The sequence below is a fragment of the Pseudohongiella nitratireducens genome (assembly GCF_001642735.1).
GTDB lineage: Bacteria > Pseudomonadota > Gammaproteobacteria > Pseudomonadales > Pseudohongiellaceae > Pseudohongiella > Pseudohongiella nitratireducens.
The window spans coordinates 115,344-209,337 of sequence record NZ_LWHM01000003.1; the positions used below are offsets into that span (position 1 = coordinate 115,344).

At 51.2% G+C, this 93,994-nt stretch carries 98 protein-coding genes and 1 other RNA gene (1 of these 99 running past the window's edge); 44 read left to right on the forward strand and 55 right to left on the reverse strand.

The genetic code is table 11. The annotated features are described in order from the left end of the window. From PSCS_RS01915 to PSCS_RS01945, 7 genes are all read left to right on the forward strand, one after another. A protein-coding gene (locus PSCS_RS01915) for a thermostable hemolysin (RefSeq protein WP_082866389.1) crosses the window boundary here: on the forward strand, window positions 1-76 show its 3' end. It extends 626 nt beyond the left edge of the window; the window shows 76 of its 702 coding nt (coding positions 627-702); its start codon lies beyond the left edge, outside the window; the stop codon is at window positions 74-76. After that, the gene (locus PSCS_RS01920; protein ID WP_068810102.1) at window positions 73-1,440 is read left to right on the forward strand and encodes an AMP-binding protein; all 1,368 of its coding nucleotides are present in this window, start codon (window positions 73-75) and stop codon (window positions 1,438-1,440) included. The genes PSCS_RS01915 and PSCS_RS01920 overlap by 4 nt, the downstream gene beginning before the upstream one ends. Beyond that, window positions 1,437-2,111: a TenA family transcriptional regulator gene (locus tag PSCS_RS01925; RefSeq protein ID WP_068810103.1), complete on the forward strand. Its 675-nt coding sequence runs from the start codon at window positions 1,437-1,439 to the stop codon at window positions 2,109-2,111. Before PSCS_RS01920 ends, PSCS_RS01925 begins: the two co-directional genes overlap by 4 nt. Then, window positions 2,101-2,829, forward strand: a complete 729-nt coding sequence (locus PSCS_RS01930) for an SDR family NAD(P)-dependent oxidoreductase (protein ID WP_068810104.1) — start codon at window positions 2,101-2,103, stop codon at window positions 2,827-2,829. Before PSCS_RS01925 ends, PSCS_RS01930 begins: the two co-directional genes overlap by 11 nt. Before the next feature lie 56 nt (window positions 2,830-2,885). Continuing rightward, window positions 2,886-3,503 carry a tetratricopeptide repeat protein gene (locus tag PSCS_RS01935; RefSeq protein ID WP_068810203.1) on the forward strand — a complete coding sequence of 206 codons (618 nt, stop codon included), beginning with the start codon at window positions 2,886-2,888 and terminating at the stop codon, window positions 3,501-3,503. Window positions 3,504-3,526: 23 nt separating this feature from the next. After that, a complete protein-coding gene (locus tag PSCS_RS01940) occupies window positions 3,527-4,183 on the forward strand; it encodes a response regulator (protein WP_068810105.1) in 657 nt (218 codons plus the stop codon). A 68-nt stretch (window positions 4,184-4,251) separates the two neighbouring features. Next, window positions 4,252-5,538, forward strand: a complete 1,287-nt coding sequence (locus PSCS_RS01945) for a sensor histidine kinase (RefSeq protein WP_158662864.1) — start codon at window positions 4,252-4,254, stop codon at window positions 5,536-5,538. On the opposite strand, the gene PSCS_RS01950 is transcribed toward PSCS_RS01945, so the two are convergent. From PSCS_RS01950 to PSCS_RS01960, 4 genes are all read right to left on the reverse strand, one after another. Further along, on the reverse strand, window positions 5,531-5,932 hold the full coding sequence (locus tag PSCS_RS01950; RefSeq protein WP_068810107.1) for an MAPEG family protein: 402 nt from the start codon (window positions 5,930-5,932) through the stop codon (window positions 5,531-5,533). The two genes, PSCS_RS01945 and PSCS_RS01950, sit on opposite strands and share 8 nt — an antisense overlap. Window positions 5,933-5,940: 8 nt before the next feature. After that, entirely contained in the window at window positions 5,941-6,477 is a 537-nt protein-coding gene (locus PSCS_RS01955; RefSeq protein ID WP_068810108.1) for a phosphatase domain-containing putative toxin, read from the reverse strand. Window positions 6,478-6,599: 122 nt separating this feature from the next. Then, window positions 6,600-6,770, reverse strand: coding sequence for a hypothetical protein (locus PSCS_RS15800; RefSeq protein WP_157885594.1), 171 nt, complete (start codon window positions 6,768-6,770; stop codon window positions 6,600-6,602). A gap of 50 nt (window positions 6,771-6,820) precedes the next feature. Further along, window positions 6,821-7,378 (reverse strand): hypothetical protein, encoded by a 558-nt coding sequence (locus tag PSCS_RS01960; protein ID WP_068810109.1) that lies wholly within the window; start codon window positions 7,376-7,378, stop codon window positions 6,821-6,823. A gap of 137 nt (window positions 7,379-7,515) precedes the next feature. Between PSCS_RS01960 and PSCS_RS01965 the strand changes: the two genes are divergently transcribed. The 8 genes from PSCS_RS01965 (at window position 7,516) to PSCS_RS01995 (ending at window position 15,309) form a co-directional block, all read left to right on the forward strand. Beyond that, complete coding sequence (locus PSCS_RS01965) at window positions 7,516-7,950, forward strand: MarR family winged helix-turn-helix transcriptional regulator (RefSeq protein ID WP_068810110.1); 435 nt, start codon at window positions 7,516-7,518, stop codon at window positions 7,948-7,950. A gap of 111 nt (window positions 7,951-8,061) precedes the next feature. Further along, on the forward strand, window positions 8,062-8,676 hold the full coding sequence (locus PSCS_RS01970; protein WP_157885595.1) for a Yip1 family protein: 615 nt from the start codon (window positions 8,062-8,064) through the stop codon (window positions 8,674-8,676). Between the two features lie 12 nt (window positions 8,677-8,688). Continuing rightward, the gene (gene ccoN / locus PSCS_RS01975; protein ID WP_068810112.1) at window positions 8,689-10,128 is read left to right on the forward strand and encodes a cytochrome-c oxidase, cbb3-type subunit I; all 1,440 of its coding nucleotides are present in this window, start codon (window positions 8,689-8,691) and stop codon (window positions 10,126-10,128) included. A gap of 5 nt (window positions 10,129-10,133) precedes the next feature. Continuing rightward, the gene (gene ccoO, locus PSCS_RS01980; protein WP_068810113.1) at window positions 10,134-10,754 is read left to right on the forward strand and encodes a cytochrome-c oxidase, cbb3-type subunit II; all 621 of its coding nucleotides are present in this window, start codon (window positions 10,134-10,136) and stop codon (window positions 10,752-10,754) included. Next, a complete protein-coding gene (locus tag PSCS_RS15805) occupies window positions 10,751-10,894 on the forward strand; it encodes a hypothetical protein (protein ID WP_157885596.1) in 144 nt (47 codons plus the stop codon). The genes ccoO and PSCS_RS15805 overlap by 4 nt, the downstream gene beginning before the upstream one ends. Beyond that, complete coding sequence (gene ccoP / locus PSCS_RS01985; RefSeq protein WP_068810114.1) at window positions 10,887-11,780, forward strand: cytochrome-c oxidase, cbb3-type subunit III; 894 nt, start codon at window positions 10,887-10,889, stop codon at window positions 11,778-11,780. The genes PSCS_RS15805 and ccoP overlap by 8 nt, the downstream gene beginning before the upstream one ends. A gap of 143 nt (window positions 11,781-11,923) precedes the next feature. Next, window positions 11,924-13,807, forward strand: coding sequence for a DUF885 domain-containing protein (locus tag PSCS_RS01990; protein WP_068810115.1), 1,884 nt, complete (start codon window positions 11,924-11,926; stop codon window positions 13,805-13,807). 152 nt (window positions 13,808-13,959) lie between these two features. Then, entirely contained in the window at window positions 13,960-15,309 is a 1,350-nt protein-coding gene (locus PSCS_RS01995) for a mechanosensitive ion channel family protein (protein WP_229694672.1), read from the forward strand. Between the two features lie 12 nt (window positions 15,310-15,321). Here PSCS_RS01995 and PSCS_RS02000 read toward each other — a convergent pair whose 3' ends face one another. From PSCS_RS02000 to PSCS_RS02040, 9 genes are all read right to left on the reverse strand, one after another. After that, on the reverse strand, window positions 15,322-16,038 hold the full coding sequence (locus PSCS_RS02000; RefSeq protein ID WP_068810116.1) for a ZIP family metal transporter: 717 nt from the start codon (window positions 16,036-16,038) through the stop codon (window positions 15,322-15,324). 62 nt (window positions 16,039-16,100) lie between these two features. Continuing rightward, complete coding sequence (locus PSCS_RS02005; protein WP_068810117.1) at window positions 16,101-16,913, reverse strand: ATP-grasp domain-containing protein; 813 nt, start codon at window positions 16,911-16,913, stop codon at window positions 16,101-16,103. A 68-nt stretch (window positions 16,914-16,981) separates the two neighbouring features. After that, the gene (locus tag PSCS_RS02010; protein ID WP_068810118.1) at window positions 16,982-17,380 is read right to left on the reverse strand and encodes a GFA family protein; all 399 of its coding nucleotides are present in this window, start codon (window positions 17,378-17,380) and stop codon (window positions 16,982-16,984) included. Between the two features lie 56 nt (window positions 17,381-17,436). Further along, complete coding sequence (locus PSCS_RS02015; protein WP_068810119.1) at window positions 17,437-17,865, reverse strand: potassium channel family protein; 429 nt, start codon at window positions 17,863-17,865, stop codon at window positions 17,437-17,439. 55 nt (window positions 17,866-17,920) lie between these two features. After that, window positions 17,921-18,604 (reverse strand): glutathione S-transferase, encoded by a 684-nt coding sequence (locus PSCS_RS02020; protein ID WP_068810120.1) that lies wholly within the window; start codon window positions 18,602-18,604, stop codon window positions 17,921-17,923. A 33-nt stretch (window positions 18,605-18,637) separates the two neighbouring features. Then, window positions 18,638-19,858: a GGDEF domain-containing protein gene (locus PSCS_RS02025; protein ID WP_068810121.1), complete on the reverse strand. Its 1,221-nt coding sequence runs from the start codon at window positions 19,856-19,858 to the stop codon at window positions 18,638-18,640. Continuing rightward, entirely contained in the window at window positions 19,858-20,370 is a 513-nt protein-coding gene (locus tag PSCS_RS02030) for an arsinothricin resistance N-acetyltransferase ArsN1 family B (protein ID WP_068810122.1), read from the reverse strand. Before PSCS_RS02030 ends, PSCS_RS02025 begins: the two co-directional genes overlap by 1 nt. 105 nt (window positions 20,371-20,475) lie before the next feature. Beyond that, window positions 20,476-21,906: an OprO/OprP family phosphate-selective porin gene (locus PSCS_RS02035; RefSeq protein ID WP_082866392.1), complete on the reverse strand. Its 1,431-nt coding sequence runs from the start codon at window positions 21,904-21,906 to the stop codon at window positions 20,476-20,478. A 242-nt stretch (window positions 21,907-22,148) separates the two neighbouring features. Beyond that, window positions 22,149-22,508 (reverse strand): hypothetical protein, encoded by a 360-nt coding sequence (locus PSCS_RS02040; RefSeq protein WP_068810123.1) that lies wholly within the window; start codon window positions 22,506-22,508, stop codon window positions 22,149-22,151. 344 nt (window positions 22,509-22,852) lie between these two features. Here PSCS_RS02040 and PSCS_RS02045 point away from each other — a divergent pair, with 344 nt between their 5' ends. Both PSCS_RS02045 and PSCS_RS02050 read left to right on the forward strand, forming a co-directional pair. After that, window positions 22,853-23,317 carry a retropepsin-like aspartic protease family protein gene (locus tag PSCS_RS02045; RefSeq protein WP_157885597.1) on the forward strand — a complete coding sequence of 155 codons (465 nt, stop codon included), beginning with the start codon at window positions 22,853-22,855 and terminating at the stop codon, window positions 23,315-23,317. Window positions 23,318-23,559: 242 nt separating this feature from the next. Continuing rightward, on the forward strand, window positions 23,560-24,282 hold the full coding sequence (locus PSCS_RS02050; protein ID WP_068810125.1) for a TorF family putative porin: 723 nt from the start codon (window positions 23,560-23,562) through the stop codon (window positions 24,280-24,282). A 44-nt stretch (window positions 24,283-24,326) separates the two neighbouring features. Here PSCS_RS02050 and PSCS_RS02055 read toward each other — a convergent pair whose 3' ends face one another. Together PSCS_RS02055 and PSCS_RS02060 are read right to left on the reverse strand one after the other, a co-directional pair. Next, on the reverse strand, window positions 24,327-24,839 hold the full coding sequence (locus PSCS_RS02055) for a DinB family protein (protein WP_068810126.1): 513 nt from the start codon (window positions 24,837-24,839) through the stop codon (window positions 24,327-24,329). A gap of 36 nt (window positions 24,840-24,875) precedes the next feature. Then, on the reverse strand, window positions 24,876-25,829 hold the full coding sequence (locus PSCS_RS02060; protein WP_068810127.1) for a GlxA family transcriptional regulator: 954 nt from the start codon (window positions 25,827-25,829) through the stop codon (window positions 24,876-24,878). 184 nt (window positions 25,830-26,013) lie between these two features. On the opposite strand from PSCS_RS02060, the gene PSCS_RS02065 reads away from it, so the two are divergent. Further along, window positions 26,014-26,730 carry an HD domain-containing protein gene (locus PSCS_RS02065; RefSeq protein ID WP_229694673.1) on the forward strand — a complete coding sequence of 239 codons (717 nt, stop codon included), beginning with the start codon at window positions 26,014-26,016 and terminating at the stop codon, window positions 26,728-26,730. A gap of 32 nt (window positions 26,731-26,762) precedes the next feature. Here the strand turns inward: PSCS_RS02065 and PSCS_RS02070 are convergent, their stop codons facing one another. The 4 genes from PSCS_RS02070 to PSCS_RS02085 form a co-directional block, all read right to left on the reverse strand. Continuing rightward, window positions 26,763-28,346, reverse strand: a complete 1,584-nt coding sequence (locus PSCS_RS02070) for an ABC-F family ATP-binding cassette domain-containing protein (RefSeq protein ID WP_068810128.1) — start codon at window positions 28,344-28,346, stop codon at window positions 26,763-26,765. Between the two features lie 258 nt (window positions 28,347-28,604). Next, on the reverse strand, window positions 28,605-30,311 hold the full coding sequence (locus PSCS_RS02075) for a transglutaminase TgpA family protein (protein WP_068810129.1): 1,707 nt from the start codon (window positions 30,309-30,311) through the stop codon (window positions 28,605-28,607). An 89-nt stretch (window positions 30,312-30,400) separates the two neighbouring features. After that, complete coding sequence (locus PSCS_RS02080; protein ID WP_068810130.1) at window positions 30,401-31,429, reverse strand: DUF58 domain-containing protein; 1,029 nt, start codon at window positions 31,427-31,429, stop codon at window positions 30,401-30,403. Further along, window positions 31,393-32,343, reverse strand: a complete 951-nt coding sequence (locus tag PSCS_RS02085) for an AAA family ATPase (RefSeq protein WP_068810131.1) — start codon at window positions 32,341-32,343, stop codon at window positions 31,393-31,395. Before PSCS_RS02085 ends, PSCS_RS02080 begins: the two co-directional genes overlap by 37 nt. A gap of 113 nt (window positions 32,344-32,456) precedes the next feature. Here PSCS_RS02085 and PSCS_RS02090 point away from each other — a divergent pair, with 113 nt between their 5' ends. After that, on the forward strand, window positions 32,457-33,641 hold the full coding sequence (locus PSCS_RS02090) for a PQQ-dependent sugar dehydrogenase (RefSeq protein ID WP_068810132.1): 1,185 nt from the start codon (window positions 32,457-32,459) through the stop codon (window positions 33,639-33,641). 8 nt (window positions 33,642-33,649) lie between these two features. On the opposite strand, the gene PSCS_RS02095 is transcribed toward PSCS_RS02090, so the two are convergent. From PSCS_RS02095 to PSCS_RS02105, 3 genes are read right to left on the reverse strand one after another with little or no spacing between them, the layout of a single operon-like run. Continuing rightward, window positions 33,650-34,447, reverse strand: a complete 798-nt coding sequence (locus tag PSCS_RS02095) for a siderophore-interacting protein (protein WP_068810207.1) — start codon at window positions 34,445-34,447, stop codon at window positions 33,650-33,652. A gap of 56 nt (window positions 34,448-34,503) precedes the next feature. Continuing rightward, window positions 34,504-34,905 (reverse strand): PH domain-containing protein, encoded by a 402-nt coding sequence (locus PSCS_RS02100; protein WP_068810133.1) that lies wholly within the window; start codon window positions 34,903-34,905, stop codon window positions 34,504-34,506. A gap of 10 nt (window positions 34,906-34,915) precedes the next feature. After that, window positions 34,916-35,830: an EamA family transporter gene (locus PSCS_RS02105; RefSeq protein WP_068810134.1), complete on the reverse strand. Its 915-nt coding sequence runs from the start codon at window positions 35,828-35,830 to the stop codon at window positions 34,916-34,918. A gap of 71 nt (window positions 35,831-35,901) precedes the next feature. Here PSCS_RS02105 and PSCS_RS02110 point away from each other — a divergent pair, with 71 nt between their 5' ends. After that, window positions 35,902-37,122: an HD-GYP domain-containing protein gene (locus tag PSCS_RS02110; protein WP_068810135.1), complete on the forward strand. Its 1,221-nt coding sequence runs from the start codon at window positions 35,902-35,904 to the stop codon at window positions 37,120-37,122. Here the strand turns inward: PSCS_RS02110 and PSCS_RS02115 are convergent. From PSCS_RS02115 to PSCS_RS02135, 5 genes are all read right to left on the reverse strand, one after another. Continuing rightward, the gene (locus PSCS_RS02115; protein WP_068810136.1) at window positions 37,119-37,832 is read right to left on the reverse strand and encodes an ImuA family protein; all 714 of its coding nucleotides are present in this window, start codon (window positions 37,830-37,832) and stop codon (window positions 37,119-37,121) included. The two genes, PSCS_RS02110 and PSCS_RS02115, sit on opposite strands and share 4 nt — an antisense overlap. 472 nt (window positions 37,833-38,304) lie before the next feature. Then, complete coding sequence (locus PSCS_RS02120) at window positions 38,305-38,958, reverse strand: 5-formyltetrahydrofolate cyclo-ligase (protein WP_082866395.1); 654 nt, start codon at window positions 38,956-38,958, stop codon at window positions 38,305-38,307. Between the two features lie 25 nt (window positions 38,959-38,983). Then, window positions 38,984-39,161, reverse strand: a non-coding RNA gene (gene ssrS / locus PSCS_RS02125) — 6S RNA. A gap of 86 nt (window positions 39,162-39,247) precedes the next feature. Then, on the reverse strand, window positions 39,248-39,571 hold the full coding sequence (locus PSCS_RS02130; RefSeq protein ID WP_068810137.1) for a cell division protein ZapA: 324 nt from the start codon (window positions 39,569-39,571) through the stop codon (window positions 39,248-39,250). Window position 39,572: 1 nt separating this feature from the next. Then, entirely contained in the window at window positions 39,573-39,788 is a 216-nt protein-coding gene (locus tag PSCS_RS02135) for a TIGR02449 family protein (RefSeq protein ID WP_068810138.1), read from the reverse strand. Between the two features lie 93 nt (window positions 39,789-39,881). On the opposite strand from PSCS_RS02135, the gene pepP reads away from it, so the two are divergent. After that, window positions 39,882-41,231 (forward strand): Xaa-Pro aminopeptidase, encoded by a 1,350-nt coding sequence (pepP, locus tag PSCS_RS02140; protein ID WP_068810139.1) that lies wholly within the window; start codon window positions 39,882-39,884, stop codon window positions 41,229-41,231. A 7-nt stretch (window positions 41,232-41,238) separates the two neighbouring features. After that, complete coding sequence (ubiH, locus tag PSCS_RS02145; RefSeq protein ID WP_082866396.1) at window positions 41,239-42,510, forward strand: 2-octaprenyl-6-methoxyphenyl hydroxylase; 1,272 nt, start codon at window positions 41,239-41,241, stop codon at window positions 42,508-42,510. A 5-nt stretch (window positions 42,511-42,515) separates the two neighbouring features. Here ubiH and PSCS_RS02150 read toward each other — a convergent pair whose 3' ends face one another. Then, window positions 42,516-42,989 (reverse strand): MaoC family dehydratase, encoded by a 474-nt coding sequence (locus tag PSCS_RS02150; protein WP_068810140.1) that lies wholly within the window; start codon window positions 42,987-42,989, stop codon window positions 42,516-42,518. 170 nt (window positions 42,990-43,159) lie between these two features. Between PSCS_RS02150 and PSCS_RS02155 the strand changes: the two genes are divergently transcribed. The 6 genes from PSCS_RS02155 (at window position 43,160) to PSCS_RS02180 (ending at window position 49,233) form a co-directional block, all read left to right on the forward strand. Then, complete coding sequence (locus tag PSCS_RS02155) at window positions 43,160-44,359, forward strand: UbiH/UbiF/VisC/COQ6 family ubiquinone biosynthesis hydroxylase (RefSeq protein ID WP_068810141.1); 1,200 nt, start codon at window positions 43,160-43,162, stop codon at window positions 44,357-44,359. A gap of 120 nt (window positions 44,360-44,479) precedes the next feature. After that, window positions 44,480-44,668 carry a hypothetical protein gene (locus PSCS_RS02160; protein ID WP_068810142.1) on the forward strand — a complete coding sequence of 63 codons (189 nt, stop codon included), beginning with the start codon at window positions 44,480-44,482 and terminating at the stop codon, window positions 44,666-44,668. 168 nt (window positions 44,669-44,836) lie between these two features. Then, window positions 44,837-45,568, forward strand: coding sequence for a class I SAM-dependent methyltransferase (locus tag PSCS_RS02165; RefSeq protein WP_157885598.1), 732 nt, complete (start codon window positions 44,837-44,839; stop codon window positions 45,566-45,568). A gap of 111 nt (window positions 45,569-45,679) precedes the next feature. Beyond that, window positions 45,680-47,503: an ABC transporter ATP-binding protein gene (locus PSCS_RS02170; protein ID WP_068810144.1), complete on the forward strand. Its 1,824-nt coding sequence runs from the start codon at window positions 45,680-45,682 to the stop codon at window positions 47,501-47,503. A 66-nt stretch (window positions 47,504-47,569) separates the two neighbouring features. Further along, entirely contained in the window at window positions 47,570-48,298 is a 729-nt protein-coding gene (locus tag PSCS_RS02175) for an SDR family oxidoreductase (protein WP_068810145.1), read from the forward strand. A gap of 44 nt (window positions 48,299-48,342) precedes the next feature. After that, window positions 48,343-49,233, forward strand: coding sequence for an SMP-30/gluconolactonase/LRE family protein (locus PSCS_RS02180; protein ID WP_068810146.1), 891 nt, complete (start codon window positions 48,343-48,345; stop codon window positions 49,231-49,233). A gap of 166 nt (window positions 49,234-49,399) precedes the next feature. Here the strand turns inward: PSCS_RS02180 and ahpF are convergent, their stop codons facing one another. From ahpF to PSCS_RS02195, 3 genes are all read right to left on the reverse strand, one after another. Further along, window positions 49,400-50,953: an alkyl hydroperoxide reductase subunit F gene (gene ahpF / locus PSCS_RS02185; protein WP_068810147.1), complete on the reverse strand. Its 1,554-nt coding sequence runs from the start codon at window positions 50,951-50,953 to the stop codon at window positions 49,400-49,402. Window positions 50,954-51,083: 130 nt separating this feature from the next. Continuing rightward, complete coding sequence (gene ahpC, locus PSCS_RS02190; protein ID WP_068810148.1) at window positions 51,084-51,647, reverse strand: alkyl hydroperoxide reductase subunit C; 564 nt, start codon at window positions 51,645-51,647, stop codon at window positions 51,084-51,086. Window positions 51,648-51,885: 238 nt separating this feature from the next. Beyond that, a complete protein-coding gene (locus PSCS_RS02195) occupies window positions 51,886-52,239 on the reverse strand; it encodes a DUF6164 family protein (RefSeq protein ID WP_068810149.1) in 354 nt (117 codons plus the stop codon). Window positions 52,240-52,366: 127 nt separating this feature from the next. Between PSCS_RS02195 and PSCS_RS02200 the strand changes: the two genes are divergently transcribed. Next, window positions 52,367-53,308 (forward strand): TraB/GumN family protein, encoded by a 942-nt coding sequence (locus PSCS_RS02200; protein WP_068810150.1) that lies wholly within the window; start codon window positions 52,367-52,369, stop codon window positions 53,306-53,308. A gap of 41 nt (window positions 53,309-53,349) precedes the next feature. Here the strand turns inward: PSCS_RS02200 and PSCS_RS15955 are convergent, their stop codons facing one another. Further along, complete coding sequence (locus tag PSCS_RS15955) at window positions 53,350-53,526, reverse strand: hypothetical protein (protein WP_188619150.1); 177 nt, start codon at window positions 53,524-53,526, stop codon at window positions 53,350-53,352. Window positions 53,527-53,643: 117 nt separating this feature from the next. Then, window positions 53,644-54,246, reverse strand: coding sequence for a hypothetical protein (locus PSCS_RS15440; protein ID WP_188619151.1), 603 nt, complete (start codon window positions 54,244-54,246; stop codon window positions 53,644-53,646). A 61-nt stretch (window positions 54,247-54,307) separates the two neighbouring features. Here PSCS_RS15440 and PSCS_RS02210 point away from each other — a divergent pair, with 61 nt between their 5' ends. The 3 genes from PSCS_RS02210 to PSCS_RS02220 all read left to right on the forward strand — a co-directional run bounded on the left by PSCS_RS02210 (window position 54,308) and on the right by PSCS_RS02220 (window position 56,631). Next, on the forward strand, window positions 54,308-54,856 hold the full coding sequence (locus PSCS_RS02210) for an FKBP-type peptidyl-prolyl cis-trans isomerase (RefSeq protein ID WP_229694674.1): 549 nt from the start codon (window positions 54,308-54,310) through the stop codon (window positions 54,854-54,856). An 85-nt stretch (window positions 54,857-54,941) separates the two neighbouring features. Further along, window positions 54,942-56,090 carry a sulfite oxidase gene (locus PSCS_RS02215; RefSeq protein ID WP_082866399.1) on the forward strand — a complete coding sequence of 383 codons (1,149 nt, stop codon included), beginning with the start codon at window positions 54,942-54,944 and terminating at the stop codon, window positions 56,088-56,090. A 4-nt stretch (window positions 56,091-56,094) separates the two neighbouring features. After that, window positions 56,095-56,631, forward strand: coding sequence for a glycine cleavage system protein R (locus PSCS_RS02220; RefSeq protein WP_068810152.1), 537 nt, complete (start codon window positions 56,095-56,097; stop codon window positions 56,629-56,631). Between the two features lie 8 nt (window positions 56,632-56,639). Here PSCS_RS02220 and PSCS_RS02225 read toward each other — a convergent pair whose 3' ends face one another. Then, window positions 56,640-57,311, reverse strand: a complete 672-nt coding sequence (locus PSCS_RS02225; RefSeq protein ID WP_068810153.1) for a histidinol-phosphatase — start codon at window positions 57,309-57,311, stop codon at window positions 56,640-56,642. Between the two features lie 239 nt (window positions 57,312-57,550). On the opposite strand from PSCS_RS02225, the gene rppH reads away from it, so the two are divergent. The 6 genes from rppH (at window position 57,551) to PSCS_RS02255 (ending at window position 63,311) form a co-directional block, all read left to right on the forward strand. Next, complete coding sequence (gene rppH / locus PSCS_RS02230; RefSeq protein WP_068810154.1) at window positions 57,551-58,045, forward strand: RNA pyrophosphohydrolase; 495 nt, start codon at window positions 57,551-57,553, stop codon at window positions 58,043-58,045. Between the two features lie 36 nt (window positions 58,046-58,081). After that, window positions 58,082-60,358 (forward strand): phosphoenolpyruvate--protein phosphotransferase, encoded by a 2,277-nt coding sequence (gene ptsP, locus PSCS_RS02235; protein WP_068810155.1) that lies wholly within the window; start codon window positions 58,082-58,084, stop codon window positions 60,356-60,358. A gap of 39 nt (window positions 60,359-60,397) precedes the next feature. Beyond that, a complete protein-coding gene (gene lgt, locus PSCS_RS02240; protein WP_068810156.1) occupies window positions 60,398-61,228 on the forward strand; it encodes a prolipoprotein diacylglyceryl transferase in 831 nt (276 codons plus the stop codon). Between the two features lie 14 nt (window positions 61,229-61,242). Further along, window positions 61,243-62,037, forward strand: coding sequence for a thymidylate synthase (gene thyA / locus PSCS_RS02245; protein WP_068810157.1), 795 nt, complete (start codon window positions 61,243-61,245; stop codon window positions 62,035-62,037). Window positions 62,038-62,222: 185 nt separating this feature from the next. Continuing rightward, window positions 62,223-62,735 carry a dihydrofolate reductase gene (locus tag PSCS_RS02250; protein WP_068810212.1) on the forward strand — a complete coding sequence of 171 codons (513 nt, stop codon included), beginning with the start codon at window positions 62,223-62,225 and terminating at the stop codon, window positions 62,733-62,735. A 57-nt stretch (window positions 62,736-62,792) separates the two neighbouring features. Further along, complete coding sequence (locus PSCS_RS02255; protein ID WP_068810158.1) at window positions 62,793-63,311, forward strand: hypothetical protein; 519 nt, start codon at window positions 62,793-62,795, stop codon at window positions 63,309-63,311. Between the two features lie 53 nt (window positions 63,312-63,364). Here the strand turns inward: PSCS_RS02255 and PSCS_RS02260 are convergent, their stop codons facing one another. Beyond that, window positions 63,365-63,988: a glutathione S-transferase family protein gene (locus PSCS_RS02260; RefSeq protein ID WP_068810159.1), complete on the reverse strand. Its 624-nt coding sequence runs from the start codon at window positions 63,986-63,988 to the stop codon at window positions 63,365-63,367. A gap of 156 nt (window positions 63,989-64,144) precedes the next feature. Here PSCS_RS02260 and PSCS_RS02265 point away from each other — a divergent pair, with 156 nt between their 5' ends. Then, on the forward strand, window positions 64,145-65,104 hold the full coding sequence (locus PSCS_RS02265; protein WP_068810160.1) for a helix-turn-helix transcriptional regulator: 960 nt from the start codon (window positions 64,145-64,147) through the stop codon (window positions 65,102-65,104). A gap of 9 nt (window positions 65,105-65,113) precedes the next feature. Here the strand turns inward: PSCS_RS02265 and msrA are convergent, their stop codons facing one another. From msrA to gltB, 16 genes are all read right to left on the reverse strand, one after another. Beyond that, window positions 65,114-65,746, reverse strand: a complete 633-nt coding sequence (msrA, locus tag PSCS_RS02270) for a peptide-methionine (S)-S-oxide reductase MsrA (RefSeq protein ID WP_068810161.1) — start codon at window positions 65,744-65,746, stop codon at window positions 65,114-65,116. 187 nt (window positions 65,747-65,933) lie between these two features. Then, the gene (locus PSCS_RS02275) at window positions 65,934-67,766 is read right to left on the reverse strand and encodes a cation:proton antiporter domain-containing protein (protein ID WP_068810162.1); all 1,833 of its coding nucleotides are present in this window, start codon (window positions 67,764-67,766) and stop codon (window positions 65,934-65,936) included. A gap of 27 nt (window positions 67,767-67,793) precedes the next feature. Beyond that, entirely contained in the window at window positions 67,794-69,119 is a 1,326-nt protein-coding gene (gene argA, locus PSCS_RS02280) for an amino-acid N-acetyltransferase (RefSeq protein ID WP_068810163.1), read from the reverse strand. A gap of 86 nt (window positions 69,120-69,205) precedes the next feature. Next, window positions 69,206-70,414 (reverse strand): acetylornithine deacetylase, encoded by a 1,209-nt coding sequence (gene argE, locus PSCS_RS02285; protein ID WP_068810164.1) that lies wholly within the window; start codon window positions 70,412-70,414, stop codon window positions 69,206-69,208. Then, window positions 70,411-70,776, reverse strand: coding sequence for a 4a-hydroxytetrahydrobiopterin dehydratase (locus tag PSCS_RS02290; protein ID WP_082866400.1), 366 nt, complete (start codon window positions 70,774-70,776; stop codon window positions 70,411-70,413). The genes argE and PSCS_RS02290 overlap by 4 nt, the downstream gene beginning before the upstream one ends. An 80-nt stretch (window positions 70,777-70,856) precedes the next feature. After that, window positions 70,857-72,137, reverse strand: coding sequence for a radical SAM family heme chaperone HemW (gene hemW, locus PSCS_RS02295; protein WP_082866401.1), 1,281 nt, complete (start codon window positions 72,135-72,137; stop codon window positions 70,857-70,859). 2 nt (window positions 72,138-72,139) lie between these two features. Further along, window positions 72,140-72,784 (reverse strand): RdgB/HAM1 family non-canonical purine NTP pyrophosphatase, encoded by a 645-nt coding sequence (gene rdgB, locus PSCS_RS02300; protein WP_068810165.1) that lies wholly within the window; start codon window positions 72,782-72,784, stop codon window positions 72,140-72,142. After that, on the reverse strand, window positions 72,781-73,392 hold the full coding sequence (metW, locus tag PSCS_RS02305) for a methionine biosynthesis protein MetW (protein WP_068810166.1): 612 nt from the start codon (window positions 73,390-73,392) through the stop codon (window positions 72,781-72,783). The genes rdgB and metW overlap by 4 nt, the downstream gene beginning before the upstream one ends. After that, window positions 73,382-74,581, reverse strand: coding sequence for a homoserine O-succinyltransferase MetX (metX, locus tag PSCS_RS02310; protein ID WP_068810167.1), 1,200 nt, complete (start codon window positions 74,579-74,581; stop codon window positions 73,382-73,384). The genes metW and metX overlap by 11 nt, the downstream gene beginning before the upstream one ends. Before the next feature lie 27 nt (window positions 74,582-74,608). Then, window positions 74,609-75,184, reverse strand: coding sequence for a YggT family protein (locus tag PSCS_RS02315; RefSeq protein WP_068810168.1), 576 nt, complete (start codon window positions 75,182-75,184; stop codon window positions 74,609-74,611). Window positions 75,185-75,212: 28 nt separating this feature from the next. After that, the gene (proC, locus tag PSCS_RS02320) at window positions 75,213-76,025 is read right to left on the reverse strand and encodes a pyrroline-5-carboxylate reductase (protein ID WP_068810169.1); all 813 of its coding nucleotides are present in this window, start codon (window positions 76,023-76,025) and stop codon (window positions 75,213-75,215) included. 56 nt (window positions 76,026-76,081) lie between these two features. Beyond that, on the reverse strand, window positions 76,082-77,152 hold the full coding sequence (locus tag PSCS_RS02325) for an AI-2E family transporter (RefSeq protein ID WP_068810170.1): 1,071 nt from the start codon (window positions 77,150-77,152) through the stop codon (window positions 76,082-76,084). A 12-nt stretch (window positions 77,153-77,164) separates the two neighbouring features. Then, the gene (locus PSCS_RS02330) at window positions 77,165-78,766 is read right to left on the reverse strand and encodes an ABC transporter permease (RefSeq protein ID WP_068893742.1); all 1,602 of its coding nucleotides are present in this window, start codon (window positions 78,764-78,766) and stop codon (window positions 77,165-77,167) included. Window positions 78,767-78,770: 4 nt separating this feature from the next. Beyond that, the gene (locus tag PSCS_RS02335; RefSeq protein ID WP_068810172.1) at window positions 78,771-79,724 is read right to left on the reverse strand and encodes an ABC transporter ATP-binding protein; all 954 of its coding nucleotides are present in this window, start codon (window positions 79,722-79,724) and stop codon (window positions 78,771-78,773) included. A gap of 108 nt (window positions 79,725-79,832) precedes the next feature. Then, window positions 79,833-81,269, reverse strand: coding sequence for a glutamate synthase subunit beta (locus PSCS_RS02340; RefSeq protein WP_068810173.1), 1,437 nt, complete (start codon window positions 81,267-81,269; stop codon window positions 79,833-79,835). 33 nt (window positions 81,270-81,302) lie between these two features. Next, window positions 81,303-85,877, reverse strand: coding sequence for a glutamate synthase large subunit (gene gltB, locus PSCS_RS02345; protein ID WP_068810174.1), 4,575 nt, complete (start codon window positions 85,875-85,877; stop codon window positions 81,303-81,305). A gap of 523 nt (window positions 85,878-86,400) precedes the next feature. Here gltB and PSCS_RS02350 point away from each other — a divergent pair. Together PSCS_RS02350 and PSCS_RS02355 are read left to right on the forward strand one after the other, a co-directional pair. Continuing rightward, window positions 86,401-87,156, forward strand: coding sequence for a cytochrome b/b6 domain-containing protein (locus PSCS_RS02350; RefSeq protein ID WP_068810175.1), 756 nt, complete (start codon window positions 86,401-86,403; stop codon window positions 87,154-87,156). After that, window positions 87,153-87,584: a hypothetical protein gene (locus PSCS_RS02355; protein ID WP_157885599.1), complete on the forward strand. Its 432-nt coding sequence runs from the start codon at window positions 87,153-87,155 to the stop codon at window positions 87,582-87,584. The genes PSCS_RS02350 and PSCS_RS02355 overlap by 4 nt, the downstream gene beginning before the upstream one ends. 164 nt (window positions 87,585-87,748) lie before the next feature. Here the strand turns inward: PSCS_RS02355 and PSCS_RS02360 are convergent, their stop codons facing one another. After that, entirely contained in the window at window positions 87,749-87,934 is a 186-nt protein-coding gene (locus tag PSCS_RS02360) for a hypothetical protein (RefSeq protein WP_068810177.1), read from the reverse strand. A 349-nt stretch (window positions 87,935-88,283) separates the two neighbouring features. Between PSCS_RS02360 and PSCS_RS02365 the strand changes: the two genes are divergently transcribed. Then, on the forward strand, window positions 88,284-90,689 hold the full coding sequence (locus PSCS_RS02365) for a DUF5916 domain-containing protein (RefSeq protein WP_157885600.1): 2,406 nt from the start codon (window positions 88,284-88,286) through the stop codon (window positions 90,687-90,689). A 102-nt stretch (window positions 90,690-90,791) separates the two neighbouring features. Here the strand turns inward: PSCS_RS02365 and PSCS_RS16385 are convergent, their stop codons facing one another. Further along, the gene (locus tag PSCS_RS16385) at window positions 90,792-91,124 is read right to left on the reverse strand and encodes a site-specific integrase (protein WP_068810179.1); all 333 of its coding nucleotides are present in this window, start codon (window positions 91,122-91,124) and stop codon (window positions 90,792-90,794) included. Between the two features lie 262 nt (window positions 91,125-91,386). Between PSCS_RS16385 and PSCS_RS02375 the strand changes: the two genes are divergently transcribed. Next, the gene (locus PSCS_RS02375; protein WP_068810180.1) at window positions 91,387-92,403 is read left to right on the forward strand and encodes an IS110 family RNA-guided transposase; all 1,017 of its coding nucleotides are present in this window, start codon (window positions 91,387-91,389) and stop codon (window positions 92,401-92,403) included. 274 nt (window positions 92,404-92,677) lie between these two features. Further along, complete coding sequence (locus PSCS_RS02380) at window positions 92,678-93,256, forward strand: hypothetical protein (protein ID WP_157885601.1); 579 nt, start codon at window positions 92,678-92,680, stop codon at window positions 93,254-93,256. Between the two features lie 49 nt (window positions 93,257-93,305). On the opposite strand, the gene PSCS_RS02385 is transcribed toward PSCS_RS02380, so the two are convergent. Together PSCS_RS02385 and PSCS_RS16390 are read right to left on the reverse strand one after the other, a co-directional pair. Beyond that, window positions 93,306-93,617 (reverse strand): type II toxin-antitoxin system RelE/ParE family toxin, encoded by a 312-nt coding sequence (locus tag PSCS_RS02385; protein ID WP_082866403.1) that lies wholly within the window; start codon window positions 93,615-93,617, stop codon window positions 93,306-93,308. 2 nt (window positions 93,618-93,619) lie between these two features. Next, window positions 93,620-93,916, reverse strand: a complete 297-nt coding sequence (locus tag PSCS_RS16390) for an addiction module protein (RefSeq protein ID WP_082866404.1) — start codon at window positions 93,914-93,916, stop codon at window positions 93,620-93,622. Window positions 93,917-93,994: the final 78 nt, after the last annotated feature.

A 93,994-nucleotide genomic window follows, 5' to 3' on the forward strand; every position in this document is an offset into this window, starting at 1 on the left:
GTTTGGTGCCAAATACACACCCTGCTCCCCCCCTCTTCGCACCCGATTACACTACAGGCAAAAGGGGGGATTATGAGTCAGATACTGGAAGCCATCAAAAACCACCCTGCATCCAACGCCGCTTTGATCAGTGGGTCTCGTACCCTTTCATATGGAGATATGGTCATGCGGATCAACCATTATATGAATTCTCTCCAGGGAGTCGAGTCTCTGGCGGTGCACCTGGATAATGGCATCGAATGGATCCTCTGGGACCTGGCAGCCCTTCAAAGCAGCACACCCTGTGTCCCAATTCCTGATTTTTTCCATGCCGACCAGGTCAGTCATATCATGGCAACGGCAGGTGTCTCTCACATGGTTGACAGTGATGGTATCCGGCAGATTAATAAACAAGATAAGGAACAGCAACCTGTACGGAATTTACCACCAGGTACGGCTAAGATCACTTTTACTTCCGGTACAACAGGCACACCCAAAGGGGTTTGTCTGTCCAGGACAGGAATTGAAACGCTTGCCTTCTCAATACAGAAAAGTCTGGACAACAAGTTCGCCACCAGGCATGCCGTGATACTTCCCTTAGCTATCCTGCTGGGGAATATTGCAGGGGTCTATCCTACCCTAATAGCTGGCGGAACAATTTTCATCCCTCCTTTAAGTGAGATTGGTTTAAGAAACCCATTCACCCCGGATTTAAAACAACTTACAAGTTATCTACGCGCACAAAAAATCACGTCGGTGATAACCGTTCCAGAGTTGTTACGTGGCTTATTGTCGATCAGAGCAGCATTACCAGACATGAAGTTCATGGCGGTAGGAGGGGCCAAGGTAGCTCCGGAACTCATTGCTGCTGCACGTGAAGCAGGGCTCCCGGTATATGAAGGATACGGCCTCAGCGAAGCTGCATCTGTAGTAGCGCTCAACACCCCCCTTTATGACAAGCCAGGATCTGTCGGAAAGGTACTGGAACATATCATCATAAAAATAGAAAATGGAGAAATTTGTATCAAAAACGATGCCTTCCTGGGTTACCTGGGTCAAACATCAGGGGACTGGTTTAGGACTGGAGATTTAGGATTTATTGATAATGACGGTTACCTTCACATCAGCGGCCGAAAGAAAAACATCATCGTTACCTCTCACGGGCGCAATGTGTCTCCTGAATGGGTGGAGAGCACCTTACTGGCTCAACCCGGTATTGCACAAGCCATCGTTTATGGAGACGGCGAGTCAACTATCCGCGCATTAGTTGTCCCCTCTCACCCGAATGCTGACATCCAACAGTCCATTCTTAACGCTAACCTGTCACTACCTGAATACGCACAAATCAAGGCATATCAACTGACTCAGCCCTTCAGTGCAACACAAGGCACACTAACAGCAAATGGGCGCCCGAAACGTGAGCATATTATCAAGAAACAACTAACACTGGAGTCAATATGAATTATTTTTACGATCAGTTGATTAAGTCTACAGAAAGTCAGCGACAGCAACTTTATAGCGTCACTCAATTACGAAATGCTATGCAGGGAGTTATCTCACGAGAAACCTATATAGCGTACCTGACCGAAGCTTTTCACCATGTCTCCCACACTGTTCCTTTCCTGATGACAGCCGGCAGCAAGTTGCCTGCGCATAAAAAATATCTTTTGCCAGCCATTATCAGCTATCTGGAAGAAGAAGTTGGTCATGAAGAGTGGATCTTAAATGATATTGAAGCATGTGGTGGGGACAAGGAAGCTGTCAGAAAATCTAAACCCAAATTACCAACCCAATCATTAATTGCCTACAACTACGATTATATTAATCGCAAAAATCCTGTTGGCTTCTTTGGCATGGTATTCATGTTGGAAAGTACATCCACGCAAATAGCCACACAAGGTGCTGAAGCCGTTCAACATGCATTGCAATTGCCAGATAAGGCATTCTCCTACCTATATTCTCATGGCGAGATTGATATTTCGCACATGAAATTCCTTGAAACGACATTGAATACCATCAAAGATCCGGATGACCAGACAGCAATCATTGAAGTCGCCCAGAATACCTTCGAGTTGTTCGCCGATGTTATCGCCAGCATTCCTTTCGAGGAGAGAGACGCCAATGTCGCTTAAAGGAAAAACTGCTTTCATCACAGGAGCTACCGGAGGTATTGGTATCCCTCTTATCAGACTGCTCGATGATGAAGGTGTGCAAATTCAGACTTATGATCAGGAGATCAGTGGTGACCTGCTTTGCAATCTCAATGAGGTTGCTCTTGGATTAAAGCACAACACGCCAGACATACTCATCAATCTCGCCGGGATCAATCAGTTTTCAGTTTGCGAGTCACAAGACTACCGTCATCTAATCGACCTCAATTTATTGGCCCCAATAGTATTGGCACAAGCAGTTATTCCTGGCATGAAAGCAAAAGGTAACGGACATATAGTGAACATTGGTTCAATGGTTGCGGAAATCCCCATGCCCTTTTTATCGGGCTATGTCGCAAGCAAAGCGGGACTTAAAGGTTTCAGTGAATCCATCCGCAGAGAAGTTTCTAACGATGGCATCCTTGTTACCCATATAAACCCTCGCGCGGTTCGTACCGAGATGAACCGTGGTGCCATGGCTGAATTCAATAGCAAGACGCATGCCTCACAAGACAGCCCCGAATGGGTCGCAAAACAGATATTCAACGCGATTCGATCTGGCACAGAAAGAAAGAGTCTGGGCAGACCAGAACGGCTCTTTGCCCTGATTCATGCCCTGCTTCCCAAACTGATGGATAAAGCGATGAAAAACCAGAGAAAGGTCGCCCTGCAAGTTCTTTCACCCACCAACAATCCTTAAGAGAGGCGAACAACATGAAGGCAACCACATTAAATCAAGTTGTAGCCATTACATTTATGGCAATATATGGCCATGGTAATCTGGTTCTGGCAAGTGAGCCCAATAGCCTTGACGAAAGTATTCACGCACTGCAGGCCGAGTGGGCCCGAATCTATTACCAGATACCCGATCATGAGCTTCAGGAAGATGCGGTCGACATACTGGCGGATCAAGCCCATGTCTTGACCGCCGAGTTCCCCAACCGGGCAGAAACCTTGATCTGGGAAGGCATTATCCTGTCTACGAGTGCCAGTATAAATGGCGGTATAAGTGCTCTGGGTAAAGTCAAAAAAGCACGATCTCTGTTTGAGGCTGCACTTGAAATTGATGACCAGGCACTGCAGGGCTCAGCTTATACTTCACTGGGTTCACTGTACTATCAAGTCCCAGGATGGCCTATTGCTTTTGGTGATAATGACAAGGCTGAGAAATTGCTCAAAAAAGCGTTGACGATTAACCCAACAGGAATTGATCCAAACTATTTCTATGGGGACTTTCTGGTGGAAGAGGGCCGTACTGATGAAGCTCGATCACATTTTCAAAAAGCCCTTTCCGCGCCTGATCGTCCAGGACGCTCCTTGGCAGATAAAGGCCGGAGACAAGAAATTAAAGCGGCCCTGGAAGAGCTAGATTGATTTTCTTTTTTCGGTAACTGGATATGCGCGTATTACTGGTTGAAGATGACAGTTTGCTTGGTAAAGCAACAGCAGAAGGCCTGAGAATGACCTTCGCTGTTGACTGGTGCACCTCGGCAGAGGATGCCAAAAAGTACATGGCAACCTCTGACTATGATGCCATTACCCTGGATATTAATCTGCCAGGGCAGTCCGGCCTGAGTTTCCTTCAGGATGTCCGCCGGCACCTTAATACCGTCCCCGTCATTTTGCTAACAGCTCGAGATGCCGTACAACATCGCGTAGAAGGGCTGAACCTCGGTGCAGATGACTACCTGACCAAACCGTTTGACCTTGATGAATTAACTGCACGGCTTTATGCCTTGATACGGCGCTCCCAAGGTCGAACGACGCCAGAATTGAAAGTACATGACATCACGTTTTACCCCGAAGTAAAGCAAGTCAGGAAAGCAGGCAGTATCATCAATCTCTCTGGCCGCGAGCTAGCCGTCCTTGAAGTATTGATGAGCAATATTGATCGTGTTATCAATAAATCTCAGATCGAATCCCATATTTATGACTGGGACAACAATGACATTGAAAGCAATACCATTGAAGTTCATATTTCCGGGCTACGCAGAAAGCTTGGCAAAGAGTTGATAAAAACTGTCAGAGGGGTTGGATATACCATTACGCAATGATAACAAGTTATTCGATTCGCAGACGCCTATTACTGTATACAACTGCCTCCACACTAGGTCTTACATTATTGATCAGTAGCCTGGCATTGCTCAGCGCCTATGAAGAGATCGAAGAGGTTTACGATGCCCAGCTCGCGCATTCTGCCAAGATACTTTTACAACTTACTGAAAAGGAAATTGGTGAATCCGAAAACATAGAAATTTCACTAGGCACTGAACGACCTGACATTTCTCATCACTACGAGAATAAGCTGACTTTTCGTATATGGAAAGATGACATTTTAAGTACCCAATCTGTACAGGCAGAACAGTTCGGTTCCTTTAGTGCCACCCCCGGATTTAGCAATGAGTATGTTGCTGGTGATATGTGGCGTTTTTTTGTATTAATCGACCCGCCCAGTAACATTACGATTGAGGTTGCAGAGCAACTCGAAATTCGCCAAGAATTAATCCTGAAAATTCTGGCCAGCTTTTGGCTTCCTCTGTTCCTTTTCGTCCCTTTATTAATATTCATCATATGGTGGATTATCGGCATTGCACTCAAACCAGTTTATTCTCTGTCTAACGAAATTAACCAGCGTGAATCAAATGATTTTTCACCTATAAACGAAGACCAGACTCCAAAGGAAATTCATTCGCTAATCCAGTCTATGAACAGCATGCTGCAACGAATCCAGGCAAGTTTCGTTCGAGAGCAACAATTTACTGACAATGCAGCACATGAATTGCGCACCCCGCTGGCCGCCATGAAAGCGCAGGCACAAGTGCTAATTAGAAAATCCAGCCATTTACCTGAATTTCATGAAGGACTGAATGACCTGCACCTTTCAATAGATCGTGCAACGCAAATGATAGAACAGCTCCTTGAGCTGGCTCGCTTGCAGTCCGGTGTAACAGATATGCATCGCATTGATCTCAACACAATTGTTGAGGAAACGATCACAGATCTATCCCCTTTGGCCAGACGCTCCAATGTGTCCATCAATTTGACAAATCACAAACACTGCTGGATCAATGGCAACCCTCATGCTCTTACCATTATGGTTAAAAATGTGATCGACAATGCGATCAAATTCTCACCTCAAGGTTCAGAGGTAAAAGTTGAGGTTTATGAGAAAGATGACCAGGTGGTATTGGCCATTACAGACCAGGGGCCTGGCATTCCCGATGCGGAAAAAGGAAAAATATTCGAGCGTTTTTATCGCGTTAGGAAAAGCAATCACTTCACTGGTAGCGGATTGGGGTTATCGATTGTCAAATGGGTCATCGATCTGCACCAGGCTGACATCTTGATGCTGAACAATACCCCAGGAGGCTTACGAGTTGAGCTGACATTCGCTCAACTTTTTAAGTGACACTTACGAAAAGCACACCCCACATAACCATCAAAATCAGCGTTGATCCAAGAAATACCAGGAAGCGATGGATTGTATGATTGTAGGTCAAATGAATAAAACTATGCAGATAACGTAGTGCTACATACGCCCAAGCCAGCGTTACCATGGTGCTGCCAGTCAAATTCAACACGATACAAAGTACTGATACCAAGTAAAACAGAACCGGCATCTCTAGCAAATTTGCATAAGCACGCTCAACCTGACGTAAATAATCAGGCAGGGTATCCCCTTGTAGTAACTTGAAATATTTGGGATTCACTTCGCCACGTCTGGCGCTGACATATCTAGCGTACCCCAAACGTAATGTCACCATAAAAGTTAGCAAAACCAGAGCTATCATTGGGTAAATCATATTTCACTCTATTCTGTGGTCAATTTTTCACGCACCATTGACTCAAGGCGAGTCATACCCCACGCCTTGCCCAACGTAACAGCCGTATCCAAATCACCAGTGTCCGCTCCATGCTTTAATGCCACCATAGCCCCTACCCTGTTACCACTAGCACAATGCATCAGTACAGGCTCATCACCGATACTTTCCAGCACACGACTGAACTCCTCGGCATTTTCCAGGTTGATACCATCTGGCACTGCAACCGGCACATTATGAAAAGTCATTCCGAGGGACTCGACAACTTCCCGCTCGTTCCACTCAAGTTCGGAAGCAGGGCGCAAACTAATGATATGCTTAACACCAGCCGCCGCCAGCTCAGCCAGTTGTTGCTGTGATGGCTGCGCACTACTGAAACGACTTGGAGCAGGTTGGCTGAGGTTTTCTATTTGTGTTTTTACAACATCACGATATGTCAGCGCATCATCAGCGTGTACCAGTGGTAAAACTGATGTTATTAAAAGCGCAGCCAAGAATGAACGCAATAAACGATAGCCTTTCATCATTGTTCTCCCGATTATTATGTTCCAGGACAAAAAATTAACTTTTCTGCAGTTATACCTTTTAAAGCTGTTGCCGGAACCACTCAGCAATGGCCGCGACCTCTTTCTCAAAGTTCCCGGTACATTTAAGCTAATAAATGCTGCTTTGGCATCACTTCGGTTCTCAAAATCATGCGGCGTTCCGCCAGGAATGATGACGCAACTGCCTTGAGCACCGCCTCCATCTTGCCTATGTCGTAGCGACGTCCGACACCGGACGCCACGCTCATCGGGACAAAGGCTCGCTTGTCTGTCATCAGAGGCCTCTACAGTTCAAATGCTATTATTCTTCAATGAACAATAGCAGTTATTCCCCAGCGCCTCCAGATAATGCCTGCAAAGCCGCTTTTTCTTCGTCAGACAAAGGCACCGGCTCACAACGTGGGTCAGTTTTCTGGATGGCACGCACCATCAATTCAGTCAGCGGGATGGGGTCACAACCGTGGTTCTGTTCACAAACCATGTCCCACTGCGGCTCTGCCTTTTCGTGGCAATCCAGACAGTTACCACCAAATCGATTGACCACGTCAGAAAAGCCACGCGTGCTGATTTCACTGCCTTCAGCCGACACATTCAGCTCAAAGAACTCCCAGTCGTTAGTCTCCGGACTGTGCCCTTCTTCCCGTTTGACCATCACCTCAGTCGGCACCAGTTGAACGACTGATCCTGGCGGGTACACGCCACCGTTTTCAGATTCAGCAACAGCCTTGGTTGCCTCCAGATCTCCCAGCAGGTTGTCAATATAGAACCCACGTACCGGTGTCATGTCACTGATACAGGAAAACTCAGGGTTCTCCAGTGGGTCAGCAGCTAATCCGTTACTGGCCAATAGCAAGCATGTCAAAAGCAGGCCTCGCAGTTTCATTACAATTACCTCTCAAATAGTTGTTGTTAGCTCTTCAGGATGACTTTGTTATTTATATTGCGCGCAATATAATTGCCTGTCAATTAAAGTGCTATACTTTTCTATATTGATACGATGAAACGAGTCTTGGAGTCGATATGAGCTCTCCACCGCATATGATGCTGGAAAACCAGATCTGCCTGTCACTCTACTCAGCAACCAATGCGTTAATCCGCGCCTACCGCCCTTTTCTTGACCCGCTGGATTTGACCTATCCCCAGTACCTTGTCATGCTGGCGATATGGGATGCCGACAACATGTCAGTCACCGATATTTGCCGGGCAACCCGGCTGGACACAGGAACCGTGACACCTCTGCTAAAGCGCCTTGAAGCAAAAGGGCTGATATATCGCAAACGAAGTGCCGAGGACGAGCGCCGGCGCGTCATTTCATTGACTGAATCGGGTGAGCTGCTCCGTGCTCCGGCCAGCAAAGTGCCCGGCCAGATGGCATGCCTTAATGCCGTGTCCATTGAAGAAGCAAAACAAATCAAGTTACTTGCAGAGAAAATGTACCAAAATATCAAGATTTGATCTGTCTCAACAAGAGACCGTAATTGCACTGATACAGTAAGCCAGGAATCAATGGCAGTTTTGCTTTAGGCAAACGAGCTATTGCAACTTAATTCACTCTTTGGTGGGGCTATGGTTGAGCGTACGCTAGCAAACCTTCCTGTACGGGCACTTTTTCGCCCAAAAGATGCATTCGAGGCACTGGCAGGATCTGATCCGTCACCAGCCAACGTTTTGCTTCGCTATTCTGTCTGGCTACTGATTTTACCACCACTATTTTCCTGGATTGGCGCCAGCATTTTTGGTTGGCGTCTGGGCGCCACTGAACCTTTGTACCTGTCGCAATTAACACTTGTCCGCATCAGCGTGGGGTATTTTCTCGCCCTGTTGTTTGGGTTCGTCTCCACGGCGCTAATCAGTCAATGGATGGCAAAAACATACGGCGCCAGTGAATCGCTGGGACGGCATTTTGCCATGGTCACCATTGTTGGCTCGCCGTTAGCGTTAGCAAGTGTTGCCCACCTTGTCCCTGATGTCTTTTTTAATGTACTGGTTCTGATTCCGACCATGATCTGGAGCATGTATTTACTCTACTCCGGCATAGCTGTAGCCCTGGAAACCGTTCCAGAGCGCGGCATGCTGATGGCATCATCACTGGTTGGCTGGTTGTTGGTAGCAGCAGTATCGCTGCTAGGCCTTAGCATGGGGTTATGGGTAATGGGAATTGGTCCGTTATTGGGCGTATAGGAGTCCACTGTTTTGTCAAATGACAACAATGCACAATATCACGATGACGTCGTTCTGAGGCTGATTCAGTTTTCAATTTTCTGGGCGATAGTGGCAATGGCAGCGGGGGTTTACCTGTCTGCTGAGCTCATCTGGCCAACTATTGATTTTAGCCAGCCCTGGCTGTCTTTTGGCCGCCTGCGTCCCCTGCATACCAACGGCATTATTTTTGGTTTTGGTGTATCCGCATTAATGGCTACCGCATTTTACAGTGTACAACGAACCTGTCATGTCCCCCTCTTTGGACACCGACTGGCCTGGTTTTGCTGCTATGGTTGGCAACTGGTGGTATTGCTAGGTGGACTTTCCCTGCTTGCCGGCTGGACATCGAGCAAAGAATACGCCGAGCTTGAATGGCCATTTGATATTGCCATTGCGGTACTTTGGATTTCATTTGGTGTGGTCTTTTTTGGCACCTTGGCTATCCGCAAAATCAGGCCGATTTATATTTCCAACTGGTTTTATGGCGCACTGATTATTGTCATCGCCATGCTGCATATCGTAAACAACCTGGCGTTACCTGTGACGCTCGACAAATCCTATTCACTCTATGCCGGTGCCCAGGATGCTGTCGTGCAATGGTGGTACGGACACAATGCTGTGGGCTTTCTGCTCACGGGCGGCTTCCTCGGCATGGTCTACTATTTCCTGCCCAAGCAGGCGAATCGGCCCATCTGGAGCTATCGCCTGTCAATCGTGTCATTCTGGGCTTTTACCTACACCTATATCTGGGCGGGCCCACATCATCTGCATTACAGCGCTATTCCGGAATGGGTTCAGTCGCTGGGTATGGTAATGAGCATTATTCTGCTTGCACCTTCCTGGGCAACCATGATCAACGGCATCATGACAGTCAGTGGAGCGTGGCAGAAATTACGGACGGATCCAGCCCTGAAGTTCATCGTACTGGCACTGGCTTTTTACGGCCTGGCTACATTTGAAGGCCCAATGATGGCGATTCGCAGTGTGAACGTGGTCAGTCACTTCACTGACTGGACGATCGGGCACGTACATTCAGGCGCACTTGGCTGGAATGCCATGATTACTTACGGCACATTCTATTTCCTGATCCCTCGCATGGCAGGCCGCGAGTTATATAGTACACGCTTGGCAAACATCCATTTCTGGCTGGCACTGGCAGGCACCATGCTATACATCATGGCCATGTGGGCAGCTGGCGTATCGCAGGGTCTGCTCTGGTTAAGCATTGATGAGACCGGCGAATTGGGCTTCAGCTTTACTGACATCATGTCCAGCATGGCCCCTTACTATGGGTTACGCCTGATTGCCGGCCTGATTTTCCTGACTGGCACTATCCTGATGGCGTGGAATCTCTATATGACGATGCGTGGCAACAAACCTGTCCGTGTCACACCGCCAGCAGTCGATCCAATGTATGAGGTCAAAGCATGAGTGGAATGTCTCTCCATAAAAAGCTTGAAGAACACAGCGGACTGCTGATCTTTGGCATTCTTGCCGTTTCTGCCGTAGGTGGACTGGTGCAGATTCTCCCGATACTTTTTCAGGAATCACTGGAAACGCCGGTTGGAGCAACCGCGCCGTATTCTGCAGTCGCACTGACAGGTCGTGACATATACATTCGCGAAGGTTGCTCGGTGTGTCATACACAACAGATCAGACCACTTATTGCAGAGGTTGAGCGCTACGGCCCTTATTCGCGCTCCGGCGAGTTTGTCTATGACCGCCCCTTCCTTTGGGGTTCTAAGCGAACCGGGCCGGATCTTCACCGTATTGGCGGCAAATACTCTGATATCTGGCATAGAGAACATCTCTTAAACCCGCGCTCAGTCGTACCTGATTCGATCATGCCTGGATATCCCTGGCTGGCTGAGACTCCGGCAGCCGATGTTGGTGATATTCAAAAGAAGATGCGGGTGCTGCAATCCCTGGGACACCCTTATTCAGATGCCAGCATAGAAGAGGCCGAATCCGAACTGGAGGGACTGACTGAAATGGATGCACTGATTGTTTATCTGCAGCAGCTTGGCACAGCCATGCCGCAAGGAGAATTGCCATGACGTACTTTATTTTCGCTGGAGACATGCTGGTGATGTTGTTTATGGTTGTTCTGGTCATCTGGCTGACAGCTTTCGGCAGCAAAGAAGATGCACATGAGACAGCTTGTATACCGCTGAAGGATGACATTGATCATGGCTGATTTACCCGGCGACTTCTGGAGCGGCTGGATCATTGTGCTGACGCTGGTCTCATTTTGCGTCATCGCCTGGCTGATCTGGAGTGTTTACTTTTCTCCCACCCCTCATCCTGAGGAAGAACATGAAAATGAACCCGTGTGGGATAATAACCTGCGCGAAGGCAACGCGCCTGCGCCCATGTGGTGGTTCTGGTTTGTACTCGGCGCCACTGTCTTTTCTGTTGGTTACCTGATGTTGTACCCCGGACTGGGTTCCTTTAGCGGCACCCTGAACTGGTCACAGGATGCCCGGGTGCGCAACAGCCATAGTAACTATGAGAACCAGTTTGCTGCTGCCCGCGCAGAGATTGTTGATGCCGCCCTTACTGACTTACAGTCAGACCCAGGCATGATGGCCACTGCTGAGCGCATATTCCAGCGTGAATGCTCAGCCTGTCATGGCAAAAGCGCCACCGGCCAGATTTCATTGTTTCCAAATTTGCTGGACAGCGAATGGCAATGGGGCGGCAGTCCGGAGCAAATCGAACAGACACTTCGGGGCGGGCGTCAGGCCAATATGCTGGCCTGGCAGGGAACTATTGAGCCGGCGGCCATTGAGCAGGTGGCTGAGTATGTACTGCAAATGCATGAAGGCAGTGATAACAGCCACCCGGGGCAAACCACATACACCACATATTGCGTCGCCTGTCATGGAGCTGATGGCAGTGGCAACATCATGCTTGGTGCGCCAGCCCTCAACGATAATATATGGCTATATGGTAATGAGCTCAACGATGTACTTGAATCCATAACCAATGGACGCCAGGGCATGATGCCAGCATTTGATCAACGCCTGGATGATGCCCAGATCCGCTTGCTGGTTGCCTGGCTAACACGATCACAGAATTGATATTTTCCATGAGTTTTGTCCGAACGGTCGCTTGAGATCGCAATTGGATTTGGCGATACTGTCATCAGACTTATCCGTCAATTAACCCGTAAAAAGACAGCCTGACCCAGGCCGTTCTTTCGCGACCCAAAGGACAACCCTCTATGCGCCACCTGATCTACTCCCTACTGTTTATATTCACACTCGCAGCTTGTGGTGAGCAGGCCTCTACTCCATCTGCACCGCTGACATCCTCGACTGAATCTCAAATCACGGAAGCCGCAGAGACTGAATCTGCACGCCTTAACGCCTGGTTTGATGAGAAGTATGACGAGCGGTTACAGCAGTTTGATCCTATTTCGCTGACCATGCAGGGTCGCAAGGAGAGATACACGGACATTGATGACATGTCTGTGCAGGCACAGGAAGCAGAACTGGTCTGGTTCCAGCAGGCAACCGCAGAGATGGAAGACAATTTTGATTACGATGCCCTCGACCGGGAAGCGAAAATGTCCTGGGACATTTGGCAATACCAGCTTGAGCAGGCCGAACTGGCAGCTGAATTTCGGTACAATGGTTTCGTTTTCGACCAGATGAATGGCAATCATAGTTTCCTGCCAACCTTTCTGATCAACTTCCACGATATTGCTTCCGTCTCCGATTATGAAGCGTTTATTTCCCGGATCACCGAAACAGGCCGAGCATTAAATCAGGGCCTTGAGCGAGCCGCTGAAACGGCTACACAAGGCGTCACCATGCCAGAATTTGCGCTCGATGGTGTTATTGCTCAATCCCAGAGCGTGATCACTGGTGCACCGTTTACCGAAAATGCCGAAACTGACTCAGCGCTGTGGGCGCATGCCAAATCCCAGGTCGCCAACCTGGTGGAGCAAGGCGCTCTTGAACAACCTGATGCAGACTCCTTACTCGCAGACACGGCAGACGCCCTGACTACCACGTTAGCTCCTGCTTATCAGGACATTATTGCCTGGGCAGAAGAAGAAAAAGCCAACGCACCGGAAGTCGCTATGGGCCTGGTCTCTCAACCCGGTGGTGAGGCCTACTACCAGTATCGGCTTGCCAACCAGACCACGACGGAGCTGACCGCAGATGAAATTCACGCCATCGGCCTTGCTGATGTGGCCCGCCTGCGCAGCGAAATGGAAGAGGTCATGGCCAGCACCGACTTTGACGGCTCCTTGCAGGAATTCTTTGTCATGCTGCGAGAAACCAGTGATGACGAGCGCTTCTACTACCCCAATACCGACGAGGGCCGTCAAGGCTATATCGATGACGCGACTGCCGCTATTGAAAACATTAAAGCAGTACTGCCGGATTACTTTGCCACATTACCGCAGGCGGACCTGGTTGTGCGCCGTGTTGAACCTTTCCGTGAGCGCGACGGCGGCGCTCAGCATTACTATTCCGGTACGCCAGACGGCTCACGCCCAGGGATCTACTATGCGCACCTGTCTGACATGACAGCAATGCCCAAATCAGAACTGGAAGTGATCGCTTACCACGAAGGGCTGCCGGGCCACCACATGCAGATCTCGATTGCTCAGGAGTTGCAGGATCTGCCACGGTTCCGGACACAGGCAGGCTTTACCGCCTATTCCGAAGGCTGGGGCCTGTACTCTGAATACCTGGCAAATGAGATGCCAGGCACCTACGAAGATCCCTACTCCCAGTTTGGTCGCCTGACATCTGAGATGTGGCGTGCAATTCGCCTGGTAGTCGATACTGGCCTGCATGCGAAAGGCTGGACGGAGCAGGAGGCGGTCGACTATTTTGCCGAAAACTCATCAGTGCCTCTGGCTGCGATCCGTTCCGAGATTCGCCGTTATATCGTCATGCCGGGTCAGGCGACGTCATACAAAATCGGGATGAATAAAATCCTTGAGCTTCGCGAACATGCTCGCCTGGAACTGGGCGAAGACTTTGATATCCGCGGTTTCCACGACGCCGTGCTGCTAGGCGGCGCTATGCCACTACACTTGCTGGAGCGTCGAGTGCAGCAATGGATTGACGACGTTAAAGCCAGCTAGTGAGTTCTGCCATGCTGCCCGCCCTGCCTTAAATGAGATGTCTGAGGCAGGCCGGGCAGAGGGAAGGGCCAGAAGCGTAAAATTTTGCTGCTCTACTGCCAGCGATTCAGTACACTGTCTCGTAGCACTAATAAGAATGAGGCAGATACAAGGTGGAGTTTGAAGAATTCAATCAGCGATTGATGGAGATTGCCAATCGCATTATTGAGGCAACCCTGCAGACCGAAACATACGCACAACTCGCTGCAGTTCTGGTTATCTACGCATCAGCTTTCTTCGTTACCAGCCGTATCAGAAAATTCCTGCCTCTACTTGCTGACGCTCCCTCTGATGCACCATTGGGCCCAATGCGCCGTCTGACGGGCAAACTGGGCAATTTGCTGTTTCCACTGCTCACCATTCTGGTACTGAGTTTTAGCGTAGAACTGAGCGCACAATTGCTCGGCCAGTCCTGGCTGGTTCGTACAGCACTCATTGTCGCCATGCTGCTGGTGTATCGCTCCGTTATTCGCGATCACATAACCAATGAATTTATTTCCTTCATCCTGCTCTGGGTGGGGCTGCCTCTGTTATTTCTGCACCTGCTTGACCTGCTCAACCCGATTATCGCCATTCTTGAGTCAATGCAGTTCCGTGCCGGTAATATCCGCATTTCCGCTTACGGTATTGTCCGTGTTGTCCTATTTGGTTCAGTCCTGTTCTGGTTGGGCCGGGCTTCCACCATTGCCGGACAGGACATTATCAGACGCCAGGAGAAACTGGACTTCCGCACCAAAGAAGTTGCCGCCAAAGTGTTGGAAGTCGGCGTCTTTGTGCTCATTTCCATTTTATTGCTGCAGGTCATGGGCATTAACCTGACAGCCTTGGCTGTCTTTGGTGGCGCAGTGGGTGTGGGTCTGGGTTTTGGCTTACAGGCAATCGCCTCAAATTTCATTTCCGGCCTTATTATTCTGCTGGATCGCTCTATTTCCATCGATGATTACATCGAACTCGAGGATGGTCGCACCGGTGTGGTTCGGGAAATGACACTGCGATCGACGACACTGGAAACCTATGACGGTAAAGACATCATGGTACCGAACGAAAAGTTCGTGACCGAAAGCTTTACCAACTGGACACATAAAGACAGCCGACAACGCTATCGTGTCGACTTCTCAGTCGCCTATGACTCAGACATACGCAAACTCGTTGAGATCGTCAAAGAAACGGTAGCATCCCACCCTCAGGTCATCAGCAAAGAAGGCACCCCATTAGAGGAAATGCCGGATTGCGAGATTGCCAGTTTCGGTGACTCAGGTGTCAATATGCTGGTCGAGTTCTGGATGGAAGGCATTGATGACGGCAAAAACCGAGTCGGCGGTGATTTGATGCTGATGATTTTTGAGGCCATGCGAGAAAACGGCTTTACGATTCCGTTCCCGCAACGCGAAGTACGTATCCTGAATGAGCATCCGGTCACAGCACAGAAAAGCAGCAACGATGATAATAACGTTTCAGCCTGAGAGCTGTAGTCTTTAGCCTGACGTGGCCAAATGGCCTGCCAGGCCCAAGAGAAACCCAAACACCGCACCTAAAGCCGGAGACCAGTGATTCTCAAGTTTTGCCTGGGGTGCCACATCCTCAAATACCAGATAGATAATGCCGCCACTGGCAAACAGCATAATTCCCCCTAACATTTCAGGACGCTCGGGCAGATAATAAAACCCAAGAAGCGCGGAAACAGGCCCCGCAAGCATTAACAGACCAAAGCCAGCCAGGAGTCTCAAAACGGACTGTTTCGAGTTCTCAGTCAGCTCTTCAAACGCGTTAAAGCCCTCGGGAATATTTTGCAACACGATTAATGCGGATATCAGCAGGCCGGTATCCTGACCCGTGGCAAATGCTGCCCCCAACACCATTGCCTCGGGGATAAAATCAGCCAGCATCGCCACGAGCTGGCCAAGCGAGCTTTTCAACTTGCCCAGGTAGATATCGAGAAGACAAAAACAGACACCGCCGCCAGCAAAACTCAACAGCGACAGTAACGGTGATAACGACTCACTCCCATCAGGAACCAGCACCAGAGCGACGGCTGAGATTAATGCGCCACCACCAAAGGCAACGATGAAGCGCCGCCAAGGCTCAGTCAGTATGTCTGGCCACTCAATATCCAGCATTGCCATCCCCGCACCAACGGGGATGGAAGCGCCCGCCAGGGTTGATAATATCAGCAGAATGAGTAGCTCGGACAAAGCAGTTCAGCTCCGGAAAGCGATGCACTAGGTCATCATAGTAGCAGGTCGCGGAACTGAGATTAAACAGCGACTGGCCACAACGGCTGGGGACCTTCCGGATCATTATCTTCCGGCTCGGTGTTTGCAGTCAGGTATGCCAGAATAGCGTCACGCAATTTCTTGCTATCCACCCCATGATTACCAAACAGGCGATTAAATTCGAACACAAAAGGGTGCTGCCCTACCAGGGCAATATCAAAGCCGGCATGATTGACACCCAGATCTTGAGCAAGCCGCAGCGCCAGGTCGGTTACAACCGCCGGCACAGGTGATGTATCAATAGCGCCGCCTTTGGATACATTATTATAAAAGCCTTGCTCCGACTGCATGCGCCAGTAGGCCGCTACCACTTTATCTCCCACGACAACGACGCGGGCATCCCGGTCTATCGGCAGATATTCCTGGGCGTAGAGGACATCAGTCTTTGCACAGTATTCTCGCCAGTCCTGCGTCGACTCAATCAACCAGACACCTTCACCCATGCTCGCCTTGGGTAATTTAGCGACAAAGGGCAGGGTCATCATGTCCCAGATATGATCCTGTGACTCTGGTGTATTTGCCTCGATCATCGTCCATGGAGTATGCGCAGGTGCGACGACCTCAAATGCACGGGTCATTTCAACCTTGTTGTGACCAATGCGGTAGCTCGCTTCGCTGGGGAAAACACGACAATTCAGGCCATAGACTAGCGCATTGAGCTGCCAATATTCCGGGAAGAGCACCCAGTCGGCTCCTGCCAGCAGGTCTTTATGCGAAAAGATATCGCCTGGCTTCAGGACAGTTGTGTCGGGAAACCCCAGGGTGCGAAAAACATTAAACGACACCAGGTTCATTGGCTGTGCGCTCGTAAAAAAAGCGCATTGTATGTATTTTTCACCCCCTGGCAAGCATTTTTAAATGCTCAGTCTTCACCAGCGAACATCGCAAAGACTTCTTCGCCTGTCATTTTCCGGGTGTTATTGCTGAACGAATAATAACCGGGTTTTTCATCAATGAAAATTTCACTGTTCATTGTAAACTCCCCCTCGGCAAACAGCCCGGCTGGAAGAATATATTCGCCGTTTTCTTTTAGATGATAAAACAAGTGCGTGCCACAACGCTGGCAAAAGCCACGCTCTGCCCAGTCTGATGACTGGAAAATAGCTGGGGCATCACCCGAAAACGTTACGTCATTACCAACATGAACCGCTAACATCGGGCCTCCCGACCAGCGCCGGCAAGTTGAGCAGTGGCACACATCAATACCCGACGTATCAGGTGCAGTCACTTCGATTACGCCACAAAGGCATTTCCCTCTCATGTTCCCTCCCGTATCTCAAGATGATGGTTATCGCCGGTTGACGATACGCCTGCCTCTCACTCTCGGTCACTCCAATAATGCTGCATATCCAGAAACAGGTATGAGGCTGTCCAGGTGATAAGTACCAGGCCAGTCAATGACTCAATACCCGTCAAGAAACGGATATCTCCTTCAGGGAAAATATCGCCAAACCCTAACGTTGTAAATACCGTGAAAGAGTAGTACACACAGTCCAGGAACGTGCCATCAAATGCTCCAGACAACCCGCCAAGCACATCGGTCGACACTGCAAAATAGTAGGCAATAGCAAACAGCCAGATCTCAATAGCATGCGCCAACAATGCCCCCAGCAACCCAATCACGATGCGATAGCGGTGCAGAACATGCCATCGAGGAATAAACCGGTTTAGACGATAAAGAAACTCATAGTGCACAATGACTACCGCCACAACCACAACGATATTAATCAGAAATATATCAAGCATTGCTATCATGACGGGACATCACATGACTCGAAATTGGGGCGAATTTCCAACATGACTATTTTATCCTGTTATCTTCCAGTATTTTTCCAAACCGAACAGTGTCTGCTTCATGACCGGACTCTCGCCAGGTTTCGTTTAAAGCAGATTTCTCCCAAGTTTTAACGGCATCCAGGCTCAACAATTCATTGACATAAGCCTGAGACTGTTGCGATAACTGCAATTGAAATGTACGTGCCCGGAAAGCCACAGGAACATAGAAAGCATCAACTGCTGTGAACTGCTTACCACCAAGAAACGGGCCGGAAAACCGAGAAAGGCCTTGCGACCAGAGTTCCTCCAATCGTTCCAGGTTGTTATCCAGGCCAGCAGGACGAGTGGTCATCGCGACCATGACACCGCAGTTCATCGGACAAACATCTCTTAACACTGAAAATCCTGAATGCATTTCTGCCGCCGCACACCGAGCCCAGGCACGAGCATCGTCACTCTCAGGCCATACTCCTGCATGTCGTTCGGCCAGGTATTCCATGATCCCCAGCGAGTCCCAGACACAGCGATCACCATCAACCAGACATGGCACCAGACCTGTTGGGCTGAATTTGCGAAACTCTCCCCAGTTGGATCCCTCACCGAACGGATGCATTATCTCCTGGAAAGGAATATTCAATGCTTTCATCAACACCCAGGGGCGCAGTGACCAGGACGAGTAGTTTTTATTCGCTATATGTAAGGTATACATGGAGATCTCCACATCGATGGTCAAAAGAAGATATCAGGAACAGATTCGCCCTCGACAGGAAATGGCATTGCGACCTGACTGCTTCGCTTTATACATGGACTGATCAACGGCAGACATAACCGCTTCACGATTGGCATCTTTACATTGGAACAACTCAATACCCATACTTGCAGTCACTTTATATTCAAGATGCAAGGTGGGTTTGCCATCATCCCCGTCCACATCAAGCTGATAGGGCTGACAAAGTATTTCAAGCATACGCTTGGCAACATTTAGTGCTTTTATTTCAGCGTCATCCATATCATCCCCCAGGTGCTCGAGTAGTATGAGAAATTCATCGCCACCAAGGCGTATGACTTCATCTGAGACATCAAGGTTATGCTTGATACGTTGCGCGGCAAGAACCAATAACCTGTCGCCAACCGTATGTCCATACGTGTCATTTAATGATTTGAAATTATCGAGGTCCAATAAAATAATTGCACAATAGCCCGAACTCCTCTCGTGGCTCAATGACAAACCCTGTAACCGATGTTTAAGGACTCGACGGTTACTGACATTGGTTAACGGGTCGAAATGGGCTTCACGCCAGGCATCACTTTCCGCTCGTTCTTTGTAGACAACCAGCAGCCCAAAGGCAAACATGACGACGGTTGATAGCGACATCGATAAATAAACGGTTTGTTCCGTACTTGGCGAAAGAAATCCGCTCCCGTCTATGACAGCTGATATGATCAGCAGTGCTCTGATCAGCAAAACGCTCGCATGGAAGACAATGGCAAAAAATATGACCCAGCGCCCGCGCCCTGTTGTTGAAAACAAGCCTTTAAACACCAGGAACAAAACCAGGATGCTGTGATAGGTGCTGGTGACCACACCGAGTATGACCCGGGAATCAAAATCATCCAATAAAATGACAAAACCAACGACGGAAAGTAGCGGCGGCAACCATATAAGCCAACGGGAAATTGGTACCCGGTACAAACGGGCAAGCCCCTCCACAAACATGGCGAACATAAAACCCAGTGCACCGTTTCCTCCTATCACTGAAACCATAAGTGGCAGCTCAGAGCGCAAACCAAACAGCACAAAAGCAAGGACATAAAGTGCAAAACCACTGGCCCAAATCATCAGATCACGATGTTTGCCAGCCGCCACAATCAAGACACAGATTGTGATTGTGAAACCCAGCAAGATGTTAACCAGGTACAAAGGCTGTACTGACTCTATCAAGCGGCCAAGGGAAGCAAACATCAATCGTCTGCCTCCTGATTTCTCGATACCAGCGCTTTCTGCCAATAGCCCACGTCCAGCCACTGATCAAATTTCAATCCGACCTCAGTAAAATGAGCCACTTTTTTCATACCAAACTTTTCATGCAAGGCGACACTGCTATCATTAGGCAATGTGATACCACCAATGGCGACATGAAGCCCTGCCCCCGCAAGCCTTTCAAACAGCGTCGCGTACAGAGCCGAACCATAGCCTCTTCGGGTTACATCATGGGCAAGATAGACTGAAACTTCCACTGCGTAACGATAGGCAGAGCGCTCTTTCCAGCGCGAAGCATAGGCGTAACCAACAAGCATGGCACCCTGTTCGAGTACCAGCCACGGAAGAGACAGATCATGAGCTTGCTGGATGCGAGAGCGCATAACAGCAGCTGTCACAGGAAGCTCTTCGAAGGTCACCGTAGTATTGGTGATATAGTGATTATAAATGTCCGCAATGGCTTGCGCATCGCGAAACGTTGCATCCCTGACCATGCTCTTCAGCCTGTATCATCTCCGCTTTGCTGCGGCAATTTTCAGAGCATGAATAGTAGTCACAGTCCAGGGATACAATCAACCTGTTTTCTTAAAGGGCCTTTATCAGAACGTCCATTGCGTTCGGACTGATAAGATATCGATATCCTCTGGCTCGCCACCATCCAGCGTCGTCAACGGGCTGTTTTCGATATCAAAGGCGCGACTGTAGCCAAACAGAACCCGGACGTTATTATTGAGGTAACCGTTCAAATTAAGCGAAGCACGACGCTGCCTTCCGCCCAGTACGATACCATCCTCCAGGTCCAGTTGATCCAGTCGCACAGCCAGCTCCCAGGCTCCCCAACTGCCCTGCGCCGGAGCAAACAGGCGATTTTGCCGCAAGCGTTTAAACTCACCATCTGAGCCGCGATATACCCGGGACTCCCCTGTCAGGCTAAGCCCCATCTGCACATACCAGGCAGCGAACTCAAGGTCGGCGACACGTACCTGATCTACTTTCGCCTGACCATACTCACTCTGGATGGATAATGGTCCAAGCTTGGCGGCGGCTTCAACAATACCGAGCGATATAGATTCGAAATTGGTTAGCGCACCTGTATCTGCAAGGTACAAGTCTGACATGTTCGTGGTTTCATAGCGGAATGCGGTCGAACCGCTGTTGCTAAGAGAGTTGATTTCATTCGCCTCCCGGTGACCAAAATTAGCCCCCAGGTGCACCAGTCGATCTTCTGTATTAATAGGCGCAATGGTGCCACGAATACCCCAACCATAGCCTTCATCCCGGCCACCACCACTGGATGACATGCCATCGCCATAAATACCGCTCTGCAATGACCAGTCATTACCACTGGACTTCAGGTTCACCCCGATAGCCCGGTCAAAATGCGGCACCGTCAAGGCCGAAAGCAAAGAACGCTCATTGAACATGATGTCGTTGGAGCTTTCCTGAATCTCCATGCTCATCGCATGCTTCTGATTACCTACCGTAATTTCCAGGGGATCGAAACCGGTGTAAGTGAGAAAGAGATCCTTTACAGATGTTTTATTGCCACCGAAATCCGCTTCAATAATGTAATCAAAATCATGATAAGCAGTGCCCCGCAACGCGAGTCGGCCACGACGAATCTCAGTACCAGAGACCGCCTCATAATCATTAGCAGTGCCACGCTTGAGCAAGTTGTCGTCACTGCTATAGCTGCCGTCAGCATGCATGCGACCGCCCAGCCGCATACTAAATCCATTATTGCCTTCTACATCCAGACCATTATTGCCTACCGCAACTTCAGCAGCTGGCTCGGGTTGAGTCAGCCCAGTTGATGGTTCAACCGTTGTCACCGCATCAGCAGGCTCGACCATTTGAAATGTACCTAATTTTACGCGGCCAGCACCTGGCTCGGCGAAAATCTGCTGAGTTTCCGAGTCGACATATAGCTCCAGCGCTGGGGGAGTCTGGGCAAAGGCCAGCGCAGAAAATACGGACATGGAAGCAAAAAGCAATGGACTGGAGAATGGCAGTAATGATCTTGCGGCCATGGTTTGAATATTCCTCTTTTATAACGTTTCGATAACAGTTGCAGCCGATAATGATGGCAATGCCGACAGCAGGCCACATTTATGACAGCACGGCGACGGCAGCGTGACAATTATGTGAAATTAATGTGACAGTATGATGACAGGCGAGAGAATTGTGACATTTTTGTGAAGCGCCCTGGCCTGAAAGGCGTCAGGCCAGGGCTGTGCGAACTTTGCAACCTTAATCTGGAACGTCAGACAGGTTAACGATGGCGCTTGAAAGGGGTGCGAGAGCCTGAAGTCGATTCTATTTCATCGCTAACAGCTTCCATGCTGGCAACATCAATAACCGGCACATCTTCAAACTGGCGTTTGAATGGCGGCTTGCCGCTATAATCTACAGTCCAGACCCGCTCAACTTCCAATATTTCTTCTGTTGCCTCCATCGCGGCTACGTCCGCAGCAGGAAGCTCTACCACCTCTCGTTTGAACGGCGGGCGACCGGAAAAATCGACCAGTCTGACTTTGACCATTTCTTCTGAATTTGCATCGGCCAGAACGGATGTGTGCGGCATTACCGCCACAAAACCCAGTAAACATGCACTCAGGGTTAACTTCCGCATAATCTTCCTCCAACTCAACCAATACGTTTATTAATTTGCCATTCAATTTTACGCAAAACTGAATTAAGAGAACAGGAAAATCGAAAGGTTTCGCACCGAAGCAGTGCAAAAACGGCGAAAAAATCAATTACCAAACATTCCAATAACTTAAATTATTCATACATATCATCAAGTTATGGTGATGGCCTGATTATTGCTCAGTATTGATAGTAACTAGCCAAAAGCTTGGTAAATACCGATCACAAATCAGCCCTATACAGGTAACCACCATGACTTTCTTGACTTACAGACCGTTTAGCTCACTTATCAGGCACTTCAGTTATTCACTCCTGATATCGCTGCTGATGCTCAGTAAAAGCCAGGCAGAAACTCCTGCGCAAGCGTCTCTGGATATTATTCATTCTGGCGATATTCCTCTGACACAGACAGGCGCTGGAAGCTATACCGTTAATGCCGTCATTGGGGGCATTGATGCAGAGTTCCTGCTGGACACAGGAGCCAGTATGGTCACAGTAAACACGCAGTTTTTTGAGCAGTTACGTGACAGTACCGATGTGACCCGGGTCAAACGCGTCGGAGCCAGGCTGGCTAGTGGCAAAGTTGAAATACTGGATGTCTACAGGGTCTCCTCCTTTCTTTTAAACGGTGCCTGCGAACTCGGACCACTAGAAATCGCGGTACTCCCCAGGGGGGGCAGAAACCTGCTTGGCATGAATGCATTACAGCAGGCTGCGCCACTGAACATGTCATTTACTCCCCCAAAGATGAATCTGGCAGGGTGCATGCACCGTTTAGAGGCCAGTTTGTAACTCATATTTCACCACAAGTCTCATTTTGGTGCGTTTGATTTTATCGCGCATCAAAATGGGGCGGCTCAAGTTGTTGAACGAGACTATTTTCTCCCACCATTCCGGCAAAAAGCTCATAACCAATTGTTTTAATTGCAGATTAAATACCTGGCCTGATCTTTGCATTTCCTAGATCAGGAAACAAGGACTTCCTACTACTACTAACAATTAAGACTACCTTCAAAACATCAGGAGAAGAAAACATGAGCAAACTCACTAAAATTGCTGCAGCTATCGCACTCGTATCAGGCAGCGTTGCTGTTCCTTCAATCGCTATGGCCGACGTTACTGCTAACGCGGCAATGGGCAGCAACTACGTATGGCGTGGTCTGACCCAAACTGAAAACGAAGCAGCAATTTCAGGCGGAATTGACTACGCAAGTGAAGGCGGATTCTACGCAGGTACCTGGGCATCTAACGTAAACTATGGGGCTGGCGACGAGTTCTCTTATGAGCACGACCTGTATGCAGGTTATGCCTGGGAATCAGGCGACATGAGCTTTGATGTCGGTTACCTGTACTACAACTACGACAAAGACGGTAAATTCGACTTCGGTGAAGTTTACGGGACTGTTGGCCTTGGCGCATTCAGCGTGAGCCTGTATGTTCTGGCAAACACTGAAGCTGACGAAGCACCTGGCCAGGACTTTGGTTTCGGTGAAGCCACTTACCTGTCACTGGACTACGCAATTCCTGTCGGCAGCAACGGCACAGAAATGGCTTTCCATGTTGGCCGTCACGCCGGTGATTTCGTAGAAGCATTTAACGGTGTACCTGATACGTACATCGATTATGGTGTCACTTTCTCGAACGGCGGTTTTGCTTTCATGATTTCTGGCACAGATACTGATGAGCCAGAGGCCAGTGCATATAACAACGATGATCTGCGCTTCACAGTTTCTTACGGTCTGGACTTCGATCTGTAAGACTGTTGCTCACAAGCAGCTAGCAAAAGCCCGGCTTCCCTGAATCAGGGGCCGGGCTTTTTAATGTTCTCCGGCATCCAGATCAGGTCTGTGACACCAACATCCTGCCCGCTCTGTGTGAGCAGCGTTGTAATCTGCCCCCGGTGATGCGTCTGATGATTAAAGAAATGGGTCAGGGCTAACCATAATTCGTATTGCCGTGGCGCCGGATCCACCATACTGGTGTACCGCAACACCCCTGCCAGGGCGTCATCCGTCAGGGTAGCGACCCAATTATGGATAGCTATATCGGTTTCTTCGCGATCTTTTCGTAGTTCCTCAAAGTCGGTATGTAGCTCCTGGTCCAGCCCTGAGACTCGAAAGGGCTGGTTGACAAAGCGGCCCATCCAAACCTTGTCGGCGAGCAATATGTGATTCAGCGTGCCATGAATTGATTTGAAGAAAGCACCTCGATCTTCTTTTCGTGCAGTATCAGTCATTGCTGAACACTGATCATAGACTTTTGCATTCATCCACTGGTTATAGGCGGCAAGGGTCCGTGCCTGTTTGGGTGTCATTTCCTCTCCTGGTCCTGTTAGTAATTTTTGACAAGGTCAGGCGGTCTGCCTGAATGAACACCTGTACCCCACTGCAGACATTCTCGTGATGCGCCGAAATTGTTTTCGAAAAACTGATGTAGAACCAAACCCGACTTTAAAGGCTATCTGCTCTACGCCCAGCTGGCTCTCTTCTAGTAATTGCTGAGCGACACTCACACGATATTGCAACAACCATTGTATGGGTGTGACACCTAGCTCTTCAGTGAAACGACGATTCAGTGTCCGCACACTCATCGCAGCTTCTTGAGCAATATCGCTCAAGCGAAGCGGTTGCTGATGGTTCTTTTCAATCCATCTCAACACAGGTGACAAAGATCGCTGTTTATCCTTCGCAATTAAATTTCGGTCTATAAACTGCGCCTGGCCACCCTCTCGAAATACTGGCATGACAGCCACACGCGCTGTTGCAGCTGCCACTGCCGCCCCATAATCACAACGAATCATATGCAGGCACAAATCATGCGCTGCCGCCGCACCAGCAGAGGTCAGCACCTGACCATTATCAATATACAACTGATTAGCATCGACATGAATATCAGGATAGGCCGCCGCCAGCTGATCAGTCACCAGCCAATGAGATGTTGCCCTGAGTCCATTCAATAGCCCAGCCTGGGCAAGCACAACAGATCCCGTACAGATTGACGCGATCCTGGTTCCCCGAGTACTGGACAGTTTCAGGGCATTCAAGAGTTTTGGCGATGATGCTGCCATCGCATCATTTCTGCCAGGTACTACCACCGTATCCGCGTTTTTAAGATGATCAAGGCCAGCATCAGGTCTAAGCACCATGCCGTGATTGCGCAGTGTTTTATTCACCCCACACAATGTGACCTTGTACGCAGGTTCGCCTGTCGCTGTCCGGACGTGCCTAAAGAGATCCAGTGGAATGGCAATGTCTGACATAACAGCATCATCGCAAAGCAAGATACACACGGAAAGAGGTTGCATTAATTCACCTACCAAAAGACAGTGCTAAAAAAACAGTGTCAAAAGCATTTAACCAAAACCTTGTAATCAGCACTATAGCCACAACAATGGCAATATATGATCGAATATTGTCTATTTTGCCACTGCTAACTTAACATGAAATATTGAATACTGTGCAGAGTAAATTGACAGGGTAAGCATTATCATGGAACTAACGTTGCATCGACCACCACCATCCAAACTCTGCCTGGCGCATCATTTTTTGCAATATGATCTGCGACAGTTGGGCAACCGCTTCAAACGACGCCTTACAGGCCAGCAAGTGAAGTACATTGCAGAAAACAAATACGCCATGCCTGATAGCGAACTTAGCCAGAAAGCTTTGGCCTTTACACGCGAATGCAGTCCCGATTTTCTGCTCAATCACTGCCTGCGAAGTCATGCATTTGCGGTGGCCCTGGCTGCGGAAATGAAATTACGTTTTGATCCCGAGATTCTATTTATTGGTTCAATACTCCATGATCTCGGGCTGACAGAGAGGTGTGCTGATAACGATACTTTTGAATTATCTGGCGCGCGTGCCGCCAGGTCTTTCTGTCAAACAACTGGGATGGATAGCCAGCGAAGCGACCTGATACATGAGATGGTGGCGTTGCATAACGCCATCGGCATAGCCGATACACGTGAAGCTGAAATCGCCTTACTACATTTTGGTGCAGGTGCTGATGTCATCGGCTTGCACCTGAAAGATATTCACCCACGCACATTACGCGAAATCATATCCAGGTACCCTCGTGAAAATTTTTCCGAAGCAATGGCAGAGCTGATTCAAAAACAAATAGAACAGAAACCTAAAAGTTACATGAGCACCATGGTCAGGATGGGCTTCCTGAACAAAATGCAGGCTCTCTCCCTTGATTGAAAACCAGCTTGATTACAACGCCTTTGGAGCACTCAGGCTTTATTGTCGGCAACAGTAATACCCTTGTTGACGCCACAAGCCTTAACAAAATCATTATCGTGACTGACCATAATAAATGCTCCCTGGTATTGCTTCAATGCATCAGCCAATACCTGTTTGCCATCCAGGTCCAGGTGGTTGTCTGGTTCATCCAGCAACAATAGCCGCTCTCCCGGCTGGTAGCTGACCATTAGCACTGCCAGCTTCATTTTTTCACCACCACTGAGTTGGTTAACGTATTTGAATACAGCATCAGATTCCAGCCCCGCTCCGGCCAGTCGTGTTCTGGCAGCAGTTTCGCTCATACCCGGGCAAGCATCCAGAAGGTGGTCCAGCACTGAAGTATTGCCATCGAGCGATGCAAAGTCCTGGTCGAGGTAAGAAACGCTACCCCCCAATCTGACCTCACCTGATAAAGGCTGTAGTGCCCCTGCTATGACTTTTAGCAAGGAAGATTTTCCGCATCCATTATTACCTTGCACATGCAATTTATCGGTGCCACTGAGCTGAACACTGATTTCCTGTCCACAACCATAGGGTAGCCTGATCCTGCTAACTGTTAGCAACCTGCCCTTTGCCGACAAGCGCTCGGGCAAAGCCAGCGTCTGAGTCTTGAGTGCATCCTGTTTGCTTTGTAGTGTGGCTTTTTTTGTTGCCAACTGCTTAGCCTGCGCGGCATCCTGTTTCCGCCTGGCTGATAACGCTGCTTCAGCGCTGTTCTTCTGATAGTCCAGCAGTAATTTCGACTGGCCACCTGCTTTGCGCACCCGATTTCCTTGCGCCACCCGTTTTTCTGCCTTCTCGCGGCTGTTTTGCACCTGGCTCTTTAATCGCTTTTTTTCTTGATTCAGTTCATTTAGCTGACGCTCTACAGCACTGACAACGAGGGATTTTTCTCGCTCATATACATCATAATTGCCACCATATCGGGTTAACCCTAACTGACTCAACTCCCAGATTTCTTCCATTTCCCTGAGCAGAAAACGGTCATGACTGACCAGCAGGATATGGCCGGGAAATTGGCGGATTTCATCCAGCAACCAACGTTTACCCATACCATCCAAATGATTGGACGGTTCATCAAGCACCAGAAAACCGGCACGACTGCGGAACAAACACCACAATCGCAGTCGAGTTAGCTGCCCACCGCTCAGTTGGCTACAAGGTGAATGAATATCTTGCGGCAGCCCCAATGCGCCCAGCTGCTGAGCTAACTGTTTCTCGATCTGCCAATGATCCCCCACCTGCTCGAACAGTTCAGCTGAACATTCACCCGCAGCAATTCTCTCCAATGCCAGTAACACGGGCTCAAGACCCAGGTATTGAACGATGGTTCGCTGATCACTCAGAATCTCTCCTGGTTGCTGCTCATATTGAGCAACAGAAACAGTCAGTTTTATATGTCCTTTTGTGGGCCTATTGACGCCTGTAATCAGGGAAAGTAACAGCGATTTTCCAATGCCATTCCTACCAAGCAACCCGATGCGATTTGAATTTACAGAAAATGAGATGTTTTCAAACAATACTTTGCCGTTATCTAATTGATATGCGACTTTATTGGCTCGACAGACCGACATAGATTCCTCCCAGAATAGCAGGAGAAGTCAGGCAAGATAACGATAATCCAAGTCAGCTTGTGGTACAGCTTTTAGCTGTGCATCGCCATAGACTTGATAGGGAAAGCATCAAGAGATGCCAGAGACGAAATCTACGCCCACTAACCCTGCATATCCAACATAATTGATAAAAAAATGGATATCACAGGTGTTAGAAAATCACTGGACGCAGGCTCCTGAAGAAATAGATAGCATAAGTTTATCGTGGACGCAACACGATTAGCAAGTATTACAGATTTCGACAACCATTTTATTGATTTTTCGATAGTCGATATTGTTTTGTTTGTATTCGGCTTCTGAAAGCAGATGGCCAAGTTCATGGCACTTGTCAGCCAGATCAGGGCGAGCTGAACTGATTCGGCGCATATGCTCAAGAATTGTCTCTGAAGGTTCGCGACCCAACCCGACTTTATTCAACTTTCTGTTCAATTTCCGGTACGCTCTTATCGCGGGGGAAAGCTGCTGTTGAGCCTGCCTGTTAACCAACATGGCGCGCAGCGCGACCAGAACTAACAACCCTCCCAGCAGCCAGGCAGGCAGATTTCCCAATCCTCTGCTATCGAGCCAGTTGCTCAGGTCTTCAGTACGCAGATTACCTTCATTATCGTACATACCCAGATCCCAACCATACTGCATGGCATCAAGCGTTTCACGGACTGCGTTGTAACCTGGGACTGAATTTAGAAAAAGACGTAACCGCGTTTCCCGGTCCAGGCCTTGTCGAGATTCATTACCCAGTGAAGATAACCAGGCATCCAGGCCAGAGTGTATTCTCTCAGGTGCTATAGCAGCCGTCGGATCCAGTCGCTGCCAACCTTCCCCCGGCAACCAGGCCTCTACCCAGGCGTGAGCATTATATTGTGAAACACGCCAATGGCCGGTTACGTTATTAAAACTGCCACCTTGATAACCGACAACAACACGAGCCGGGATACCGGCTGAACGCAAGAGAAATGTCATCGCTCCCGCATAGTGTTCACAAAAACCCTCTCTGGTATTGAACAGGAAGTCATCAATGCTTTGCTCACTGTTCTTTTCTGGCGTCAAGGTATAGACATACGGTCTCTCATTGAAATGACGAAGTACTGCATCAATCAGTAATTGATCATCCTTAAATTGCGCACGCAAACGCATCGCCATGTCATGAGCCTGGCTGTTTCCGACATCAGGCAATGCCAGGTTTCTCTCCCGTAATTCCTCATTTAATGTTAGCTGTGTTTGCGCCGGGATCGAAGTGGCCGGATATCGCACACGCTGTCGAATCACATCCGATGTCACAATAATTCCGCGTTTGTCACGGTAGGTTTGTGGCCGGGTGGGATAAGCCTGGTGTAGGCCATATAGCCAGTTCTGCTGCGTAGGTTCCAGCGTCACCAGATACCGCAACCTTGATTCAGCAGGCACAACAGCAGGAACAGGGTTGATATCAAAATCAAGGCGCCGACTCCGTGACCAGGTCTGACCATCATAGTTTTCGAGTACCAGTCCCCGCCAGTATAATTCCTCGGGACGAAGGTCGGCTTCGCCATCAAAGCGGACCCGCATGGCCAGAGCGCTGTCACTGACCAATTCACTAACAGATCCAGGTGTCATTGTATCGCTGACGCCTGTAGCAGAGCGATCAGCCTGGTTTCTGTCTGACCATCGGGCTCCCGCTGCCAGGATCAGCATTAACATCACCAGCAAGACAGGAATTGTTAGAACAATTTGTGACAGCGCACTTGCAAGCTGCTCGCGATTTCCCGCACCAGGCCGGCTGTACATCCGCATTAACAGCAAAACAACTATGAACAAAAAGTAAGCGACTGACCACCAGGAGTCCGCGTAAGTCATTGCCGCAAGCAAAAGCAGCACAGAGATTATTTGCCAGCGCATAATCAAACAGACCAGGCAGGGCAATATCAACCACCAGGCTTGCGTTTGCATGGGAGGAAAAACCAATAGGATTGCTGTCATCAATGTGACTGGCACTACTATGTCTTGTTTTCCTTTCCTGAAGGGCAAGTTTTCGCTTCTCATTTCCATAAAGCCAGGGCCTGCAGCAATTTATGTTTATGAGCCTCACCCCAGCCAGGTTTTATCTCCTTCGAACCAGGCAATATCAGCCCCACTTTTTGCTGTCCCCGACTGATCAGCAGTACAACCAGGTAACTCAGACAAGACAATGCCGCTTCTGGATCACGCCCCGGAAACATGGCCATAGACAACATGACCGGAGCATCGCCCTCCGATACAAACTGTTTGGTTTTCAACCCCTGTCCTCTGGCAAGGGATTGCCAGGCGATACGTCGTCGGCTATCTCCCAGGGAATAACTCCTTAATCCAAAGAAGTCATCCACACCCGATTGCCTCGCTGTCAATTGATTGCCCTGGCTGGACTCCGGCACATCGTTGTACCGTTCTGGCATAGCACAAACAGCAGGCCGAGGGTAAACCAGGTAGCGCATGTTCAGGTGAGGACGACTCCATGACTGCCATAACCCGGCAGGGTATCGCGTACGCAGCAACATCCTTGGCGCCTGGAAAACACCACGCCTGTCAGTCTCGACTGACAGATGGATGGCTGAATTACTCCCTGTTATCTCTCTCTGCGGCTGAAGCTCATTGTTGTTAAACCCAATCCAGATATCATGATGTGATCGTCGCAAGCCTGCAGGAGAAATACTGATTGATAACTGTGCTTTTTCACCGGCAAAGCAGCGCGCGCGAGGAAGCTCATTCGACTCCTCACTAATAGCCAGTTGCAAGCCACTAAGGTTGCGATAACAAAGCACAAGACTGAGCAGGAACAAACTCAACAGTGTGGCTGTTAACAATATAGAGAATGGATTTCTTTCAGCGACAGCAATAACCAGCACGACAGCTGCACCAAAACCAAACAATGCACCCTGGATTGTCGGCAGAATAAATATGGATCGCTGGCCCAACCTGAGTGAAGACGCAGGGGGGACACGCCGGTCAAGCCAGCGCTCCTGACGTTTCGTTAGATAATGGCGCCAGTGCTGTCTTATGCTGCCAGAACGTCGACTGAGTCCACTATCCATTGTGCCAATGTCCTGCGCTGCTGTGAAAGATGGCTTGCAGACTCTGGCATGTAACCCATGTCATCTGCCGGAACGATGCGATGGTCACATACCGCTGGAAATATGACCTGGACATCATCTGGTGTGACATACTCCCTGCCCTCCAGCAAGGCAAAACACCGTGCTGCCCTGACAACAGCAATACCACCCCGTGGGGATAACCCTAGCCGTATTCGGTCAGATTCTCTGCTGAACTCAATAAGACGCTGAATATAATCCAGTACGCTATCACTGCAATGTACTTGCCTGAGCTGACCGCGCCACTGCTGCAGATCTGCTAATGACAGGCAAGCAGATACCGGCTCATGCTTAAGCCGCACATCAGGCTGGGCAAGCAACTCTCGTTCAGCCTGACGATCCGGGTAGCCCAGCGAAAGGCACATCAGAAAACGATCTGTTTGAGACTCTGGCAACGGGTAAGTGCCTGCCAACTCAGATGGGTTTTGCGTGGCGATAACAAAAAAAGGAGCTGGCAACTGACGAGTCTGCCCATCCAATGACACTTGCCCCTCCTCCATCGCTTCCAGCAACGCACTCTGGGTTCTCGGCGTGGCACGATTTATTTCATCCGCCATCAGTACCTGACAGAATATCGGGCCTTCATGAAAGTGAAACTTTCCCGAAGAAGGATCAAAAACAGACCCGCCCAGAATATCGGCAGGCAGCAAGTCACTGGTGAACTGAACCCGCCGGAAAGACAACCCCATGATGCCAGCCAGTGCATGCGCCAATGTGGTCTTACCCATGCCTGGCAAGTCTTCCAGCAACAGGTGCCCATCACTGAGCAAGCAGCATAACGCCAGCTTGACCTGCTCCTCTTTGCCTAATACTGTGTTGTTCAATTGTTGTAACGCGGCTTGAATCTTGTCTTGCATTGGATATTGCACAGTTAAACGCCCTTAGTTGATCCAAATGCTCTCCCTAACTGTATATATGCCCATCAGACATGTCCAGATACCTGCTCCTTCTATACATAAGGCCTTCATTTATGCGTCACACCCCGCTATTGCTACTTTTTCTCTTTACCCTACTGCCTGCCCTGACACCCGCTTACGGCCAAGGCAGACCATCGCCCTATCCGCTACCCTCGGCGCCGGTTGAACTCGAAACCTATAACGCAACAGTGAAGGCCACCGTTGTTGCACAAGGCATACCTCGCCCCTTCGGCTTTGAGGTGCTGCCAAATGGCGACATTCTGATCACCGACCGTTATTCACCGGCATTGCGAGTCATTCAGGGGAACGAACTGATCCCAGAGCCCATGCAAGGTCTTCCCCCGGTTCGTACCGGGTTTCACTCAGGCCTGCTGGATGTCATTGCTCACCCGCTGTTTTCTGATAACCAACTGATCTACCTGACTTATCATGTCGCACTGGATAACGATGGCGAATACGCCATAGCGCTTGGACGGGGCCGATATGATGGCAGTATCGAACTGAAAGACTTTGAACAGCTTTTTGAAGGCACCCCGATGACAATCTCGGGCGGTTCACGCATGGCCTTTGCACCTGACGGCAAGCTGTTTGTTACGGTGGGTGGAGCTATGGACAGACGCCCCCTGGCCCAGGACCTTAGTCGACTTGAAGGCAAAGTATTACGACTTAACGAAAACGGCACGATACCGGCTGACAACCCCTTTATCGATCACGCAGATGCTCACCCGGCGATCTATTCTTACGGTCACCGCGATCAATATGCTATTGCGATTCACCCCGAATCCGGCGAGCTATTTCATGCCGAACTCGGACCATTAGGTGGTGATAAGCTGAATATTATCAAACCCGGAGCAAACTACGGTTGGCCACTGTATGGCTACGGTAGTTATAACGATGGCGAGCCCATGGAAAAATTACCCAGAGAAGGTTATGAATCAGCGATTCTGATCTGGCAACCCGGCATTGTCCCCTCTGGTTTACTGTTTTACACGGGAGAAGCATTCCCGCAATGGCAGGGGCAAATGCTGGCGGGCAGCATCCAGAGAGGCAGAATCCCCGGCACCGGTGGTTTGGAGCGCGTTGTGTTCGATAACCTGATGCAGGAGGTACAGCGCGAAACCATGGTGACCGAATTACGGCAGCGAATCCGTGATGTCAGCCAGGGACCCGATGGTGCTATTTACCTTCTCACAGAGGAAGAAAATGGCGCAGTAATAAAATTAGAGCCTGCGTCTTAAGTTCTGGTTCAATTTACACTTTCTTCCTGCGTGGCATCTTTCTGTTTAGCGATCTTATGCTGATCTTCAGAGTTGCCACGTTTCCAGTAACTGCTGATATAAATAGATCGCTTGTCAATGTTACGGGTAAATTTGAAGTGCTTCCTCAATTGCTTCATTGCACCAAACTCGCAGGCGCACCACACATAAGGCTGACCATCTAGCCATTGCAGCGCAAACACAGTGTCCAGGAACTTCTCCTGGTCACTGTGGCTGTCACTGATCACCCATTTAATTTCCACACCTGCCGGCACTGATATTGGTTGAATATCCAGCTCACTGCTGATTTCAATAACAGCGTATCCTTTTGCCTCCGGTGGCAGTTGTTCCAGGTTGCAGCTTATTGCTGGCAAAGCAGTCATGTCTCCGGCAAACAAAAACCAGTCGGCACGGTTATCAACAAGCTTTATCGGCCCGGGCCCCACGATAACCACTTCATCACCTTCGGCAGCAATTTGCGCCCATTTCGACGCCGGACCTTCACTGTCTTTATGCAGCACAAAATCAACCGTCAGTTTCTTTGTTGCAGGCTCAAACTTGCGAACCGTATAGGTACGCATCAATGGTTTGTCAGGCGCCAGCATTTCCAGTTGCTCCTTACTGCTGACTATATTCCCCTGTTGGGAGAACAGAAATTTAATGTAGCCACTTTCACTATCGTGTGGAAATGTCGCCAACTCTTCACCCGTTAATACGATGCGCTGCATGTGCGGAGTCAGAGTGTTTGAGGAAACGACAGTTAATGTTCTCAGTTCTTTCTTTGCCATGGTAAAACCTTGTAGTGCTGCGCTGCTATACAGAAAATCTGTATCACAAACCAGTGTCAAGACAACTGCTTAATCGCTGCCAGAAACTCACTCTTATCTCTGGGCGAGACCATCAGAGACTTCCCCTGTTGATACTGTATTTGTATCCTGTCCATTGACAGGGCCGGACTGGACAACGGATTTTTTGTGTTTCTAACACTGGTTATTGAAGCGATAGGAATGTCCCAGGAAAAAGGACCGCTTTTTACTTTAAGGGTTTCTGTCGAAACGATATATCGTGTCCCAAACAGAATCCACAACGGCAGCGCGACACCAGCCGCCAATAGCAATAATGAAAACAGTGTGCCCGCGATGTCCATGCTAATGACCATCCCAAGTGTCACTAACAGACTTAACGCTGCTGAAACGAGGATGATTAACCCTAACCAGAGATCTATCTTGGATTTGAATACTTGCATTAAAGCTGCCTCAGTGTTTCTGCGCTGACATTAACCAAGGGTACACGAAAACAACCATCACAATAAGAAACGCTCCAGAATAGAAGCTGAGAGTCAGCTCTTCCTGTTCATTAAGCAGTATCGCTGCCAGTAAAATAGCATAGACAGGCTCAAGATTAACGACTAACGCACTGGCGTAAGCGGACAGTTTTCTCAGTGCAAGCAATGACAATGCAAAGGGCAGCAGTGTGCAGGCACCGGCAAGCAACAGCAACCAGAACCAGTCCTGTCTATCTGGCCAGGGCAGCACTGTGCCACTTTCAACCGTTAGTCCGGGTAGTGCTGGCATTGAAAATACGACAGAGAGTGTCGAAAGTGTCAGCAGAAATATGCCTCCTGCTGCCATTTCAATACCCGTTACCGTCAGTGGTTCACCTCGCAGGACCAGCCTCTTATTCAGTGCAGCAAAGATAGCTACAAAAAAAGCGGACGTAATGCCCATGATTATGCCCGCATTCATGTTTTGCGGCGTCCCGCCGACAACTAAGATGATACCCGGTAAAACCATGATTGCTAAAAGCAGTTCAGACAGCCGAAACCGCCTCCCAACCAGCAAGGGCTCAGTCAAGGACAGAAAGACAGGGACAGTGGCAATACAAGTGACGGCAACTGAAGCATTGGCTAGCTTGATCGCACCGTAAAACGTTAACCAGTGCAAAGCGACAAGCATACCAACACCGCTAAACGCCATCAGGTCATGACGGGACATGCTACGGATATTGCGCCAGATTGATGGAATCAGTAGTAGCGCCAGGGCGACCAGACCCATCCGCCAAATTACCAAAGGCAGGGCATCCAGAGTGATCACTTTACCCAGGATCGCGGTAAAGCCCCAGAGCACCACACAGAAGTGGATTTGCAGCCAAGGGAGACGGGTATCTGACATAGAGCTATACTAGCATGACATCATTTATTCGATGGATAATAACAATGAACTTTTGCTCACGTATTGCATGAATGATAAAGAAAATACCGATAAATGAATTGCAGTTGGGCATGTATGTACATGACCTGCATTCTTCATGGCTAAATCACCCATTCTGGAAAAGCAGCTTTTTGCTGGAAGACCAGGATGAACTGGATAAACTCCGCAGCTGCGGCATTAAAACTGTTTCGATAGACCTGAGCCAGAGCAAGCTTGTTTCACCTGCGATATCTCCTGTCCCTCAGAAAGTAGAATCCATTGGCGGCGCGCCACCTTTCGCCAAACAGCCCATCGCCAGCACCTCAACTAACATAAGCTTTCGAGAAGAACTTAAGCAGGCACGCCGAACCTGTAGCATGGCGATGCGAGAGGTCAGCACATTATTCAGTCAAGCCAGGATGGGTAAAGCCATTTCGATGGATGGTGCGGAAGATACTGTTAAGCAAATCCGCGGCTCTGTCTCACGCAACCCCCAGGCGCTTATCACACTGGCAAGATTAAAAACGGCTGACTCATACACTTATATGCACTCTGTTGCTGTTTGTGCCTTGATGATTGCATTAGCCAAAGAGTTAAAACTGAATGATCGCATGGTGGAAAACGCTGGCCGCGCCGGCCTTATGCATGATGTTGGCAAAATGATGGTGCCAGACAAAATTCTCAACAAACCAGACAGACTGACCAGCGAGGAATTTGCCATCATTCGTGAGCATCCTGAGCGGGGCGCGGAGCTGTTAGGTCAAATTGAAACAATCCCTGCTGAGGTCATTGACGCCTGTCGCCATCACCATGAAAAAATGGATGGCACAGGTTACCCCGGCAAACAGAAGGGCAAGGAAATCAGCTTATTATCACGCATGGCAGCAGTCTGCGATGTCTATGACGCTATCACCTCTGACAGGCCTTACAAGAAAGGCTGGGGACCGGCCGAATCATTGCAACGCATGGCATCATGGGAAGGGCATTTCGATAAAAAAATCTTCCAGGCTTTTGTTAAAACTGTCGGCATCTACCCGGTAGGTTCTCTGGTCAGGCTCAAAAGTCAGCATCTGGCAGTGGTAGTGGAGCAAAACGAAGGTAACCTGGTTTCGCCTGTCGTCAAAATATTCTTCTCTCTACGCTCGGATCTGCCGGTTAAACCCCGATTGCTCGACCTGGCCAATAAAAATAACAGTGATACTATCGTCGGCCGGGAGTCGCACAGCAAGTGGAATTTTCCATACCTGGACGAGCTATGGCAAGAGAGTACTTAAGAGAACAGCAACCGGTGCCGACTGCCTTGCTCTTTTCCTTTAACCTGCCGAACCGTCACATCGAGTGCGCGCTGCCCTGAAGGTGTGTGTGCAACATGCACTTCCAGCTGCAAGGTCGATGGTGACTGTGCCCGAGGCCTCTGGTGAAACAAAACACCCAATGTATTACCGTGTTGCGCCGCCAGCTCCAACCGTCTCAATACACGGGCGCTTAACCAGTTCTGCCAGGCAAGCACCATTGAGCATTCAGGCGACTGCAATGCCTTTTCAATGCTCCAAAGTGCATGATTGCATTGTGTTTGCGGAGGAACAACAAAGCTGTTGCCAAGATTGATACCGCTGTTTGCCAGTGTCGGACTATGTAGCGGATAGGGCGGCGTTATCCAGAGCAACGACTGTTTTCCCTGGCTACGCTGTTGCAGCAATGGCAGCAAAAGCTGCAGCTCCCTCATCTCCTTTTGCTGGCAAATGACCTCAATCAGCCCGGTGTTTGGCAACCCCTGCCATGGCAAAGCCCGATCAAGATCGGGAAATCCAGTCGTGACTCCCTTTTCAACCAATTCTGCAGGGTAATTAGCACGAGAAGGCCTTGAGAGAGCATGAGAGCCAGTGACAACGTTATTATCATCATCGTTTGCACTGACCTGATCATTTTGCCAAAGGTTCAGGGTAGCCTGCTGGTGCCGGTTGACGCTCTGGTGCTTGTTCATAGTTCCGCCCTTGTCTCGTCCGCTCTGTTCGTCCGTTATATTCGTCCGTTTTTGGCGTCCATTTTGTGTTATTTACAATCGGTACAGTAACTCACTTGAAGACACTGTATATAAGCACAGCACTATTGTAAATACATACAGTGGTTTTTATCGTAGAACAAGCGTTATTTAAGTGTTATCTGACAAGCGGGCCGCCATCCAGGAATTATCACTGCAAATTGTTGTCACATTGGATATATTGTAATAGGCTTCAGAAAGTTACCTGCTAATACTGCAAGTAATGATTAGGAAACCACCTTAATTCACTGGAAAATAGAATAATTAAAGCGATGAAACGCAAGCCGGACATGATGATGGTGATGGTTGTTTTGTTTGCACTGGGCGTGCTGGTCAGTGGTGTTGCTGAAAGCGGTCTGCTGTAAAGCATAATTCGCCGTACCGAGTAATGACCCAACCCCGCCACTATTCACAATTAATGCGCAGGCGGAACCTGTAAATACCTTTCTGGCGTTACCAGCTTATCCAGCCGGACGTCCCAGGCCGCCTCAAAAATCTCACCTGCCGGAACTTCCTGACAATCATGCCCCAATCCGACCAGTATTGGACGCTTTGTGCCGGATTGACGAAACGCAAAGGCTCGATCATAAAACCCCTTACCCATCCCCAGGCGCCTGCCCTCACCATCAAACCCCACCAAAGGCACTAATACCAGATCAAGGTGAGCTGCAGGAATAGAGTTTCTCAGACACAACCGGGGCTCATCGATTCCCCAGCGATTGCGCTGCAACGATGTACCGGGTTTAACACGCACAAACACCATGCGACCGGATTTGAAAGGATGCAGAACAGGAAGGTAAACCTGCTTGCCTTGTTGCCAGGCCATGGACATTAATAGATGCGGATTCACTTCGCCATCACTGGCACAATACAGTGCGATACGGCGCGCGCCCTGCCATGCGGGCAAACGAGCGACTCGCTGACATATATGCGACGCAGCAGTTTGCTGCTGAAAATGGCTGACCTGGTTGCGGCGCAACCGGAGGGAACGACGGAGTTGTCTGTTATGAAGATGACGCTGGTTATTGCGCTCGATTGTAGTCACAGTCAGGTGGGTACAGAATCTCATTGCCAGTATTTAGCAAGATGAATGCAAGCCACCCAAGATACCGCTGCCGGTATAGTCCTGAACCCTAAGGTTCAGGTGGTGGCTCCAGCGATGCATCAGGCTTTCCGTCAGGCGGACATGCTCAACAGCATCTACGAGGAGCCTCCGGGGTAACATTTATCGGCTCGAGGACATAACCAGCTTCGCGCATACCCCAGGTGACTATGGAATCAGTATAGCGCACAAAAACACGACCATCGACAGGATTACGCAAAAAAATTGTGACAGAACAAGAAATAGTGTTTCGGTATTAGAGTTCGATCTGGCGGGCTTGATAAAGTGCGTGATCGACCTTGTCTTCCAGGTATTTGATTTGTTGCGCATTACTGTGGCGCATTTCATTTATCTGGCGATTTTTCTGCAGCAGTTCGTGCGTAATATTCAGCGCCGCCATGACGGAAATTTTTTCCATACCATGAATGGTGCCGCGCGCTTTAATTTTGCGCATGCTCTCATCCAGTTGGCGGGCGGATTTAAGCAAAGCGTCCTGCTCCGATGGCGGACAGCTTATCTGATACTCCCGATCAAGGATTTTGACGGTAACGGTAGTGGCGGCTTCCGGGCTGCTCGACATATCAAGTGCTCTGCGACTGTTCCATGGCGCGCAATCGACTGAGAACGGACTCCAGGTGAGCCTTGGCTTTGCGGTTGTTCTCAATCAGTTGCTGACGTTCCGATTGCCAGTTATGCTGACTGGCGCGTAAAAGCTGATTTTCCTGTTTCATCGCTGCACATAACTCAATCAGTGCTGAGATTTTTTCGTCCAGTGAATGTAGCTGATCGTTACTCATATTTGATGCTGTTTGGCTAATGAATCGCAGGAACTTCTACCTAGAACGTATTACTATACCGTCAAATTCCATACAAATATAGAGCAAGACCTGATGACCAAGGAATCTGTAAACCGCTATGAACTGGCCGCCAAACGCCGGAATGCATTACTGCGTAAAATGAAGAAAAACAGTGTTGCCATTTTACCGGCAGCCACACTGAAAACCCGTAGTAATGATACCGAGTATAACTTTCGCCAGGACAGCGACTTTTATTACCTGACCGGGTTTACGGAAGACAATGCGGTGCTCGTGTTAAAACGCGGCGACAAAGATACACAGACCATTCTGTTCTGCCAGCCCAAAGACAAGACCAAAGAATTATGGACGGGTATTTTGACGGGGCCGAAAAAGGCCGTTGCACTGCTGAACATCGACAGTGCATACAGCGTGACAGAGATAGATTCGCAACTCCCTGAGCTGCTCGCGGACTCGGATCTGATTTACTATAGAACCGGCCTGGACAGCCACTGGGATAAACAGGTTAACGGCTGGGTCAACCAGGTTCGTCGATTGGCCAGACAAGGTGTGCAGGCACCCAGTCAATTTGCACACATTGACCCGATCATCCACGAAATGCGGCTGATCAAGAGCGCCGACGAAATCGCACTGATGCAGAAAGCTGCCGATATTTCTGCCCGCGCGCACTGCCGGGCCATGCTGGCATCGCGCGCAGGTGTCACCGAATATCAACTTGAGGCTGAGTTGCAACATGAGTTTTTGCACAGTGGTGCCAGCGCCCCCGCCTACAGCAGCATCGTCGCTTCCGGCGCCAATGCCTGCATCCTGCACTACATCGAAAATCGCGCCACCTTGCGCAATGGTGACCTGGTACTAATCGATGCAGGCTGTGAGTACGAGCATTACGCTGCTGACATTACCCGCACCTACCCGGTCAGTGGACGTTTCAGCAAAGAGCAGTCTGCACTGTATGAGATTGTACTAAAAGCACAATTGGCAGCGATTGATGCCGTCAAACCAGGCAACCCCGCCGATCAACCTCATCAGGTTGCCACACGGATCATTACCGAAGGACTTGTGGAGTTGGGGTTGCTGAAAGGCAAGCCCGCCACTTTGATACAGGAAGGGGCCTACCGGGATTTCTTTATGCATGGCACCGGTCACTGGCTGGGCATCGATGTCCATGATGTCGGTGCTTACAAAACGGGTGGTAAAAACAATGCAACATCACGCCCCTTCCAGCCGGGCATGGTGACAACCATTGAACCTGGCATTTATGTAGCCCCTGAAAATCGCAAAGTCGCCAAGAAGTGGCGTGGTATCGGCATTCGAATTGAGGATGACGTACTGGTAACCCGGTCGGGGAATCACGTACTGACCGATGGCGTACCCAAAACCATTAGCGAAATTGAAGCCTTGATGGCCACCCGCCAGGAGTCCTGATTTCACTGTGAAAAATAGCAACACACATTATGACATTGTCGTCGTTGGTGGCGGGCTGGTAGGCGGCAGCTTTGCCATTATGCTACATCAACTGGCAGCCGATGCCGGGCTGAGAATACTGATTGTTGACGCACGTCCTTTCAATGCGTCATCAGATAAAACAGTGACACAGCCTGACTTCGATGCCAGAAGCACGGCTCTGTCCTGGGGTAGCCGCAATATCTACGAAAAATTTGGGCTCTGGTCGGACCTTTCACCTCATGCCGCGGCGATCAGACAAATACATGTGTCTGATCGGGGTCACCCTGGTGTCACACGCCTCCAGGCTGATGAAATGGATGTCGAAGCCCTGGGCTATGTGTTGGAGAACCAGTACCTGTCCCAAGCCATACAGTCAGCCTTAGTCGTCAGCAATAACCTGGAAATCTGTGCGCCAGCGCAGGTCGTTGAGATTCAGCACCAACCTGACGGTATGCGCCTCAATCTCGACAGCCATAATGGCGCTCAGCAGATTGACTGCAGTTTGTTAGTACTCGCTGACGGTGGGCGCTCAGGTTTGATGGAGTCATTAGGTATTACGACTCAGAAGCACCACTACAATCAACATGCCATTATCGCCAATGTCGCCTTTGAACGCCCCCACCAGGGTCAGGCATTTGAACGATTCACGGATAATGGCCCACTGGCCATGCTGCCGTTACCTGATAGCCAGGCCCCGGATGGGGTTACACTGCATCGTGCTGCCCTGGTGTGGACAGTACCGGATACCGACAAAGCCCGCACCCTCAGCCTGGACGATGCGACTTTTCTTGCGGCTTTGCAGGACCGGTTCGGTTATCGTTTGGGGCGCCTGACACGTGTCGGTCAACGAAACGCCTACCCACTGAGCCTGATGGAAGCCAGTGAACAAATACGTCCCGGACTGGTTTTACTGGGCAACGCTGCTCACACCCTGCACCCGGTTGCCGGGCAGGGACTTAACCTGGCGCTGAGAGACTGCGAAGCCCTTGCCTCGCTGCTGGCCCGGCAATGGCAAATTAACAGTAGTGAAGCAAATATCCGCGGAAAGGAAATAGGCAGCTATCGTTTTCTGGAAAGTTACCTGAACAAGCAAGCCCAGGATCAGCAGCGCACGGTAATGTTCAGTGACTTGACCACCCGTCTTTTTTCAAACCAACAACCTGCGCTGACCCTGGGCCGAAACCTGGGCCTGCTCAGCATGGATTTACTGCCACCGGCACGACACTGGTTTGCACGTCAGGCGATGGGGTTGCGTTAAATACCTCAGCCCCCCTCGGTAATAGCAAGGCTTAGACTTTCGGCGATCAGTGCAGGCTTGTCATTGCCTTCAATATCGACTGTTGCCTGATATTTGAACAAATACTGCCCCGGATGTTTTTCATCCACTTTAAGCAGCACGAAACGGGCCCGAATCCGCGCGCCCGCGCGCACCGGCGTCAGGAAACGAACCTTGTCCAGACCATAGTTGATAGTCATCCGCGTGCCATCCAGGCGGATATTCGCTGCCTCAGCCCCCAGTCGGATCAGCAGCGATAATGTCAGGTATCCATGCGCGATGGTGCCACCAAATGGTGTTTCCTTTGCCGCCCGCTCGGCATCAACATGAATAAACTGATCATCACCAGTCGCTTTGGCAAAACGGTCGATCTGTTCCTGAGTGACTGTCAGCCAGGGACTGACTCCTGTCTCTCGCCCAATCAGCGACTTGGCAGTTTCAGGACTAATCGTATCCGACATAAATGACTCTCCTGCAGACTTCATGAAAATGCTAAAGTAATGAGTATTGAACAGATATCGCCAGGCAACAAGACAAACCACGACAAAAAACATCAGGGCCGGGACGATTGAACGCGACTGAATAAAACGAAAAAGTAGTGCCCTTATAGACATTGGTGCAGGCAAAAGAGATGGACGACGTGACGCAAACAGACATCGCAATCATTGGTGGCGGGCTCGCAGGCGCTGCGATGGCAGCATCTCTGGCTGACAGTGAGTACTCAGTAACACTGCTGGACGCCCGGCCATGGCCTGATTCTCCGGATTTGACTGACAAGCATCAGCCACGCGTCAGTGCGGTCACGCCCGGAACAATCAAATTCCTGAAAACACTCGGCGCCTGGGAGCAGATCCCGGCATCAAGAGTCAGCCCTTACACCCGCATGCATGTTCGGGAAGCGGACGGTACAGGCGAAATCAACTTTTCTGCCGATGACCTTCGCATCGACTCGCTGGGCTGTATCGTTGAGAATCACCTGATCCAGGCAGCACTCCTGGCAAAACTGAATGCCTCAGTCAATGTGCGCACCCTCGCTCCCACCACTGTCACTGCCTGCGAAAGGCTGCGCGACCACAATCTGCTTAACCTTTCCGATGGCAAGTCATTACGCGCCAGGCTCGTCATCGCCGCCGACGGTGCGCGCTCGCCGATGCGGGACCTGCTAAAAATCCCCGTGCGCGCCTGGGACTACCACCACCATGCCATTGTGACTACGGTTTATACCGAGCAACCACATCAGCAAACTGCCCGACAAATATTCCACGATGAGGGCGTCCTGGCGTTTCTGCCTTTATCTGCAGCTGGCCCAGAATCTGAGGGCCAGCACGCCTGCTCAATCGTCTGGTCAGTACAGCCTGATCAGGCAGAAACGATGATGGTGATGGATGATCAGCAATTCCTTGCAGCACTGGGACATCGCAGTGAATACTGGCTCGGTGACATTAAAGCCTGTGAGCAACGCTTCAGTTTCCCGCTACGCCAGTGCCATGCCCGGCGCTATTTCCAGGACGGTGTCGTGTTAATCGGTGACGCCGCCCACAGCATTCACCCTCTGGCTGGCCAGGGGGCCAACCTGGGTTTCCAGGATGTCGCCTGCTTAAGCCGCATTATCAAACAGGGCGACAGGGAGTTAACTGACCCGGTCTTGCTCCGACGCTACCAACGTGAACGCCGTCCAGCCAATTTGCTGATGGCAGGGGTCATGGAAGGCTTCAAACAGCTTTATGCCGATCAACCACTGCCCATCCGCTGGTTGCGCAACAAAGGCATGCACTATGCTGGCCAGTGGCCGCTCATCAAAAACGAACTGGTTCGTCAGGCGCTTGCCTAGCACTATACCCAAAGACCACCTGGACCGGCCCTGAGATTTAACGCAACATTCTCGTTAAAGATTCAGCGCTGCTGGCCGATTGCTTGGAATACCGATCTTTTGTTTCCGAGGAATTGCTACATGAGCCAACAAGCCAATTGGCCGTTTGATGTGGATTTGAGTGGTCTGGATACTGGCAGTATTACCAACATCATCCAGGACATTGAAAACCATTTACCCTTGCTGACAACAGAAAGTGACATGCAGGAGCTGTTGCGCGTAAAGCAGCGCTTCGAAGATGAGTTGATGGAAAGCCACCGACTGCATTAATCCTTTCCTCCTGGGCCGCAGCATCATGCATCAGATAAGTGCTGAGGGCCTGTATTCCTGTCTCATTTTGCCCTATGCTGTTACCAGCGCACCCGACCGTGCCTGGAAAACAAACAATAAATTACCTCAACTGAGGTATACCTATACGGTAAATTGGAGGGTAATAACGTGAAGAAATTGATTAGCCTGGTCGTAGTGACGATGTTACTGGGCACACAAGCCCATGCCATCGATAAAGCCAGCCTGAACAACCAGCTGGATAATCCGGGTCGCCCGGCAGCAGACAAAGAACGTGATGAATCACGCCAGCCTGCTGAAGTCCTGGATTTTCTTGGCCTGGAAGAAGGCATGACAGCTCTGGATGTCATGGCATCAGGCGGCTGGTACACAGAAGTGCTTTCCTACGCTGTTGGCCCAAATGGCAAGGTGCTGATGCAAAACAGCCCTCGTTCACTGGGCATGCGTAACACCGAAGAAAACGTACAGGCCCGGCTTGCTGGCGACCGCCTGCCGAATGTTGAGCGCGTCAATGAGGACATTGATGCCATGAGCGTTCCGGATGGCTCCGTGGACTTTGCTATCACAGCCCTGAACTTCCATGACCTCTACAACTCCGACCCGGCAGCCGCACAAGCCATGCTGGCTGGCGTAAAGGATGCGTTGAAAAGCGGTGGTATCCTGGGTGTACTTGATCACCGCGGCAATACCGGTGCAGACAATGCCACTTTGCACCGTATTACCCTGGACGAAGTGGCCATGGCGCTGACTGAAGCCGGTTTCCACATTGTAGGTGTCAGCGACGTGCTGCACAATGACAGCGACGATCGCACCGTTGGGCCTTTTGACCCCAGCCTGGAGCGCAATACAGATCGCCTGGTCGTTAAGGCCATGAAACCGTAAATCACTTTTGTCCGTATACATAACGGACGCCTGAAAGCCTCCTCAGCAAGGAGCCAGGTAAACTCTCCCGACCGCGCCAATTGGCGCGGTCAGACTATTTAAGACGTAACTTTGACAACACCCCTTTCCTGGATAAAACGATTTTTCTCGGTATTCCGTTACAGCGCCGTTGCCGTTGAGATAGTCTGGCAAGCCAGTGTATTGCTGACGCTTTCCATGGCCATGGCAACGCTGTTTGCCGGCCTGCTGCCCGCCGCCATCGCCTGGGTCGGCCAACTGATTGTGGATACGGTGGTAGCGGCCATTGACGCCTCCGGCGAAGCCCGCGACCAGCATACCCGCCAGCTATTGCAATACGTTGTGCTGGAGGCCTTTCTGGTGATCCTGCTGACGGGCGCGCAAAAGATCAACACCGTTTGCCAGTCTATTCTTCGCGCCTTGCTGGGCAATGAAGTCAATGTGCGCATTCTCAAGAAAGCGCTTACGCTGGAGCTGGCAGATTTTGAAGACTCCGAATACTACGACAAACTCATACGGGCAAGACGCGAAGCGTCCAGCCGGCCATTAAGCCTGGTCATCGCCACCTTCGACCTGATCCGTGATGGTATCTCGCTGATCAGTTATGGCGTACTGTTGCTGCAATTTTCTGTCTGGGCCGTGCTGTTACTGGGCCTGGCTGGTATCCCGGCATTCCTTGCCGAAGCCCGTTTCTCTGGAGAAGCATTCCGCAACCAGCGACGTCGCTCTGCCGAGCGCCGCATGCAGGTCTACCTGGAAATGGTGTTGACCCGCGAGGACGGTGTCAAAGAGGTCAAGCTGATGCAACTTGGCAAGCACTTCCTGCAGCGCTATGTGGATATCTTCCGCAACATTTACAAAGAGGATCGCAGCCTGGTCCTGAGAAGAGGCGTCTGGGGTTACCTCCTGGGGCTGCTGGCCAGCTTTGCTTTTTACGGCGCTTATGGCTGGGTCGCCTTTGCCGCTGTGGCCGGAGCAATCACACTGGGCCAGATGACTATGTACATTGGTGTATTCCGGCAGGGGCAATCTGCTGTTACCAGCTGCCTGGCGGCGATTAACCGGATGTATGAGGACAACCTTTACCTGTCCAACCTGACAGAATTCCTCGGCCACAATGTACCGGAACCCAGTGGCGAACAAACAGTCGGGCCAGATCCTGATGACGGTATTCGTTTTGAACATGTCACCTTCAAGTACCCCGGTACTCCCAAGCCCGCCCTGGATCAGGTCAGTTTTCACATCAGACCGGGTGAAAGCCTGGCCATTGTCGGTGAAAATGGCTCCGGCAAGACGACTCTCATCAAGCTGCTGACGCGCCTGTATACCCCAACTTCCGGTCGCATCCTGTTTCAGGGGCTGAACTTGCAGGAATGGGATGTGGATGTCTTGCGTGGCAAACTGGCCGTCATCTTTCAGGATTTTAACCGCTACCAGCTCAAAGTCGGTGAAAACATTGGTGTCGGCAATACCCAATTACTGACTGACAGCGCACAAATTGAGACAGCAGCAGAGAAAGGGCTGGCCGCTGAATTCATTCGCCAGATGCCCGAGCAGTACAACACCCAGCTCGGTACCTGGTTTCGCGACGGCAAAGAGCTTTCCGGTGGACAATGGCAGAAAATCGCCTTGGGCCGGGCCTTTATGCGCGAAGATGCCGATGTCCTTATTCTGGATGAGCCTACCGCTGCCATGGACGCACGGGCAGAAGCAGAAATTTTTGCTCATTTCCGAGAGCTGACCAGCAACCGGATGTCGATCATTATTTCGCACCGCTTCTCCACCGTGCGCATTGCCGACCAGATTCTGGTAATGGATCAGGGCGTGGTTCTGGAACGGGGAGACCACGACTCACTATTGGCGCAAAATGGCCAATACGCCCGCCTGTTCCGCTTACAGGCTAAAGGGTACCAGTAGCCATACCTGTTTCCATCGCTTCATGCTATCGTCCGGTGCAAAGCCAGGTACATGGAGGAAAGATTGATGGCTGGACTACTCGAAAATCAGAGCATCATCATTACAGGCGGAACACGGGGCATTGGCCGGGCAATTGCCGAGGCCTGTCTGACAGAAGGGGCCAGGGTGCTGATTACCGGTCGCTCACAGGAAAGCGTGGATGCTTTGCTGGCAGACATCAAACACGATCATTTATCCGGCATGGCCGCAGATGTCGCCGACGAAGCACGTACGGCTGAGGTTTTTGCAGAAGCTAAATCGCGGTTCGGACGCATTCATGCCCTGGTCAACAATGCCGGTATTGCCCGTGCTGGCGCCGTCGACAAGCTACGGGCCAAAGACTTCCAGATGGTCATGGACACCAATCTCACGGGAGCCTTTCTATACAGCCGCGAAGCGTTTCGCGTCATGAAACCTGCTGGTGGTGGCCGCATCCTTAACATCGGCAGCATCTCCAGCCAGACGCCTCGCTACGGCTCTGTCCCCTATACCACCAGCAAATTCGGCTTACAGGGCATGACCCGGGCGTTGCAAGTTGATGGCAGAGAGCATGGCATCATGGTCAGTTGTCTGCACCCTGGCAATGTCTACACTGACATATGGGATAAAGCGCCAACAGGTGTTGTCGAAGAACCCAAGATGGAAGTGAAAGATATCGCCAGGGTAGCGGTTCTCATGCTAAGCATGCCGGAAAATACCACCATGATAGATGCCACGGTGCTCGACCCGCGTCAGCCGTTTCTTGGCCGGGGCTAGAACCTGACAGCTGGCCTGAATCAATTACATAATGGAGGTTAGTAATGAAGCACGATTTTGATAAATGGAAAAAGATCCGGTTCACAGCTTTGCTGGGGCTACTGCTCGCCAATCCGTTGCAAGCACAGGATCTGATTGAACAAGGTGCAGAGGTGGAGCTGCTGAGCGACGCCTTCACCTTCACTGAAGGCCCAATCGCTGATGCCAACGGGAATGTTTACTTTTCGGACATTCCAGCCAACCGGATTCATGTCTGGACACTGGAAGGAGAGCTTGAGACGTTTCGTGAAAACAGCAATAGCGCCAATGGACTTTTCTTTGATCAGGATTGGCGATTGCATGCCGCCGAAGGCGGTGGACGCATTACCCGAATGAATGACATGGCTGAAGTCACTGTCCTGAGCGACAGCTATGACGGCGCACCATACAATAGCCCCAATGATCTCTGGATCGACGGGGAGGGCGGCATTTATTTCAGCGACCCGCGCTATGGCAATGAAAGCAATTTGCCACAACCGGGTTACTACGTTTACTACCTGGCGCCCGGTGCTGAACAGGCCCAACTGATTATCACGGACCTGGAACGGCCCAACGGTATCATTGGCACGCGGGATGGCGACACACTATATGTAGCCGACCACGGTGGCAACAGGACCTACGCCTATGACATTAATGCTCCTGGCGAATTGGGTGACCGGCGCGTCATTGCCAACCAGGGCTCAGATGGCGTAACACTCGATGAAAACGGAAATCTGTACTTGACCGAAGGGCGCAACATTAATATCTACAGTTCACTGGGTCAGCCGTTGCAGTCACTGACATTCCCCATGGCACCTGCCAACATGACGTTTGGCGGACCCAACCGGGATATCCTGTTTGTCACGGCCCGCAGCCATCTTTATGCATTGGAGATGAACGTTCGGGGCATGTACTGAATCGTATTGCACAGTCTTAACATGTAGCGTCCTTTGTCTGTTGCGTCTTTTGTACTCCTGTACAGAACCCGCAACCGAAACCAAAAAAAGCAGGCCACTGATTCAGGGCCTGCTTTTTTATGAGACGCGCCAGCACGGGTCTGTTAAACAGACAGGGTCAGGAAGCTCAGTTTCGAATCAGATAATCAAAGGCACTCAGCGCAGCCCTTGAACCTTCGCCCATCGCGATGACAATCTGCTTGTACGGAACAGTTGTCACATCACCGGCGGCAAACACGCCAGAGATACTGGTCTGGCCGCGATTATCAATCTCGATTTCCCCAAACTTGCTCACCTCCAGCGTATCTTTGATCCATTCACTGTTGGGCAACAAACCAATCTGGACAAACACACCTTCCAGATCAACGGTCTTGCTTTCATCCGTGACGCGGTCCTTGTAAATCAGGCCATTCACTTTTTTGCCATCCCCCAGCACCTCTGTGGTTTGTGCGCTGGTGATCACATCCACGTTAGCCAGGCTGCGCAGTTTGCGCTGCAATACTTCGTCGGCTTTCAATGTATCAGCAAATTCCAGCACAGTGACATGTGCCACAAGACCGGCCAGATCTATCGCCGCTTCTATACCGGAATTACCACCACCGACGACGGCAACACGCTTACCTTTAAAAAGCGGGCCATCACAGTGCGGGCAGTATGCAACACCCTTATTGCGGTACTCCTGTTCACCCGGAACCCCCAGCTCTCGCCAGCGGGCGCCAGTACTCACAATCAAGGACCTGGTTTTCAGTGAGGCACCATTAGCAAATTTCACTTCATGCAGACCACCCTGTTCAGCTGCAGGAATCAGCTTTTCGGCACGCTGAAGGTTCATGATATCCACATCGTACTGCTTCACATGTTCTTCCAGCTCACGTGCCAGCTTGGGGCCTTCCGTTTCCTGAACAGAAATGAAATTTTCAATAGCCATGGTATCAAGCACCTGGCCACCGAAGCGCTCAGCTGCAACGCCAGTACGGATACCTTTTCTGGCGGCATAAATCGCTGCAGCGGCGCCAGCAGGCCCGCCACCAACGACGAGAACATCATACGCCTCTTTCTCGCTCATTTTCTCAGCTTCACGCTCAGCAGCACCCGTGTCAATTTTCGCCAGAATTTCTTCCACGCCAACCCGGCCTTGTTCAAATGGCTCACCATTCAGATAAACACTTGGCACCGACATGATTTCTCGTGACTCTACTTCATCCTGGAACAGCGCACCGTCAATCGCAACGTGTTGGATATTCGGATTCAACACCGCCATGGTATTCAGTGCCTGTACCACATCCGGGCAGTTCTGGCAGGACAGGGAGAAATAGGTTTCAAAGTGATACTCACCCTCAATGCTCTCAATCTGCGCTTTTGTCTCATCGCTGATTTTTGGCGGATGGCCGCCGGTCTGCAGCAAAGCCAGAATCAGAGAAGTAAACTCATGCCCCATCGGGATGCCAGCGAACGTCAGGTGCATGTCGGCATCCGGGCGTTCAAGCCGGAAAGAAGGGCGGCGCTCATCAATACCGTCTTCGCTCAGGGTAATATGCTCACTGAGTGAAGCAATATCCTGGAGCAGTGAGCGGAGTTCATCTGACTTGGCACCATCATCCAATGAGGCGACAATCGTAAATGGTCGACTGACTTTCTCCAGGTAGGCCTGTAACTGCGTTTTCATGCTAGCGTCTAACATTTCCATTTATCCTCAAATCGGTCAATTCTGGTGCCATTTCGCAAATTTCGGGCGTAAAAAAGCCCGGACGAATAAAATCGCCCGGGCTTGATCGGGCTGGTTTAGCCTCTGACTGGGAAAACAGTCAGAATTAGATTTTGCCAACCAGGTCCAGAGAAGGTGCCAGTGTTTCTTCACCTTCTTTCCATTTAGCCGGGCAAACCTCATTTGGGTTCTTGGCAACGTACTGAGCCGCTTTCACTTTTCTCAGCAATTCGTCAGCATCACGACCGATGTTGCCGGCAGTGATTTCAACAACCTGGATTTTGCCGTCGGGATCAACAACAAAAGTACCGCGCTCAGCCAGGCCACTGTCTTCAATCATGACATCAAAACCACGGCTGATCACACCAGTCGGGTCGCCTACCATTGGGTAGTTGATCTTTTTGATTGTCTCTGAGGCATCGTGCCAGGCTTTGTGCGTGAAATGAGTGTCTGTAGAAACGCTGTAAACTTCTACGCCCATTTTCTGGAATTCTGCATAGTTATCAGCCAGGTCACCCAGCTCCGTTGGGCAGATGAACGTGAAATCGGCTGGATAGAAGAATACGACTGACCACTTGCCTTTCAGGTCTGCATCGCTGACTTCAACGAATTCACCATTATGGAAAGCTGTGGCTTTAAAAGGTTTTACTTCCGAATTGATCAATGACACGTAATTACTCCTTTCAGTTTCCGTGTTTGCAAAATGGCTGTCTCATAGAACGATGCAAAGCATAACGCCTGTTCGCGCTTTGGTAAAATGAAATATTTATTGGCTATCGATAGATATTATAAATGACAGCCTAGGTAACCAGCAGCTAGAGTTCAAATAGAGGCAGACAATTAACCATGCATTATACGGAGACTTTGTGACAGCCGATAGCAAGCTGATGGCAATTAGACCTCTCTTGCTAGAAAAAAAGCGTCACGCTGATGTACACCAGGAATATCGCTGCTGCGATGCACACAGTGACTTTTAGAGGTTCAGACTGGAAACGTTGCCACTGGGTCTCCGCTTCACCAGATTCTTTGGCTTGCTGATACTCGGCCCGGACACGGATTTGACGCTCATGCTGGTAGGCTTGCAGCAAGGCATTGGCTTTCGCAAAGTCGTCATCATGATGCAGCCACAATCCAGGCATGGAAATACCCCAGTTACCGGGTTTTGTTTCATAAAAATCCACTTCGTTCTCGATCAGAAGCTGGCGCACGTCCTCAGCTTCATCGTCTGGGACATTACGTAACCTGAAAAGCAATCTGGCCATCAGAGAAGAGGCTCCGGTACATGATGAAAGGAATAGGCAGTATATGTGTTCTGCTATTTCAGCGGTTGATACTATATCCAACAAAGCGTTAGCAAAAGAGCACAACCAAGTGAAAAAGGAGTGAACTATGTTCGTACATGGAAGATCCACTTGCAAACGGGCATTTTCATTGCTCGCAGCGCTGGCAATGATAGCCAGCCCGGCACTGGCACAAGACTCGTCTGCCCAAACTTCCGTTTGGGTCATCAGCCAGGGTGATGAAAAGGTTTACCTGGGAGGCACGATCCACTTGCTGAGAAACAGTGACTATCCACTCCCAGCGCCATTTGAAGAAGCTTATGATAGGGCAGACGAACTGTACTTTGAAACTGACCTGGGCACGATCAACTCTCCTGCTTTCCAGCAACAGGTCATGGCGCAATTGACTTATCAGGACGGCCGAAGCCTGAGCACGGTACTCAGCACAGAAGCGTATACGGCACTGCAGTCCTACGTGAATAACAGCGGACTGCCGATTCCAATGCCCATGCTGGAGTCGTTCAAACCCGGACTGCTGATCAGCACACTTTCTGTTCTGGAGATGCAAAAACTGGGGTTCACGCCTCAAGGTGTGGACGCTTATTTCTATACCCGGGCTGTTGGCGATGGCAAGACTCGGGGAGAACTCGAAAGTATTGAAGAACAGCTAACCATGCTCTCACGCATGGGGGAAGGCTATGAAAGTGATTATGTGCTGTATTCCCTGGCTGATTTTGAGCAACTTGGCAGCGAACTTGAAAATATAGTCACGCATTGGCGTAATGGTAATACCGACTCACTAAGCAATGACTTTATTGGTCCGATGCGGGAGCAGTCAGAGGTGCTCTACCAGGAACTGCTGGTAGATCGTAATCTAAACTGGATCCCGCAAATAGAAAGGATGTTCGAGGACGAGAATACGGAACTCGTTCTGGTTGGCGTTGCCCACATGCTGGGAGACGACGGCTTGCTGGAGGCGCTCAGGACCAGAGGCTTTGAGGTCACTCACTTCAATACGAGTGCTCGGGGTGCAGCCGAAACTGGTCACTGATCTTAGCAGCGCGTTAACGACAAATGGCTTAACTCATTGTCTCAATTAGCTGTTTTATGGCTCAGGATGATCTGACGCGGACCGCGGGTATGCGTTTGCCCGCTAGTGCCAGTGGGGATCTGCTGAACCTCACCACCTGATTTCAGGAAGGCCGCAATCTGGCGCTCTAGTTGGTCGCGATCGCAAACTGGCTGTTCTTTTTTACTTTTGCTGGACATGATGTTGGGAACCTTGAATTTCGTCGTAAAAAACCAGTGATTATACACTAAATGACGCTTTTTTGTCAGCTGAATAAGTACTCACCACAAGGTCTCTTTTTTACTGCTGCCAATCTGCTAGAATCGAGCATTCCTGTGGAGAGAGACCAGTATGACCGACGAAAGCAAATCAAAAACGAAAACGGCAGCGAGCAAAGCCAAGTCAGCGGCGACTAAAGCAGCGACCACCAAGAAAACGACTGGCACAACCAAGCGCGCTTCCACAACGACCAAAACAGCCGCTAACACAGCGTCCAAATCAACAGCTGCGAAGAAAACTTCGGCAGCAAAGAAACCAGCGGCGGCTAAAGCGCCCGCGAAAAAGACTGCCGCCAGTAAATCTGCGACAACTGCTAAAAAACCAGCGGCAGGCAAAGCGACAGCAAGTAAAGCGGCCACTGCGGCTACCAGCAAAACCGGCAAGAAGCCGGCAGCCAAAACGACCGCAAAGACGCCGGCCAAAAAGCCCGCTACCAAGGCCCGAAGCACAACAGCCAAAAGTGCTGCCGCAAACAAAAGTACGGCTGCCAAGAAGACGCCAGCCAATAAAACGACTGCCTCTAAAGCGGCCCCCAAAAAATCAGCGGCTAAAACAACGTCAGCAGCTCCCAAAGCGCCAGCGGTTGCCAAAAAGAGCACTCCAAGAAAAGCCCCGGCAAAGAAAGCCGCAACTAAAAACAAACAGCCGGAACTGGCACTGCAGGAGCCTGCTGCCAGCAGCGCTGTTGCTCCCGAGAAGACAGTGAGCGGTGCCAGTGTTAGCTACAGTCACGTACAAGAGCCACCGGAACACCTGACCAAGCGAGTCGCCAAAGACCACGTTGTCGCTTTCCATTATGCGCTGCGTGAAGTTCGCCCTGACGGCACTGTGTCTCACTGGCTGGAAAGCTCTTTTGGTCGCCAGCCTTTGCTGTACCTGCACGGCCATAACAATGTGGTTCCGGGCCTTGAAGCAGGCCTGGACGGCAAAAAAGCCGGTGACCAATTAAGTGTAACGCTTTCTCCCGAGCAAGCTTACGGGCTCCGTACTTCCAATGAAGTATTACGCGTCCCGATCAAGCATCTGGCCCAGGCGCCAGCAGCAAAACACCTCAAACCCGGTGTCATCGTAGGCGTAAAGACCAACAAAGGTGTTCGCAACATGCTGGTACTCAAAGCCGGCAAGTTTAATGTAGATGTGGACACCAACCACCCGTATGCTGGTAGAACACTGGAGTACCAAATCGAGATACTGGGTGTTCGTACCGCAACGGAGAGAGAAGTTTCACAACGCAGACCTGGCGCACGTTAAACCAGACCGGCAATCGCTGGACTCAGAACAACGCTGTACCCATGATGAAGTAAAGACAACAACTAATAAGAAGGGGTAGTCGATCATGAGCATTGAAAACAAAGAACGCAGACAGGTACTTAAAGGCCTTGGCGCCGGATTGCTGGCCGCTACCGCTGGTGTGCCATTTTTTGCCATGGCACAGAATGAAACCCTGGTCCGTTTTCTGGACATGCCTGAAGACTATGACGTGCCCCCGGTCGAGCCGGGCAGTACACACATCATCAACACGCGTGAAATCACCAACTTCTACAGCCGCGATTTCTATGTGGTTCAGCACTACGGACAGCCGGATGTGCCGGTCGAACAGTACAAACTGGAATTGACCGGACTGGTCAACCGGCCACTGAGCTTCACACTGGATGAACTCAAGGCAATGCCATCTCGCGAGATCGACGCAGGCTTTGAATGCGGCGGCAACGGCGGCAGAATGTTTCAAGGCCTGGTTGGCAATGCTCGCTGGCGTGGTGTCAGCCTTAGAGAGGTGCTCAATCAGGCCGGTATTCAGGATCTGGGCCGTGAAGTTGTCTTCTTTGGCGCTGACCAGGGGACTGAAGAAATCCGCGGACGCCAGGTCGAACAGTCCTTTGCCCGCAGCCTGTCCGTCGAAGATGCCATGAGCGATGACAATCTGATTGTCTACGAGATGAATGGCATGCCTTTGGAGCCGCACCACGGTTATCCGGTGCGCATGCTGATTCCTGGTTTCTATGGCGTCGCCAACGTTAAATGGCTGACGCAAATTCATGTTCAGGACACCCGTTACATGGGTCGCTTCATGGGTCGCGACTACGTCACGTTGAAACATGAGAATGTGGGCGGAGAAGATCGCTGGATGGAAACATCCGTGGCCCGCATGAACCTGAAATCGGCCATTGTACGGGTCACGCGTCGCAACAATATCCATCGCATCAGCGGCTTTGCTCTCAACGACGGCACTCCCATTCGCAGCATTGAAGTGAAAATTGATGATGGTCCCTGGATGGAGGCGATGATTGATCCCCAGGCTTCGCAATATTCCTGGAAACCTTTCCACTACGAATGGCGCAACGCTTCACCTGGTGAGCACACTATCGTATCCCGGGTGACTGATATTAACGGCCGCGTGCAACTACCCCAGGAGCAACTGCCTGAACGTGTCAGTTACTGGGAAGAGTTTGGCCAGTTCCCACGCCGTGTTCTGATCGAGGGCTAAAGAGATGAAAACCTTTCTGGTATTGACCCTGATTGGCGAGGATAAGCCGGGGCTAGTGGAATCCCTGGCACAAATCGTCAGTGATAATCACGGCAACTGGCTGGAAAGTGACATGTCCCGCCTGGCGGGGCAGTTTGCCGGCATATTGCGTATCAGCGTAGATGAAGCCAGTGTCGATGCCCTGGTATCGGCGCTGGAGGCATTGACGCCAAAAATGCAGCTGGTCGTGGTGCGTAGTTCGCATCAGGAAGAAGAGGGTAGCGATGCTCAACGTCGGGGCGTTCAGCTAAGCCTGGTCGCCAATGACCGGCCCGGTATCATTCGTGATATCTCTCGGGTATTGGCACAACTCCAGGTCAATGTCGATGACCTGGAAACCGTCTGTCGTTCTGCCCCCATGGCCTCTGGCACGTTATTTCATGCCAGGGCCTTGCTGCATTTACCCGCAGCCCTATCTATTGATGACTTGCGGGAGGCACTGGAGCAAATCGCTGACGACCTGATTGTGGAATTGCACAGCGACGACGAGCCAGGCGCTTAATTGCGACTTCAGGACACGGCGCGCAAACTGATGACAGCCCAGCCCTGTTTCTCTGCATGCGCTCTGAGTTTGTCATCCGGATCCACCGCAACGGCTTCAGTGGTAGCCTCCAACAGAGGAATATCATTGAAAGAATCACTATAAAAGATGCTGTCAGCCAGGCTCAGGCCATCATCGCGCTGCTTCAGCCACTCTTGCAACTTCGTGATTTTTCCGTCCTGAAAGCTGGGAATTCCACTGATTTTTCCGGTATATACACCATTATCTTCTTCCAGATCAGTGGCGATCAGGTCATCGACCGCCAGACGCGCGGCGATCGGCTCGGTGATAAACCGATTGGTGGCGGTAATGATAAGGCAGAAGTCTCCACGGGCTTTATGAGCAACCAGCAGTCGCTCCGCCTGAGGCAGAATCATGGGCTCCACGATTGTCTGCATAAAACGATCATGCAGTGTATCGCGTTCAGTTTTGGGCATGCCGGCAAGAATGGCGACAACAAACTCCAGGTATTCCGTCATATCCAGCGTACCTGCCTTGTACTGCTCATAGAAGGCATCATTTCGCTGCCGATGCTGCTCGGCGTCGACCAGACCTTCGTTGATCAGGAACTCACCCCAGCCGTGATCACTGTCTCCACCCAATAGTGTATTGTCCAGATCAAAGATGGCGAGACGTGTCATGTTGTGCTTCCTTTCTGAAAGTTCCGATCCATCGTCTGTGGATGAATGGTTTGTGTGCATGTTGGCAAAAGGCATTATAACCTGAGAGTGGCGCTTTTTTGCTGACCATTTTTGTGAAACAATGCAGTGTTGGCGTATTAGTGCATTAAGCCAGACTATCAAATAGTGAATAAGCCGCAGGCGGCGCGAACAAAGCCCGTCAAGCGCAAGAAAAGCATTTAAGCAGGACTCCTTTCGGAATGATTGACGCAAATGGCTTCCGGCCCAATGTCGGCATCATCATCTGTAACACCCAAGGGCAGGTGTTATGGGCCAAGCGCATCGGTCAGGATGCCTGGCAGTTCCCCCAGGGCGGTATCCGCCAGGGCGAACGCTTACAGCAAGCCATGTACCGCGAACTGAAAGAAGAAGTCGGCCTCGATGCCAGTGATGTTGAGATTCTGGCAAGCACCCGGGACTGGCTGTACTACCAGCTCCCCAAGCACTATATCCGCCAGAACAGCAACCCGGTCTGTATCGGCCAGAAACAAAAATGGTTTCTGCTGCGTTTATGCGGGGACGAATCACGCATCAAGCTGAGCTGTCCGGAAATGACGCCCGAGTTTGATGACTGGCAATGGGTCAGCTTCTGGTACCCGCTCAGCCAGGTGATTGACTTTAAGAAGGACGTTTATCGCCAGGCCATGCGACAGCTGATCAAGCCGCTGAACCGCTATATCAAATCGAACCAGTAAACCACGCGGTTACCGCGACTAACGACGAATTTGCCTATGCTCGACAGGTTACGTGACATTGTCCAGGAGGTTAACGCCGCCAGGGATCTGCAAACGGCACTCAGAGTGATCGTAACGCGGGTCCGTGAGGCTATGAACACTCAGGTCTGCTCCGTTTACCTGCTCGATAACGACATCAACTGCCACGTACTGATGGCATCAGAAGGCCTGCGCCAGGAGTCTGTCGGGCATGTCAGCCTGCAGCTGGATGAAGGCCTGGTCGGCCTGGTGGCTCGACACGCCGAACCGGTCAATCTGGAAGAAGCGCAATCCCACCCTGCCTACCATTACCTGTCTGAAACCGGTGAAGAAGAGTTTTGCTCTTTCCTCGGCGTACCGATTATTCACCATCGCAAGGTGCTGGGCGTGCTGGTTGTACAGCACAAAGAAAAGCGCAGTTTTGACAATGGTGAAGAAGCCTTCCTGATCACACTGTCGGCACAACTGGCCGGCGTGATTGCCGCCGCAGAAGCATCCGGCGCCATTCAGGGTGTCAGCCCCTCCGGTCAACGCCGTGCTGATACCAGCTTTGCCGGTATTTCCGGCGCCACCGGTGTAGCCATTGGCCAGGCGGTAGTGGTGTTCCCGCACGCCGACCTGAACCTGGTACCAACAAGAACAGTGACCGATATCAATGCGGAATTGCATGATTTTGCCCGGGCACTGAACCAGGTACGCACCGATATCCGGCAATTAAGCGCCACCATCGGAGATCAGATCCGCCCCGAGGAAAAAGACCTGTTTGAGGTCTACCTGCGCATGCTTGACGATGACGCACTGGGCCGTGAGGTCTCCGAACTGATCCAGCAGGGTAATTGGGCCCAGGGCGCGCTCGCAGAAGTTGCCCTGGATCACGTCAAAGCATTCGAGCAAATGAAAGACCCTTATCTGCGCGAGCGAGCCACTGACATCAAGGATCTCTGCTCAAGGGTACTATCCTGCCTGCAGGAATCAGACAACGACAAGCCGCGTGAATACCCGGATGAAACTGTTCTGGTAGGCGAAGAACTGGCGCCGTCCATGTTGATGGAAGTTCCGCGCGAAAAACTGGTCGGCCTGATTTCCGTGAAAGGCTCGGGCAATTCGCACGTCGCGATTCTGGCCCGGACCATGGGCATTCCCACCGTCATGGGTGCGCTCGATCTGCCATACCGTCGTCTGGACGGCCGCCAGGTCATCGTCGACGGCTATAGTGGCACGGTATACGGCAACCCTTCTGAACAAATGCGAACGCGTTACCTTGATGTCATCAAGGAAGAGGAAGAGCTGGTCCGCGGCCTGGAGGGCATTATTAATCAGCCCTGCGTCACCCTGGACGGCCATCAGGTCAGCCTGTGGGTTAACACGGGTCTGATGTCGGACGTTGTCCGGTCACTGGATCACGGCGCCGAGGGCATTGGCCTGTTCCGCACAGAAGTCCCCTTCCTGTTGGCAGAGCGCTTTCCCAGTGAGCAGGAACAAGCCGCTATCTATCGGGAACAGCTACAGGCGTTTGCCCCAAAAAAAGTCACCATGCGCACCCTGGATATCGGTGGCGACAAGGCTTTGCCCTATTTCCCGATTGAAGAAGCTAACCCCTTCCTGGGCTGGCGGGGCATACGTGTCACACTGGATCACCCCGAGATTTTTATCGCCCAGGCCCGAGCCATGATCCGGGCCAGCGAAGGGCTGGACAACCTGCAAATCATGCTGCCCATGGTCTCCAATCTGCAGGAAGTCACAGGTTCGATTCAAATTATCAAACGCGCCCTGCGAGAGCTTCAGGAAGAAGGGCTGGATGTCTCCATGCCGCCCATTGGCGTCATGATTGAGCTGCCCGCCGCAGTCTACCTGACCCGCGCCATGTGCCAGATGGTCGACTTCGTATCCGTCGGCAGCAACGACCTGACCCAGTATATGCTGGCGGTTGATCGCAACAACCCGCGGGTAGCGGACCTGTATACCTCATTTCACCCGGCAGTACTGCATGCACTGAAGCATGTCGTCGATGCCGCCCATGCCGAAGGCAAGCCGGTCAGCATTTGTGGCGAGATGGCTGGTGATCCGGCCTCAGCATTGTTACTCGTCGCAATGGGGTTCGATATCCTGTCGATGAATGCATCTACATTACTGAAAGTGAAAGCCGTTATCCGGTCAGTCACTCTCGCCGATGCGCAAACGTTACTCAAAGATGTCATGAACCTGTCAGATCCGCAAAGTATACGTGCCAGCATTGATATGGCGCTTTATAACGCCGGCGTTGAGCGACTTCTGCGCTCCTCCCGAACAAGTTAAACACTCCGAAACTGATCCGGCTGAAAGGATGCTCCCCGCATGTTGACTTACCCGCAGATTGATCCCGTCGCCTTTTCCCTGGGCCCATTACAGGTGCACTGGTACGGCATCATGTATGTTATTGCCTTCAGCGCTGCCTGGCTGCTGGCCAAATACCGGGCCAAAACCCCTATGTGGGAAGGACAGTGGAGCGACGCCCAGCTTTCGGACCTGGTGTTTTATGGTGCCATGGGTGCGGTGCTGGGCGGACGAATGGGATCGGTATTTTTCTACAATTTTGACCGTTTCCTGGAGGATCCACTCTGGCTGCTTCGCGTATGGGAAGGCGGTATGTCGTTTCACGGCGGCTTCCTCGGCGTCATGCTGGCCTTCTATGTATTTGCCCGGGTTCACAAGAAGACCTGGTTCCAGGTGCTGGATTTCATCGCGCCACTGGCACCGGTCGGCCTCGGCTTTGGGCGCTTAGGTAACTTTATCGGCGGTGAATTATGGGGCCGTCCGACCGATGTGGCCTGGGGCATGGTCTTCCCACACGTGGATGAACTGCCTCGTCACGCTTCACAACTATATCAGGCCGCCCTGGAGGGCGTTGTGCTGTTTGCCCTGGTGTGGTGGTTTACATCCAGACCCCGGCCTCGCTATGCCGCTTCCGGTTTGTTCAGCCTGGGTTACGGCCTGCAACGCTTCTTTGTTGAGTTTTTCCGCGAACCGGATTCCTGGATCGGATTTGTCGCACTGGAGTGGCTGACGATGGGACAAGTGTTATCATTGCCCATGATTTTTGTGGGTATCGCACTGCTGGTTATTGCCTATCGCAAGCCCAAGTACGATACCAACTACGGCTACAACCACGGCAAAGACAAGGCATAGCGGGATATTATTGTATGAAACAGTACCAGGACTTGCTGCAGCGCATTTTGCGTGAAGGCGAAGAAAAGAGTGATCGCACCGGTACCGGCACCTTATCCGTGTTCGGCCATCAGATGCGCTTCAATCTGCAGGATGGTTTTCCGGTACTGACCACAAAAAAACTGCACTTGCGCTCCATCATTCATGAGTTGCTCTGGTTCCTCAGCGGTGACACCAATATTCGTTACCTGAAAGAGAACGGCGTTTCCATCTGGGATGACTGGGCCGACGAGAATGGCGACCTTGGTCCAGTCTATGGTTTCCAGTGGCGCAGCTGGCCGGGCAAAGACGGCCAGTCTGTCGATCAGATCAGTAAAGTCGTCGAACAGATCAGGAACAACCCCGATTCACGCCGACACATGGTGGTTGCCTACAATCCGGCCTACGTGGATGAAATGGCGCTGCCCCCTTGTCATTCCCTGTTTCAGTTTTACGTTGCCAATGGCAAGCTGTCCTGCCAACTCTACCAGCGCTCCGCCGATACCTTCCTGGGCGTTCCGTTTAACATCGCCTCCTATGCCCTGTTAACGCACATGATCGCCCAGCAATGTGATCTGGATGTCGGAGATTTTATCTGGACCGGTGGCGATACTCACCTGTACAGCAATCACCTGGAACAGGCCAACCTGCAACTGACGCGTGAACCGTTGCCACTGCCTACGCTGAATATCAAGCGCAAACCTGACAGCATCTTTGATTACGTTTTTGAAGACTTCGAGCTGGTTGGCTACGAATCGCACCCTCACATCAAAGCCCCCGTCGCCGTCTGAATAACAGGCGGCGCTCTGGCATAACGCATAACGCATAACGCATAACGCATAACGCATAACGCATAACGCATAACGCATAACGCGCACAGGATAGATTAATGGCGTCAGACGCAACAAATAAAGACAATGCCCCGGAAGAAGAAGTGATCGACGGCTTTGATGGCGAGATAGAAGACGAACCGCCAATGCGACTGGCGTTGATCTGGGCACAGTCGCAGAACCGGGTTATCGGTCGCAATAACGCACTGCCATGGTACCTGCCTGAAGACCTGCGTTATTTCAAACAGATCACGATGGGCAAACCCATCATTATGGGCCGAAAAACCTACGAGTCGATCGGGCGTCCCTTGCCGGGCAGAACCAATATCGTGGTATCCCGCAACACTGAGCTGCAAATCGAAGGCGTCAGAGTCGTACCCTCGCTGGAAGCCGCCATCGATCTCGCGGAAAAGGTCTGCCTGATAGAAGGCTGCGAAGAGGCCATCGTCATGGGCGGTTCGCAAATTTACGAGCTGGCGCTGCCCCATGCTGACCGACTCTACATGACCCAGGTTCACGCCGACGTCAATGGCGACGCCTATTTCCCTGATTTTGCGCTGGAGAGCTGGAAAGAACTGGGGCGTGAAGATTTCAGTTCATCCGAAACAAACCCTTATGATTACAGTTTTGTCGTACTGGAGCGCCGACCGCTTCACTGACAGGATGCATAACACCGAGAGACTATATATTTTGTTCGATGCTGTTTGGAGTAAGCTATGCTGATTAAAACACCCCTGAGACATGTTGCAATAATTGCCACCCTGGTGATGGGAGCTTCATCAAGCATGGCGCAGACTCCCGCCGAGCAGAACAGCGTCGTGCCTTTCTGGAATGCCTGGGTGAATAATGAAGACCTCACCGAGCAGATGATGGTACAAATGCTGACCATGGCGCGCATCGAAGTGGATGCCGTCAATGTTTATGCGGATTACTGTGAAGCGCTGGGGCACTGGGACATGTCCCAACAAAACGATGTTCGCGGCAAACTCAGTCAGTACGACACGGCAGCCGCACAATTCCTGGCACAATATAACCCGGAAGAGTTAAACGACCTGCTCGGCGATGCACAAGGTTTTAATGTAGCGCGTGACATGGTGGCTAACATAACTGAACAGTTCTCCACCGATAGCGAAGCTGATGAGCAGTCAGCGGCCTTTTGCCAAAGCGTCAGCCAGGGCATCGCAGAGATGCCCCAGCCGAATCAGATCGAACGCAGCAAAGAAGATTTCCAGTAACGTCCTTGTTGTCGGCTATCTTCTTAACCCAGCTTCTTTTAATACAATTCTTTTTAGCCCAGTTCCTTGGCCAGCTTGTCGTCAATCTCATTGGCACGAATGGCCGCTGGGCGTTGCTCCATTTTTTTCAGGTACGTCTTGAATACGTCCCGTTCCGGAATGGTTTTTTGCAGCAGTCCCCAATGCAGATAACTGGCCAGCAGCAGGTCTGCGGCCGTGAATCGATCTCCGCACAGATAAGGCTTATCTTGCAGCGCCTTTTCCAGCGTATCGACCGTATCATCCATCATGCCACAACCAACCGCCATGGCGTTCTCCTGATCGATGTTCCAGTGATATGCGCGGGCCGTTGATGCCATTTCCATGGGGCCGGCAATAAAGAACAGCCAACGCAGATAGCTACCGCGCTCCGGATCATCCAGCGCCGGTGCCAGGTTTTTCTCTGGATATTTATCAGCCAGGTAAGTACAGATAGCCGCTACCTCGGTTACGACCACGCCATCATCATCAATCGCGGGAACCTTTCCCATCGGGTTAACGGCCAGGTATTCTGCCGACTTGATTGTTGTTCCGTACTGCATGACGCGTGCTACGTAGGGCACCTCCAGTTCTTCCAGCAACCAGCGAACGGTTCTGCCTCGCGAATAGGGGTGTGTGTAGAAAATCAGTTGACTCATGTGCCTGTCTCCTTGTCAGTTGTGATTGGACAAACAGGAGATTACGATCATAATAGGACAGAAACCGCCCTAGTATTGTGAAAGAATATTTCAAACAGCAGAAATCACACTAAACGTCCCATAATTTTTTGAGCCAGAATAACAGAAGGTCGTCTCATGTCAGGACCTACTACCCGTGTACTCGCTCTGCTGGAGCTGCTCCAGGCCAACACCATGCTAAGCGGGCACGAGATTGCAGAGCGACTGCATGTCGACCGGCGCACGGTCCGACGCTATATCACGGTACTGGAAACCTTAGGGGTACCCGTGATGACAGAGCAGGGACGGTATGGCGGTTACAGCCTGATACCCGGTTACAAACTACCACCGCTGATGTTTAACGATGAGGAAACCCTGGCCATAGTGCTCGGGTTACTGGCCGCCAGACAATTGGGACTGGATGATGCGGCTCCGGCCATTAGCAGCGTGGAAGCCAAACTGGAGCGCGTCATGCCAGAAGGGCTGAAACGCCGGGTACGTAGCATCAGCGAGACGACTCGCATCGTCCTGCCGCAAAGCCAGGCCCGCTATGATGACAAAAGCCTGCTGCTGCTGACCAACGGTGTGCAACAGGAACGCCGGGTCTCACTGGTGTACCAGGCACCTGATCGTGAGCCGCTCCCCAGAGAAATTGATCCCTATGGACTGGTCTTCAGAAGAGGGCGCTGGTACATCGGTGGCTACTGCCATTTACGCAAAGCATTACGCACCTTTCGACTCGATCGAATCAGCAAGGTCACACTTTGCCCGGAAGTCTTTACCCGCCCGCGTGATTTTGATGCCGCCAAGCACCTCACCGACAGTCTCAACAATCTGCCGGGCAACTCAGCCGTCTCCGTTCTGATTCATTGTCATCCTGAGGAAGTGGTCGATTTCCTGGGGTTTCACCCCTGCTCAGTAGATATGTTTCGTGAGGTGGAAAACGGCTTGCTGATGGAAACCCAAACCGACAGCATCGACTGGTTTGCCCGCTGGCTGGCGATGATGCCAGTGGATTTTACCGTGTTGGCGCCGCAGTCATTGAAAGATGCATTGCGCAAGCAGGCCAATCGGCTCCATCGCATCGCCGATCAATAAACCAAAGTATCAGTTCTCACCCCAGACTTCTTCCAGGCGCTGTTCTCGCCCGCAATTCCATTTATAGAAACGATAACGCAGTGGATTCTTCTCATAATAATCCTGATGGTACTCTTCGGCCGGATAAAAGGTTGTCGCCTCTTCAATCGGCGTTACAATTTCGCCATTGAGCTGACCTGAGGCGACAATCTCCTGCTTTGAAGCTTCTGCCAACTCCCGCTGCTCAGCGGTATGGACAAAGATCGTACTGCGATACGAAGAACCCCGATCACAGAACTGGCCTCCGCTATCCAGTGGATCAATATTTTGCCAGTACACATCCAGCAGCGTTGCATAATCGACCACTTCAGGGTCATAGGTAACCTGCATGGCTTCTGCATGACCGGTCCGCCCCGTGGTCACCTGTTCGTAGCTGGGATTCTCTACATGCCCACCGATGTAACCGGAAATGGTTGAAGAGACACCTTCCAGCTCATCGAAAGGAGGCTCCATGCACCAAAAGCAGCCGCCAGCAAAGGTAGCGACAGCCTGGTCAGAATTATCAGGCTGCGCAATGACTTGTCCGGTGGACATGATCATGGTCAGCCATAAAGAGGGTAATATGAGTGCTTTTGCAAATGCGTTATGATCCTGTAAGTACATGAGGCTCCTCAGGCAGTAGTGACTTTGACAGCAGCAGCTTAGACCGTTGCAGCCAGTTTCAGCCCTATGCCATCATCTAATGGTTACAGCTCAAATGGGCTAGTACATTACAGAATACGACCCAGGCAATCGTGTGGATCTTTCACATGGATGAAGCCTGTCTATCGAGTTGTGACGATCAAAACGATCATTCTTTTTCCCTGGCCCCTAATTGCTCCGCCCAGGTCGCAGACAACTCTTTCACCTTGGCCACATATTCCGGATTCTCATGCGAGGGAATATCAGGACGATACAGGTCAGCCATTTCTCGCATAAACCGCCTATCGACTTTTTCAAAAATGCCGGCAGCCTGGAAAGCGTCATCTTCTGTCATACCCATCGCAATCAACGCGGATCGACCCATACGCACTGAGCTGTCAAAGGTATCACGAATAATATCCCGGCAGCCGACTGCCCATAAGTCGTAGACATGGTGCCTGTCGACAGCCCGTGCAACCACGTGCACCTTAGGATGGTGATGAATGACATGCCGGGCCATCTCGGTAATTTTTTGTTTGTCGTCAATAGCAATGACTAGCAAATCAGCTTCCTCAATGCCTGCTGCATGCAACAGATCGGGGCGCGTGGCATCGCCATAATAGACTTCAAACCCATAAGCACGCAGCATTTCCAGTTGAGCAGAACTGTAGTCTATAACGGTTGTCTTGTAACCGGCACCTCGCAACATTCGATTGGCAATGCCTCCAACACGACCATGTCCGGCAATAATGACATTGCATTTCTGATCAATGGCATCAGCTTCACGTTCATTGAGATGGGCATATCGCGGCAGTATCAATCGTTCATAGACTATGTAAAGCAACGGTGTCAGCAACATGGATAGTGCCACGATTAACAGTAATTGGTCTGCAATATTCCCGGGAATAACCCCATTGGCAACCGTGAATGACAACAGCACAAAACCAAACTCACCGGCCTGGGCCAGTGTCAGCGAAACCAGCCACAAATTACTGCCACGCAAACCAAACAGGCGAGCCACGCCGTAAATGATCGCTACCTTTATGACAATCAGCGCCAGCGTCAATCCCAGAATGGCAGCCAGATTTTCACTCAGCAGCGCAAAATTAATACCCGCACCCACAGTCATAAAGAACAGACCCAGCAACAGCCCTTTGAAAGGCTCTATATCGGATTCAAGCTCGTGTCTGTATTCACTGTTGGCCAGCACGACACCCGCCAGAAAGGTACCCAGTGCCGGTGACAGTCCAACCAGCGACATCAGCAGGGCAATCCCCACCACCAGCGCCAGCGCCGAAGCGGTAAAGAGTTCACGCAATCGGGCCAGTGATATAAACCGGAACAGGACCGGTGTTAACTGACTGCCGCCAACGACGACAATGGCAACGGCGCCAAAGGTCACCAGTGCGGTTTCCAGGGCACTCAGACCATCCACGAGACTCATGCCCGCGCTATGATCAGCGGCGTCATGAGCGTGACTTGTGAGCTCCGGAATCGCCAGCAAGGGAAGCAATGCCAGCATGGGAATGACGGCAATATCCTGGAACAGCAGCACGGAAAAACCCGCCTGCCCACCATCGGATTTCATCAGACCGTTTTCATTAAAAGTCTGCAGAACAATCGCGGTAGAAGAAAGTGAGAACACCAGCCCAATGGCCAGTGCAATCGACCATGACTCCCCCAACCACATCGCGACGCCCATCACTGCCAGTGTAGTGATGCCGACCTGTAATCCGCCCAGACCCAGCAAACGCATGCGCATATCCCAAAGCAGCTTGGGTTCAAGTTCCAGGCCGACCAGAAAGAGCATCATCACCACGCCAAACTCAGCGAAGTGCTGCAGGGAAACCACATCTACATTAAACAGGGAAAGGATAGGACTGATAGCGATACCAGCAATCAGGTAGCCCAACACAGAGCCGAGCTTTAAGGCGGAAGCAATCGGAACCGCGATAACACCCGCTGCCAGAAACACAAAAGTGAGGAAGAGGGCGTCAGTCACGGTTGTAATCCTTGTTTACGCGATCACTCAGCTCAATCGTTTTTTAAAGGCTTTTGAGTTCCGCTGGTAGTTATACATTTCCTGCTTTTTGATGGGCAAGTCACCGATTGCCAGCGGCTCGAAACCACGCTCCAGGAACCAGTGTGCCGTTTGCGTGGTTAGCACAATCGCGGTATCCAGCCCCATCTTGCGCGCCTCTCTTTCCAGCGCCCGCAACAAGTGGTCACCTCGCCCACTTTCCTGATAGTCACGATGAATAGCTATGCAGGAAATCTCACCGCAATTTTCATCCAGCGGATAAATCGCGGCACAGGCAATAATGGTGCCTTCCAGTTCAATCACCTTGAAATACTCGATCTCCGCTTCCAGCAACTCGCGTGAGCGATGCACCAGAATACCGGCTTCTTCCAGCGGCGAAATCAGCTCCAGGATGCCACCCACATCGTCAATGGTCGCCTGTCGCAATAACTCAAAGTTATCGCGAGACACCAATGTGCCGTTACCATCCCGGGTGAACAGTTCTTCAATCAATGCGCCGTTGTTGGCAAAGTTAATCAGATGGCAGCGGTGTACCGTTCGACTGCTGGCTTTCACGGCAGCGGCCAGTGACTCGCGCACGCCATTTTTGGCTTGCGGGTCGTCATCCGGCATCTGCTCCAGTAGATGTTTACCATCCACCGGGCTTAGCGTACTGGCCAGACTCTTATCGGTTCGCATAATGCCATCTTGCGGGATAAACAGAATCAGTTTTTCAGCATTCATGGCAATCGCCACTTCGGTGGCAATATCTTCCGCTGAGAGGTTAAAAACCTCACCTGTGGGTGAGTACCCCAGGTTGGACAACAGAACGATGTTGTTCTTGTCCAAATGCTGCTGAATAGCCGCTGCGTTCACACGACGCACCACGCCGGTCAGGGAAAAATCGACCCCATCGATCACACCCAGTGGCCGGGCCGTAATAAAATTGCCACGACTGACTTTGATATCTGCGCCGTGCATTGGCGAGTTGGCCAGCCCCATTGAGAACCGCGCATCCAGATCAATCGATATCGCGCCGACGGTCTGCTTGATCAAATGCAGTGAATCCGGGTCAGTGATGCGTAACCCTTTGTGATAACTGAGCGCCATGTCAGCACTGCTCAGTGCCTCACTGATTTGCGGGCGTGCCCCATGCACCAGCACGAGCTTGACGCCCAGACTGTGCAGCAGACTGATGTCATGCACGATATTGGTAAAGTTCTCATCCGCCAGCGCTTCACCGGGCAGCAAGACCACAAACACTTTCTTGCGGTGCGCATTGATGTAGCTGGACGAATGACGAAACCATTCGATGTATTGAGAGAGATTTTCCATAATCGCTATTCTACACCAAATTCACAAAACAGACCCTAAGTGGCCGCAAAGGCTGGAGAAATTCCCGACAAAATCATTATCAGGCGCTACTGCAGGCAGTATTTGCCAATCAGTTCCTTAAGCACATCAACGCAAGGTCGGACCCGGTCGAGCGCCAGATACTCATCTGGCTGGTGTGCCTGGTCAATATCACCCGGCCCCAGCACGATGGTTTCCATGCCCAGTTGCTGCAGGAAAGGCGCCTCTGTTCCAAAGGCAACCGACTCGGCTCGATGTCCGGTCAGCTGCTCAGCCATCAGCGCCAGCGCACCATCGGCCGGGCCCTCAAAGGCGGGTACACCGGGGAACAGTGGCGCAAGGTCAAACTGCACTCCCCAGCGATCTGCTACTGGCCGTAAACGGTTGCCAATGATAAGCCGGGTTTCATCAATATCCATACCCGGCATCAGCCGGATATCAAACTCCAGCTCACAACGCCCACAAATGCGGTTGGGGTTATCACCACCATGGATGCAGCCCAGGTTCATGGTTGGGTGGTTAATGGTAAAGGCAGGGTTGCGGTAGCGGTCCTGAAACTCACGCCGCACCACCAGCAGTTCACCAATCACATCATGCATGGCCTCCATGGCATTGATGCCCAGCGAAGGATCGGAGGAATGACCACTGCGACCTTCCAGACGTATCGTCTCCATCATCACACCTTTGTGCGCATGAATCGGTCGCATGCCGGTAGGCTCGCCAATCACGGCATAACGGGCCTTGGGCCGTCCGGCTTTCGCCAGTTCACGCGCCCCTGACATGGACGTCTCTTCATCGGCCGTCGCGAGAACAATCAAGGGCTGTTTCAGTGCCGTAACATCCAGCTCATCAATGGCCTGCAGGATCAAGGCAAAGAAGCCTTTCATATCTGTGCTGCCTAAACCATACAGCTTACCGTCACGCTCGGTCATGCGAAGTGGATCAACCGACCACAGCTCCGGGTTCATGGGTACCGTATCGGTGTGACCAGCCAGCACCAGTCCTCCTGGCCCCGTACCCAGCGTCGCCAGCAGATTAACTTTATTACCGTTACCATCTGGCTTCGCAATGTCCGCACCCTCCCCGTTGGCTGACTGCCCACAAGGCATCAACTCGCACTGAAAGCCGCGATCAGATAGCTGCTCAGCCAGGTAATCGACCACAGGCTGATTGCTCATATCGATTGAGGGATTCGTCGAACTGATGCTGGGAAGTCTCAGCAACTGGTCAAAATGATGCAGCAGCCCCAAGCTCTGTGGTCGATGTGATGTTGTCATGATGCAAACAGTAAATCAGTTTTTGCTGCCATGATAAAGTCATTTGCATGCAAACCGTTGATACTGTGCGTCCACCAGCGCACCGACACACAACCCCAGCTGATCAGCAGTTCTGGGTGGTGGTCGTTTTCATCGGCCAGTGCAGCCAATTGATCAGCAAAAGCAACGCCTTGGGTGAAATCCTCAAAGGGGAACTCACGCTGCAGGCGGGGCACCCCTTCATGGTGTGTCACCAGCCAGTCAGGTAATTTCTCCAGCCATGCTGGCAACTCTTTCTGGTTTAATGGTTTGCTGTCACGACGACAGGGTTGACAGGATTGTGCTGCCAGCAATTCGCTCTTAGCGGGTTCTTCAGACATCATTGCCTCCTTCGCCTGGAAACGATCGCGCCATGCATGAACATAGCGATGTGTTTGACAGCCAATGGTGTACAGAAACCGATTTAAAGAAACGCTTCCAGTACTGAATTCAGATACTGGTAGCCCAGATCAGTGGTCGTGATCTGCTCGTCCTCTTCTGTTAACAGCTGCCTGTTCTTCAGAGCCTCTACCTTTGCAGTGATACTGTCAAATGGCAACCCGGTCCGCTGCGTGTACAGCGAACGGCTGAACCCGGCTTTGAGACGCAGGGCATTCATCAGAAACTCCAACGGCAATTCCTGTGGTTCCACCGGCATGGCGTCAGCCAGGTAAGGGTAACGGTTGAGCAGGTTAGCATCCTGTTGTGAAAGGCTGTGTTTGGCCGCGGCCAGATAATGATCTGGTTGACGGCGCTTGCGAAGTCGCAGGATACGACGTCGGTGAGGTTGTGTCATTTTGCCATGGGCGCCCGCGCCAATGCCCAGGTAGTCGCCGAACTGCCAGTAATTGATATTGTGACGCGAGGCTTCACCGGGCTTGGCAAAGGCAGACACTTCATAGCGCTGATAACCGTTGTCAGCCAGTAACGCCAACCCCGCATCCTGAATGGCAATCAGGGTCGACTCATCCGGCAGCACCGGTGTGTGTTTGTAAAAAGCCGTGTTTGGCTCAATGGTCAGCTGATACCAGGATATGTGCTCCGGCTGCAGATCAATCGCCGTCTGCAAATCATTCAGTGCCTGGTCCACCGTTTGACCGGATAATCCGTACATCAAATCCAGATTCAGTCGTTTGAAGCCAGCATCACGGGCATAGCCAACCGCCTGAAATACATCATCCGGATTGTGAATCCGCCCCAGGGCTTTCAGGTGCTCGGCATCAAAACTTTGTACCCCAATAGACAAGCGGTTAATACCGGCCTGAAAATAGTCGGCAAAGCGCTGGCGTTCCGCTGTCCCCGGATTCGCCTCCAGTGTCACTTCGATATCATCGGTAAACGCCAACACCTTGCGCAGGCTATCCATCAGCGACTGCATCCCGGCACCAGACATCAGACTGGGTGTGCCACCGCCAAAGAAAATGCTGCTGATCGGGCGCTTTCGCACATAAGGCAGGTCATGCTTCAGGTCATCCAGCAGTGCTGCCAGATACTCCTGTTCGGGTAACTCGGCATCCTGGGTCGCCTCATTAACCGCACCTGCGACTTTGACTTCATGCGAGTTGAAGTCACAATAAGGACATTTACGAACGCACCAGGGAATATGAATGTATAGCCCTACCGTTTCCGGCAATGTCAGCTTGATCTCATTGGCTGCTGAACCGGGTTTGTCTGCACCTTTTTGTGGGTCAGTTGGCTCCCCCATGATCAGGCTTGCTTCTGCAGTTCAGTCAGCAGCATCTTTATCGCCTGGCCACGATGGCTCAACGCATTCTTGGTTTCGGCACTTAGCTCTGCCGACGAGCACTGGTGCTCTGGCACATAAAACAAGGGATCATAACCAAATCCACCCTGGCCAGCGGCAGCCTGTTGAATGGTTCCCTGCCACTTGCCATGGCAAACAATCGGCACAGGGTCATTGGCATGGCGCAGATAAACCAGCACACAATGGAAAGCTGCACTGCGTTGCGAAGTCTCGCTTGCTTTACGCCCCAACAGAGCCAGCAGTTTTTCGTTATTGGCATGATCACGCAGTTCGCGGGACATCTGCTGCCATTCTTCAATCAGGAACAGATCAGAGGCGTAACGCGCCGAATAAATACCGGGGGCACCGCCCAACGCATCAACGGCCAGACCAGAGTCATCAGCCAATGCCGGCAACCCGGTAACTTTAGCCGCATGACGTGCTTTGATGATGGCATTTTCAATAAAGGTTAATCCGGTTTCGTCCGCATCCAAGACATTAAATTCAGACTGTGCCACCACCTCAAAGCCGGTTGGCGCCAGCATTGACTGCAACTCGCGCAGTTTTCCCTGATTGCCACTGGCCAGTACGATTCGCTTCTCAATCATGATGCGGCCGCTCCATTTTTCCGGGTGAAGTGGTAAATCGCAATTTCACCCAAGAGGTTGGGGAACAGTCGAATCAGCTGCCGGTGGCGATGGTTGTAATCTACAACCGTGCGGGTGAGCACATCGATGTCATGTGCCTGACAAAACTCGTCGAAATCTTTCACCGTACAGAAATGAATATTCGGTGTGTCATACCACTGGTAGGGCATAAAATCAGATACCGGCATGCGACCTTTAAATGCCAGGTAGCCCCGGCTGCGCCAGTTACCAAAGTTAGGGAAAGTGACAATACAGTTCTTGCCAATGCGCAGCATCTCTTTGACCAGCAGATCCGGATAGCGCACCGCCTGCAAGGTATGTGTCAGCAGCACGGTATCAAAACTGTCCGTCTCAAAATTATCCAGACCTTTGTTCAGGTCCTGCTGAATCACATTGACGCCTTTACCCAGGCAGGCATTCATTTTATCTTCATCAATTTCCAGACCAATGCCATGGATTTGTTTCTCATTTTGCAGATACGACAGCAAGGTGCCATCACCACACCCCAGGTCGAGTACCCGGCTGCCGGGTTCGATCCATTTTTGAATAATCGCCAGATCAGGACGCATCTGCAGTCACCTCCCTGTGTACCCGCTCAAGGTAGGTTTTCAATGCTGTCTGGTAACGTGGCACTGGTAACAGGAAAGCATCATGCCCCTGGTCTGCATCAATTTCCAGATAACTCACTTCTTTGCCTGCCTTAAGCAGCGAAGTCACAATTTCTCGCGTGCGTGCGGGTGGAAAGCGCCAGTCCGTACTGAATGAGAACAACAGAAATTTGCAATCACTATTGGCAAACGCTTTACTCAGATCGCCATCGTAATCAACGCTGGGATCAAAATAATCGAGCGCCTTGGTCATCAGCAAATACGTATTGGCATCAAAGGTCTCCGAGAAACGCTCGCCTTGATAATGCAGGTAGCTTTCCACCTGAAAATCGACATCAAAACCGAAACTCAACTTACCTTTACGCAGATCGCGACCCAGGTTCAGTGAGGCCTGTTTCAACTGGTCTGATGCTTTGCCAAATTTCTCGCGCATGGCGCTGTCAGACAGATAGGTAATATGGCCTACCATACGTGCCAGCATCACACCCTTTTTCGGCAAGGTGTCATGATCGCGGTAGCGACCTTCGTAAAAATCCGGATCAGCGGTAATCGACTGCCGCGCCACTTCGTTGAAAGCAATATTTTGTGCAGACAGTTTTGGCGCCACAGCCATCATAATGGCGTGCCCAACACGCTCTGGATAACTGATCGACCAGCGCATGACCTGCATGCCACCGAGACTGCCACCAATAACTGCCGCCCATTTTTCAATACCCAGCCGGTCAGCCAGTCGCGCCTGACTCTTGACCCAGTCACGTACAGTCACAACAGGAAAATCGGGGCCGTACCAGGTGTCTGTTTCCGGATTAATCGATGCCGGGCCGGTGCTTCCTGCACAACCGCCCAGATTATTCAGGCAGACCACAAAAAAATGATTGGTATCAATCGGTTTACCGGGGCCAATATAGTTGTCCCACCAGCCGGGTTTGCGATCCTCCATGCTGTGATAACCTGCTGCATGGTGGTCACCGCTGAGCGCATGACAAATCAAAATGCCGTTACTTTTCTCCGCATTCAGCTCCCCATAGGTCTCAACCATCAGGTCATAGGCTGCCAGGGTTTTGCCGCTGCGTAATTCCAGTGGCTCGTCAAAATGATAAAGCTGGGGAGTGACCAGTCCGACCGAATTTTCCGGTATCGTCTCAGGCATGATGTTCGGTGGCTCCTGCGTCCTGCATTATAGACCGGGTACGAAACCCGGAGCATTCAGTGGCTGCACCAGTAAAATGCGCAGAATCTGTAATGCCAGAAAAACAAAAATTGGCGACAGATCGAGACCACCCATCGGTGGGAGAATACGTCGGAAAGGTGCCATCACCGGTTCAGTCAGTTGGCGTACCAATACCAGTGTCGGGTGACCACTAAACGGTGCGATAAAACTGGAAATGATCGAGATCAACAAGGTCCAGAAATAGATATTCAGTATCATGCTGATCAAGCCAGCGATCGACCAGGTCAGAATGGCCCCAACCGCTGGCATGGAATTACCGGAGATGAACAACATCCCGGCAATGGCTGCGCACTCCAGCAGCAACGCACAAACCAGAGAAGAAAAGTCGATGCCTGCAATACCTGGAATAAGGCGACGGAATATCTGCACAACAGGGTCGGTGATACGGACAATCACCTGCGTAATCGGGTTATAAAAATCGGCTCGCGAGACCTGCAACAGGAAGCGCAGCAACACTGCCATAATGTACAGAGTGCCCAGGGTGTCTATTAGCAGTACGCCGATATCGCCAAATGCATTCATCTTTTAAATCCTGTCCAGTCCTGTTGGGTTAGTCGTTGCCGGCCAGTTCGGCGGCACGTTGCTGGGCAGCCTTCATGGCTGCCTCGACAATCTCAGTAAAATTATCCCGGTCAAAGGAGAGCAGCGCCTGCTCAGTTGTACCACCCGGTGAAGTCACACGACGACGCAGCTCGGCAGGCGGCACATCACTGCTGGCGGCCAGCTTGCCCGCACCCTGCGCTGTCTGAATGGCAAGCTGGCGGGATATATCGGCATCCAGCCCCATCTTGATAGCGGCTGCCTCCATCGCTTCCATCATCAGGAAGTAATAAGCCGGGCCACTACCCGATAGCGCGGTCACGGTATCAATGTCATTTTCCTGCTGCAACCAGCAGGCAATGCCAACGGCCTCAAGAATCTGCCCGGATAATGCCTTTTGCTGTTCACTGCATTCAGCATTGGCAACAAGGGCAGTTGCACCACAGCCCACCAGTGACGGGGTGTTTGGCATGCAGCGCACCAGTGCCTGGTTATCGCCCAGCCAGCGCGCCAGCGATGCCAGCGTAACGCCAGCAGCAATGGATATCACCACTGAGCCTGATTTGAGCAATGGCTTTAACGATTCACAGGCTGATTCCATAACCTGTGGCTTTACCGCCAGCACGACCACATCAGCCGCCGCAGCAACATCCGCAAGTGAACCGGTCTGAATCCCAGTGTCAGAAGAAAGCTGAGCCAGTTTGGCAGTATCAATATCGGTTGCGTGAATGTTATTGGCAGGCACGTCCTTGGCCAGCAGGCCGTGGATCAGGCTGGTCGCCATATTGCCGGCACCAATAAAACTGATTTGACTGTTATTCACGCAGAACTCCCTCAAATGACGCTATTTTAACGCAGTGTGACGCGCTATGCAGCGTTTCAGGATGAACTGTTGAATTCTTCTGCAAAAGTTGCCCAGAAACTGAGGAAAAGCGCTGCGATCAGCGGCCCGATGACAAAGCCGTTAATCCCTAGAATGCTAATGCCGCCCAGGGTAGAAAACAGCACCAGGTAGTCGGGCAGCTTGGTATCCCGACCTACCAGAATTGGGCGCAACACATTGTCCGCCAACCCGATGACCACTGCACCATAAATGACCAGCACCGTGGCAGCCCCCCAGTCACCGGTAGCATAGAGATACACAGCCATGGGTATCCACACCAGCGACGCACCGACGGCCGGCACCAGTGACAGGAATGCCATGATCACCGCCCAGAGCAATGCCGCCGAAATGCCGAGAATCCAGAAGATCAGCCCACCCAGCGCGCCCTGCACAATGGCCACAACCAGATTACCTTTCACGGTAGCACGGGACACTTCCACAAATTTATTGAACAATAACTGACGCCGATCTTCACTCATCGGCAGTGCATTACGCATCCAGCTGACAATGGACTCACCATCGCGCAACAGAAAGAAACTCAGATACAGCATCATGCCCAGCCCCAGCGTAAAGCTGACCGTATTACGCCCCAGGCTCAGCGCTTCCTGAGACAACAACCGGCTGAGACTGATCGCCGAGTTACTGAGGTATTCACGCAAATTACTGGTATCGATACCAAAACGCTGCATCAGCTCAGGAATAATCGGGACGGCATTGCCGATGCGTTCAAGAATGGCGGCCGGGTTAATTTCCTGGCTTTCAATCGATTGATAGAGACCCACCCCTTCACGAATAAAGCCAAACAGGATGGCAATCACTGGTATCACCACCAAAATCAAACCGGTGATCAGGGTAATGAAAGCAGCCAGGGAGTGCCGCCCATTCAGCCGCTGGACCAATCGGCGCTGCAACGGATTAAACAGCAGGCTCATGACACATGCCCAGAATATGGCACTCCAGAACGGTAATATGACCAGTACAAACGCCAGGCTTACCAGCGCAAGGACCGCCATGAAGCCGCGTCGTTCCATCACTTCTTTTGACGTGCGCGGGCGTACATCACTCATTTTCGCTCACCATTATTGCTGGCCTCGTCGGCGTATCATGCGCCACAACTCGACAATTCGAGGCGGCTGACCGGTGCGCAAAATCCCCTGTCGGAAAATCCGGCCTGACAGCCAGAGCACTGCGACTATACATATCAGCAGCACAATGGTGGTGCCAACAATATCCACCATCGGTGGTTGCGCCGCAGCCCGGTTCATCATGGTGAACGGCGTAAACAGTGGAATCCAGGACATAATACGGGCCATGGTGCCATTGGGGTCCTGGGCCACAAAACTCATGGTCAATACCGGCACAACCAGCACCAGCATCAACGGCATAATCAGACTCTGCGCTTCTTTCAGGGTGTTACAAAGGCTGCCAATGGCCAGAAATATCCCAGCGTACAGGGCATAACAGCACAGATAGTAGAACACGAAATATGGCAGGAGTTCCGAACTTAGCAGCACATCAAGGATGTCCACCAGCATGGCGGTTTCCACACTTTGGTACACCTGCAGGAAAACAAAGAACGAGGCAATCCAGGCCACAATGGTGGTGATACCCGTGGCGCCAATGCCCAGCAGTTTACCCATCATCAACTCACTGGGCGTTACTGAGGCCAGCAGCACTTCAATAATCCGGTTGGACTTCTCTTCAATGGTATTGCTAAGCAAATATTGCACGCTTTGCATCAAGGAGATGAAAATCAGATAGACAAAACCCATCGGTGCCCACTGCCGGAAGGTATCTGCAAAGCTCACCGCTTCTTCACCCTCCGCCTTGTTAGGATCAAGCTGACTGACCGGCATACGGGTGCGCTGCACGGATCTGACCTGCTGAATATTGATACCGCGGCTGGCGTATTCCTGCTGGCGGATGGCGTCGTTGAGGCTGGTCTGGATGGCATTGGACAGACGCGTATCGGTCAGGTTGGCTGTCCAGTACTGAACACCACGCGGCGCATTGTTGTCGGTCATTAATGTCTGCAGCGAGTCCGGGCGAACGATGTCCTCATTGACGTCCTCCGGGATGAGAATCAGGGCAAACAGGGGCACTCTCTCACCGTCTACATTGAGCCGTCGCTCATCAGCCAGATAAGGTCGCATCTGTTCCACAATCTGATCCGGACTTGCCGAAGTATCAATTCCCGAAGGTATCTCTGCCTGTATAAACTGCGGGCGTGGCTCCTCAAATGGCGGGGCATCTTCACGCAGATAAGGGCGCGCCATTTGCAAGGCCATGTCCAGCCCGCCACCTTCCACCCAGCCATCCAGGGCACTGACTTCATCGTTGCCAAAATCATCAATCAGCTCATTCAGCCGGCTGTTGCTGGTCTGCGGCAGCGTCGTGCCAGCGGTCTGTTGCCGGTTTTCCTGAAGGTACGCCATAAAGTCCTGCATGACATGGCGCTGGTGCTCCCGCTGGATCGCTGCGTCAACCGCACTGGCATACTGTTCACTCTTATCGACCAGGACGAAGTAACGGGTGGGGGTAGCCGTCGCCAGGCGACTGGACAAGTAGAAAATGCCAAAGAAAATCAGCGGCACCAATAACACACCCAGCCAGAACCCTTTGGTTTTGACGTTCTCCAGATACTCGCGATTGGCAATTAGCAGGGTTACACGCATCGTCATGATATTAGCGGAACTTGTGCTCCCGGGCCTCCGTGCCGACCAGGTGCATAAAAACATCATGCAGGCTGGCCTGGGTAAAATCGAAACGGCTCAATGTCACACCATTACTGAAGCAGTGTTGCAGAATTTCCTGCGGGTCAGCCTGTTCCCGGACATACAGTTCCCACTGGCAGCTTCCTGCTGGCCGACCCGTCGGGTCAGGCGGCAGGCGATTGATTGAAAGCACACCATCAATGCCTTGCAGGGAGTCTACTGACTCACAGGTTTCCAGCACGATCCGGCGCGGGATAATCGCGTGCGCATCAGCAACGGTACCATCAAAGACTTTTCGTCCCTTGGTGATCAATAGCAAGCGCTCACAAAGCCGTTCTGCATGCTGCATCACATGCGTTGAAAATATCACCGTCTGGCCGTTATCACTCAGATCGCGGATCAGTTGCTCCAGCACCTCCTGGTTAACCGGGTCCAGGCCGGAGAATGGCTCGTCGAGAATGACCAGCTCAGGCTCGTGAACAATTGACGCCAGTACCTGGACTTTCTGCCCCATGCCTTTGGATAGCGACTCAATCGCCGAGTTGGCAAAATCGCTCAGTCCGTAACGTTCCAGCAATTCAAAGGCCTTGCTGCGCGCCTGTTTGCGCGACAATCCTTGCAACGTGCCAAAGTAGGCAATAATCGCCCAGACCTTCATTTTCTTATAAAGGCCTTTCTCTTCAGGCAGGTAGCCGATGCGATGACGTACATTCATGGCAGAGGGGGAGCCCAGCACTTCGATCTGGCCGGTATCGGGTCGGATAATATCGAGAATCATGCGAATCGTGGTGGTTTTGCCGGCACCATTGGGACCAAGAAAACCATACACGGAACCCTTGGGAATGCTCAGGCTGATGTTGTCGACTGCTGTGAAATCGCCGTAGCGTTTACAGACATCGTGCAGTTTAAGGACCGATTCGCTCATGCTTCGAGTTTAGCACAGGGATTATGCAAAAAAGCCGACACAGAGCGTTCTGTATCGGCTTTTTGTATAAACTGACCGCAAGTCAGCGTGTTTGTGCTGAATCACCTGTCAAACTGACAGGAAAGCATCAATTTTGTCGGCTACCAGACGTCCTTCATCAATGGCACGTACGACCAATGACTGACCACGGCGACAGTCGCCGGCGGCAAAGACTTTCGGGTGGCTGGTGCGGAAATCCTTGTATTCGGCCTGATAGTTCGACCGACCATCCAGATCCAGGTTCAGCGGATTGCTGACATAGTGCTCTGGCCCCAGGAAGCCCATGGACAACAGAATCAGGTCTGCTTCCCAGAACTGGGTGGTACCAGGCACTTCCTTGAAGTTGGCATCCACTTCAACGGTGTTAATACCCAGCAGTTTACCGTTAGCATCACGAACAAACTCTTTACCACTGATCGAGTAAGTACGTGGGTCTTCGCCATCACGGTAAGCGGCTTCTTCATGACCGTAATCCACACGGTGGATACGCGGCCACAGCGGCCAGGGATTGTCAGCCGGACGATCCAGGGTCGGCTTGGGCATAATCTCGAAGTTAACCAGTGACTTGCAACCATGACGCAGCGATGTTGCGATACAGTCCGTACCGGTATCACCACCACCAATCACAATCACGTTCTTGTCTTTGGCACTGATGTAGTTACCATCTTCCAGGTTGGAATCCAGCAGGCTACGCGTATTGGCAGTCAGGAACTCCATCGCGTAATGCACACCATCACCTTCACGACCGTTGATTTTCAGGTCACGAGGCGTCGTTGCACCGGTAGCCATCAGCAGCGCATCAACGTCATTGAGCAATGTCTTAACGTCCATGGCATTTTCGCCTTCGCCGCCAACATCAGCGTTAGTCTGGAATTTCACGCCTTCGGCTTCCAGCAGTTTAACGCGACGATCGACCACGTCTTTTTCCAGCTTCATGTTCGGGATGCCGTACATCAGCAGACCACCAATGCGGTCAGCTCGCTCATAGACAGTCACTTCATGACCAGCCTGGTTCAACTGAGCCGCAGCAGCCAGTCCGGCAGGACCGGAACCGACCACGGCAACTTTTTTGCCCGTGCGGAATTTCGGTGCGTTCGCCGTTACCCAGCCTTGCTCGAAGCCTTTGTCGATGATGGCGTTTTCAATGTTCTTGATCGTGACCGCTGGCTCATTGATGCCCAGTACACAGGAACCTTCACACGGGGCCGGACAGACGCGGCCGGTAAACTCCGGGAAGTTGTTCGTTTTGTGCAGGCGATCCAGCGCTTCACGCCACTGACCTTTGTAGACCAGATCGTTCCACTCCGGAATCAGGTTGTAGACCGGACAGCCATTTTCAGACTGACAGAACGGTACACCACAATCCATGCAGCGAGCACCTTGTGTAGCCAGGTGCTCATCCGCCGGTGCGGTATAGATTTCCTTGTAGTCAAGAAGTCGCTCGGCTGGCGCACGGTATGGCACCGTGCTGCGCTCGAATTCTTTAAAACCAGTTGGTTTACCCATGATTAAACCTATTCTTGTGCAATTTTGTTCGTATCAGACTGACGCGGTTTCGGCTTTTGCCTTGGCAGCCAATTCTGCCAGTACGCGCTTGTAGTCAGTCGGCATCACTTTGACAAACTGGCCCAGTGACGATTCCCAGTTATCCAGCAGTTCACGTGCCACGGTCGAACCGGTGTAAGCCTCGTGGTTGCTGATCAGACGTTTCAGCTCTTCCTTATCAGCGTCATCAACCACTGGCTCCAGCTCATAGGACTCCAGATTGCACTGACGCTCGAAGTCCTTGTCCTTATCCAGAACATAAGCAACACCGCCGCTCATGCCTGCGCCGAAGTTACGGCCGGTTTTACCCAGGATAACCACACGACCACCCGTCATGTATTCACAACCGTGATCACCAATGCCTTCGACTACAGCGCTGGCGCCGGAGTTACGAACGGCAAAACGCTCAGCCACGATACCGCGGAAGTAGGCTTCACCACCGGTAGCACCGTACAGGTTCACGTTACCGGCAATGATGTTCTCTTCTGCCTTGAAGCTGCTGTTCTTGGGCGGGTAGACAACGATCTTGCCGCCAGACAGGCCTTTACCGACAAAGTCGTTGGCATCGCCTTCAACGGTGATCGTGATACCTTTCGCCAACCAGGCACCCAGACTCTGCCCCGCAGAACCGTTCAACTTGATGTTGATGGTATCTTCGGGCAACAGCTCTTCGCCGTAACGCTTGGCGACCTCATTTGACAACATGGTACCAACAACACGGTTAATGTTGATCACCGGTAATTCAATGTTGACCTTCTCACCCTTGTCCAGCGCAGGTGCAGCCAGTTTGATGATCTGGTTATCCAGCGCTTTGTCCAGACCGTGATCCTGCGCCATCATCGCGTAGGTACCCGTGTTCGGGAACACAGCTTTGGCAGGCGTCAGAATCATGCTCAGATCCAGGCCTTTGGATTTCCAGTGGTTAATCGCAATATCGCTTTCCAGCAGATCAACGCGGCCCACCATTTCATTGATAGTGCGCACACCCAGGCTGGCCATGATTTCACGCATTTCTTCAGCCACCATGAACAGGTAGTTGACTACGTGCTCTGGCTGACCTTTGAACTTCTTGCGAAGCTCAGGATCCTGTGTGGCGATACCGACCGGACAGGTATTCAAGTGACACTTACGCATCATGATACAGCCCAGGGTAATCAGCGGTGCAGTCGCAAAACCGTACTCTTCCGCGCCCAACAATGTAGCGATAGCAACGTCACGGCCGGTTTTCAGCTGACCGTCGGTCTGCAGCACCACACGTGAACGCAGGTTGTTCATCACCAGCGTCTGGTGAGTCTCGGCCACACCCAGCTCCCAGGGCAGGCCAGCGTGCTTGATCGAAGTCAGCGGTGATGCACCCGTACCGCCATCGTGACCGGCGATAACCAGGTGATCGGTTTTCGCTTTGGTCACACCGGCAGCAATCGTGCCGACGCCGATCTCAGATACCAGCTTCACGGAGATACGCGCCTGGCGGTTAGCGTTCTTCAGGTCGTGAATCAGCTGCGCCATGTCCTCAATCGAATAAATATCGTGGTGAGGCGGTGGCGAAATCAGGCCCACACCCGGCGTGGAGTGACGGATACGAGCGATTTGCTCATCCACCTTGCGGCCAGGCAGCTCACCACCTTCACCCGGCTTGGCGCCCTGTGAAATCTTGATCTGAATCTCGTCAGCGTTAGCCAGGTACCAGGTGGTCACACCGAAACGGCCTGACGCTACCTGCTTGATTGAAGAACGCTTGGAATCGCCATTAGGCAGCGCATTGAATCGAATCGGATCCTCACCACCTTCACCGGTGTTGGACTTGCCGCCCAGTCGGTTCATGGCGACTGCCAGTGATTCATGGCTTTCCTGCGAAATAGAACCAAAGCTCATGGCACCGGTTGCGAAACGCTTTACGATATCCTTGGCAGACTCCACTTCTTCCAGCGGAATCGCTTTCTGGTCAGCGCGGAACTTCAACAGGCCACGCAGCGTACAGGCTTTGGTGGTCTGCTCATTGGTGTACTTGGCAAAGGCATAGTAGGCATCTTTGCTACCGGTACGCGCCGCATTCTGCAGATTAAAGATCGCCGTCGGGTCCCACATGTGGCTGTCGCCACCGCTACGCCAGTGGAAATCACCCGGGTTGTTGAGCACCGGAATGCGGTTTTCGTCTTTTTCCGGGAAGCCCAGACGGTGACGACGCTCGGTTTCTTCAACCAGGGCAGGGAAGTTCAGACCCTGAACTCGGCTTGCGGTACCCACGAAACAGCGGTTAATAACGTCTGTTGCCAGACCCACGGCTTCGAAGATCTGCGCACCGCGGTAGGACTGTAGTGTAGAAATACCCATCTTGGCCATGACTTTCAGCATGCCCTTGGCGACGGCTTTCTTGTAGGCAGCAACCAGCTTGTCTTCGGTGTTGTATTTGTCACCCAGCAGACCATCGAGCTGTGCCTGCCACAGCGCCTCAAAAGCCAGGTACGGGTTAATGGCATCAGCGCCATAACCGACCAGCAGGCAGTGGTGATGCACTTCGCGCGCTTCACCGGTTTCCAGGATCAGACCGATCTTGGTGCGCTCATGACGCTTGATCAGGTGATGGTGAACGGCGCCACAGGCTACCAGGGCGCTGATGGCTGCACGCTCTTTGCCGATACCACGATCGGACAGAATGACGAAGGCATAACCATCGGCAATCGCCTGGCTGGCTTCGGCACAGACACGGTCCAGCGCGCCTTGCAGGCCTTCGCTACCGCCAATTTCATACGTGATATCAACCACTTTGCTGCGCAGACCGTTGTGATCCATGTGCTGGATAGTCTGCAGCTGCTTGTTGGTCAGAATCGGGTGTTCCAGACTCAGTCGGTGCGCGTGCTGCTCAGTGGTCTCCAGCAGGTTGCCCTCTGGACCAATGAAGCATTTCAGCGACATCACAACTTCTTCACGGATCGAGTCAATCGCCGGGTTGGTCACCTGGGCAAATAACTGCTTGAAGTAGTCATACATCATGCGCGGCTTGTCAGACAGACAGGCCAGTGCCGAATCGTTACCCATGGAACCCAGCGGGTCACGAGCCTGGGTAATCATAGGCAACAACATGAACTGCATGGTCTCGGTGGTGTAACCGAAGGCCTGCATGCGTGACAACACATTGTCAGAATCCAGGGAATGCGATTCGTTACCGTCAGACAGCATGTCCAGGGTGATCTTCTGGTTACCCAACCATTCACCGTAAGGACGCTTGCCAGCGATGTCATGTTTCAGCTCTTCGTCAGGGATCAGACGACCCTGTTCAAAATCGAGCAGGAACATACGACCAGGCTGCAGGCGGCCTTTCAGCTTGACGTTGGCCGGATCCACTTTTACCACACCCACTTCCGAGGCCATGATGACCTTGTCGTCATGTGTGACATAATAGCGGCTTGGACGCAGACCGTTACGGTCCAGTACGGCACCAATGTAGTGACCATCAGAGAACACGATAGAAGCCGGGCCATCCCATGGCTCCATCAGTGCACTGTGGAATTCGTAGAAATCTTTCTTGTCCTGCGGCATGTTGACATCAGACTGCCAGGCCTCAGGAATCATCATCATGACCGACTCTTGCAGCGAGCGGCCAGACAGCAGCATGAACTCAAGTACCGAATCAAAAGAACCGGAGTCAGAGCAGTCTGCATCGATGATCGGGAATAATTCTTTCAGCTTGTCGCCAAACAGATCCGTTTCAACCGTACCTTCACGGGCAACCATCTGGTTGACGTTACCGCGCAGGGTGTTGATCTCACCGTTGTGGCTCATGAACCGGTTCGGCTGGGCACGATCCCATGACGGGAAGGTGTTGGTGCTGAAGCGCGAGTGAACCATGGCCAGGTGTGTGGCGAAGTTAGGCTGAGTCAGGTCCTTATAGAAAGGGAACAGCTGACCAGGCGTCAACATACCTTTATAGACGATGACTTTTGTCGACAGACTGCAGGCATAGACCATCTTGCCTTCAGTCAGAGACTGGTCACCACGCAACTTGTGCGTGAAACGTTTGCGAATAATGTACAGCTTGCGCTCAAAGGCTTCCTGGTCAAGACCATCCGCCGCGCCAATAAAGAGCTGTGTAATGTATGGCTGTGCCATACGGGCGGCCGGGCCAACATCGGCGCCATCGGCGTCAGTTGGCACATCACGCCAGCCAACCAGAGACTGCCCTTCTTCGGCAACGATCTTGTTGATGGCTTCGCGGCAGAACTCACGCTCTTTGGAGTTTTGCGGCAGGAAGATGTTACCGACAGCATACTTGCCGGCTTCCGGCAGCGTTGCGTCAAGCTCGTTTTTGGCAATGTCAGCGAAAAAACCGTGTGGCAATGCCATCAGGATACCGGCTCCGTCGCCAGTGTTCGCTTCGAAACCACATCCGCCACGGTGATCCATGCGGGAGTTCAAATGGTAGGCATCCAGCATGATCTGATGACTGGGGCGACCCTTGATGTCTGCAACAAAGCCTACGCCGCAGGAATCTTTCTCGTTCGCCGGGTCATACAGCCCCGTCTTTTGCGGAAAGCCAAACTTGTAAGGAATTTGGGCTTGATCAGTCATATTTTCGCTATGTCTCGTTATGTCGTTTAATTTTTCCGGATTTCGGCCACCGTTGCTCACCCCGGACACACTCTATATGGTGCATACTGACGCACTACACTGTGGGGAGATGCGTGATTAGAAGTTATTGATTTGACACGGCTCGGTGATATTGCCAACACCCCGGACGGCGTATCCGGGACTATGCCGGACGGTCGTAAAACACATTACGCTGTTTTACGGGGGCTGGACACAATACCATTGAAACAAAATATGTCAAGTTATCAGCCTCTCCAGGGTGGTTTTTGACGGTCCGTTTACATGCTTGTGACATGGTCTGATCGCTTGATTAAAGCCAGTTACTGCATTACTCTTCGCCTTCTATAAGAAAGTTTTCCGGCATGAAGCCGGAAGTGTTTCCCAGGCCTGAACGACGGCAATCAGAAAAAAAGTACGCTATTCGAAGTACGCGCTCTGCCGAATGCCGCCCGGGACGAGAAAAAGACTATAAAAAACAGTAGCATTTAGCTGAGGGGATATACGCGTGGAAATAGTAAGATATAAAAGGGATGTCTGGGGTGACGAAGTCATACTCGGTGTAGCCTGGGATTTGCTCTGGGTTGTGGCAGTAGCCATTATTCTCCTGCTGGTGGGTCACGCCATTATTATGGCACTTCTGGCTCGCAAGAAAGCCAAACCATCTGCTGACGGCCCTCGTGTCAAACGACACGATGGCATCGACCGGGCCTTCCACTGGATTATGGCCGCTTCTGTCCTGACACTGATCGCCACTGGCGTACTGCCGATTATCGGCATCCGCTTCGCCTGGCTGGATATTCACTGGATTGCCGGCCTGGTGCTGACCTTCGTGGTCATTTTCCACACCATTCGCGCCACATTCTGGCAGGACTTCAAGTCCATGCTGCTGACGCCTTCTGATTTTGCCGAGCCTTTTGATGAAAATCACAAGCCAGGCAAGTACTCTTTTGAGCAAAAAGGCATGCACTGGGCAATGACACTGCTGGTTTTCATGGTCATCGGCACTGGCATCCTGCTGCTGTTGAACATTGATACGCCTTTCTGGGATCGTCCTTCGGTGGATAACGAAGCATCCCTGGGCCTGATGTTCCTGCTGCACGGCCTGACGACACTGGCACTGATTGCATTTACCGCGATTCACATCTACTTCGCCATCCGTCCTGAGAAAATCTTCTACACCCGCTCCATGGTAAGTGGCTGGATTTCCGAAGACGAGATGAAAGCGAATCACGACACCAGCAAATGGAAGGTAAAAGATTGAGCGATTTAAAGAACCTGGAACAGGACATCGATACCATCGAGTCCGGTTATGAGTTCCTGCTGGCCTATGCGGCCCAGGGCCGCCCTCCTCATGTCGAGGCAGAGCACCCTACGCCGCACGTTGGCCCGACACTGAAAGACATGCTGGCTGCGATGAATAATGTCACATCAGCGCTCGCTGGCTCTGACCATGAATATGAGCAGGTGATCGTTGAAGACATCCGCAAGGCCAGCGCGGCACTGAAGTTTGTCATCGACCAGCCCAAGATGAGTTCGGAGCTGATCGACAACCTCAATGCCTCTATTCACTTGCGTGCCGTGTTGACTGACTGCTTCCTGTACAGCGAAGTCTTCCGCCCCTCAGCTGGGGAGACTGCCGAGCCAACAGACGGCGACACGAAAGGAAAAGGCATGTGGACCGAGGCCTGAGCCTCGGTTTGCGCCGTTCTTACAGGCCGAAGAGGTCTGCCAGCACAGCGCTGAGACATAACGAACTGTAGAACGATATGCAGAACCATAAAAGGGGCAATACTTTTGCAGTATTGCCCTTTTTTATTGGGCCACTTATTGAGCCAGCGTTTATTGGACCGCTGTTAGCCTGGAGGCGGGGGAACCATACCTAATTGCCCAATGGCAACAACAGTCAGTGCAGCAGCAGTCACCAACAGGAACAAGGCAAACCATCGCCACCCGTTACCGCCTGACTTCTTTTTCTTGAGCCAGCTAAAATCGACATCCTCCGCCAGTACTGGATTGTAGGAACGTCTCAGTTTCCGCATGCAAAACCCCATATGCGTTTTATTATGTATTTCACGTGAAGTGCCCGAATCAGGCCGAGGTCTGAATCTATCGCCCATGCCCCGCCGGCAAGACCAAATTCAAGAAACAAACCCACAGGGCCTGCAAGCAGGCCCTACTATAAGTTGACGGCTGAAAACCGGATTCATTCACTATGACAACAAAAAAAACTTTTTTATCGCCTCAATTCTGACAATGTCATGAAAAATTATGGCGAAACTGCCCGATTAGCGGCTTTTACTGTGAAACAATGTTACAGACTAAACGGTCTGGTACCCCACATATAACTGGTATAATTGCCACAATTATAAGAACTAGGTGAGAGATCGCGTGAAAAACCCCACTTATTCCCTGCTTCTCGCAGGTAGCACCCTCGTATTGTCTTCAGTTTCCCTTCTTCACAGCGCCGCAACAGAAGCCCAGGAAGCACAAGCCTCTGGCGTCATGCAAATGACCCGTATTGATAATGCCGATATCACCCTGGATGGCCACCTGTCCGAAGGGGTATGGCAGCAGGTACCCGCCATTGATGGCATGCGCGTCATCACGCCGGATACCCTGGAGCCGGCCCCCGAGCGCACAGATACCCGCATTTTCTACAATGACGACGGCATTTATGTCGGCGCCATGAACTACCAGGACCCCGAGACACTGGTAGGCCGCATGAGCTCACGTGACGAAGGCGTACAGCGTGATGGCTACGTGCTGTCCATCGACACCTCCGGCCAGGGCCTTTACGGTTATTTCCTGCGCATCAACCTGGGCGGCACGTTGTCAGACGGCACGATCCTGCCCGAGAAGCAGATCAGCCGTGACTGGGACGGTCCCTGGGATGCCGTGACACAGGAACTGGACAATGGCTGGTCAACAGAGATGTTCATCCCCTGGTCCATGATGACACTGCCACAGTCTGGCGAGACTCGCCAGGTCGGTATCTATACCGAGCGCATGATGGTACGTCGTAACGAGACCTGGTCCTGGCCAGCGCTGCCAAGCACCAACCCGGAGTACCTGTCCGGATTCCAGCAGTTTGAGCTGGAGGGCATCAACCCACGCACCCAGTTTACGTTCTACCCTTACGCCTCGGTCACACAAGACAACATCAATAACGATACAGAGGCACGTACCGGTGCTGACCTGTACTGGCGCCCGAACTCCAATACGCAACTGTCCGCCACCATCAACCCGGACTTTGGCACCGTGGAATCAGACGATGTGGTCGTCAACCTGGGTGCTTTTGAGGTGTTCTTCTCCGAAAAGCGCCCCTTCTTCCTGGAAGGCCAGGAAATTTTCCGCGCCACGCCCCGCGCTAATGGCGGCCCCTTCGGTCCAACAACAGTACTCAACACTCGTCGTATCGGCGCCGCGCCTGATATTGATGTGCCTGACGGCATCAGCGTCGGCGCTGCCGAGCGCAATGCACCCACCGACCTGCTGGGGGCTGGCAAGATCACCGGTTCACAAGGCAACTGGCGCTACGGCGCGCTGCTGGCCTCTGAAGACGACATGGTGGTCCAGGGCACCCGCCTGAGTGACGGCGAAAAAGTGAACCTGCAAAGTACCGGTAAAGACTTTGCCATCGGCCGACTGATGTACGAAGACACCAGCGGCGGTGGTCGTCGCGGTATTGGCTGGATCGGCGCCAACCTGTCGCACCCCGATCACGATGCCACCGTGAACGGCGTTGACTATTCCTGGTTCTCTGCGGATACCAAGTGGGTACTGGATGGCCAGTTCCTGCACAGTGACGTGAACGATGTTACCGGCACGGGCGGTTTCTTTGACCTGGACTATCGTCCCCAGCAGGGCGTTGAGCATTCATTTACCGGCACCTATCACGACGACACGCTGGAAATTAATGACATCGGCTACCTGCAGCGAAATGATTTTATGCAGCTGGACTACCGCCTGGGCATTACTGAATCCGGCCTGGATAACTTCCGCACGCTGGAACGCTCCCTGCAAGTCATCAACCAGTGGAACACAGACGGTCGCCCGGTTCGCCTGGGCCTGTTCGGTAGTCAGAACATGACCTTCTATGACAACACCCAGTTAAACCTCAGCCTGCGCTACTTCCCGCCACGCACCGATGACCGTCTCAGTCGCGGCAATGGCACCTACAAGATTCCACACCGGGTCTCCTACAGCGCCTCGTGGAACAGTGACCGTTCGCAGCCACTGAGCGTCAATCTGGGCATCGGCAACTCCGAAGAAGACCTGCAGGCCGACAACATCAACTACGAGTTGGGCCTGACCTGGCAGCCAAACGACCGCTTCAGCACAGAACTGCAACTGGAGTATCGCGATCGTAAATCCTGGCTGGTACACCAGGGCGACGACCGCTTCGCCTCCTACGAGGCCGACGGCTGGTTCCCGGAGTGGAACATGAACTACTTCATCAACGCCAAGCAGCAGTTCCGCCTGGCCATGCAGTGGACCGGCATAAAGGCACAGGAAGACGAGTACTACCGCGTCGACCAGACTGATGTAAGACACCTGATTCCCACAGCCAAACACGCAACGACCAGAGGTGACTTCACCATCAGTCAGCTCAACTTCCAGGCCCGTTACCGCTGGGAAATCGCACCGCTGTCTGACCTCTTCGTGGTCTACACCCGCGGCAGCAACCTGCCCAACTACGCTGGGTCGGAATTCCAGGACCTGCTGTTTGATGCCTGGACTGAACGGTTGACGGATGTGTGGGTTGTTAAGTTGCGGTATCGGCTGGGTAGCTGACCTTCAAGCACCTGGACACATGCATGACCAAAAGAGGCGACCTTGCGGGTCGCCTTTTTTGTGCCTCAAAGTAGGTTGATGGGCAGAATCTATAATATGTTATCAAGCGGACTGTTTGTCCCAGCAAAATGCTGACCCAGTATTTGTCGCTAGCGAGAAATTTAGATCTCCCAGCGCAACCCCTAGAAATTTTGAATAAAGATAAGACAGGGCATTCAAGACGATTTTCTGTGTATTCACTGCCACCGCTCTGCCTGCTGCCAAGTAAGTTAAATATTCAGTGACTCTCTCAACGGGCACATCTGCAGGATGCTTGCGGCCAATGAAATAGATATACCGCCGTATCCAGTGCAAGTAGGTTTTCTCTGTCTTAATTGCGTAACCTCGTAAACGCATATCCCTACGGATTTCTTCAATAAATGGGCTTGCCACCATGTCCTCCCTCTGAATACTCGTACTTTTGGGTAATAGTGTTATAGCAGGACTATTCAGATAATCGTGGGCACGCTTATATCAAGCTGATTTGGATTGATATTTGGAAGTTATTGATGTAGTTAGTAGATTATTAAATAAAAAAAGAAATATACGTGCCGACATAGCGTGCAGCGGAGTCTAGAAAGCGCGCTAGCGCACTATAAAAATAATGAAATGGACACCCCTTTATACTGACCTAGTCAGTTAATACGGAGGTGTACTAATGAATAACATAAATGTAGTTGGAATTGATTTGGCTAAATCAATATTTCAGGTCTGTTGTGCAGATAACAAAGGAAAAATAATTCTTAACAGATCACTTCGGCGTGCGCAAATTTTAAAGTTCTTCAGTAACTTAAAGCCTGTTCTAGTTGGCATGGAGTCATGTTCTAGTTCTCATTATTGGGCAAGAGAACTTACAAAGCTAGGTCATGAGGTAAAGTTAATGCCACCTCAGTACGTAAAGCCCTATGTAAAAACCAATAAAAATGATGCAGCTGATGCAGAAGCCATTTGCGAGGCAGTAACGAGACCAAATATGCGCTTTGTTAGCGTAAAAAGTCCTGAGCAGCAAGCATTGCTATTGATTCATAGAGAGCGAGAAGGTGTGATCCGGGATCGAACATCGTTAATCAATCGAATTCGGGCTAGTATGCAGGAGTTTGGGATAAGCGTTCCCGCGGGACGATATCAATTAGCAAAATGGTTCCGAACGGACTTTGCTGATGCTGAATTACGCATGCCATCATTACTGTTTGATCATATCAGATCCATGGAAGTGCGCTTAAGGGAACTGGAAGAATATATTAAACGTTTGGATACGTTAATAGATACGACCAGTAAAGCCAGCCAGCTTTGTAAAAGCCTTATCGAGATACCTGGAGTTGGTCGATTAACTGCTTCGGCGATAGTAGCTAGTGTAGGCGATGCCAAAAGTTTCAAGTCTGGTCGACAATTTTCTGCTTGGTTGGGGTTAGTACTAAAACAACATTCAAGCGGTGGGAAAAATACCTTAATGGGGATTAGTAAGAGAGGTGATACATATATGCGACGAATGCTCATTCATGGAGCAAGAGCAGTTATTCGTCACATAAAACCTGGTAAACCATTTTATGAATGGGTAAACGAATTACTATCAAGAATGCATAAGAATAAAGTAGTTGTGGCTTTAGCGAATAAGTTAGCAAGAATTTCTTGGGCAATATTAGTACACGACAGAGCATTCGCTAGCAACAATTGAACAATCAAAGATAATGATACTTCATGGTTTTGCGAAGGAAAATAGAATTGATGACAAGATAGGTAGGACCGTGATCTAGAAACTCTGTGCCTAACATCGTTCGTTCAGAGAACGTAAAAATGATTAGAGCTAGATCAGCGAATTTCATCAGGGGTATAGGTATTAAAAATATCTTATTAAAACCCGGATAGATGGATGCATAACCTTTCAATCGTCAATATTTTTCTTGCAAAAACTGGGGTGTCCATAGATGTTACACGTAAAGGAGAGATGCGTGCCATTTCAGAAGTACCTAACTGAAAGAAACCTATATCTTTTAAGTGGTTTAGTCGTAGTCTGCTGGATGATCTTTGATCCCCACTGGGAGCCAGTGGCAGTTTTTGTTGCAACATGCGCTGTGATCAAGGGAATCTCTATGGCACAGCGAGCTAAAGAAAAAGAGGAATTTACGAAAGAGTTTAATTCTTACAATAGTGAAATCAGAAACTCTTTAGCCTATTTGGTTGATACGCATCTTGCAGATCAAGATAGGGAAAACCAAAAAGAAAAAATGTCAAAAATGTGGCAAGAGCACGGGCAGGGTAATAATGATGTATTCATCGATTATATAATTCATTCTTTAATGATACATAATTCAGAACGGTGTCAGTTTCAGGTGTTTAATATTGTGAATACGGACGGGATGATTGCTGCACAGTTAGTTCAGGAAATTGACCGGTTTTTAGAGAATGCTAAAAAATACCACCTAGAAGATTATATTAAAAGCACTAAACTGCATGATCTGTACCAATGGTTAGTACATCCTCATTATCTAGAGTTTCGCAGGAAAGCATATTGGCCGTTTTACGTGTAACAAGCGCGTCAATCAGGACGCTCGCAAGCTCGCGCCTATTACGCGGGCGTTATGGAACAATTCGCTCGTGCCAGTAGCCAGGCTTTCTGGAGTGATGTACAAAAGCGACAACAGTGATCGTTTGGTTATCGACTATCGTCACAAGGGAGAAAGGAAATCGTTGAAGAATAAGTCTTTTAGCTCCCAGCTTGGAAGCTTCACCAACCATGGGTATAAGCGGAGGGTTTGGTTTACTGAGCCTGGTTGTAGCCTGCTCAAACGTATCGATCAGTTGGCCTCCAAGGCCGGGGACTTCCAATTCGTACCACGCAACGGCTTCGATCAACTCTTCGGTAGCTTCCGTGCTAACCTTTACCTTCAAAATCAGCTCCTTATCCGAGCCCTAGCACGTGCAATGGCTTCATCTGCATCCATGAGTTCTGTTTTGCCAGATTCAATGTCATTGATTCTACGGCAAATTTCAGAATCCCAGGCCTCTGCGACGCTAATATCGGCAGGGCCATCCAAACTTGCTACCAAATCATGCGCAAGTTTGGCTCGCTCTCGCTCAGACAGTGTCATAGCGGCGTTTGTAATACTTTCAAGTTGGGCTGTATCCATCGTATTTACCAAAAATAACAAAGCGGTAATGGTTAAATGATGCAGCAAAATACATCCCATAACAAGGCCAAGCACAGCGACAGCTTTTTCGCTGCGGCTTCACCTCCACTACAAAGCTGCGCGTGTTGGCGGCGTTAG

Excerpts from the sequence above, each read along its gene's own strand:
- PSCS_RS02025 (WP_068810121.1), bottom strand. The coding sequence starts at position 19,858 with ATGTTTGCTTCCCTTGGCCGCTTGATAGAGTCAGTACAGCCTTTGTAC.
- hemW (WP_082866401.1), bottom strand. The coding sequence starts at position 72,137 with ATGGGGGAGCCAACTGACCCACAAAAAGGTGCAGACAAACCCGGTTCA.
- PSCS_RS02065 (WP_229694673.1), top strand. The coding sequence starts at position 26,014 with ATGGAACTAACGTTGCATCGACCACCACCATCCAAACTCTGCCTGGCG.
- PSCS_RS02180 (WP_068810146.1), top strand. The coding sequence starts at position 48,343 with ATGAAGCACGATTTTGATAAATGGAAAAAGATCCGGTTCACAGCTTTG.
- PSCS_RS02290 (WP_082866400.1), bottom strand. The coding sequence starts at position 70,776 with ATGATGTCTGAAGAACCCGCTAAGAGCGAATTGCTGGCAGCACAATCC.
- PSCS_RS02050 (WP_068810125.1), top strand. The coding sequence starts at position 23,560 with ATGAGCAAACTCACTAAAATTGCTGCAGCTATCGCACTCGTATCAGGC.
- gltB (WP_068810174.1), bottom strand. The coding sequence starts at position 85,877 with ATGACTGATCAAGCCCAAATTCCTTACAAGTTTGGCTTTCCGCAAAAG.
- PSCS_RS02040 (WP_068810123.1), bottom strand. The coding sequence starts at position 22,508 with ATGCGGAAGTTAACCCTGAGTGCATGTTTACTGGGTTTTGTGGCGGTA.
- PSCS_RS02195 (WP_068810149.1), bottom strand. The coding sequence starts at position 52,239 with ATGGCCAGATTGCTTTTCAGGTTACGTAATGTCCCAGACGATGAAGCT.
- lgt (WP_068810156.1), top strand. The coding sequence starts at position 60,398 with ATGTTGACTTACCCGCAGATTGATCCCGTCGCCTTTTCCCTGGGCCCA.
- PSCS_RS02015 (WP_068810119.1), bottom strand. The coding sequence starts at position 17,865 with ATGCTTGATATATTTCTGATTAATATCGTTGTGGTTGTGGCGGTAGTC.
- pepP (WP_068810139.1), top strand. The coding sequence starts at position 39,882 with ATGACCAAGGAATCTGTAAACCGCTATGAACTGGCCGCCAAACGCCGG.
- PSCS_RS02045 (WP_157885597.1), top strand. The coding sequence starts at position 22,853 with ATGCTCAGTAAAAGCCAGGCAGAAACTCCTGCGCAAGCGTCTCTGGAT.
- PSCS_RS01970 (WP_157885595.1), top strand. The coding sequence starts at position 8,062 with ATGGTTGAGCGTACGCTAGCAAACCTTCCTGTACGGGCACTTTTTCGC.
- PSCS_RS02330 (WP_068893742.1), bottom strand. The coding sequence starts at position 78,766 with ATGACGATGCGTGTAACCCTGCTAATTGCCAATCGCGAGTATCTGGAG.
- PSCS_RS02115 (WP_068810136.1), bottom strand. The coding sequence starts at position 37,832 with ATGAACAAGCACCAGAGCGTCAACCGGCACCAGCAGGCTACCCTGAAC.
- PSCS_RS02055 (WP_068810126.1), bottom strand. The coding sequence starts at position 24,839 with ATGACACCCAAACAGGCACGGACCCTTGCCGCCTATAACCAGTGGATG.
- rppH (WP_068810154.1), top strand. The coding sequence starts at position 57,551 with ATGATTGACGCAAATGGCTTCCGGCCCAATGTCGGCATCATCATCTGT.
- PSCS_RS02215 (WP_082866399.1), top strand. The coding sequence starts at position 54,942 with ATGAGCATTGAAAACAAAGAACGCAGACAGGTACTTAAAGGCCTTGGC.
- PSCS_RS02075 (WP_068810129.1), bottom strand. The coding sequence starts at position 30,311 with ATGCAAACGCAAGCCTGGTGGTTGATATTGCCCTGCCTGGTCTGTTTG.
- PSCS_RS01965 (WP_068810110.1), top strand. The coding sequence starts at position 7,516 with ATGAGCTCTCCACCGCATATGATGCTGGAAAACCAGATCTGCCTGTCA.
- PSCS_RS02110 (WP_068810135.1), top strand. The coding sequence starts at position 35,902 with ATGATAAAGAAAATACCGATAAATGAATTGCAGTTGGGCATGTATGTA.
- PSCS_RS02035 (WP_082866392.1), bottom strand. The coding sequence starts at position 21,906 with ATGGCCGCAAGATCATTACTGCCATTCTCCAGTCCATTGCTTTTTGCT.
- PSCS_RS02060 (WP_068810127.1), bottom strand. The coding sequence starts at position 25,829 with ATGCAACCTCTTTCCGTGTGTATCTTGCTTTGCGATGATGCTGTTATG.
- PSCS_RS02070 (WP_068810128.1), bottom strand. The coding sequence starts at position 28,346 with ATGTCGGTCTGTCGAGCCAATAAAGTCGCATATCAATTAGATAACGGC.
- msrA (WP_068810161.1), bottom strand. The coding sequence starts at position 65,746 with ATGTACTTACAGGATCATAACGCATTTGCAAAAGCACTCATATTACCC.
- PSCS_RS02155 (WP_068810141.1), top strand. The coding sequence starts at position 43,160 with ATGGACGACGTGACGCAAACAGACATCGCAATCATTGGTGGCGGGCTC.
- PSCS_RS02255 (WP_068810158.1), top strand. The coding sequence starts at position 62,793 with ATGCTGATTAAAACACCCCTGAGACATGTTGCAATAATTGCCACCCTG.
- PSCS_RS02090 (WP_068810132.1), top strand. The coding sequence starts at position 32,457 with ATGCGTCACACCCCGCTATTGCTACTTTTTCTCTTTACCCTACTGCCT.
- rdgB (WP_068810165.1), bottom strand. The coding sequence starts at position 72,784 with ATGATTGAGAAGCGAATCGTACTGGCCAGTGGCAATCAGGGAAAACTG.
- PSCS_RS02265 (WP_068810160.1), top strand. The coding sequence starts at position 64,145 with ATGTCAGGACCTACTACCCGTGTACTCGCTCTGCTGGAGCTGCTCCAG.
- PSCS_RS01950 (WP_068810107.1), bottom strand. The coding sequence starts at position 5,932 with ATGATTTACCCAATGATAGCTCTGGTTTTGCTAACTTTTATGGTGACA.
- PSCS_RS02135 (WP_068810138.1), bottom strand. The coding sequence starts at position 39,788 with ATGAGTAACGATCAGCTACATTCACTGGACGAAAAAATCTCAGCACTG.
- PSCS_RS02250 (WP_068810212.1), top strand. The coding sequence starts at position 62,223 with ATGCGACTGGCGTTGATCTGGGCACAGTCGCAGAACCGGGTTATCGGT.
- PSCS_RS02005 (WP_068810117.1), bottom strand. The coding sequence starts at position 16,913 with ATGAACCTGGTGTCGTTTAATGTTTTTCGCACCCTGGGGTTTCCCGAC.
- PSCS_RS02315 (WP_068810168.1), bottom strand. The coding sequence starts at position 75,184 with ATGAATGCATTTGGCGATATCGGCGTACTGCTAATAGACACCCTGGGC.
- PSCS_RS02010 (WP_068810118.1), bottom strand. The coding sequence starts at position 17,380 with ATGAGAGGGAAATGCCTTTGTGGCGTAATCGAAGTGACTGCACCTGAT.
- PSCS_RS01960 (WP_068810109.1), bottom strand. The coding sequence starts at position 7,378 with ATGAAACTGCGAGGCCTGCTTTTGACATGCTTGCTATTGGCCAGTAAC.
- PSCS_RS02220 (WP_068810152.1), top strand. The coding sequence starts at position 56,095 with ATGAAAACCTTTCTGGTATTGACCCTGATTGGCGAGGATAAGCCGGGG.
- PSCS_RS01940 (WP_068810105.1), top strand. The coding sequence starts at position 3,527 with ATGCGCGTATTACTGGTTGAAGATGACAGTTTGCTTGGTAAAGCAACA.
- PSCS_RS01990 (WP_068810115.1), top strand. The coding sequence starts at position 11,924 with ATGCGCCACCTGATCTACTCCCTACTGTTTATATTCACACTCGCAGCT.
- PSCS_RS01930 (WP_068810104.1), top strand. The coding sequence starts at position 2,101 with ATGTCGCTTAAAGGAAAAACTGCTTTCATCACAGGAGCTACCGGAGGT.
- PSCS_RS02085 (WP_068810131.1), bottom strand. The coding sequence starts at position 32,343 with ATGCAAGACAAGATTCAAGCCGCGTTACAACAATTGAACAACACAGTA.
- PSCS_RS01920 (WP_068810102.1), top strand. The coding sequence starts at position 73 with ATGAGTCAGATACTGGAAGCCATCAAAAACCACCCTGCATCCAACGCC.
- ccoO (WP_068810113.1), top strand. The coding sequence starts at position 10,134 with ATGTCTCTCCATAAAAAGCTTGAAGAACACAGCGGACTGCTGATCTTT.
- PSCS_RS02160 (WP_068810142.1), top strand. The coding sequence starts at position 44,480 with ATGAGCCAACAAGCCAATTGGCCGTTTGATGTGGATTTGAGTGGTCTG.
- argA (WP_068810163.1), bottom strand. The coding sequence starts at position 69,119 with ATGGAAAATCTCTCTCAATACATCGAATGGTTTCGTCATTCGTCCAGC.
- ccoP (WP_068810114.1), top strand. The coding sequence starts at position 10,887 with ATGGCTGATTTACCCGGCGACTTCTGGAGCGGCTGGATCATTGTGCTG.
- PSCS_RS15805 (WP_157885596.1), top strand. The coding sequence starts at position 10,751 with ATGACGTACTTTATTTTCGCTGGAGACATGCTGGTGATGTTGTTTATG.
- PSCS_RS01925 (WP_068810103.1), top strand. The coding sequence starts at position 1,437 with ATGAATTATTTTTACGATCAGTTGATTAAGTCTACAGAAAGTCAGCGA.
- PSCS_RS02175 (WP_068810145.1), top strand. The coding sequence starts at position 47,570 with ATGGCTGGACTACTCGAAAATCAGAGCATCATCATTACAGGCGGAACA.
- PSCS_RS02030 (WP_068810122.1), bottom strand. The coding sequence starts at position 20,370 with ATGGTCAGGGATGCAACGTTTCGCGATGCGCAAGCCATTGCGGACATT.
- PSCS_RS02335 (WP_068810172.1), bottom strand. The coding sequence starts at position 79,724 with ATGAGCGAATCGGTCCTTAAACTGCACGATGTCTGTAAACGCTACGGC.
- PSCS_RS15800 (WP_157885594.1), bottom strand. The coding sequence starts at position 6,770 with ATGACAGACAAGCGAGCCTTTGTCCCGATGAGCGTGGCGTCCGGTGTC.
- PSCS_RS16390 (WP_082866404.1), bottom strand. The coding sequence starts at position 93,916 with ATGGGATGTATTTTGCTGCATCATTTAACCATTACCGCTTTGTTATTT.
- ptsP (WP_068810155.1), top strand. The coding sequence starts at position 58,082 with ATGCTCGACAGGTTACGTGACATTGTCCAGGAGGTTAACGCCGCCAGG.
- argE (WP_068810164.1), bottom strand. The coding sequence starts at position 70,414 with ATGACAACATCACATCGACCACAGAGCTTGGGGCTGCTGCATCATTTT.
- PSCS_RS02375 (WP_068810180.1), top strand. The coding sequence starts at position 91,387 with ATGAATAACATAAATGTAGTTGGAATTGATTTGGCTAAATCAATATTT.
- PSCS_RS02325 (WP_068810170.1), bottom strand. The coding sequence starts at position 77,152 with ATGAGTGATGTACGCCCGCGCACGTCAAAAGAAGTGATGGAACGACGC.
- PSCS_RS01935 (WP_068810203.1), top strand. The coding sequence starts at position 2,886 with ATGGCAATATATGGCCATGGTAATCTGGTTCTGGCAAGTGAGCCCAAT.
- PSCS_RS02200 (WP_068810150.1), top strand. The coding sequence starts at position 52,367 with ATGTTCGTACATGGAAGATCCACTTGCAAACGGGCATTTTCATTGCTC.
- ahpF (WP_068810147.1), bottom strand. The coding sequence starts at position 50,953 with ATGTTAGACGCTAGCATGAAAACGCAGTTACAGGCCTACCTGGAGAAA.
- PSCS_RS02260 (WP_068810159.1), bottom strand. The coding sequence starts at position 63,988 with ATGAGTCAACTGATTTTCTACACACACCCCTATTCGCGAGGCAGAACC.
- PSCS_RS02340 (WP_068810173.1), bottom strand. The coding sequence starts at position 81,269 with ATGGGTAAACCAACTGGTTTTAAAGAATTCGAGCGCAGCACGGTGCCA.
- PSCS_RS02130 (WP_068810137.1), bottom strand. The coding sequence starts at position 39,571 with ATGTCGAGCAGCCCGGAAGCCGCCACTACCGTTACCGTCAAAATCCTT.
- PSCS_RS01955 (WP_068810108.1), bottom strand. The coding sequence starts at position 6,477 with ATGATGAAAGGCTATCGTTTATTGCGTTCATTCTTGGCTGCGCTTTTA.
- PSCS_RS02080 (WP_068810130.1), bottom strand. The coding sequence starts at position 31,429 with ATGGATAGTGGACTCAGTCGACGTTCTGGCAGCATAAGACAGCACTGG.
- PSCS_RS15955 (WP_188619150.1), bottom strand. The coding sequence starts at position 53,526 with ATGTCCAGCAAAAGTAAAAAAGAACAGCCAGTTTGCGATCGCGACCAA.
- PSCS_RS02150 (WP_068810140.1), bottom strand. The coding sequence starts at position 42,989 with ATGTCGGATACGATTAGTCCTGAAACTGCCAAGTCGCTGATTGGGCGA.
- metW (WP_068810166.1), bottom strand. The coding sequence starts at position 73,392 with ATGCGTCCTGATCTGGCGATTATTCAAAAATGGATCGAACCCGGCAGC.
- PSCS_RS02225 (WP_068810153.1), bottom strand. The coding sequence starts at position 57,311 with ATGACACGTCTCGCCATCTTTGATCTGGACAATACACTATTGGGTGGA.
- PSCS_RS16385 (WP_068810179.1), bottom strand. The coding sequence starts at position 91,124 with ATGGTGGCAAGCCCATTTATTGAAGAAATCCGTAGGGATATGCGTTTA.
- metX (WP_068810167.1), bottom strand. The coding sequence starts at position 74,581 with ATGCCTGAGACGATACCGGAAAATTCGGTCGGACTGGTCACTCCCCAG.
- PSCS_RS02105 (WP_068810134.1), bottom strand. The coding sequence starts at position 35,830 with ATGTCAGATACCCGTCTCCCTTGGCTGCAAATCCACTTCTGTGTGGTG.
- thyA (WP_068810157.1), top strand. The coding sequence starts at position 61,243 with ATGAAACAGTACCAGGACTTGCTGCAGCGCATTTTGCGTGAAGGCGAA.
- PSCS_RS02120 (WP_082866395.1), bottom strand. The coding sequence starts at position 38,958 with ATGAGATTCTGTACCCACCTGACTGTGACTACAATCGAGCGCAATAAC.
- PSCS_RS02100 (WP_068810133.1), bottom strand. The coding sequence starts at position 34,905 with ATGCAAGTATTCAAATCCAAGATAGATCTCTGGTTAGGGTTAATCATC.
- PSCS_RS02020 (WP_068810120.1), bottom strand. The coding sequence starts at position 18,604 with ATGTATACCTTACATATAGCGAATAAAAACTACTCGTCCTGGTCACTG.
- PSCS_RS02095 (WP_068810207.1), bottom strand. The coding sequence starts at position 34,447 with ATGGCAAAGAAAGAACTGAGAACATTAACTGTCGTTTCCTCAAACACT.
- PSCS_RS02360 (WP_068810177.1), bottom strand. The coding sequence starts at position 87,934 with ATGCGGAAACTGAGACGTTCCTACAATCCAGTACTGGCGGAGGATGTC.